Below are 115343 nucleotides of genomic sequence, written 5' to 3' on the forward strand. Positions count from 1 at the left end.
CGCACTTCGTCGTGAGTGGCGGCAACAGCCGGCACTTGCGGACGGGTCACCGGTACGTCGTACAGGGCGCCGACGTCGCGCGCCAGGCCGGCCAGCGACAGGCAGTCGCCACGGTTCGGGGTCAGGCCGATCTCGATGCTGGCGTCGTCCAGGTCCAGGTACACGCGAATGTCGGTGCCAACCGGGGCGTCAGCCGCCAGTTCCAGCAGGCCGTCGTTTTCTTCGCTGATCTGCAGCTCGGCCGCCGAGCAGAGCATGCCGTTGGATTCAACGCCACGCAGCTTGGCTTTCTTGATTTTGAAGTCGCCCGGCAGTTCGGCGCCGATCATCGCGAACGGGATCTTCAGGCCAGGGCGAACGTTGGGCGCGCCGCACACTACCTGGAAGGTCTCGCTGCCATTGCTGACCTGGCACACGCGCAGCTTGTCGGCATCGGGGTGCTGTTCGGTGCTCAGCACCTCACCGACGATGATACCGCTGAACTGGCCGGCGGCCGGGGTGACGCTGTCGACCTCAAGGCCGGCCATCGACAGACGGGCGACCAGATCGTCACGGGATACCTGCGGGTTGACCCAACCGCGCAGCCACTTTTCACTGAATTTCATCCTGCTCTCCTGAAAGATTCGTTACGGGTGCGCGACCTAGCGAAATTGCGCAAGGAACCGCAAATCGTTGTCGAAGAACAGGCGCAAATCGTTGACGCCGTAACGCAGCATGGCCAGGCGCTCGGCGCCCATGCCGAAGGCAAAGCCCTGGAACTCTTCCGGGTCGATGCCGGACATGCGCAGCACGTTCGGGTGAACCATGCCGCAGCCCATGACTTCCAGCCAGCCGGTCTGCTTGCACACCCGGCAACCTTTGCCGCTGCAGATCACGCACTGGATGTCGACTTCAGCCGAAGGCTCGGTGAAGGGGAAGAACGACGGACGGAAACGTACCGCCAGCTCTTTTTCGAAGAACACCCGCAGGAATTCTTCGATGGTGCCTTTGAGGTCGGCGAAATTGATGTCGCGATCGATCAACAGGCCTTCGACCTGGTGGAACATCGGCGAGTGGGTCAGGTCCGAGTCGCAGCGGTAAACGCGGCCCGGGCAGACAATGCGGATGGGCGGCTGAGTGGACTCCATGGTCCGCACCTGCACCGGCGAGGTGTGGGTACGCAGCAGCATGTTGGCATTGAAATAGAAGGTGTCGTGCATTGCCCGGGCCGGGTGGTGGCCGGGAATGTTGAGCGCTTCGAAGTTGTGGTAGTCGTCTTCGACCTCAGGGCCTTCGGCGATGCCGTAGCCAATGTGGGTGAAGAACTGCTCGATGCGTTCCAGGGTACGGGTGATCGGATGCAGACCACCGGAGGTCTGGCCACGGCCCGGCAAGGTTACATCGATGCACTCGGCGGCCAGTCGGGCGCTGAGCTCGGCCTCTTCAAACGCCGCTTTGCGCGCGTTGAGGACCTCGGTGACGCGTTCCTTGGCGTCGTTGATCAGCGCACCGACTTTCGGCCGCTCTTCGGCTGGCAGGTTGCCCAGGGTCTTCATCACCTGGGTCAGTTCGCCTTTCTTGCCAAGGAATTGCACCCGGATCTGTTCCAGGGCATTGATGTCTTCAGCGCGTTCCACGGCCTCCAGGGCTTGGGAGACCAGCGCGTCCAGGTTTTCCATGTACAGACTCCAGATACGAAATAGGGGAAGAGCGCAGGCTCTTCCCCTATTAAGACGTTTAACACCAGGCGCCGGAAATGACACCTGGTGATTGTCGGGGGTACTTAAGCCAGCGAGGCTTTAGCTTTCTCGACAATCGCAGCAAACGCCGCTTTTTCGTTCACTGCCAGATCGGCCAGAACCTTGCGGTCGATTTCGATCGACGCTTTTTTCAGGCCAGCGATCAGGCGGCTGTAGGACAGACCGTTGATACGCGCACCAGCGTTGATACGAGCGATCCACAGAGCGCGGAACTGACGTTTTTTCTGACGACGGTCGCGGTAGGCGTATTGGCCTGCCTTGATGACCGCTTGCTTGGCAACACGGAATACGCGCGAGCGAGCGCCGTAGTAGCCTTTAGCCAGTTTCAGAATTTTCTTGTGACGCTTACGAGCGATGACGCCACGCTTTACACGAGCCATGAGTAACTTCCTCTATCTAGAACCAAAAATTAACGAAGGCGCAGCATGCGCTCGACTTTTGCCACGTCCGACGGGTTCAGCAAGCTGCTACCACGAAGTTGACGCTTACGCTTGGTCGACATTTTGGTCAGGATGTGGCTCTTGAAAGCGTGTTTGTGCTTGATGCCGTTAGCCGTTTTCAAGAAACGCTTGGCCGCACCGCTTTTGGTTTTCATTTTTGGCATGTTCGGATACTCCGCATTCAGTTGATAAACATAACCGCAAGGCCTGCCGTGCCCTGGTGGTTATTTCTTTTTCTTGGGTGCGATGACCATGATCAGCTGGCGTCCTTCCATCTTAGGATGCTGTTCGACGGAACCGTATTCCAAAAGGTCAGTTTCGACCCGCTTCAACAGTTCCATACCCAGCTCCTGGTGGGCCATCTCACGACCGCGAAATCTCAAGGAAATCTTGGCCCTGTCCCCATCACTCAGGAAACGTACCAGGTTGCGTAGTTTTACCTGGTAATCCCCCTCCTCCGTCCCTGGACGAAACTTGATTTCTTTAATCTGGACCTGCTTCTGATTCTTCTTGGCCTCGTTAGCTTGCTTCTTCTTTTCGAAGAGGTGCTTGCCGTAGTCCATGACCTTGCAGACAGGCGGTACTGCGTCGGCAGAAATCTCTACCAGGTCCAGCTTCGCTTCTTCAGCGATACGAAGCGCTTCATCAATCGAGACGATGCCAATCTGCTCGCCGTCAGCGCCAATTAACCGAACCTCGCGTGCCGAGATATTCTCGTTGATCGGGGCCTTCGGTGCAGCTCGTTTATCGTTTCTCATTTCACGCTTAATAGTAATTACTCCGATTCTTGGCGACCACGCCGGGAAACCGCTTGAGCGAGGAATTCAGCGAATTGAGCGACGGGCATCGAGCCCAGGTCAGCGCCTTCACGAGTACGCACAGCGACGGTTTGCGTTTCGACTTCGCGATCCCCTATAACCAAAAGGTAAGGGACCTTGAGCAAAGTATGCTCGCGGATTTTAAAGCCGATTTTCTCATTTCTCAAGTCGGACTTGGCACGGAACCCGCTTTCATTGAGAGTTTTTTCAACATTCTGGGCGAATTCGGCCTGCTTGTCGGTGATATTCATGATCACCGCCTGGGTTGGCGCCAGCCAGGCCGGGAATGCACCTTCGTAATGCTCGATGAGAATTCCGACGAAACGCTCGAACGAACCGAGGATTGCACGGTGCAGCATCACCGGATGCTTGCGGCCGTTGTCTTCGGAGACGAATTCTGCGCCCAGACGGATCGGCAGGTTGAAGTCGAGCTGCAGGGTACCACACTGCCAGACGCGGCCAAGGCAATCCTTCAGCGAGAACTCGATCTTCGGCCCGTAGAAGGCCCCTTCGCCCGGCTGCAGGTCGTACGGCAGGCCGGCGCTGTCGAGGGCGGCGGCCAGTGCGGCTTCGGCGCGATCCCACAGCTCATCGGAGCCAACACGCTTTTCAGGGCGGGTCGAGAGCTTCATTTCGATGTCTTTGAAGCCGAAATCGGCGTAGACATCCATGGTCAGCTTGATGAACGCGGCGGATTCGGACTGCATCTGCTCTTCGGTGCAGAAGATGTGCGCGTCGTCCTGGGTAAAGCCACGCACGCGCATGATGCCGTGCAGCGCGCCCGACGGCTCGTTACGGTGGCAGGCACCGAACTCGGCCAGACGCAGCGGCAGCTCGCGGTAGCTCTTCAGGCCCTGGTTGAACACCTGCACGTGGCATGGGCAGTTCATCGGCTTGATGGCGTAGTCGCGGTTTTCCGACTGGGTGGTGAACATGTTGTCGGCGTAGTTGGCCCAGTGGCCAGACTTTTCCCACAGCGAACGGTCAACAACCTGCGGAGTCTTGATTTCCAGGTAGCCGTTGTCGCGCTGAACCTTGCGCATGTACTGCTCGAGTACCTGGTACAGGGTCCAGCCGTTCGGGTGCCAGAACACCATGCCCGGCGCTTCTTCCTGGAGGTGGAACAGGCCCAGGCGCTTGCCGATTTTACGGTGGTCGCGTTTTTCTGCTTCTTCGATGCGCTGAATATAAGCAGCCAGCTGCTTCTTGTCGGCCCAGGCGGTGCCGTAGACGCGCTGCAGCTGCTCGTTTTTAGCGTCGCCGCGCCAGTAGGCGCCGGACAGCTTGGTCAGCTTGAAGGATTTCAGGAAACGGGTGTTCGGCACGTGCGGGCCGCGGCACATGTCGACGTATTCTTCGTGGTAGTACAGGCCCATGGCCTGTTCATCCGGCATGTCCTCGACCAGGCGCAGCTTGTAGTCTTCGCCGCGGGCCTTGAACACTTCGATCACTTCGGCGCGCGGAGTGACTTTTTTGATGACGTCGTATTCGGTGTCGATCAGCTGCTGCATGCGCTGTTCGATCGCCGCCATGTCTTCGGGCGTGAAAGGACGCTCGTAGGCGATGTCGTAATAGAAGCCTTCATCGATGACCGGACCGATGACCATGCGCGCAGTCGGGTACAGCTGCTTGACCGCGTGGCCGACCAGGTGGGCGCACGAGTGACGGATGATCTCCAGCCCCTCTTCGTCCTTGGGCGTGATGATTTGCAGGCTGGCATCGTTCTCGATCAGGTCGCAGGCGTCGACCAGCTTGCCGTCGACCTTGCCGGCGACGGTGGCTTTGGCGAGGCCCGCACCAATGGATGCGGCGACTTCGGCAACCGAAACTGCCTTGTCGAATGAACGTTGACTGCCATCGGGAAGAGTAATAATGGGCATGGCGCCTCCTCTCCTAGTGGTGACCCCTACCAAAGGTCACGTGGGTTGGGATGAGCCAGTACGCGATCCGCCCCTGTCTTTGCACAAGCAAAGCCTGCCTCACAGTGGCAGAAGCCCGAAGGCCTGCCAGGGAACGAACCAGAGTGACTGGAATAGTAAAAAAACAGTTGGGAGCTGCAAGCTGCAAGCTGCAAGAAACAGCCGGCGGCGAGCTCAAGGCCAGCATGCTAGCACAAAGCTTTCGGGCGATTGCGGGCAGATTGACCGGCTGGGCAGAAATATTCGCAAATTGAGCTTTGGCGGTGAACTTGCGCGGATTTTTTCCGCTCAGAGTTTGTGAAGCGTCCTACTCTTGTGAGACTCGACCCCAAGGAGTGTTTGGTTATGCGACTTCAGTCTCTTCTGGCCCTGGCGGCTGCCTCTGCCCTGCTGCTGCCGTTGGGAGCCCATGCCGGCAAACTGCCCAGCAACTACCAGTCGACCTGCGTAGCGCAGGCGCAGAAGCAAGGCCTGGCAAAGGATAAAGCCGAACAGCACTGCAAATGTGCCGGAGACGTGCTCCAGAAAAATCTCAGCGACAAAGAGATGAAAGACCTGGATACCCTGGAGGATGGCGTTGATGCAGCGGTAATGGAGCGCGCGCAAAAAAATATTGCAGCGGTCTGCGGCCCGAAAAACCCGAAATAATAGGGCTTTTGGCCAGTTATCCATCGCTAATTTGCTCCAGATCAGCAATCTGCGAAGGTAAAAGGGGCTACAAGCCCATAATTAGACTATGATGGTCGGCGTGCACCCTGTTGGCCTCGGCAACACCGCACTACTGAAAATCATGTTTCCTGGAGATACACCCATGTCTAATCGCCAAACCGGCACCGTAAAATGGTTCAACGATGAGAAAGGCTTCGGCTTCATCACTCCACAAGGTGGCGGCGACGACCTGTTCGTTCACTTCAAGGCTATCGAAACCGACGGTTTCAAAAGCCTGAAGGAAGGCCAGACTGTCTCCTTCGTTGCCGAAAAAGGCCAGAAGGGCATGCAGGCTGCACAAGTTCGTCCAGAGTAAGATCTGACCGAATAAAAAAACCCGTCCTTGTGGCGGGTTTTTTTGTGCCTGGGATTTGGGAGCGGGCTTGCTCCGCGATAGAACCAGTAATGGCCCTATCGCGGGTCAAGCCCGCTCCCACAGAGACCGTTTTAGCCGCAGTTTACGCGGGTGATCACGCCTTGTTCGTCGGCGTTGAGGTTCAGGCGCTCGGAGCGGTATTCCAGGGTCATGACGTCGTGAGGCTTGAGCACACGGGCCAGTTGCGAGCCGCTGGCTTTACGCGCCTGCTCGAGCAACTCGGGGGTGGCCGGCTTGCCGATGGCGAACTCGGCGCCGCTGGCCTGGCAACGGCCATCGGTGTTGGCAGCAGCCTGCGGGGCCTTCGACGAAGAGCCGCCAGTGCTGCTGCAACCTGCCAATACGGCGACAGCCAACAGGCTTACCAATGATGCACGCGTGCGGAACATGAATCCTCCTTAAATACTTGAATGCTGCCTATGTGACAGCACTCCTGGTTTTTCGTTGCAAAACCGGACCATTGTGCCCGAGCCAGAGCGCTCTAGGCCAAGGCTAATCGTGACCGGATTTTGCGCAAGCTCAATACAGGTCGATGTAGTCGCTGGCAGGTTTCGGCCAGTTATTTTTCAGGGCGTTGTACACCTGGCGTATCCAGCGCTCGTCATCGGCCACCTGCGGGCCGACACAACCGGAGCCCGCCGCCCAGGTTTCCAGACGAAAGGACAGGCCCTGCAGTTCGCGGCCACCAGTGACTTGGGACAACCAGGCGATGCCCTTGTGATTGACCCGCAGCTGGTTGTGAACCGCACCATTGCCGGCCACCAGCAGGGCCCGGACGTTGTCGAGGGTAAAGTCGTTGGGGTTGTTGAGGTCGATCTGCACTGCGCTGTCCCGGCAAGCTAAAACACCGATAGTTTGCCACGCCCCCTGCGCTTATGCCTAAGTCGCAGTGCGATGCAGGCGGCGGCCATGATTTACTGCAGCTATCGGCGGAGCGCAGGCCAGCCTCCCCTTCAAACGCCAGGGCCCGGCATTTGAACCGACAGCGCGCGCAGGTTTCACTCGAGAATGTTCATGACAAGCCACATCATCGATGCCGACATCAAGGTCAAATGGCCCGAGGGCCAGAGCGCCTACAGCCCGGCCAGCGCCGAAGAACTGCTGCTGATCGCCCTCGACTTGCTGGTCAAGGACCTAGGCCCGGACGACGCACGCAGCTACGTCGACCAGGTCTTTGAGCGTTACAGCCAGCCGGTTATGGCAGACGCGCCAGACGGGCACTGAGAAGATCAAAAAAGCCCTGGGCATCCCCCTCGGTAATCCAGGTGACGTTGCCCGGTTCTTTCAGGGTGCCGTACCAGTCGGTAATGGTCTGGCCGAAGGTCGGGCCGTCGCGGCTGTCGACCTGCATGAACACCTGGCGGCCGTGGAACAGTTCAGGCTTGAGCAGGTAGGCAATCACCGTGGTGTCATGTACCGGGCCGCCAGGCATGCCGTAGTGCTTCATGTCCTGCTTGACGTAGGCGTTGAGGATATCCACCACGCGCTTGCTCGCCCCATTGTTGAGGTCGGCAATCTGTTTGAGCCGCGCCTCGCTGGTCAGCACCTTGTGGGTGACGTCCAGCGGCAGGTAGGTGAGCTTGACCCCGCTAGCGAGTACTACTTCGGCAGCGTGAGGGTCGGCGAACAGGTTGAACTCGGCCACCGGGGTGATATTGCCGCCATTGAAGTGGGCACCGCCCATGACGATCACTTCCTTGATGCCATTGACGATCTGCGGCGCTTCAATCAGCGCCAAAGCCAGGTTGGTCTGCGGGCCGAGCATGGCGATAGTGATGCTGTGCGGCTTGGCGCTGCTCAAGGTGTCGATCAGGTAACGCACCGCACTGCCGTTGGCCAGCCCCTTCTGCGGCTCGCTGACCGTTACCCCGGGCAAGCCTTCTTCGCCATGGATATCGGCGGCGTAGATCGGCGTGCGCACCAGCGGTTTCGGCGCCCCGGCGTATACCGGAATGTCTTCGCGCCCGGCCCATTCGCGAGCCAGGCGGGCATTGCGCGAGGTCTTCTCGAGTCGCACGTTGCCGGCCACGGTGGTGATGGCGCGAATCTTCAGTTCATCTGGCGAAGCCATGGCCAGGAACAGCGCCACCACGTCGTCGGCGCCGGGGTCGGTATCGATAATCAGGTCAATGGGCGCCGCCTGGGCACCCGCCGAAAGCACGGACATCAGCAACACTCCTTGGAGCAAACGTTTGGCACAGCTCAACATAAGACACGTCCTTATGATCAGATGGAACAGCTAGAAGGTCACCCCGGCAACCAAGGCAATGTTGCTGTAGGGCTGGCACTCGCCGGTGCGCACGATGGCGCGGGCGCTGCGGCTCAACTGCTTGAACGCTTCGTGACTGAGCAAGCGTCGGGCGCCCAGTTCGCCCTGGGCGGTCAACTGCTCGACGGCGGTCAGGCCCGGCGGCTGATGCTGAAGGATTTCCTCCGCCAGCACGTGGCTTTCGACCTGCATTTCCGTCAGCACAATGCGCAGGGTGCTGGCGAAATCCGGAATACCCGGGGTCAGCGCCAGGTCGATCAGTTCCACCCCCGCCGGCACCGGCAAACCGGCATCGCCAATCAGCAGGATGTCGCCATGGCCGAGGGAGGCGATCAGGCGCGACAGGGCAATGTTCAGCAAGGGCGTCTTCTTCATGGCTGCAGCTCGCTCAAGTGCGGGATTGAAGGCTGCGCACCGGCGCGGGTAACCGACAGGGCCGCTGCACGCTGGCCGAAGGCAATCGCCGCGCCCTGCGCTTCGCCACGCGCCAGGGCCGCGGCGAAACCGCCGACAAAGGTGTCGCCGGCCGCTGTGGTGTCCACAGGCTGCACCACTGGCGCCGGGAAATGCCTGAACCCCTGGCCATCGGCAAACAGCGCGCCCTGGGCACCGAGGGTGACGATGACCTTGCCAACGCCCATGGCCAACAAATGCGTGGCGGCCGCCTTGGCGCTGTCCAGGTCGTTGACCGGCAGCCCGCTCAGGGCCTCGGCTTCGCTTTCGTTGGGGATCAGGTAGTCGATATGGGCAAACCATTCGGCCGGCAGCGGGCCGCTGGCCGGTGCCGGGTTGAGGATCACCGTCTTGCCCAGCGCCCTGCCCCGCTCAAGGGTGTAGGCGACGGTGGCCATCGGCACTTCCAGCTGGCAGATGATCACCTCGGCGTTTTGCAACAAGGCGTCGAAGCGCTGTACTGATTCGGGCAGCAACTGGCCATTGCCACCAGCAACAATGACGATGGCGTTCTGGCTGGCGGCATCAACCACGATCAGCGCCACGCCACTGGACACCCCGGCAGCGATGCTCACTGCCTGGCAGTCGATCTGTTCATCAGCCAGGGCCTGGCGCAGTTGCTGGCCGTAAGCATCATCACCGACGCAGCCGACCATCGCCACCTGCGCGCCCAGGCGCGCCGCCGCTACCGCCTGGTTGGCGCCCTTGCCGCCCGGCACGGTGACGAAGCTTTCGCCCACCAGGGTTTCGCCGCCGCGCGGCAGGCGCTGGGCACGCGTCACCAGGTCCATGTTCAGGCTACCTACCACTACTACATTGGCTTGCATGTGCGGGCTCGTTCTCAGCGGTAATCATTGAAAAGGTCAGGGCGCGGCGCGGTGGATTCGCGCAGGACGATGCTCGGCGCGACGATGCGCTGCTCTGGCGCGCCACGCAGCGGCTCGGCGATGCGCCGCAGCAGCAGTTCGGCGGCGCTCTCGCCCAGCTCGCGGATCGACTGGCCAACGGTGGTCAGCGCCGGGAATACGTACTGGCTGATCTGGATATCGTCGAAGCCGATTACCGACAGCTCGCTGGGCACGCAGATGTTGCGTTCGGCGGCAGCGCGCAATACGCCGATGCCGATCATGTCGTTGCCGGCAAAAATCGCCGTCGGCCGCTCGCCTTCGAGCAGCGCCGCTGCCGCGCTATAGCCACCGATACTGGTAAATTCGCTATTCAGCAGCCACTCCTGGCGCGCGCTGACCCCGGCTTCGGCCAGCGCCCGATGGAAACCGGCCAGGCGCAACTGGGCGACGCTGGTGGTCGCCGGGCCGCCGATGCAGGCGATGTCGCGATGTCCGAGCTCGAGCAGATGGCGGGTCGCCAGATAAGCACCCTGCTCGTGATCGATGCGTACCAGGTCGGCGGCCACGCCTTCCAGGGCGCGGTCGACGATGACCATCGGCGTGCGCACGCTGGCCAGGCTGTCGAGCAGGTCGTTGTCTTCACCGACCGAGGCGACGATCAGGCCGTCGATGCGTTTTTCCAGCAGCACGCGCAGGTAGCTGCGCTGCTTTTGCGGGTTGTCGTCGGAGTTGCAGAGGATCACGCAGTAGCCGTTGCGCTCGCAGCCGTCCTCGATGCCGCGGGCCAGCTCGGCGAAATACGGGTTGACGCTGTTGGGCACCAGCAGGCCGATGGTCGCGGTGCTGCGCGCCTTGAGCGAGCGCGCTACGGCGCTGGGCACGTAGTCGAGCTCAGCGATCGCCGCTTCGACCTTGAGGCGCACCGGCTCGCTGACCGGGCGGGTCTTGTTCAGTACATGCGACACGGTGGTGTAGGAAATCCCCGCCAGTGCCGCGACATCTTTGATGGTTGCCATTGTTTCAGTTCCGCCTGCGCGCGCGCCGGCTGCGGTAGGTGTCGAGGACCACGGCGATGACGATCACCGCCCCGGTGATAATGCGTTTGGTTGGCTCCGAAGCGCCGATCTGCGCCAGGCCTGCGGCCAGCACCGAGATGATCAGCACGCCAAAGAAGGTGCTGATCACCGAGCCGCGCCCGCCCATCAGGCTGGTGCCACCGATGACCACGGCGGCGATCACCTGCAGTTCAAGGCCGGAGCCGGCGTTGGGGTCGGCGGCTTCCAGGCGGGAAATCTGGAACAGCGCAGCCAGCCCTGCGAGCAGGCCCATCAGCGAGAACACCAGGATCTTGTACGGGCGCGGGTCGATGCCGGCCAGGCGCACCGCCTCTTCGTTGGTGCCAATGCCGATCAGGTAGCGGCCGAACACCGTGCGCGTCAGCACCAGCTGGGCGAGGATGATCACCAGCAAGGCGATCAGGAACGACGGCGAGATGCCAAAAGCCAGCGGGTTGGACAGCCATGCAAAGGCATCGCCGATGTAAGCGGTGCGCGAATCGGTCAGCTGGTAGGCCATGCCCCGGGCCATTTCCAGCACGCCGAGCGAGACGATAAACGACGGAATGCGCCAGGCCACGGTGATCGAGCCGGTGATGCTGCCGGCCAGCGCCGCCACAGCCATGCCGAGCAAGGCGGCTGGCATCACGCTCCAGCCCCAGCCGAGCATCGCCACACTGACCGCGGAACCGGCCAGGGCCAGCACCGAACCCACCGACAGGTCGATGCCGCCGATGATCAGCACGAAGGTCATGCCCACCGCCAGCACCATCAGGTCGGGGATCTGGTTGGCCAGGGTGCTGAAGGTGGCGTAAGACCAAAAGTGGCTGCTCAACAACGAGAACAGCACGATCATCGCCAGCAAGGCGCCGGCCAGGCCCAGGTAGGTGCCGAGGCCGTAGTAGCTGCCGCTGCGCTTGGCGCTGGGGGCAGCGGTGTCCAGTTGGGTGGTTTTCATGGGGTCGTCCTGGGCGCCGCTTCGTGCAGCAACGCATCACGTTTCTGATAGCCGGCAAAGGCTGCGGCCAATAGTTGGTCCTGGGTCCAGCTGTCGCGCTCGAAGGTGTCGATCAGGCGCCCGGCACTGAGCACGCCAATGCGGTCGCAAATCAGCATCAGCTCGCGCAAATCACTGGACACCACCACCAGCGCCTTGCCCTGGCGCGCAAGCTCGGCCAGCAGGCCATAAATGTCGAACTTGGCGCCGACGTCGATACCGCGGGTCGGCTCATCGAACAGCAGCACCGAACAGTCGCGCTCCAGCCAGCGGCCGATCACCACCTTTTGCTGGTTGCCGCCCGACAACTCGCCGACCACCTGCTCGGGGCTGGAACTGCGGATGCGCATGGCGGCGATCTGCCGTTCGGCCAGTTCGCGCTCGGCGCCGCTGTTAACGATGCCGGCGCGGGAAATCGCCGGCAGGTTGCCCAGGGCGATATTGGCGCTGATCGACTGGCTCAGCAGCAGCCCTTCGCCCTTGCGGTCTTCAGTGATCAGGGCAATGCCCTGACGCACCGCCGCCACCGGCGAATCGACGCGCACTTCACGCAAGGGATTGCCCAGCTCGATAGTGCCGCTGTCGGCGCGGTCGGCGCCGAAAATCAGCCGCAGCAGCTCGGTGCGCCCGGCGCCGATCAGGCCGGAGATGCCGAAGATCTCGCCGCTGCGCACCTCGAACGAGACGTCCTTGACCTTGTCGCTACGGCCGAGGCCGTTGACCTTGAGGATCGGCGCGCCGATGTTGCGCACGCCCAAATCGATATGCTCGCCCAGCTCGCGGCCGACCATCAGGTTGACCAGTTGCTCGCTGTTGTAGCGCTGCATCGGCTCGACGCACACCAGCTTGCCATCGCGCAGCACGGCAATGCGCTGGGCGATGCGCTTGAGTTCTTCGAGGCGATGGGAGATGTAGACGATGGCCACGCCGCGCTGCTGCAGGCGCTCGATCTGGGTAAACAGCAGCTCCACCTCGCGGGCGGTGAGCATCGCCGTCGGCTCATCGAAAATCAGCACATGGCAGTCGCCAATCAGGTTGCGGGCAATCTCGACCATCTGCTGATGGCCGATGCCCAGCTCGCCCACCGGGGTGTCCGGGTCGATGGCGTCCAGGCCGACCTGGGCCATGGCCGCCACCGCCAGTTGGCGCAGGCGTTTGCGGTTGATCCAGCCGGCGCGCCCGGGCAAGTTGTCGAGAAACAGGTTCTCGGCCACGGTCAGGGTCGGCAGCAGGTTGAGCTCCTGCATGACCATGCGCACGCCCAAGCGCTCGGCCGCCGCGCGGCTACCGGGCTGGTACGGCTGGCCCTGGTAAAGCATATGGCCGGTGGTGGGCCGTTCGAGGCCGCCGATGATCTTCGACAGGGTGCTCTTGCCCGCGCCGTTTTCACCGGTCAGGGCCAGCACTTCGCCCCGCCGCAGGCTCAGCTCGATATCACCGAGCACCGGCTGCGCGTAGGTCTTGCCGATGGCGCTGACTGAAAGTACGACATCCGCAGTCGCTGACATTGCCTGTTCTCCTGGCGCCCACCCCGTGGCAGGCGCGCACGCTGCGACTAGGGTTGGGTAACCAGCTCGACCGGGGTCTGGATGACGTTGTCGGCGTCGACATCGGTTTTCTCACCCTTGAGCATCTTCAGCGCCGCCTCGATGCCGAACACCGCTTGTTTGGCGGCGTACTGGTCGGCGGTGGCAAGCACGCGACCGTCCTTGAGCATCGGCTTGATGGCGTTGATGTTGTCGTAGCCGACCACCTGCACCTGGCCGGCCTTGCCTGCGGCGCGCACCGCCGATACAGCACCCAGGGCCATGCTGTCGTTGCCGGCCAGCAGAGCCTTGAGGTCGGGGTTGGCGTTGAGCAGGGAGGCGGCGACGGCATTGCCCTTGGCAATTTCCCAGTCGCCCGATTGCACCGAGACCACCTTGATCTGCGCCGCTTCCATTGCATCCTTGAAGCCGGCGGTGCGCTGCTGGGCGTTGGTGGTGGTCGAGACGCCTTCGATAATGGCCACCTGATCGCCGGCCTTGAGCTTCTGCTTGGCCAGGTATTCACCGACCAGACGCGCGCCCTTGCGGTTGTCGGGGCCTACGAACGGCACGCTGAGGTGTTTGCTCTTGAGCACCTCGGGGTCGAGGCGGTTGTCGATGTTGATCACGGTGATGCCGGCATCCATGGCCTTTTTCACCACCGGCACCAGGGCCTTGGAATCGGCCGGAGCGATGACCAGGGCGTTGACCCCGGAGACGATCATCTGCTCGACGATACGGATCTGGTTACTGGAGTCGGTCTCGTCCTTGATGCCGTTGGACACCAGGTCGAACTCATTGGCATGGTCTTTCTGGTAGGCCTTGGCGCCGTCTTCCATGGTCAGGAAGAACTCGTTGGCCAGCGATTTCATCACCAGCGCGACTTTCGGCTTGGCGTCGTCGGCCAGGGCGTGGGAAACGGGTGTGGCGAGGGACAGTGAGGAAAGTACGGCGAGCGCCAGCAGGCGTCCAGCAAAGGGCAGCTTCATGGGTTTACTCCGGATCTTATGATTTTTATCGGGCCGCAAACGTTTGCGTTAACTCACTATGAAAACGTAACCAAATTTTGTCAAATCCGCTGCCGCAGGCCATTTGGAAAGTGAATGTAGGAATTATCCTCAAAACAACCGGAAAACCGAACACCTCTTGCACACAATATTCGGAATTCCGAATAAATAAAACGCTTCGACCATCTTTCGCAAACCGCTCTAACCCAAGGAAAATCAATAGATTGAAGATGAAAACCGACGAACGGCTGTTCTGGTACGGAATCTGCCTCTGTTAGCGCGTTACACAGCGAACTCCAGACACAAGAGAGATCAACGATGAAAGCTGCGCTTAATTCCTTCGTTCCGGGCGCTTTGGCCCTGCTGCTGTTACTGCCCGCAGGCGTCAACGCCAAGGAAGTCGAAAACCAACAGAAACTGGCCAACGTGGTGATCCTCGCCACCGGTGGCACCATCGCCGGCGCCGGTGCCAGCACCGCCAACAGCGCCACCTACCAGGCCGCCAAGGTCGGTGTCGACAAGCTGATCGCCGGCGTTCCGGAACTGGCCACCCTGGCCAATGTGCGCGGCGAACAAGTGCTGCAGATCGCTTCCGAAAGCATCAGCAACGAAAACCTGCTGCAACTGGGCAAGCGCGTTGCCGAGCTTGCCGACAGCAAGGATGTCGACGGCATCGTCATCACCCACGGTACCGACACCCTGGAAGAGACCGCCTACTTCCTCAACCTGGTAGAGAAAACCGACAAGCCAATCGTCGTGGTCGGTTCCATGCGCCCGGGCACCGCCATGTCGGCTGACGGCATGCTCAACCTGTACAACGCCGTGGCTGTTGCCAGCAACAAGGATTCGCGCGGCAAGGGCGTGCTGGTCACCATGAACGACGAGATCCAGTCGGGTCGCGACGTCAGCAAATCGGTGAACATCAAGACCGAAGCCTTCAAGAGCCAATGGGGCCCGCTGGGCATGGTCGTCGAAGGCAAGTCCTACTGGTTCCGCCTGCCGGCCAAGCGTCACACCGTAGACTCGGAATTCGATATCAAGAAAATCAGCAGCCTGCCTGCGGTCGACATCGCCTACGGTTACGGCAACGTCACCGACACCGCCTACAAGGCCCTGGCACAAAATGGCGCCAAGGCGATCATCCACGCCGGTACCGGCAATGGCTCGGTGTCTTCTAAAGTAGCCCCGACCCTGATCGACCTGCGCAAGCAAGGCGTGCAGATCATTCGCTCCTCCCACGTCAATGCCGGCGGCTTCGTGCTGCGCAACGCCGAGCAGCCTGACGACAAGAACGACTTCGTCGTCGCCCACGACCTGAACCCGCAAAAAGCCCGGATCCTGGCCATGGTTGCAATGACCAAGACCCAGGACAGCAAAGAGCTGCAGCGGATCTTCTGGGAATACTGATCAAGTAGCCCCCAAGCGCTTGCCCGCCCTGTAGGACGGGCAAGCCTGCCTCCCAAACCCTGGCAAAAAATACTTTAAACAGACCGCAGCAAACGGCGCGGTTTGCGGTCACATGCGCTCTTTCACCGACGAGCTGTTGCGAAATTGCTTACAGTAAAATACTGTATGCGCATACAGCTAAAAAAGGAACGCTTTGTGGCCACCACTTCCGCCCCTGCCAGCAGCTACGAGCAACTGGGCACCCGCATCCAGAAAATCATCAATTCCCCCACTGCACAAAAAGCCCGGGCTGCGCTGATCTTCCGCCTGGAGCACGAAACGCCTGAAGACTGGGCCACCCTGCTCGACGAAATCGCCGAGAACGACAACGTCACTCTCGCCTACCGCGATGACGGTGGCGTGCAGATTTTCTGGGTTGTGCCGAAGGAAGATTGAAAGCGCATGAGATTTCCGGTTTTTGCAGTAGCTTGTTTGTTGTTCAGTGTCACCACCGCCCACGCCGATGCACCGCGCACCTTCAGCGAAGCCAAGAAGGTCGCCTGGCGTTTGTATGCGCCGCAGTCCACCGAGTTTTATTGCGGCTGCAAATACAATGGCAACAAGGTCGATTTGCAGGCCTGCGGGTATGTGCCGCGCAAGAATGCCAACCGCGCCTCGCGCATCGAGTGGGAGCATATCGTCCCGGCCTGGCAGATCGGCCACCAGCGCCAGTGCTGGCAAAGCGGCGGGCGCAAAAATTGTTCGCGCAATGACAAGGTCTACCAGCGCGCCGAGGCCGACCTGCACAACCTGGTGCCGAGCATTGGCGAGGTCAATGGCGATCGCAGCAACTTCAGTTTTGGCTGGCTGCCCGAGCAGCGTGGGCAATACGGCTCGTGCCTGACCCAGGTGGACTTTAAAGCCAAGAAGGTCATGCCGCGGCCGTCCATTCGCGGCATGATTGCGCGCACCTACTTTTATATGAGCAAGCAGTACAGCCTCAAGCTGTCCAAGCAGGACCGCCAGCTGTACGAAGCCTGGAACAAGACCTACCCGCCGCAGCCCTGGGAGCGCCAGCGCAACCAGCGGGTGGCTTGCGTGATGGGCCATGGCAACGAGTTCGTCGGCCCGGTCAACCTCAGCGCCTGCGGTTGAGGCTCAGGCCAGCGCCTGCAGGTAGGCGCTGGCCTGCTGGTAACGGGCCAGGCGGGCAATGTCATCGGGGCCGGGCATGGGGATGCGCGACAGGTCGCTGTTGTCGGCCAGATCAGCCAGCTTGACCACCCGCGCCAGCGGATCATCGCCGACCCGCACCACGAAGGCTTCGTAGCTTTCGTCATCGCGCCGGCTCAGCGCCTGCACGGCGGCCAGGATCTTCAGGGCGAAGCCTTCGCGGGCAAGGTCAGAGAGGGTCATCGGTGAATCCTCGAGCACGTCGTGGAGCACCGCGACAATGCGCTGCTCGGCCGTCGACACCCTCAGCATCACCCGCAACGGATGGAGGATATAGGCCGTTCCGCCTTTATCGCACTGCCCTTCATGTGCCCTCGCCGCAACCGCAATGGCCCGCTCCAGCGTAGACATATGGCCCTCCTGCTCAGCGCGGCTGGCGTCGTAGACGCGCCATGCTGTAGACATCGATCAACTCACCGTCACGCATAGCATAGTCAATCAGTTGACCTTCAACCGCAAAGCCGAAGCGTTTGTACAAGGCCAGCGCCGGATGATTGTCGGTGTACACGGTCAGCTCGACGCGCTGCAGGCCCATCCAGTTGTCGGCCACCTCCAGTACCGCCTCGAGCAGGCGACTGCCGACACCTTTGCCTTGCCAGGCTGGCGCCACGCCCATGCCGATACCGCCACAGTGGGCACGGCGGATACGCGCGTATTGCTCCAGCGAGCAACTGCCGATCACTTCACCCTTATGCAGCGCCACCAGAAACAGCATCCGCTCGTTGTCCAGGCTCAGGCGCTTGCGCCATATCTCGGGCGACTGATAAGGCATCTGCAGCACCTGGCGCGCTACCTGCGGGTCGTTATACAGCGCAGTCAGGCCTTCGACATGCTGCTCGGTACAACGCTGCAGGGTAATGGCGGCGGATGAATCACTCATGACGGCTCTCCTTGCGTATGAGCCGTGAGTGTACGGGGCGCGCGAAGCCGCTGGCTAGCGCGGGGCGTCGTGCTGGATGACGATCGAGTCGGTGCCCAGGCGCGCCATGACATCGGCTTGCTGCGCCTCGGCTTGCGCCTTGTCGGGATAAGGGCCGAGCAGCACCACCGGCTTGCCGTTGCGGTAGACCACCGAGGACGGAATCTGCTTTTCGATCAGGCGTGCGGTCATGTCGCTGAGGGCGCCCATGTTCGCACCCTGGACGATCTCGACATCCCAGCCTTGGGGCGCAGGTTTGTCTGCCGCAGCGTCGGCGGCGCGCTGCAGGTCGGCGCCACCGCATTTTTCGCGAATGGCCAGGTTGCTGCCCTGGTCGGCAATAATGAGCTGATAGTCGCCCGCGGCCTGCTTGATCGCCACGTAGCTGCGATACGGCACGAACACGCCGGCGTCGTCCTTGCCGCGCACCTGGCCGCAAATAATGCCTTGCTGGTCGAATCGCACGTTGGCGAACTTGGCTGTCTTGGGGTTCTGCAGGTGTTCGGCCACCTGCTTGTGCACGCCTTCGACTTCGTTTTCGCAACCGGCCAGAGCCAGCACCGCCATTACCACCGCCACTTTGCGCACGCGTCTATCTCCTGAATGCAAGCGGCGGATTTTAGCATTCTTGGCTGGCCTTTAGGGCCCTATCGCGGGGCAAGCCCGCTCCTACAGCTGAAATGCAAAAAGGGCGACCCTTGCGGATCGCCCTTTTTGTTACCACACAGCAGTGTGGATTTGTTTGGTAGGCACAATTGGATTCGAACCAACGACCCCCACCATGTCAAGGTGGTGCTCTAACCAACTGAGCTATGTGCCTGCTGTGGGGCGCATAATACGCAGGTCTTTAACCTTCGTAAAGCGAAATTTCATAAAAAAATCAGCAGCTTTGCTTTGCCGGCAAAAAATGCCCGCAAACAAAAAAGGCGACCCTCGCGGATCACCTTTTTGTGTACCGCCAGCAGGGGCGGATTTGATTTGGTAGGCACAATTGGATTCGAACCAACGACCCCCACCATGTCAAGGTGGTGCTCTAACCAACTGAGCTATGTGCCTGCTGTGGGGCGCATTCTACCCAATCGCCGAAAGGTGTCAACTCTTTTTTTAACGCTAAGCCACTGAATATCAAAAGTATTTGCCAAAAGCCGGGGTAAAGGATTTTCAACACACGACTAGCGGGTGTTTATTATTATTGATAGCATCGGTACAGTCGTAAAAAATATAAAACAGAGGTTTCGCAGCATGGCCAATACCCCCTACCCTCAGTCCTACTACGCCGCATCGGCCAATCCGGTTCCGCCGCGCCCGGCGCTGCAGGAAGAGGTACAGACCGATGTCTGCGTGATCGGCGCCGGCTATACCGGCCTGTCCAGCGCCCTGTTCCTGCTGGAGAGCGGCTTCAAGGTCACCGTGCTGGAAGCTGCCAAGGTCGGCTTTGGCGCCTCGGGCCGCAATGGCGGCCAGATCGTCAACAGCTATAGCCGCGACATCGACGTCATTGAACGCACCGTCGGCCCCAAGCAGGCACAACTGCTGGGCCACATGGCCTTTGAAGGCGGGCGCATCATCCGTGAGCGCGTGGCCAAATACAACATCCAGTGCGACCTTAAAGACGGTGGCGTGTTCGCCGCCCTGACGCCCAAGCAGATGGGCCACCTGGAATCGCAAAAGCGCCTGTGGGAACGCTTCGGCCACACTCAGCTGGAGCTGATGGACCAGAAGCGCATCCGTGAAGTGGTCGATTGCGACCAGTACATCGGCGGCATGCTCGACATGAGCGGCGGCCACATCCACCCGCTGAACCTGGCCCTGGGAGAAGCTGCCGCGGTCGAGTCGCTGGGCGGCAAGATCTACGAGCAATCGCCGGCCATCCGCATCGAGCGCGGTGCCAACCCGGTGGTGCACACCCCACAAGGTAAAGTACGCGCCAAGTTCATCATCGTTGCCGGTAACGCCTACCTCGGCGGCCTGGTGCCGGAACTTGCCGCCAAGTCGATGCCGTGCGGCACCCAGGTGATCACCACCGAGCCGCTGGGCGAAGAGCTTGCGCGCAGCCTGCTGCCGCAAGACTACTGCGTCGAAGACTGCAACTACCTGCTCGATTACTACCGCCTGACCGGCGACAAGCGCCTGATTTTCGGCGGTGGCGTGGTGTACGGTGCGCGCGACCCGGCCAATATCGAAGCGATCATTCGCCCGAAAATGCTCAAGGCCTTCCCGCAGCTCAAGGACGTGAAGATCGACTACGCCTGGACCGGCAACTTCCTGCTGACCCTGTCGCGCCTGCCGCAAGTGGGCCGCCTGGGCGACAACATCTATTACTCCCAGGGTTGCAGTGGCCACGGCGTCACCTACACCCACCTGGCGGGCAAGGTGCTGGCCGAGGCTCTGCGTGGCCAAGCCGAGCGTTTCGATGCCTTCGCCGAGCTGCCGCACTACCCGTTCCCGGGTGGCCAACTGCTGCGTGTACCGTTCAGCGCCCTGGGCGCCTGGTACTACAGCCTGCGCGATCGTCTGGGCTTCTAAGCCCCCTGCCCGGCTCGCGCCGTCACTGCCCCAGGGCGCTGACGGCCTGCCGGGCCGCTTGTTCCTGGCCCGCCTGGGCCAGGTCATTGGCCGCTTTCAGCCAGCGCTGACGGTCAACCTGGGCCGGCAACTGGCCCGGCTGCTGCACCAGCACCGCCCAACTCCCCTGCTTTTGCCAGGCTGATTCGAAGTCATCGAACTCCATCAGCAGGCGCCGGTTCATCCCTGCCCGCAACAATACCCGCTGCTTGTAACGGTCATAGCCGACCAGCAAGGCATAGCGTGGCTCGCTCCAGAACGCTGAACCTTGCTGAAAACGCAGCAACACCGGGTTGCCCGCCGCTACCTGCGCCAGCAAGGCGTCCAGGCGTGGTTCGAGCGGATACACGACCATGCCGTACTCGCGGCCCACCCGCGGGATCGCCTGCTCAAGCTGGTCGATGTGCTGCGGCAGGCCCAGCGATTTGTCGAGCAGCCCCGGAGTGATGCGCACCCCCTGTTGCGAGAGCAAGGCCGCCAGGGCCATCGAGGCGCTCTGGTTGGCTTCGCCACGGTAGAAAGGCACCGAGCCGATCTCGACCCGTTGCGGCAGGTTTTTCAGCTGGGATGGCGGCTGGCTGGCACAGCCGGCCAGGGCCAGGCCGAGCGCACAGGCCAGCAGCAGGCGGCGCGGGGTGAAGGCGGTTAGGGAAGTCGGTGCAGGCATGAACACTCGCTCGATGACGGCCGGCAGCCACTGCCCGGCCCTGAGCGCTGATCATAGGCTGGTGCGCGCCGTGGGTATAGCCCGTTGCAGGCTTAGAACAAAGCGGCCCAAGCCTCTAGACCATCGGTCAATAGCCTGCAACCTGCAACGGGCTAGACTGAAGACGTGTCCGCGTGGCGAGCCTCGTTGCCTTGGCGCGGATTTGAGGAGGCACACATGAGCCTGACAATGGCAATTTTGCTGCTGCTCGGCGCCTGGTTGAGCGTCGCTGCTGCCATGCTCTGGGGGGTGCTGCGCATCGCCCGGCGTCATCACCCGCACCATCGCATCCAGCCTGAAGGCAAAGACGCGCTACCGGTACGGCGCAGTCGCCGGCATGCCGGGGCGCATTAGAAATCTTTGAAAAGCATCGCGGGGCAAGCCCGCTCCCACAGTGACTGCAGGAGCAGGCTTGCCCCGCGATGGCTTTATCAGCCCTCAACCGCCTCGCGCTTCAAGCGTGCCCGACGCGACATGATGTTGAGGATCTCGATCGCCGTCGAGAAGGCCATCGCCGCATACACATAACCCTTGGGTACATGAGCACCGAAACCTTCGGCGATCAGGGTCATGCCGATCATGATCAAGAAGCCCAGGGCCAGCATCACCACGGTCGGGTTGTCGTTGATGAAGCGGGCCAGCGGGTCGGCGGCCACCAGCATCACGATCACGGCACTGATCACGGCAATGATCATGATCGGCAGGTGCTCGGTCATGCCCACGGCGGTGATGATGCTGTCGATCGAGAAGACGATGTCGAGCACCAGGATCTGACCAATCGCCGCAGCAAAGCCCAGGGTGATGGTCGAGGACGCCTTGGCTTCAGCCTGGGCGCGCGGGTCGACACTCTCGTGGATTTCCTTGGTCGCTTTCCACAGCAGGAACAGGCCACCGGCGATGAGGATCATGTCCTTCCAGGAGAAGGTATGACCGAATACATCGACCACCGGCTCGGTCAGCTGGACGATCCAGGCCACGGTGCTGAGCAAGCCCAGGCGCATGATCAGGGCCATGCTGATACCAATGCGCCGCGCCTTGGAGCGGTACTCTTCAGGCAACTTGTTGGTCAGGATCGAGATGAAGATCAGGTTGTCGATACCGAGGACGATCTCCATGGCCACCAGGGTGGCCAGGGCGACCCAGGCGGTCGGGCTTGCAGCGAGTTCCAACAAGTATTCCATGAATCAAATCCTGCATCGGGGTAAGGGGTGGGTCAGATGTCCTGGGCGCTGGCGTCGCGCTCGGGTTTGCCTGCCTTGTCGCTGCCTTCGGAGCCGGTGGCTTCGCTCAGGGCTTGCTGGGCGGCTTCGTTGGTTTTGTCGATGGCCTCCTTGGCCGACTCCGCCGCCTGGTTGAGCATTTGCTGGGCGGACTTTTCCGCCTGCTCGCAACCGCTCATGGCCAGCAGGGCCAACAGCAACACCAGGGGTGTACCGATGGATTTGAAGTGAAGCATCTGTGGGTCTCCATGCAATTAAATCGGTGCGCATTCAGGGGCACCGTGATGGCAAGGGATTCTAAAGAGCCAGATACATCAGGAAAATTCGTATTTTCAGCGGTTATACTTCGGTTTTTACGAATCGGGAAATCGCCATGCTCAATTACCGCCAGTTGCATTACTTCTGGGTAGTGGCCAAGACCGGCAGCATCGTGCGTGCCTGCGAGCAACTGAACCTGACCCCGCAGACCATCAGCGGGCAGATCACCCTGCTTGAGCAAACCTACGGCATCGAGCTGTTTCGCCGGGTCGGGCGCCAGCTGGAGCTGACCGAGAGCGGCCGGCAGACCCTGACCTACGCCGAGCAGATGTTCCAGATTGGCGGCGAGCTCGAGGCGATGCTGCGGGCCCGGCCGGATGAACAGCAGATACTGTTCCGGGTCGGGGTGGCCGATGTGGTGCCCAAGTCCATCGTCTACCGCCTGCTGGCGCCGACCATGGACATGGAAGACGCCCTGCGCCTGAGCTGCCGCGAAGACAAGCTCGAACGGCTGCTGGCAGACCTGGCGATCCAGCGCCTGGACCTGGTGATTTCCGACAGCCCCATGCCCAGCCACCTGGACATCAAGGGCTACAGCCAGAAGCTGGGTGAATGCGGCATCAGCTTTTTTGCCACACAGGCGTTGGCTGAACAGTACGGGCGCAACTTCCCGGCCTGCCTGCAACACGCGCCGCTGTTGATTCCCGGCCAGGAAACCGTGGTGCGCAGCCGCCTGCTGCGCTGGTTCGCCGAACAGCAATTGCAGCCGCGGATCGTCGGTGAGTTCGACGACAGCGCCTTGATGCAGGCCTTCGGCCAATCGGGCAGCGGCATTTTCATTGCCCCCAGCGTGATTGCCGACGAGGTCTGCAAGCAGTACGGCGTCGAGCTGATCGGCCAGACCGACGCGGTCAACGAGTCGTTCTATGCCATTTCAGTGGAGCGCAAGGTCAAGCACCCGGGTATCGTCGCCATTACCGAAGGCGCCCGCCGCGAGCTGTTCAACTGGTAGCCGGCGTGGGTTCATCGCCGTTTGCAAAGGACGCACAGACTACACTTGCGTCCTACCGTCTGACGCAGCGCAAATACCAAATGTGCCCTGCTGTGCTAAAGTCGCGCCCTTTTTCTCGGCCCTGCCCCGCCAGGTGCCCCATGCTCCAGCGCCGTGGTTCGCCCACCGCGCCCTGAACAAGACAGAGAAACACCTGCCATGACCCCTGTTCTAAACCTGTTGAACCGCACCAGCCTGGTGGTCCAGATCATGATCGGCCTCGCTGCCGGCATTGCCCTGGCCGTGTTCGCCCCCACGACCGCCGCAAGCCTCGGCTTCGTCGGCAAGGTCTTCGTCTCCGCGCTCAAGGCGGTGGCGCCGATCCTGGTGTTCATCCTGGTCATGGCTTCGATCGCCAACCACCGTCACGGCACCGAAACCCATATCCGCCCGATCCTGGTGCTGTACCTGTTCGGCACCTTCGCCGCCGCCGTGGTCGCAGTGATTGCCAGCATGGCCTTCCCCTCGAACCTGGCGCTGAGCACCTCTGACGTTGCCTTGAGTGCTCCCGGTGGCATCACTGAAGTGCTGCAAAGCCTGCTGCTGAGCGTGGTCGACAACCCGGTGAGCGCGCTGATGAACGCCAACTTCATCGGCATCCTGGCCTGGGCCATTGGCTTGGGTGTGGCCATTCGTCACGCCGGGGAGACCACGCGCACGGTGGTTGCCGACCTGTCCAACGGCGTGACTTTGATCGTACGCGTGGTGATTCGCTTCGCGCCGCTGGGGATTTTCGGCCTGGTCGCCTCGACCCTGGCGCAGTCCGGCCTGGACGCCCTGCTCGGTTACCTGCACCTGCTGGCCGTGCTGATCGGCTGCATGCTGTTCGTGGCGCTGGTGGTCAACCCGATCATCGTGTTCTGGAAGATTCGCCGCAACCCTTTCCCGCTGGTGCTGCTGTGCCTGCGTGAAAGTGGCATCACCGCCTTCTTCACCCGCAGCTCGGCGGCCAACATCCCGGTCAACATGGCCTTGAGCGAGAAACTCGGCCTGCATGAAGACACCTACTCGGTGTCGATCCCGCTGGGCGCGACCATCAACATGGCCGGCGCGGCAATCACCATCACCGTCCTGACCCTGGCCGCCGTGCACACCCTGGGCATCGCCGTCGACATCCCGACCGCGATCCTGCTCAGCGTTGTCGCCGCTGTCTGCGCCTGCGGCGCCTCGGGCGTGGCCGGCGGCTCGCTGCTGCTGATCCCGCTGGCGTGCAGCCTGTTCGGCATCCCCAGCGAAATCGCCATGCAGGTGGTGGCCGTCGGTTTCATCATCGGTGTGCTGCAGGACTCGGCGGAAACCGCGCTGAACTCCTCCACCGACGTACTGTTCACCGCTGCGGCCTGCCTGGCCAAAGAGCGCCAGGCCGCCTGAGCTTGACCTGCAGCCGGTGCGTCCTGCACCGGCTGCTTGTGTTTTACCCTGTTGCGCACCTAGGCTAGAGGCCTTTCTTCGCATAGAGACAGGGCCATGTCCGCCGAACACGAAACCGCTTCCGACGCCCGCTTCACCAGCACCGAGATCCGCGTGCTCGGCTCGCTGATCGAAAAACAGGCCACCAGCCCGGAAACCTACCCGCTGACCCTCAACGCCCTGGTGCTGGCCTGCAACCAGAAGACCAGCCGGGAACCGGTCACCAACCTCAGCCAGGGCCAGGTTGGCCAGGCCCTGCGCGCGCTCGAAGGCCAGGGCCTGACCCGCCTGCAGATGGGCAGCCGCGCCGACCGCTGGGAGCAGCGCGTGGACAAGGCCCTGGAGCTGGTGCCGGCGCAGGTAACGCTGCTGGGGCTGATGTTCCTGCGCGGTCCGCAAACGGTTAACGAACTGCTGACCCGCAGCAGCCGCATGCATGAGTTCGAAGATGCTGAACAGGTCGTGCACCAGCTTGAGCGCCTGATCGCCCGCGGCTTTGCCCTGCACCTGCCGCGCCAGGCCGGGCAGCGTGAAGATCGCTACACCCATGCGCTGGGCGATCCGGCCGAGATCGAGGCGATTCTGGCGGCGCGCCAGCAAGGGCCGGAGCGTTCGGCCGGTGGCGCGGTGTCGCTGGAGCGGATCGAAGCGCTGGAAGCACGGATTGCGGCGCTGGAAGAGCGCCTGGCGCAGTTCGAGTAAACCCGGGGCTGCTTTGCAGCCCATCGCTGGCAAGCCAGCTCCCACAATAGATCTGCATGCACAGGACCTGTGGGAGCGGGCTTGCCCCGCGATAGGTTTTACCCTTCACCCGCGGGCAAACGCCACTGCCCGCGCCACCTGCTCCGCCGTTGGCCGTACCCCGGTGTACAGCACGAACTGCTCCAGCGCCTGCAAGGCAATCACCTCCAGCCCGGTAATCACCGGTATGCCCAGACGCTGGGCTTCGACGATCAACGGCGTCAGCGCCGGCATCGCCACCACATCGAATACCCGCTGCGCCGCCGCTATCGCCTCGGGGGCGAAGGCCAACTGTTCGGCTTCAACCCCACCGGCCATGCCGATCGGCGTGACATTGACCAGCATCGGCGGGCACAGGTCGCCCAGCTCTGCCTGCCAGCGATAGCCGCAACTGTCGGCCAGCTGCCGCCCGGCTTGTTCATTGCGGGCGACGATGATGCCCTGGCTAAAGCCGGCATCGCGCAGGGCACTGGCCACCGCCTTGGCCATACCGCCGCTGCCGCGCAGGGCAAACGCCGTCGACGGGTCCACCTGGTGACGCAGGAGCAAATGGCGCACGGCCAGGTAGTCAGTGTTATAGCCTTCCAGGTGGCCATTGGTATTGACGATGGTGTTGATCGACTCGATGACCGCCGCCGACGGGTCAACGCCGTCGACCAGGGCCAGACAGGCTTCCTTGTAAGGCATCGACACGCCACAGCCGCGGATGCCCAGGGCACGAATACCGGCAACGGCTGCCGGCAGGTCGTCGGTAGTCATGGCCTTGTAGTAGAAATCCAGATCCAGCTGCTGATACAGATGGTTGTGAAAGCGCACGCCAAAGGTGCCCGGCCGTCCCGCCAACGAGATGCACAGCTGGGTGTCTTTGCCTGGAAATGTTGCCATTGAAATCTCCTCAGGAAACGGGCTGGCACTGCGCCCTCGCCCGCCGCAGACCGCTGATCGGCCCTTACATAACCTTTACTCTGAACCTGTGTGATTTTTTCGGTTCCCGCAGTCTAGTAAATATCCCCGACGTCGGCGTTGTGCTGTTAGGAGTGGCTATCAACCGGCGCGGCTGATGATCACTATCAAGCGCGTTGATTTCAACCACCCGGCACTCGACGCTAAGGTAGGCCCATGACTCACGGGAGGAACCCCAATGGCCCCTATCAACATCATGTCCGTCATCGGCAGCGCCGTCCCCACCTCGCTCAGGGAGTTGGGCTTGCTGGCCTGCTGGTACCTGGTACGCAATGGCGAAGCGATCTCCGGGCCATTGACCTCCCTGCCGGCCGCCCAGGCCCTCGCCGAGCGTCTCGAGGGCCCCGGCCTGCAAGCCTGAGGCCTGCCCACCGTTTTTTCGTGCGTTGCTCCGCACAGCCCCTTGCCCCGCCCTTTGGCGGGGCTTTTTATGGGCCGCTGAAAGGCACTTGGATTAAGTTTTTTTCATCTGCACGATAGCGCTGTCCGGGCAATCGACAGCAACTAGGCCATACTCCTAAAATGCAGCGGTTTTTGGGGGAAAACCCTTGCACAGCCAACGACATAACAACTTCTAGTGAGCCTCAACGTGAAAACTTCCCTTTCGATTCTAAGCCTGCTGCTGTTGCTCACAGGTACTGCGACTGTCACGTCGACCGCTGCTGCTCAACCCCCGGCCCAGCAACAACGCGATCCAGCGAAATTGCACCTGGCCTCCGGCAGCGCCCTGCTGATCGATCTGCAAACCAACAAGGTGCTCTACGCCAACAACCCTGACCGGGTGGTGCCGATCGCTTCGGTGACCAAGCTGATGACCGGCATGGTGGTGCTCGACGCCAAGCAGAACATGGACGAGATGCTCACGGTCACCATCGCCCAGAACAAGGAAATGAAAGGGGTGTATTCGCGGGTCAAGCTGGGCAGCCAGCTCAACCGCAAGGACATGCTGCTGATCACCCTGATGTCGTCGGAAAACCGCGCGGCCTCAACCCTGGCGCACAACTACCCGGGCGGTTACAACGCCTTCATCAAGGCGATGAACGCCAAGGCCCGTGCATTAGGCATGAGCCACACCCGTTATGTTGAGCCGACGGGGCTTTCGACCAGCAACGTGTCCACTGCCCGCGACCTCAGCAAGCTGCTGATGGCGGCGCGCAACTACCCGCTGCTGAGCAGCTTGAGCACCACCCGCGAGCAGACCGTGGCGTTCAAAAAACCCAACTACACCCTGGGCTTTCGCAACACCGACCACCTGGTCAACAAGAGCAACTGGGACATCAAGCTGACCAAGACCGGCTTCACCAACGATGCCGGCCACTGCCTGGTGTTGTTGACCAAGATGGACAACCGCCCGGTGGCCATGGTGATCCTCGATGCCTTTGGCAAGTACACCCACTTTGCCGACGCCAGCCGCATGCGCCAGTGGCTTGAGACCGGCAGCACCAAGCCGGCCCCGGCAGTAGCCATGCGCTACAAGTCAGAGCGCACGCAGAACCGTCAACTGGCTGACTGAAAACAAAAGGGCCTGTGCATGCACAGGCCCTTTTTCGTTTCAGGCGTTGGTGCTGACCAACGAGCCCGAGCTGCTGCCACCGGCTTCGGTCAGCGCCTTGAGCAGCGTTGCCGTGGCGCTGGCGATCGACGCCGTGGTCGCGCCCACCGCCGATTGCGCGGCAGCAACAGCGGAAGCCTTGAGGATCGGCTCCATGTCGCTGGCCAGGACTTCCTGCAAGCGTTTCTGCTGCTCGGCCAATTGCTTTTGCATTTTCTTGATCATCTCGCGCAATTGCTTGATGTGCGCCGGTTCTTCGCCGGCACTGGCCTCTTCCTTTTCCTTGGCCTCTTCGGCCTTGCCGCTATCACGCACCTTGGACAGGTCGACGCTGACCGCGCCCGCCGCTTCCATCCCGGCCTGCCTTTCCTGGCCGGTGACGGTGATGCCGGTGTTGATGCCGCTGTTCAATGGGGTCCCGTTGATTGATACGGCGCTAAAACCTGCCATGTTTCTATCGTCCTGATGGTATTGGGGTTAACCCGGCTATCGGCCGCAGACGCTGAAACTTGAACCCGGCGCTCGCCCGGATAAATTTGCCCGCACGCCACTCGTCCCTCCTGATACCCAAGCTTTGCCCACGGCACGCCTGTGCACCGGGCAAACCGCTCCGATCAGCCTAACGTCGAGATGGCAATGACCACATCCCGTTCCCGCAAAGCCCTCTACATCGGCCTGCCCCTGGCCCTGGCAGTGGCCGCTGCCAGCGCCGGCTACCTGTACTTCAAATCCCAGCACGGCTACCCGCGCCCGATCGTCGAACAGGCCAATGCCCTGCACGAGCACATGCTGTCGTTCGACAGCCATGTCACTGTGCCGCTGAACTTCGGTAGCGCCGGCAACGAGATCGACAAGGACGGCCACGGCCAGTTCGATCTGGTCAAGGCCGGGCAAGGGCGTTTGTCGGGTGCGGCGTTGACCATTTTCGGCTGGCCGGAGCTGTGGAACGGCGCCAATGCCCCGCACCGCCCGACCCCGGGCTTTGTCGACGAAGCCCGGCACCAGCAGGAGGTGCGCTACAAGATCATCAGCAACATGGTCCGCGACTTCCCCAACCAGGTCGGCATTGCCTATACCCCGGATGATTTCCGGCGCCTCAATGGCGAAGGCAAGTTCGCCGTGTTCATCAGCATGCTCAACGCCTACCCGCTGGGCCACGACCTGTCACAGCTGGACCTGTGGGCCAAGCGCGGCATGCGTATGTTCGGCTTCAGCTACACCGGCAACAACGATTGGGCCGACTCCTCGCGCCCGCTGCCGTTCTTCAACGACACCGCCGACGCCCTCGGCGGCCTGTCGCCACTGGGCGAGCAGGCGGTCAAGCGCCTCAACGCGCTGGGGGTGATCATCGATGTGTCGCAGATGTCGACCCTGGCCCTGGAGGACGTCGCACGCCTGAGCCAGGCGCCGTTCGTGGCCTCGCATTCGGCGCCGCGGGCGCTGGTGGATATCCCGCGCAACCTCAGCGACAAGGAAATGCAGCTGATCAAGGACAGCGGCGGCGTCATCCAGGTGGTCGGCTTCGGCCAGTACCTCAAACCGCTGAGCAAGCCGACCCTGGACAAGCTCGAAGCCCTGCGCGTGCGCTTCGACCTGCAACCGCTGCAAGGCCTGGCCAACGCCCTGATGCCCGGCGACGCGGTAATCGCCATCTGGCCCGAGGCACGCTTTGGCGAGTACGCCAGCAGCCTCTACGGCATCCTCGATCAAGAACCCAAAGCCACCCTCAAGGACTTTGTCGATGCCATCGACTACACGGTGAAGAAGGTCGGCATCGACCACGTTGGCATCAGCTCCGACTTCAACGACGGCGGCGGCCTGGAGGGTTTCAAGGATGTCAGCGAGATCCGCAACGTCACCGCCGAACTGCTCACCCGTGGTTACTCCGAGGCCGACATCGGCAAGCTGTGGGCCGGCAACTTCCTGCGGGTGTGGGCGCAGGTGCAAAAAACCGCCCAGCCCGTTGCCGCCACCGCCACCCCTTGAGCCGGAAACCGCCCGCCATGACAGATCGCCGTACCTTCCTCAAGCAGGCCGGCTTGCTCGCCGCCAGCCTGCCGTTGCTACCCGAGGCGCTGGCCGCCCCGGCCGCGCCGCTGAGCGGCAGCGACAAATGGCGCAACCTGCGCCAGCTGTTCCCCCTGGATCCGGACTACGCCCACTTTGCCAATTTCCTGGTCACTGCCCACCCGCGCCCGGTGCAGGAAGCCATCGATTACTACCGCGCTGAAGTCGACCGCAACCCGGCCAGCCGCATGGACTGGGAGAGCCAGTACGAATGGCAGCGTGAAGGCGAGGTCCGCCAGTGGGCGGCGCGCTACCTGCAAGTCAGGCCCCGGCAGATCGCCCTGACCGGCAGCACCACCGAGGGCCTGGGGATGATCTACGGGCGCTTGCAAGTCAGCCCGCAGCAGGAAATCCTCACCACCGAACACGAGCACTATTCCACAAACCGCACCCTGGCCTTCCGTCAGCGCCACGAAGGCACCCAGGTGCGCAAGCTGCGCCTGTTCAGCCAGCCCTGGGAAATTTCCACCGACCAGGTGCTGAGCACGATCGACCAGGCCATCACCCCCAACACCCGGGTGCTGGGCATGACCTGGGTGCACTCGGGCAGCGGCGTAAAGCTGCCGGTCGGGCAGATCGGCGAACTGGTGCGCCGGCACAACCGTGACCGCGATGAAAACCAGCGGATCATTTACGTGGTCGACGGCGTGCATGGCTTCGGTGTCGAGAACAGCACCTTCGCCGACTTCAACTGCGACTACTTCATCGCCGGCACCCATAAATGGATGTTCGGCCCGCGTGGTACCGGGATCATCTGCGCCGCCTCGGAGAAGATGCAGCACCTGACCCCGACCTTCGCCACCTTCTCCGAGGACGAAGATTTCGCCACCATCATGACCCCCGGCGGCTACCACGCCTTCGAGCACCGCTGGGCACTGGGCAAGGCCTTCGAGCTGCACCTGCAACTGGGCAAGGCCGATGTCCAGGCGCGCATCCACCAGCTCAACGACCTGCTCAAGCAGCGGCTCAAAGAGCACAAGGCCATCGAACTGGTCACCCCGCTCAGCAGCGAACACTCGGCGGGCTTCACCTTCTTCAGGGTCAAGGAACGCAACGCCGATGCCATCGCCGCTTACCTGGTCGACAACCGGGTAATGGTCGACGCCGTGTCGCGCGACGTCGGCCCGGTGATTCGCTTCGCTCCGGGCCTGCTCAACAACGAGCAGGAAATCGATCGGGCCATGGCCCTGCTGATCAAAAAACTCTGAAAAGGCCTTCGCATGTCTTCACCACTGCTCTACCCGCTATCCGTACTCGCGCTGCTGACCAGCATCGCCAGCGCCCAGGCCGCCGACGCGGTACAACCGGGCAAGGTCTTTCGCGACTGTAAAAGCAGCTGCCCGGAAATGGTCATGCTGCCGGCCGGCCGTTACACCATGGGCACCCCGGACGACGAAGTCGGCCGCCAGCCCGACGAAGGCCCGCAACACACCGTGACCTTCGCCAAGCCGTTCGCGGTCAGCCGCTACCAGGTCACTGCCGGTGAATGGGACGCCTACCTGCGCGAGTCCGGGGCCAAGATTGCCGACGGCGACACCCGCCCGGGCCGCGAGTGCAAGGCCAGCAAGCCGCGCTACCAGCAAGGCCCGCGACAACCGGCGGTGTGCATGAGCTATCACGATGCCCAGGCCTATGCCGACTGGCTGACGAAAAAGACCGGCAAGCGCTACCAGTTGATCAGCGAAGCACAGCGCGAATACGCCGCCCGCGCCGGCAGCAACGGGCCGTTCCCGTTCGACATGGACCCGGACGGCGACTACCAGATCAGCCGCAACGCCAACGTCTACGGGCCTAGGGACGGCTTCAGTTTCAGCTCGCCGGTGGGCAGCTACCCGGCCAACGCCTTTGGTGTGTACGACATGCACGGCAACGTCTACGAATGGGTCGCCGACTGTTATCACGACAGCTACGAAGGCGCCCCGAACGACGGCAGTGCCTGGCAGCAGGCCGACTGCAAGGTGGTGGTGATTCGTGGCAACGACTGGGGCGAGGCGCCGATTTTCTCGCGCTCCGGCAACCGCAACGCCAACCTGCCAGGCAACCGCGGAGACTGGATTGGCGTACGCCTGGTCCGCGAACCGTGACGGGCCAACGGCGCTAAATTGTCCCGCAAGCCACTCGTCCTATCGTTGTAATCCCCAAGCCCCGGGGGCCGCCTTCGAGGCTATCGGCCCCGACACTGAAGGAACCGATAGCATGAGCCAGATCCATTTCCCCCAGAAGGTCCACGACCTGGTCGGCGTGGGCTTCGGCCCTTCCAATCTGGCCCTGGCCATTGCCCTGGAAGAGCTCGCGCAAACCAATGGTCACGCGCTGGATGCGCTGTTCATCGACAAGCAGCTGGACTACCGCTGGCACGGCAACACCCTGGCGACCCAGAGCGAACTGCAAATCTCCTTTCTCAAGGACCTGGTGTCGCTGCGCAACCCCACCAGCCCCTACAGCTTCGTCAATTACCTGCACCAGAAGCAGCGCCTGGTCGACTTCATCAACCTCGGCACCTTCTATCCCTGCCGCCTGGAGTACAACGACTACCTGCGCTGGGCCGCCGAGCACTTCGCCACGCAGGCCAGCTACGGCGAAGAAGTACTGCGCATTGAGCCGGTGCTCGACAGCGGCCGGATCCGCCACCTGAAGGTCATTTCGCGTGACGCACAGGGCCAGGAACATGGCCGCCTGACCCGCTCGGTGGTCGTCGGCAGTGGCGGCACACCGAAAGTCCCCGGCATCTTTGCGGCCTTCAAGGACGACCCGCGAGTCTTCCACCATTCTCGCTACCTCAGCAGCCTGGCCGGCTTGCCCTGCACCGAAGGCAAACCCATGCGCATTGCGATCATCGGCTCGGGGCAAAGCGCCGCGGAAGCCTTCATCGATCTCAACGACAGCTTTGCGTCGGTCAAGGTCGACATGATCGTGCGCGCCTCGGCGCTCAAGCCGGCCGACGATAGCCCCTTCGTCAACGAAGTCTTCGCCCCTGTGCACACCGACCTGGTGTTCAACCAGAGCAGCCCGGAGCGCAAGAAGCTGATTGACGAATATCACAACACCAACTACTCGGTCGTTGATATCGACCTGCTTGAGCGCATCTACGGCATCCTCTATCGCCAGAAGGTCGCCCATCAGTTCCGTCACGCCGTGCTCTGCCGCCGCCAGGTGCAGGCGGCCACCGCCACCGCCGATGGCATCGAGCTGACCCTGGAAGACCTCTCGACCGGGCAACAGCAGACCCATCGTTACGATGCCGTGATCCTCGCCACTGGCTACGAGCGACGCTCGCACCGGGAACTGCTGGCACCGCTACAAGACTACCTGGAGGACTACAGCGTCGGCCGCGACTACCGCGCCCTGGCCAGTAGCGACCTGCAGGCCGCGGTGTACTTGCAGGGTTTCTGTGAAGCCACCCATGGCCTGAGCGACACCTTGCTCTCGGTGCTGCCGATTCGCGCGGCCGAAATTGGCCAGTCGCTGTACGACACCCTGGGCAAGCAGGCAGTACCTGCTTTTGCCACTTCCCATGCGCCGACTGCGCTGACCAGCGCCTGAGCCAGGAACCCTTCATGAGCAAGCAATACCGTGGCGCAATGCGCGAGCTGTTGGCGCTGTTGCGCCCTTTCTGGCCGCAGGTGGTCGTGTCGATTGTCCTGGGCATGATCGGTGGCTTGAGTGTCACCGCCTTGCTGGCGACCATCAACGATGGCCTGCACAGCCCGCAAGGCCTTGGCCCGTCGCTGATTGCCAGTTTCGCCGGGCTGTGTGTGGTGGCGTTACTGAGCTCGATTCTGTCCGATATCGGCAGCAACCGCATCGGTCAGAAGATCATCGCCAACCTGCGCAAGGAGCTGGGGGAAAAGGTCCTCAGCGCCCCGATCGGGCAGATCGAACGCTACCGCAGCCATCGCTTGATTCCGGTGCTGACCCACGACATCGATACCATCAGCTCGTTCGCCTTCGCCTTTGCGCCCCTGGCCATTTCCCTGACCGTGACCCTGGGCTGCCTGGGTTACCTGGCAATGCTGTCCTGGCCAATGTTTGTCATGATGCTGCTGGCAATCGGCATCGGCACGGTGATCCAGTACGTGGCCAGGGCTCGTGGCATCAAGGGCTTCATGGCCGCTCGCGAAGCCGAGGATGAACTGCAGAAACACTACAGTGCGATCGCCGAGGGCGCCAAGGAGCTGCGCATCCACCGCCCCCGACGCCAGCGCATGTTCGTCGCCGGGATACAAAAGGTTGCCGAGCATATCTGCAATACCCAGATTCGCTCGATCAATACTTTCGTGATTGCCAAAAGCCTCGGCTCAATGCTGTTCTTCGTGGTCATCGGCCTGGCCCTGGCCCTGCAGTCGTTCTGGCCGAGCGCCGACAAAGCGGTAATGAGTGGCTTCGTGCTGGTGTTGCTGTACATGAAGGGGCCGCTGGAGCATCTGGTCAGCACCCTGCCCATAGTCAGCCGGGCGCAGATCGCCTTTCGCCGGATCGCCGAGTTGTCCGAGCAGTTTTCATCGCCCGAGCCGCACCTGCTGCTCAGCGACCAGGGCACGCCGACAGTGAGCGTCGAGCGCCTGCAACTGCTTGATGTCTGTCACAGCTACCCGACCCGGGACGGCTGCGCGCCCTTTCACCTGGGGCCGGTCAACCTGGATATCCGCCAGGGCGACATTGTCTTCATCGTCGGCGAAAACGGCTGCGGCAAGACCACGCTGATCAAGCTGTTACTGGGGCTCTACCCGCCACAGCAAGGCCAGATCCGCCTCAACGGCGAGGTCATCGACGATCGCGCCCGCGATGACTACCGGCAGCTCTTCACCACCATTTTTGCTGACTATTACCTGTTCGACGACCTGGTCAATGACGGCCTGCAGGTACCTGCCCAGGCCTCGCAATACCTGGAACGCCTGGAGATCGCTCACAAAGTCAGTATCCGTGACGGCGCCTTCAGCACCACCGACCTGTCGACCGGGCAACGCAAGCGCCTGGCACTGGTCAATGCCTGGATCGAAGAGCGCCCGGTGCTGGTGTTCGATGAATGGGCCGCCGACCAGGACCCGACGTTCCGGCGCATTTTCTACACCGAACTGTTGCCCGACCTCAAGCGCCTGGGCAAGACCATCATCGTCATTTCCCACGACGACCGTTACTTCGATATCGCCGATCAACTGATCCGGATGAAGAACGGACAAGTCGTGGCCGAACGTGCCATGGCTTGAAAAAGAAAAAAGTTTTCCGGATTTGGCCTGCTAGAGCGTCTTACAAAAAATACTAATCATTCTCACTTGTTTGCCTTCGCGCTGGAGCCTCCGTTGACCACTGCATACCGCTTGCCACCCTTCACCAGGGCTTTGCTGATTCGTCGGACTTTAACCAGGCCACTGGCACTGAGCAGCCTGGTCGGCCTCAGCGCCCTGGCTGTCACTGCCCAGGCCCATGCGCAGATGGTCGCGTTTGCAATTCCAGCGCAATCGCTGGCCAGCGCCCTGCAGGCGTTCGGCACCCAGGCCAACATCCAGATTCTCTACAGCCCCGACGACGTCGCCGGGCTTAGAAGCCGCGCACTGAACGGCACCAAGGAGCCTGCCCAGGCGATTGCCGAACTGCTCGGCGGGACCAGCGTGCGCTACAACCTGCAAGGCGATGTGCTGACCATCCATGGCAACAAGGGCGGCGCCGACCTGACCCTGGATGCCACCACAGTCAACAGCTCATCCCTGGGCCTTACCACTGAGGGCACCGGGTCCTACACCACCGGTGAAACCAGTACGGCGACCAAGATGAACCTGTCGCTGCGCAAGACCCCGCAGTCTGTCAGCGTAATCACCCGTCAGCAGATCGAAGACCAAGGGCTGTTGAGCATCGCCGATGTGCTCAACCAGACGCCCGGGGTGACGGTCAGCCAGGACAATACCGAGGTCAATACCTTTTATTCCCGCGGCTTTGAGATTTCCAACTTTCAGTTCGACGGCCTGCCCAGCCTCAGCACCAATGCCCCGTTGCGCGACAACTACGGTTTGATCGGCACCGCCATTTACGACCGTATCGAGATCCTGCGCGGCTCGGCCGGCTTGCTCAATGGCACCGGCTACCCGTCGGGCGTGGTCAACTTCGTGCGCAAAAAACCGACCGCGCAGTTCCAGGGGCATGTGACCGCCGGCGCGGGCAGCTGGGACCAGTACCGCACCGAAGTCGACCTGTCCGGCCCGTTGACCGACAGCAAGCATATTCGTGGCCGGATGGTGGCTGCCACTCAGGATGAAAAAAGCTACATCGACTACCTGCGTCGTGAAGACCACGTGTTCTACGGCATCATCGAGGCCGACCTGTCCGACAGCACCACCTTCGCTTTCGGCATGGACTATCAGAAAGGCAATGCCGACGGCTCGACCAACTCCAACCTGCCGGCGTTCTACACCAACGGCGCGACGGTCAAGCCGTCGCGTTCGACCAACTCCGGGGCAAAATGGTCGTACAGCAACACCGAAACCCAACGCTACTTCGCCAACATCGAACACCATTTTGAAAATGACTGGCTGCTCAAGGTCGAGACCAATTTCCGCCGCTATGACGTCGACAACCTCACCGCCACCGCCAACGGCCAGATCGACGCGGTCACCCACTCGGCCAACGCCTTTACCAGCAAGTACTACTCGACCTCCAAGGAGGTCGACGTAGCGGCTTACGCCACCGGCCCTTTCCAGCTGTTCGGGCGCACCCATGAGATGGTCATGGGCCTGAACTGGGCACGCAACGAAAACGAATCCGGCACCCATTCGTTCGGCAGTTACAAGATCGATGACTTTTTCAACTGGGACAACAATCCGGTCAAGCCCAGCAAACTGCTGTTCACCGTGCCTTACGACACCGTTGCCCGTGAGCGTGCCGGGTACTTTGCGACCATCCTCAAACCGACGGACCGGCTGAACGTGATTCTCGGTTCACGGGTGACCGACCACTACTGGAACCAGGATGGTTTCAACCCGTTGCTGCCCAACCCCAACACCCATTACAACTCCCGCGAAAGTGGCGTGGTCACCCCCTACGCGGGCATCACCTATGACCTGGACGACTACCACACCGTTTACGCAAGCTACGCCGATATCTTCAAACCGCAACCGTTCAACCCCGATCGCAACGGCACGCCGCTGGAGCCACTGACCGGTGAAAGCTACGAAGTGGGGATCAAGGGCGAATACTACGAGGGCCGCCTGAACGCCAGCCTCGCGCTGTTCACCTCCAAGCAGGACAACGTCGCCGAAGCCGACGGCCTGCGTGTGGACATTCCCAACGCCACGGCTTACAAGGCGGTGTCAGGCGCCACCACCAAAGGCTTTGAAATCGAAGTCTCGGGTGAACTGCTTCCCGACTGGAATGTTCATGGCGGCTACACCTACCGCACCTCCGAAGACAAGGACGGCAACAAGGTCAGCACCACCCAGCCTGAACAGATTGCCCGGTTCGCAACCACCTATCGCCTGCCCGGCCTGCTCAACCGCATGACAGTGGGCGGCAACGTCTCGTGGCAGAGCAATATCTACTACGACACCACCCTGGGCTTTGGCCCCGGCGCAATCCCCGCCCGTTTCGACCAGAAGGGCTACACCCTGGTCGGCCTGCTGGCCGGTTACGATTTCAGTGACAACCTGCGCGGCAACATCAACCTGAACAACCTGACCGACCGCAAGTACTTCAGCGGCATGGGCTCCTACGGTTCGACCTTCTACGGCGAGCCGCGCAATGTGATGGCCAGCCTCAAGTATTCGTTCTGATCCAGGGCACAGGAAAAAGGGGCACTGAACGTCGGTTCAGTGCCCCTTTTTCATGGCCAGGGTGAAACCTTTGCCTCAACGCTCGAACGCCTGGCGCAGGTCTGCGCATAACTGCGTGTAGATGTCCGTGACCTGGCCAACCACCGAGCCCAGGCGCAAAAAGTCGTGGGTCAGGCCGGGGTATTCCCTGAGCGTTACAGGTACGCCCTGCTCCTGCAGCCGGTGTGCATAGGCCCGGCCCTCATCAAGCAGCGGATCAAGCCCGGCCAGGGCAATGCAGGCGGGGGCAACGTTGCTCAGCTTATCTGTCAGCAACGGCGAAAAGCGCCAGTCACAGCGGTCTTGCGCAGCACTCTGGTAGTGCTGGTAGAACCACTCCAGCGTCTGGCTCTCGAGCAAGTAGCCTTCGGCGAACAGCTCCATGGAGGCGCTGCGCCGGGAGGCATCCGTCACCGGATAGCACAGGAGTTGCAAGCGCGGCTGCAGCGCCGCGTCCGGCCCTGCCTGGGCAGCCTGGGAGGCCAACACGGTGGCAATGGTCGCGCCGACACTGTCGCCGGCAAACGCGACCCGGGCAAGGTCCAGCTGCAGGGCCCGGGCCTGGCCGGGCAACCAGGCCAGGACATCCTCGCCATCGAGCAGCGGCTGCGGAAAACGGTGTTCGGGCGCCAACCGGTAACCCACCGACAGCACCGCACATTGGCCGCCTGCGGCAAACTCGCGACAAACGCCATCGTGCGAATCCAGGCTGCCCACCACGTAGCCACCGCCGTGGAAGTACACCAGCAATGGCAAGGCCCCCTCGCATTGCCGGGCACGATACAGGCGCACCGGCACCGCGCCGCCATCGCGGCTGGTGACCGTCAGTTCCTGACAGTCGAGCCGCTGCTCGACGGGCCAGCGCAGTTGCTGGGTAGTCTGCTCGAACGCGGCCCGGGCCTGCTCCGGGGTTTGTTGATGAAAAGGCAGATCGAGCGGGCCGCGGCTTTCCTCGGCCAGGTCGAGGAAATCAGCAAGATCAGGGTGCAAAGACATTTGAGCTTCCTAAACGGTGTATCGAATCGTGCCGGCAAAGGTTTGCCGGCACACAGGTTGACGGCTCAGGCGGCCTGGGCCAGGCAATGGCTGATGATCGCCTGCAGCTCGCGCTGATAGTCGTCCATCAACTGGCGAATGGTTTCACGACGATAGCGCCGGGTACTGAACACACAACGCAAGGCCAGGCGGCCGTCGAACACCTGGCCGACAATCTCCAGCCAGTTGCCCAGCGGCGCTTGCAGGCTATAGCACGCCCCCACGCTTTGCTCGGCCGGCACCAACAAGGCGCGCTCGTCAAAGCTCTGGTCGAACTGGCCCAGGTAGTTGAAGGTCACCCTGGCCTGGGCCAGCCCGGCAAACTGCTGCCTGAGGCTGTTGCCCGCCAGGTAGCGCAACACGCCGTAACCCAGCCCCTTGTCGGGGACTGCCGCCAACTGGCGCTGAACCCCGAGCAGGCTGGCGCGGATGTCATCCTCGGCACCGGGCACCAGGCGTACCGGGTACATGCTGGTGAACCAGCCCAGGCTACGGCTCAAATCCAGCTCGTCGAACAGGTCTTCACGACCGTGACCTTCAAGCTGGATCAACGCCGCATCCTGCCCGGTCCAGCGGCACAGCACGCGACTCAAGGCGCCCAGCAACAGGTCATTGATCTGCGTCTGATAGACCGCCGGCACCTGGGTCAACAGTTCACTGGTGCGCTGGGCGTCGAGCTCCATGCGCTCTACCGCATGGAAGCCGACCAGGTTCTTGCCGCGGGGGTTATCGCAAGGGAAAGGCTGACCCGAGTCTTGCAGTTGTTCGAGCCAGTACCCCAGCTCGCGCTCCACCAGCAGCGGCGCTTGTTGTTCAAGACGGGTCGCCCAGGCCTGGTAGCTGCTGGTGCGAATCGGCAACGCTGGGCTGTTGCCCTGGCTGCAAGCCTCGTAGGCCTGTTGCAAATCCTGCAGCAAGATGCGCCAGGACACCGTATCAATCGCCAGGTGGTGAATGACCAGCAGCAAGCGCTGCTCGCCGGCAAAGGTGATATGCAGGGCGCGCATCAATGGCCCTTGCTGCAGGTCCAGGCTACGTTGCACCCGGGCGGTCAAGTCTTCCAGCGCCGCCTCATCGGCCACGCTCACCTGCTCCAGCAGCGGCTTGTCGGCCTGGGCCTGCTGTGGCCGATACGCCTGATACCAACGTTCGCCCTCCTTGGCAAAGCACAAGCGCAAGCCATCATGCTGCTGCACCACAGCCTGCAAAGCCTGCTCCAGCGCCTGCGGCTCGAGTGCCTGGCGCGAGCGCAGCATCAATGCCTGGTTGAAGTGGTGCGCCTCTGGCATGTTCTGGGCGAAGAACCATTCCTGGATCGGCAACAGGCTGAACCGGCCATCGCTAACCAGATGGCTCAGGTCCTCCTGCTGCGCAGCACCGGCAAAGACCTGCTGATCGAACAGGCCGGCGATGGTCTGGTAGCGCATCAGGTCGCGCAGCTTGAGGTTGATGTCCAGCTGCGGGTGATTACGCACGCGGGAAATGACCTGCAAGCTGAGAATCGAGTCGCCGCCCAGCTCGAAGAAGTTGTCACTGATACCAACCCTGTCGACTTGCAGCACCTCGGCCCAGACCTGGGCCAGCAGGTGCTCCTGCTCGCTGCGCGGGGCAAGGTAGCTATCGGCGCTGAAATCCGGCTCTGGCAAGGCCTTGCGGTCGAGTTTGCCGTTGAGCGAGATCGGCAGTGCCACGAGGCAGATAACCTGTGCCGGGACCATGTAGTCGGGCAGCACCGCGCGCAGACCGCTGAGCAGCGCCGGCCCCTGATCGATGCCGTGCGGGGTGACCGCGTAGGCAATCAAGCGCTTGCCGGCGGCAAAGTCACGGGCAATGACCAGCGCATCGCTGACCCCGGGTTGCTGGCGCAGGCAGGCCTCGACTTCGCCCAGCTCGATGCGAAAGCCGCGAATCTTTACCTGGTGATCGATACGACCGACGTAGTCGATGATGCCGTCCTCACGCAGGCGCACCAGGTCACCACTGCGGTAGGCCCGGGTTCCTGGCTGGCCGAAAGGGTCCGGTACGAAGCGCTCGGCGGTCAGGCCCGGGCGACGATGGTAGCCTCGGGCGACCCCCTCGCCACCAATGTACAGCTCGCCGGCGAAGCCTGCAGGCAATGGGTTGAGGTCATCGTCCAGGACCTGCAAGGCGCGCAAGCCGACGGCGCGGCCGATCGGTGCATACGCAGCTTCACAGGTCGAATCGGCCGGCACTTTCCATAGCAGCGGGGTGACCACGGTCTCAGTCGGTCCGTAGCCATTGGTGAAGTACTGCGGGCGCAATGCTGCCTTGACCAGCTCGAAGGTCTGTTCGGGTACGGCGTCGCCGCCAAAGCAGTAGATGTTCACCGCAGGCGCAGGCTCGCCACACTGGCGGGCATACTCGGCAACCTGCTTGAGGTAGGCCGGCGGGAAGCAGGCGATGGTGATTGCCTGCTGCCCAAGGGCCTTGAACGTCTGCTCCGGTGTCCACAGTTCGGCGTCGCGAATGACCAGCGCCCCGCCGCTGCCGAGGACGCTCAACCAACGCTCATGGGCACCGTCGAAGGCAAACGACATAAAGTGCAGTTCGCGGGTGCTGGCGTTCATTTCGTAGCGTTCGATAATTGCCTGGCAGTGCATGCTCAAGGGCCCGCGGGTAACCGCCACGCCCTTGGGCTGACCGGTGGAACCGGAGGTGTAGATCAGGTACGCCAGGTTGCGATCATCGCCGCGGGCAAGCGCTGGCCCGACGCGCTGTTCATCAAGCGGCAGTCGATCCATCTCTACCCGTGGCAACAGCGCCGGCAGCGGCAGGCGCCCGAGCAGATCGCTGTGGGTAATGACCAGGGCCATGCCCGAGTCCTCGATCATGTAGGCCAGGCGCTCGCTCGGGTAATCGATGTCCAGCGGCACATACGCCGCGCCGCACTTGAGCACGGCCAGCAGTGCCACGATCATCTGCGGCGAACGCTCCAGGGCCACCCCGAGCAGAACTTCAGGGCCCGCGCCCTGCGCCATCAAGGTCGCGGCCAGAGCATTGCTCTGGCGCTGCAGGGCGGCATAGTCCAGGCGCTGCCCCGCGCACTCCACAGCAATCGCCCCGGGCTGGCGCCGGGCCTGTTCGTCAATCAGCTCGACCACCGACAGCGGACGGTACTGCCGCGCCGGCTGTGCCCCCCAGGCCTGCAGTTGCTGCCACTGCGCGGTATCCAGGCGTTGCAGGTTACCCACCCGCTGCAGCGGTGTCTCGAGCATGGCCGTCAGTAGCCCCTCCATGGCGTGACGGATGCCCTCGACGGCCTGCTCACTGAAGGCACTGCGCAAATGCAGGTATTCGATCGACAGGCTGTCGTTGAGGTGGACGGCCAGGTCCATCGGGAAGTTGGTGACATCGTGATTGCGTGACTCGCCAAAGTGCAGGCCGCTGTCCCGGGCCTCGCCAAGCCGCTCATCGATCGGGTAGTTCTCGAACACGATGATGCTGTCGAACAACGCCTGTCCGCCCATGCCTGCCCAACGCTGGATATCCGCCAGCGGCACATGGGAATGATCGCGCACGTCCAGGTTGTAGGCTTGCAGGTCGCGCAACCAGGCATCCAGCGCTTGTTCCGGCCTGATGCGGTGAATGACTGGCAAGGTATTGATAAACAGGCCCAGCAGGGTGTCGGCATTGGCCAGGCCCTCTGGTCGCCCGGCAACCGTGGCGCCGAACACCACGGTGTCCTGGCGCGTGTAGCGTTGCAACAAGAGCAGCCAGGCGCCCTGAATCAGGGTGTTGGGGGTGATACGCAAGTCACGGCACACCTGCTGCAAGCGTGCAGTGCGCGCTGCATCCCAGCGGGTGTACAGCGCCCGGTGACCGGGCTCGCTGCTGCTGTGCCGCGGATGCACCGCCTGGCTCAGCGAAGTCGGCTCGACCAAGGCCTGCAGGCGCTGCTTCCAGAACTGTTCGAGGCCCTTGGCGTCCTGCCCCTGCAGCCAGCCGATGAAGTCGCGAAAGCGCCCGCCTGGCGCCGCAACCTGCGCGCCACAGTAGTGCTGCAGCACTTCTGCGAGCAGACGTGAATTGCTCCAGCCATCCATCAGGATGTGGTGGCTGGTCCAGATCATCCGGTATTGCCCAGGGCCGGTACCAATCAGCAACAGGCGCAGCAACGGCGCGGCGCCGATATCAAAGCCGCGGGCCCGTTCGGCGCTGGCACATTGCGCGACGCGCTGTTCATCCCAGGGTTGATCCTGCCAGTCGAGGATCTGTACGTGCAGCTTGACCCGGCGCTGCACGACTTGCAGCGCCGGCGTCTGCCGATCGGGCCAATGAAAGCTGGTACGCAGGGCCTCGTGGCGGTCGACTGCCGCCTGCCAGGCCTGGCAGAATCGCTCGACATCCAGGCCCTGCACCGGCAACTGCACCTGGTTGATGTAAAGCGCCGACTCGTTGTCTTCCAGGGTGTGCAGGAGCATGCCCTGCTGCATCGGCGAGAGCGGGTAGATGTCTTCGATTTCGCCGGCGGCAATCGGCAGTTGGTCAAGCCAGGCCTGCGAAACCTGCGCCAGCGGGAAGTCCGAGGGGGTCACCGCGCCAACGCCCTGATCGCAGCAATGCTCGATCAGACGCTCGAGCTCCTCGCTGTACTGCGCGGCCAGGTGCGCGATCGTCGCCTCATCGAACATGCTGCGGCTGAAGGTCCAGCCTATGCTCAAGGCCGAGTCGTACACCTGGCCATTGAGGCTCAACCAGTTGCCCAGCGGCGCGTCCAGGCTGCGCTCAAGCCCTCGGTTTTCAGCGGCGGGAACGAACAGTGCCTGATCGCTGCTGAAACTGGCGTCGAACTGCCCAAGGTAGTTGAAGGTCACCCGCGGCACCGGCAATTGCGCCAGGCTTTCACGCGCCTGCTGATCACCCAGGTAACGCAGCACCCCGTAGCCGATGCCTTTGTCCGGCACCGCCCGCAGTTGCTCCTTGATCCCCTTGAGGGTGTCGCTCCACTGCTCGAAGGCCTGCAACTTGAGCGCAAACATGCTGGTGAACCAACCCAGGGTGCGGGTCAGGTCGACCTCATCGAACAGCTCTTCACGGCCATGGCCTTCAAGCTGGATCAGGCAATGGTCGGCGCCGGTCCAGCGCTGCAACACCCTGGCCAGGGCTGCCAGCAGCAGGTCGTTGATCTGCGTGCGGTAAGCCGCGGGAGCCTGCTGCAACAGCTTGCGCGTCAGCTGCGGGCTCAACTGGCTGTACAGCGTCAGCGCATCGCGACTGCGCAGCGTACCGTCGGCGTGATCCTGGGGCAGCTCGGCGCATGCGCCCTGCAACTGCTGCTGCCAGTAGCCAAGCTGCGCCGGCAGGTTGTCGCCCCGCGCATAGGTTTGCAGACGTTCGGCCCAGGCTTTGACCGAAGTGGTCTTGGCCGGCAAGGCCACAGGCTGGCCTGCCGCCAACTGTGTGTAGGCCTGTTGCAGGTCTTCGAACAGGATGCGCCAGGACACACCATCCACGGCCAGATGGTGGACCACCAGCAACAGCCGTTGCTGACCGTCGGCCAGGGTCGCCAACAGCGCCCGCAGCAACTGCCCTTGTGCCGGCTGCAGGCTGCGCTGGGCCTCGTCGCAGTCGACTGAAAGCGCGGCCAGGTCGACTGGCGCGGTTTGCCACAGCAGCGGGGCCTGCGCCCAGTGCGCAAGCAGGCGCTCGGGCTGCAGATAGCACACCTGTTCGGCGCTGAAGCACGAACGCAAGACATCGTGGTGCATCACCAACGCTTGCAGCGCACGCTCCAGCAGGTCGGCCTGCAGCGGCTGCGATGGCTTGAGCAGCACCGACTGGTTCCACTGGTGACGCTGGGGGATGTCACTGGCAAAAAACGCCTGGTGGATCGGCAGCAGCAACGCCGCGCCACTGACCAGGCCCTGGTCCACTGCATCGCCTTCGCCGACCTCGCGAGACCGGGCGACCGCCGCCAGGCTCTGCACCGTCTGGTGCTGGAACAGCTCTTTGGGGGTGAACACGATGCCCTGGCGCCGCGCGCGGCTGACCAGTTGAATGGACACGATGGAGTCGCCGCCGAGTTCGAAAAAGTTGTCGTTCAGACCCACCCGTTCAACCTTGAGCACCTCTTGCCAAAGCGCCGCCAGCGCCACTTCCACGGCACTGCCCGGGGCCACATAGGCCTGCTGCATCTGCTCTGCATCAGGCACCGGCAGCGCCCGGCGTTCCAGCTTGCCGTTGGGGCTCAACGGCAGGCTGTCGAGGAACATCAGTTGGCTGGGCACCATGTAGTCGGGCAAGGCCGCCAGCAAGCGCGACCGCAGCAGCTCGCGCGCCTGCGCCTGGCGCTGGCGGTCGTCGCCAGGCCAGTCGCGCCGGGCCGGCACCAGATACGCCACCAGTTGCTGGCCATTGCCAGTGGCAACGGCCAGAACAACCGCCTCGTGGATTTCATCCTGTTCCAGCAAGCGTGCCTCGATCTCGCCCAGCTCAATGCGCAGCCCACGGATTTTTACCTGATGGTCGATCCGCCCGCGGTACTCGATCACCCCGTCACTGCGCTGACGCGCCAGGTCGCCGGTGCGGTACATACGCTCGCCGCTGGCGAACGGGCTGACGACAAACCGTTCGGCGCTCAGGCCCGGACGGCGATGATAGCCGCGCGCAAGCCCGATACCGGCCAGGTACAGCTCGCCCGTTACCCCCACGGGCACCGGCGTCAGCTCGTCGTCCAGCACATAGGTGCCAAGGTTGGCAATCGGCTGGCCAATCGGCACGCTGTCGCGGCCTTCGTCGCGACAGGTCCAGTGGGTAACATCGATTGCCGCTTCGGTCGGTCCATACAGGTTGTACAAGGCGGCTTGCGGCAAGCGGCTCAGAACCTGTTGCTGGGCATCTGCCGGCAACGCCTCGCCACTGCAAATCACTCGGCTCAGCGAGGTGCACAGACCCGCCTGGTCATCGAGCATAAACACCTGCAGCATCGAGGGCACAAAGTGCAACGTGGTTATCTGTTCACGGCGGATGACCTCGATCAGCCGCGCAGGATCCTTGTGATCACCCGGCGCCGCCAGCACCAGGCGTGCCCCCGTCATCAGCGGCCAGAAAAACTCCCACACCGAAACGTCGAAGCTGAACGGCGTCTTCTGCAAGACCCGGTCCTGTTCGCCGAGGCCATAGGCCTGTTGCATCCAGCACAGCCGGTTGGTCAGGGCCAGGTGGCGGTTGGCCGCGCCTTTTGGCTTGCCCGTGGAGCCGGAGGTGTAGATGACATAGGCCAGGTTCTGCGGGTGCGGGTAGCACGCCGGGTTGCTGACAGGCCAGCCATCCTGAGGTTGATCGAGCAGCAGGCATTCGACATCGGCCGGCACCGGCAAGCGCTCACGTACCGATTGTTGGCTCAGCAGCAGGCGCATGCCGCTGTCCTGCATCATGTAGGCCAGGCGCTCCGCGGGATAATCCGGGTCCAGCGGTACATAAGCGCCGCCAGCCTTGAGCACCGCCAGCAGGCCGATAACCATTTCCAGGCTGCGTTCGGCGGCAATACCCACCAGCACATCGGGCCCGACACCTGCGCCCAGCAAGCGGTGTGCCCACTGGTTGGCGACTTCATTGAGCTGGCGGTAACTGAGCTGCGCAGCGCCCAGGACCAGGGCTACCCGGTCGGGTGTGGCGTGCGCCTGTTGTTCGATCAACTGATGCACGCAGCACGCCAAGGGGTAGTCCATCGCCGTGTCGTTCCAGCGCACGACCTGTTGCTGCCACTGATCGCTGTCGAGCAGGGGCATGGCCGCGACGCGCTGATCGGGCTGTTGCACGATCGCCTGCAACAGGCCCAGCCAGTGCGCAGCCATGCGCTCGACGGTCGCGCGTTCAAACAGGTCGCTGGCGTAGGTCAGGCCGGCGGCAAGCCCGCTCGGGCTGTCATGGGTATCGAGCATCAGGTCGAACTGAGCGGTGTGCTTTTCCCACGCCAGCGCCTCGATCATCAGGGGCCCGCCCTGCCCCGCCAGCTGGTGACGCGTGCGCGCGTCGCTCTGGTGGTTGTACATGACCTGGAACAGCGGGCTGTGGCTGAGGCTGCGCTCCGGGCGCAACGCCTCGACCAGTTGTTCGAACGGCAAATCCTGATGAGTCTGGGCATCGAGCACTGTCTGGTGCACGGCCTGCAGCAACTGGCGGAAGGTCAGCTGATCGTCAAAGCAGGCCTTGATCACCTGGGTGTTGACGAAAAAACCGATCAGCCCCTCGGTCTCTACCCGGTTGCGGTTGGCCGAGGGTACCCCGACACGAATCTCGGCCTGGCCACTGTAGCGGTGCAACAACAGCTCGAAGCTGCTCAGCAGCAGGGTGAACAGGGTGACATTCTCCTGCCCGGCGAAACGCTTGAGCGCATCGGCCAGGCCATCGGGCAGGCTCAGCGCCAGCCGCGCACCGCGATAACTCTGCTCAGCCGGACGCGGTCGGTCAGTGGGCAGTTCAAGCAAGGGATGCTCGCTACCCAGCTGCGCAGTCCAGTAGGCCAGTTGCCGTTCACGTTCACCTGCCTCCATCCACTGGCGCTGCCAGAGGGCGTAGTCGGCGTACTGGATCGGCAGCGGCGCAAGGTCCGGGGCCCGGCCCTGGGTGAACGCGCTGTAGTACTCGATGATCTCGCGCAGCAGGATCTCCATGGACCAACCGTCAGAGACAATATGGTGCTGGATGAGCAGCAGTACGTGTTCATTGGCTTCAAGGCGCAACAGGCAGACGCGCAACAGCGGCCCCTGGCGTAAATCGAACAGCTGGCCGACCTGCTCCTCGACGAAGGCCTTCAGCCGCGCCTCAGAACGCGCCGACGCTGGCTCGTTCGACCAGTCCAGGCAGGTGAAGTCCGCTGTCATGGACGGGTGGACGACCTGCAGGGCCTGCAGGTCGTCGTCGACAAAGGTGGTGCGCAACGCTTCATGGCGCAGATGCAACGCCTCGACACTGCGCCGCAAGGCGCCAAGGTCGAGCTCGCCGCGCAGGCGCAGCGCGAGTGGAATATGGTAGTTGGCGCTGTCTGGCTCCATCTGCCAAAGAAACCACTGGCGCTCCTGCGCATAGGACAACAACAAGGGCTCGTCGGCTTTGCGCTTGAAAATCGGCGCGACATTGAAGAGGTTGATCCCTTTTTGCTTCAGCAGTATCGCCAAGGCTTTGCGTTCCTTCGACGAAAGCGCTCCAACTGCCCCGATCAGCTCTTGCACACCCAGACCCTCATTAGGAAATTAGCTTTTCAAGTTCATCTCCAGTTAAACGTTTGAGGGCCTGCAGAGATTTAGCCAATTCGTCTTCCAGCGGCGAGCTCTGCGCCTGAAGCGTTGCCACCAGCGCACAGAAAGCCTTGAAGTCGCGGGCCTGAAACAATTCACGCAACGGCACTTCGAGGTTCACCTGCTCACGGATGCGGACAATCACCTGGGTGGCCAGCAGCGAGTGCCCGCCAAGGCTGAAGAAGTCATCGTCGAGGCCAACCTGGGGCACCTGCAGTACCTCTTGCCAGACCGCTGCCAGTTGCAACTCGAGCGCGCTCTGCGGGGCGCGATAGCGGCGTGATCCCTGCAATTGGCCCGGCGTCGGCAGGGCCTTGCGATCAAGCTTGCCGTTGGCGGTCAACGGCCACGCCGCGAGGAAGACCATGTGGGTCGGCACCATGTACTCGGGCAGCGCCTGCAACAACAAGCCGCGCAAACGCTCCACGGCCTGAGCTTGATCCTCGGCGCTGGCCAGGGCGATGTCCGCGCGCGAAGCGATCAGGTAGGCCACCAGTTGTTGCCCGGCCACGCCCTGGTGCGCCAGCACCAGGGCCTGGTCGACCTCTGCCAGGGCTTGCAAACGCTCCTGGACCTCGCCCAGCTCAATGCGAAAACCTCGGATCTTCACCTGGTGGTCGGCACGCCCGGCATACTCGACCGTGCCGCTGGCGGTGAAGCGCGCCAGGTCTCCAGTGCGATAGAGACGCCCGCCGGGGTTGCCGAACGGATCGGGAACAAAGCGGCTGGCACTCAAACCACCGCGATTCAAATAGCCACGGGCCAGCCCCGCGCGCCCGACATACAACTCACCCACACAGCCGTGAGGTACCGGGTTGAGGTCGCCATCGAGCACGTACCAGGACAAGTCGCCAATCGGTTCGCCAATGGGGCTGCCCTGGGCACTGCCCAGATCAGCCCTGGACAACGGTCGATAGGTCACGTGCACCGTGGTCTCGGTGATGCCATACATGTTGATCAGGCGCGGTGCCTCGTCACCAAAGCGCTCGAACCACGGCGCCAGGCTGCTGACCTCGAGGTTTTCGCCGCCAAACACCACATAGCGCAAGGCCAGGTCCAGCGTCCCGGCGGGCGCGGCGCAGGCAACCTGGGCCAGCACCTTGAACGCCGAGGGGGTCTGGTTGAGCACCGTGACCCGCTCGCGCTGCAGCAGCGCCAGGAACGCCTCGGGCGAGCGGGCAGTGTCCTGGTCGACCATGACCAGCCGGCCGCCGTGCAGCAAGGCACCAAAGATTTCCCACACCGAGAAATCGAAGGCGAATGAGTGAAACAGGCTCCACACATCGGCACTGTTGAAGGCGAACCACTGCTCGGTGGCCGCGAACAGACGCACGACGTTGGCATGCGCCAGCAAGGTGCCCTTGGGTAGCCCGGTCGAGCCCGAGGTGTAGATCACATAGGCCAGGTTGTCCGGGTCGAGCTTGAGCTGCGGGTTGCTGCAATCACCGTCATCCGCCACGTCCAGCAGCAGGGTTGGTACGCCTTCCGGCACCGGCAGCTGCGCCAGCAATTGCTCCTGCGCCAGCAACATCGACATGCCGCTGTCCTGCATCATGTAGGCCAGGCGGTCCTGCGGGTAGTTGGGGTCGAGCGGAACGTAGGCGCCACCGGCCTTGAGGATGGCCAGCAGGCCGACGATCATCGGCAGGTCGCGGGTCGCCGCCAGGCCCACCCGGACATCGGCCCCCACCCCTATGGCAATCAGCCGATGGGCCAGCTGGTTGGCGCGGTTGTTGAGCTGGCCGTAGGTCAAGCGCTGCTCACCGCACGACACCGCCAGCGCATCCGGGTTGCGTTCGACCTGGGCTTCGAACAGTTCATGGATGCAGTGGCGCACAGGGAACTGTTGCGGCGCCGGGTTCCAGCAGCGCAGCGTTGACTGCTGTTGCGCCGGGTCGAGCAACGCCAGCTGGCCCAGACGTGCCTGCGGGTCAGCGGCCACCGCCCGCAGCAGCGCTTGCCAATGCCCGAGCATCCGCTCGATGGTGGCCGCGTCGAACAGGTCCGTAGCGTAGTTGAGGCTGGCGCCAATGCCTTGCGCGGATTCATGGGTGGTCAGGGTGAGGTCGAACTGTGCATCCTGGCTGTCCTGGCCAACCGCCTCGACCTGCAGGGCCAGCGCGGCCTGAGGCGCCGCGCCCGGGGTATCGCTGCGGTGATTGAACATCACCTGGAACAACGGGCTATGGCTCAGGCTGCGCTCCGGGTGCAGGGCTTCGACCAGTTGTTCGAAGGGCAGGTCCTGGTGCGCCTGGGCGCCCAGCGCCCGCTCGCGAACCTGGGCCAGCAGCTCACTGAAACGCAGGTGCCCGTCAACCTCGGCACGCAGTACCTGGGTATTGACGAAAAAGCCGATCAAGCGCTCGGTTTCCGGGCGGTTGCGGTTGGCCACCGGTACTCCGACGCGAATATCCCGCTCGCCGCTATAGCGCGCCAGCAGCGCCTGGAACGATGCCAGTAGCAGCATGAACAGCGTTGCACCCTGTTGCCGCGCCAGCCCTTGCAATGCCTGGCTCAGGTCGCTGTCCAGCTGTATCTCCACACGTGCACCGCGAAAGCTCCTGCTGGCCGGGCGCGGCCGGTCGGTGGGCAGCGCCAGCACCGGCTGCTGATCGCCCAGTTGCTCAAGCCAGTAGGCCAATTGGCGTTCGCGCTCACCCGCTTGCATCCAGTGGCGCTGCCAGATCGCATAGTCACTGTACTGCAGCGCCACTGCCGGCAGGCTGCAAGGCTGTCCTTGCAAGCGGGCGCTGTACAGGGCCACCAGCTCCTCGACCATGACCTGCATGGAGCGCGCATCCGAGACGATGTGATGCTGGGTCAGCACCAGCACGTGATCGTCGTTGCCCAGGGTCAGCAGCTTGATCCGCAACAAGGGCCCCTGGCGCAAGTCAAACAGCTGCGCGGTTTCGGCGCTGATGAACTGCCTGAGCGCCTGCTCGGCCGACCGCCCCGGCGGCACACTCAACGGCTGCACCGCAATGCGCAAATTGGCCTGGGCATCAATGACCTGGCAAGTGCCCCCTTGGGCGTTCTGGACAAACCGCGTGCGCAATGTGGCATGCCGCGCGCCCAGCAGGTCGAAGGCCTGCTGCAGGCTGGCGATGTCCAGCGGGCCACGTAGACGCAGCGCGGTGGGGATGTGGTAGGCGGCGCTGTCAGGGTCCAGTTGCCAGAGAAACCACTGGCGCTCCTGGGCAAAAGACAGTGGCAGCTGTTCGAACTCATCGCTCACCCGCGGTATCGGCAGGTTGGCGGGCGAGATGCCCTCTGCCTGCATTTTTTCCAGGTACAGCCGGCGTTTTTCCAGCGGCAGAAGAATGAAACGCTGAGCAATCTTCAAGGCGACCTGCTGATCCATCAGATGGCCTCCATTTCGTCGAGCAACGCATCGAGCCTGCTGAGTTTGTCACTGTTCAGCGAAGACCCGCTCTGTTCCAGCTCGGCGACCAAGGCGCCGAGGACCGGGAATTGAAAAACCGTTTGCGCTGTCAGTTTCATACCAAGCTCAAGTTGAATTCGCGACACGACGCTCACCACCAGCAAGGAGTGACCGCCCATCTCGAAGAAGTTATCGTTCATGCCAATCCGCTCGACCTGCAGCACCTGCTGCCAGATCTGCGCCACCTGGCAGGCCAGCTCAGTGCTTGGCGCAATGAATTCGCTGCTGCCAACCTGGCTGTCGACTGCCGGCAGCGCCTTGCGGTCAAGTTTGCCGTTGGGGGTCAGCGGCAACTGTTCAAGGAACAGCACGTGGGCTGGAATCATGTAGTCGGGCAGGTCGGCTCGCAGCGCGTGCCTGATGGCTTCGCCGGCCTGGGCGTAGGCGCTTGGCGCGAGGTCGCCATCCACCACCAGGTAGGCCACCAGGTGCGCGCCCCGCGCCCCCTGCAGCGCCAGCACCGCAGCCTCGCGCACCTGGGCCAGGGCCTGCAGGCGTGCTTCGACTTCGCCCAGCTCGATGCGGAACCCGCGGATCTTGACCTGATGATCCAGGCGGCCGATGTACTCAAGCTCGCCGTCGTCGCGGTAGCGCACCAGGTCACCGCTGCGGTACAGGCGGGCGCCGGGCACGCCGAAGGGATCCGGCACGAATTTCTCGGCGGTAAGACCCGGGCGCAGCAGGTAGCCACGGGTAACCCCGTCGCCGGCCAGCAGCAACTCACCGGCCACCCCAAGGGCGGTCGGCTGCAAGCGGCCATCGACGACGTAGGCGCGGGTGTTGGCCAACGGCCGGCCGATACTCGGTGTGCCGCCAGGGTGACGGCGCGTCCAGGTCGAGTAGGTGGTGTCTTCCGACGGTCCGTACAGGTCGTAGACGTGCTCGATGGTGCCGCTGGCATACAGCTGCTCCACCAGCGCCTGCCTGAGCGGCTCGCCGGCCAGGTTGACGATGCGCACGCCCGGCGGAATCTGCCCGGCACGCTGCAGGGCCGCGACTGCCGAGGGCACACTGTTGAGCAAACGTACCCGCTCGCGGGCCGCCAGCGTCGGTAGCTCCAGGGCATTGCGCGCCATGATCACCTGACCGCCATTGGCCAGGGTGACGAACAGCTCCCACACCGACAGGTCGAAGCAGATCGACGTCGACGCCAGCACACCCTGGATATCTTCCTGGCTGTAAACCTGCTGCGACCACTGAATCAGTGCGCCGACGTTGCGATGGGTAATCGCCACGCCCTTGGGTTTGCCGGTGGAGCCGGAGGTATAGATGACATACGCCAGGTTCTGCGCCGAGACCGCTGTCTGCGGGTTGCCAGGCGTGGTCGCCGCCTGCTCGCCATAGCCACGCTCCACCGGCACGACCTGAACGCTGGCGGGCACGCTGAGGTGCTCCAGCACCTGCTGCTGGCTCAGCAGGACGCGGGCGCGACTGTCTTCAAGCATGTAGGCCACACGCTCGGCCGGGTAGTCGGGGTCCAGCGGCACATACGCACCACCTGCCTTGAGCACCGCCAGCAAGGCCACCAGCATTTCACTCGAGCGCGGCATCGCCACGCCGACCCGCACCTCGGGGCCCACGCCAAGCTCGATCAAGGCACAGGCCAGAAGATTGGCCCGCTGGTTCAACTGGGCATAACTGATGTGCGCCTGACCGTCGATCAATGCCGTTGCGTCAGCCCTGCGCGCGGCCTGCGCTTCGATATGCTGATGGATACAGCGCTGGTGAGCAAAGGCCAGGGTATTGCTGTTGCAGGTTTCGAGCAGCAGCCCGCGCTCGTTGCCGGTTAGCATGTCCAACTCGCCGAGGACCCGTTGCGGCGCCTGGCAGAGTTGCTCGAGCAGGTTGTCCAGGTGGCTGGCGAGACGCTCGATCTGGGCATCGCTGAACAACGCGCAGGCATAGTTGAACTGCAGCACCAGTTCCTCGCCCGTCGAAACCAGCAAGGTCAGCGGGTAGTGCGTTTGCTCGTGGCTGTTGAGCCGGCCGAAACGCAAGTCCTGGGTTGCGCCCTGCTCCAGGGCCTGCGACACCGGGTAGTTCTCGAACACCAGAATGTTGTCGAACAGCGATTCAGCGCTGTGTCCGGCCCAGCGTTGAATGTCGAACAGCGGGGTATGTTCATGCTCGCGCAGGCTCAGGTTTTTCGCCTGTAGCGCCTGCAGGAAGCTGCCGACGCTTTGCTCCGGGCGCGGCGTGGTGGCAACCGGCAGGGTATTGATGAACAACCCCATCTGCCGTTCGGCATCAGGCAGTTCGACCGGACGCCCGGCTACCGTGGCACCGAACACGACCGTTTGCTGGCCGCTATAACTCTGCAGCAAGAGTGCCCAGGCGGCCTGAACCAGGGTGTTGAAGGTCACCTTCTGCTCGCGGGCAAACCCATGCAAGCGTTGGCTGCGCGAGCCTTCCAGCACGTGCCGGTACTCGCGCTGGTGGCGGTTGCCAGCGTCATGTGCCGTGCTTGCGGCCAGCCGGGTTGGGCCGACCAGGTCCTGCAGTTGCGCTTTCCAGAACGCTTCACTGGCCTGCTCGTCCTGAGCCTGCAGCCACTGGATATAGTCACGGTAACGGCCGTGCAGCGCAGCCGGTTGCTCGCCACGATAGCGTTGCAGCACCTCCCCCATCAGTTGTGAATTGCTCCAACCGTCCATAAGGATATGGTGGCTGGTGTAGATCAGCTGGTAGCGTTGCCCGTCGCAGTGCACCACATGCAGGCGCAGCAGCGGCGCGCAGCCCAGGTCGAAACCGCGCTTGCGCTCACTGGCCGCCAGCGCGCCCAGCGCCTCGTCCAGGTCGGCACGCTGACGCCAGTCAAGAACGGTAAAGGGCACCTCCACCGATGCTTGCACTGCCTGCAAGGGACGTGCGCCAACGCCCTGCCAGATGAAACGGGTTCGCAGGATGTCGTGGGCCTGCACAGTGGCCTGCCAGGCGGCGGCAAAAGCCTCTACATCGAGGCCGAAAACCTCGACGCTCATCTGGTTGACGTAACTGCCCTGCTCGCGACCATCGAGGGCATGGAACAACATACCTTGCTGCATCGGTGACAGCGGATAGAGGTCTTCGACTGCGCTCAGGTCCAACTGATCGAGCTGTGCCTGAGTCAGTTGCGCCAGGGCAAAGTCCGATGGCGTGGCGCCCTGGCTGCGTGGGTCACAGCAATGGGCGACCAGCGCTGCCAGTTCCTGCTCATAGTCATCGGCCAGGCGCTGCACCGTCGAGGCAGCGAACATTTGCGTGCTGAACGTCCAGCCGATACTCAGCTCGCCATCAAACACCCGGCCATTGAGCATCAACCAGTTGGCCAGTGGAACATCAGCGCCCTGCTCGGCCCCCCGCGCCTCGCCAGTCGGGGTGAACAGTGCCGCGTCGTCGGTGAAACTGCTGTCGAACTGGCCCAGGTAGTTGAACGTGATGCGCGGCACCGCCAGCCCTGTGAGCCGGGCGCGATCGCCTGGTTCAGCAAAATGGCCGAGCACGCCATAGCCCAGCCCTTTGTCGGGGATCGCGCGCAACTGCTCCTTGACGGTTTTCAGGGTCGTACCCAGGTCATCACGGGCACTCAGGCGCACCGGGAACAGGCTGGTGAACCAGCCAACCGACCGGGTCAGGTCAATGTCATCGAAGAGATCTTCGCGGCCATGCCCTTCCAGCTGGATCAGCGTATCGGCCTGCCCGCTCCAGCGCGCAATGACCCGCGCCAGCGCCGCCAGGAGCACATCGTTGACCTGCGTCCGGTAAGCATTCGGCGCCACTTGCAGCAATTGCCGGGTGAGCCCGGCATCCAGGCGAGTGACCACGCTGTGGGCGTAACGGCTATGCAGGCTGGCGTCCGGATCGTCGCAGGGTAGCGCACTGCCCGCCACCGACAATTGCGCCTGCCAGTAGTCGACCTGCCCGCGCACGGCCTCGCTTTGGGCATAACGCTGCAAGCGTGCCGCCCAGGCCTGGACCGAACTGGTCTTGGCCGGCAGGTTGCCGGGCGTGCCCGCCAGGGCACTGGCGTAGGCTGCCTGCAGGTCCTCAAAGAGGATGCGCCAGGAAACCCCGTCCACCACCAGGTGGTGGATGACCAGCAGCAAGCGTTGCTGCTGGTCAGGCAGGTCGAGCAGCAACGCTCTGAGCAGCGGCCCCTGTGCAAGGTCGAGGCTGCACTGGGCCCGTTCACAGGCTGCGGCCAGTTCGCTTTGGTCGTGCACGCTTGCCTGCCACAGCAGCCCTTCGCGCCGCCAGTGCTGCGCCTGTTGTTGCAGGCTGCGGTAATCGGCCCGCCATTGCCCGTCTGCCGCGCTGAAGTTCAGGCGCAACGCGTCATGATGCTGCACCAGCGCTTGCAGGGCCTGCTCCAGTGCTGGCGCCTGCAGGCGTTCGGCGGGCTTGAGCAGCACCGACTGGTTCCAGTGCTGGCGTGTCTGCATGTCTTGTTCGAAGAACTGCGCCTGGATCGGCAGCAACTGCACCCGCCCGCTGGCTGGCCCCTGATCGATCTCAAGGGCCGCGGCGCCGGTTGCCGCAACCGCCGCCAGGCTTTGCACGGTCTGATGCTGGAACAGCTGTTTGGGAGTGAAATGGATACCCGCCTGACGCGCGCGGCTGACCACCTGGATAGAAATGATCGAGTCACCGCCCAATTCGAAAAAGTTGTCGGTCAAACCGACGCGCTCGCACTTGAGCACGCTTTGCCAGATCTGGGCAATCTGCCGCTCCAGCTCCGCCACTGGTGCCACGTACTGCTGGCTCGGTTCCAGGTCAGGTGCAGGCAGGGCCTTGCGCTCCAGTTTGCCGTTGGGGCTGAGTGGCATCCGCTCGATCAACTGGATGCGAGCGGGCACCATGTAGTCGGGCAGGTTTGCCTTCAAGTGCTGGTCCAGCGCCTGGCGCCAGGCGCCTTGCTCGGCCTGGGCGCTGGCAAAGTCCGCGCTCGGTACTACATAGGCCACCAGGCGTTGGGCGGCGTTGTCGCCCACCGCCAGCACCGCGGCCTCGCGAACCGACGCGTGTTCGACCAGGCGTGCCTCGATTTCGCCCAGCTCGATACGCAGCCCGCGAATTTTTACCTGGTGGTCGATGCGACCGGCATATTCGATCACCCCATCGGCACGGTAGCGCGCCAGGTCACCGGTGCGGTACAGGCGCTGAGCAGCGTCGAACGGGCTGGCGACGAAACGCTCGGCGGTCAGTCCTGGACGCAGATGATATCCCCTGGCCAGGCCTTCGCCGCCAAGGTACAGCTCGCCTATCACCCCCGCCGGCAGCAATTGCAGGCTCGCATCGAGAATCCAGGTTTGCAGGTTGGCGATCGGCTCACCGATCGGCACGCTGTCCCCCGGCTCTTCCCGGCAGGTCCAGTGGGTGACGTCGATGGCCGCTTCAGTCGGCCCATACAGGTTGTAAAGCGCCGCACCGGGCAACTGGGCAAAAACTTGCGCCTGGGCATCCACCGGCAGTGCTTCGCCACTGCAGACTATCCGCTTGAGCGAGGTACAACAGGCCACCGCCTCGTCCTGCATGAACGCCTGCAACATGGACGGCACAAAATGCAGGGTGCTGACGCCCTGGTTGCGGATCAAAGCAACCAGCCTTGCAGGATCCCGATGATCGCCGGGCTCGGCAATGACCAGGCGGGCACCGAACATCAGCGGCCAGAAGAACTCCCAGACCGAGACGTCGAAACTGAACGGGGTCTTCTGCAGCACAACATCGTCAGGTGTCAGGCCGTAAGCCTGTTGCATCCAGTTAAGGCGGTTGCTCAGGGCCACATGGCGGTTACCGGCGCCCTTGGGCTTGCCGGTCGAGCCTGAGGTATAGATCACGTAGGCCAGGTTCTGCGCATCAGGCGTGCACGGCACTGGCGCCATGCCCTGGGCGGGTGTCAGTGCCTCGGGCTGGTCCAGCAGCAAGGTCTGCAGACTGCCCGGCAGACTCAAGCGCTCGAGCAGTGCCGACTGGGTCAGCAACAGCCCGATACCGCTGTCCTCGATCATGTAGCTCAGGCGTTCGGCGGGGTAATCGGGGTCCAGCGGCACATAAGCGCCGCCGGCCTTGAGCACCGCCAGCAAGCCGACGACCATTTCCAGGCTGCGTTCGGCAGCGATGCCGACCAGCACCTCCGGGCCCACGCCTGCGCCAACCAGGCGCTGGGCCCATTGGTTGGCCTGCAGCTCCAGCGCCGCGTAGGACATGGCCTGACCGGCGAAGACCAGGGCAGTGGCCGCGGGCGTGCGCTGGGCCTGGTCGGCAATCACCTGGTGCACGCAGCGCGAGTCGGCATAGTGCTGCGCGGTATGGTTCCAGCCGTCGATAACCTGGCGTTGCGCGCATTCACCCAGCATCGGCAACTGGCCAAGCGGCTGATCGACCTGCTCGACAAAGCCTTGCAGCAGTTGGGTCAGATGGCCGCACAGGTTCGTCACCGCAGTGTCATCGCACAGCGCCCGGTCGTAGCTGAACTGCAAGGTCAGCACCTCGCCGAGCCCCACCGCAAGGGTCAGCGCAAAGTGCGTCTGCTCCTGCATCTGCACCTCGCCGAACTGCAGCCCTTCAGGCGCACCTTGTTGCAGCGCATCGGCAATAGGATAGTTCTCGAACACCAGGATGCTGTCGAACAGCGGCTCGCCCGCCCGTCCAGCCCACCGCTGAATATCGGCCAGCGGCACCTGCTCATGTTCACGCAGCGCCACGTTCTGCGCCTGGACCTGTTGCAGCCAGTGCCCGACGCTGAGCTCTGCAGCCGGGCTGGCAATGACCGGCAGGGTGTTGATGAACAGGCCAACCTGCTGTTCGATGCCGGCAAGCTCCGCCGGCCGCCCCGCCACCGTGGCACCCAATGCCACGGAAGGCTGGCCGGTATAGCGCTGCAGCAATACCAGCCAGGCTGCCTGTACCAGGGTATTGAGGGTGACTTTCTGTTGCCGGGCAAACTCGCTCAAGCGAGCGCTTTGCGCCGGCGTCAGGCTCGCCTGGTACTGGCCCTGACCGCTAGCGGCCTGCCCGTGCGCGCCAGCCAGGGCTGGTGCCAGCAGGGTCGGCGCGGCGAGGTCAGACAACTGCGCCTCCCAGAACACGCGGCTGCGCGCATCATCCTGCGCCTGCAACCAGCCGATGTAATCGGCATAACGCCCAGGCCGCGCTGGCACGGCGTGCCCTTGGTAACGCTGGAGCACTTCGCCCATCAGCAACGAGCTGCTCCAGCCGTCCATCAGGATGTGATGACTGGTGTGGATCAGGTGATAGTCATGCTCGCCGCTACGCACCAGCAGCAAACGCAGCAATGGCGCGCAGCTCAACTCGAAACCCCGTGCCCGCTCAGTGTCCGCCAGTTCCTGCAGGTCCTGGGCACTGCCCGGCCGCCCGCGCCAGTCAAGGACCTCAAACGGCAGCTCGACCTGTTTGAGCACCACTTGCACAGGTTTGTCGGCATCGTCAGGCCAGATAAAACCACTGCGCAGCACTTCATGGGCCTGCAGGCACGCCTGCCAGGCATCGCGGAAGCGCTGCAGATCCAGCCCGCGGATATCCACGCGCAACTGATTGATATAGTCACCCGACCCCTGCTCATAGAGGGAGTGGAAAAACATGCCCTGCTGCATCGGCGACAGTGGATAGAGGTCCTCGATATCCGCGCCATTGCACGCCAGCCGGTCCAGTTGCGCCTGGCTCAAGCGCGCCAGCGCGAAGTCGGACGGGGTAACCCCACGGTGGCGTGGATCACAGCAATGGCTGATCAGGCTGCGCAGCTCGTCGGCATACTCATCGGCCAGCGCCTGCATCTGCGCGCGCTCGAACATCTGCTCGCTGAAAGTCCATTCCAGGCTGAGCTCGCCCGCGTAGACCTGGCCGTTCAAGGTCAGCCAGTTGCTCAACAGTGCCTGCGGGCTGCGCTCCTCGCCCTTGTCCTCGGTACTGGGGACAAACAGGCCTTGCCCATCGGCAAAACTGGCATCGAACTGCCCCAGGTAGTTGAAGGTGATCCGCGGTTGCGCCAGGCCACGCAACTGCAGGCGCGTCGGCTCATCGGCCAGATAGCGCAGAAGACCGTAGCCGATGCCCTTGTCAGGCACCTGGCGCAGTTGCTCCTTGATCTGCTTGATCGATTGCCCAAGGTCGTCGCAAGCCGTCAGACGCAGCGCAAACACGCTGGTAAACCAGCCCAGGGTCCGGCTCAGATCGATATCGTCAAACAGCGCTTCACGGCCGTGGCCTTCCAGGCGGATCAAGGTATGCCGGTCGCCGGTCCAACGGCTGATGACACGGGCCAGGGCCGTCAGCAGCAAGTCGTTGATCTGCGTACGGTAGGCAGCAGGCGCCTGTTGCAGCAACTGGCGCGTCACGGTGCTGTCGAGCCGGGTCTGGACGCTGCGGGCGTGACTGGCCAACAGGCTCGCCTGCGGGTCACGGCATGGCAAGTCGTTGGCGCAGCTCAACTGCTCACGCCAGTAAGCCAGCTCGGTGTCCATGCGCCGCTCGCGGGCTCGCACCTGCAAACGCTCGCTCCAGGCCTTGAGCGAACTGGTCTTGTCCTGCAAGCGCAGCGCTTGGCCAGCCATCAGCTGCTGGTATGCCTGCTGGATATCCTCGAGCAACAGCCGCCACGACACACCATCGACCGCCAGGTGGTGAACCACCAGCAGCAGCCGCTGCGAGCCATCGGCCAAGGTTGCCAGCAACCCGCGCAGCAGCGGCCCGTGCTGCAAGTCCAGACTGCGCTGAACCTCGTTGCAGCGCGCGGTCAGGGCCTGCTCATCCGCCACGTCAGCCTGCCACAGCAATGCCGCTGGCAGGCGCGTCAACGCACCGTAGGTGGCCTGCCAGCTACCGTCGGCCTGGCGCTGGAAGTTCAAGCGCAGCGCATCGTGATGCACCACCAGCGCTTGCAGCACCTGCTCCAGCAGCTCGGCTTGCAAGGGCGCTCGCGGTTGCAGCAGGACCGATTGGTTCCAGTGCCCAGGGGCCTGCAGTGACTGCTCGAAAAACGCCTGGGCAATCGGCAGCAATGGCACCTCACCGACCACCGGCGCTTGCTCGAAGCGCTGCACGCCACCCAGCCGGGCGACACTGGCCAGGCCCTGGACAGTCTGCTGCTGGAACAGATCGCGCGGGGTGAAATGAATGCCGGCCTGGCGTGCGCGGCTCACCACCTGAATGGAGATGATCGAGTCGCCACCGAGCTCGAAGAAGTTGTCCTGACGACCAATGGCCTGGCGCTTGAGCACCGCCTCCCAGATCGTTGCAATGCGCTGCTCCAGCTCATTGGCCGGTGCCTGATAATCTTCCTGCGCGCGCTCCAGGCCGGGCTGCGGCAAGGCCATGCGGTCGAGCTTGCCATTGGCCGTCACGGGCAGTTGGTCAAGCAGCACCACGTGCGCGGGCACCATGTAGTCCGGCAGCACTGCCTGCAATTGCTCGCGCAGCTGGCTTGGCGGGGTGCCAGCGTCGGCGACCACGTAGGCAACCAGCTGTTTGCCAAGGCTGCCGTCTACGGCCAGCACCACCGCTTCGCGCACCGGTACCAGGGCCAGCAACTGCGACTCGATTTCCCCCAGTTCGACACGCATGCCGCGGATCTTCACCTGGTGATCGATACGGGTAACAAACTGCAATTCGCCGTCAGCCCCCCGCCGCACCAGGTCACCGCTGCGGTACAGGCGTGCGCCCGGGCTGCGGCCGAACGGATCGGGGACAAAGCGCTCGGCCGTCAGCCCAGGGCGGCGGTGATAACCACGCGCCAGCGCCGCGCCGCCGATGTACAGCTCACCGATGGCCGCCGGGGCCAGCACCTCAAGACCGCCACCGAGCACATACAAGGCGGTATCAACCAGCGGCCGGCCAATGCCTACCCGTGTATCGCCGGCGGTTGCGCGTTGGCTGTGGCTGGCATTGATGGTCGCCTCCACGGGCCCGTAACGGTTGTACAAGGCTACGTGGGGCAGGCGTTGCAGCACCTTGTGCTGCAGCTCGCGGGACAACGCCTCGCCCCCACTGAACAGATTGCGCAACGACGTACAGCCTTCAAGCCCAGGGGTTTCAATGAACGCCTGGAGCATCGAGGGAACAAAGTGCAAGGTACTGACCTGATGAGCCTGGATCAGCGCCAGCAAACGCTCCGGGTCTCGCTGATCGCCCGGTTGCGCCAGCACCACCGGCGCACCACAGGTCAACGGCAGCAACAGCTCCCAGACCGAGACATCAAAACTGCTTGAGGTTTTCTGCAGCACCGCGTCTGCGGGGCTCATGGCATAGGTATCGCGCATCCATTGCAAGCGCCCGCTCAAGGCCCCATAGCGATTACCCGCCGCTTTCGGCCGGCCGGTGGAACCGGAGGTATAGATCAGGTAGGCGAGGTTCTCGGCCTGCTGCACAATCGGCAAAGGCTGGTCGCTGCACTGCGCCAGAGACGGATCGTCAAGCAACTGCACAGGCAACGGCAGGTCGGCGGGCAGGCGCGAGAGCACCGGCGCCTGGCTCAGCAGCAGGGCAATACCGCTGTCCTCGATCATGTAGGCCAGGCGCTCGCGCGGATACTCAGGGTCCAGCGGTACATAGGCGCCACCGGCCTTGAGCACGGCAAGCACGGCCACGACCAACGCCATCGAACGCTCGACGGCGATGCCCACCAGAACGTCCGGCCCAACCCCCGACGCCCGCAGGCGCTGGGCCAGCCGGTTGGCCTGGGCGTCGAGCTGCGCATAACTCAAGGTCGCCTCGGCAAACACCAGCGCGGTTGCCTGGGGCCGGGTTGCGACCTGCTCGGCGATCAGGCTCAGCAGGCAAGCCGGGACGCTGGCTTGCGGGTCATTGCAGGCGTCGAGCAACTGACGAGTCTGGGTATCGTCGAACAGCGACTGTTCCGCCAGGCGCTGGTGCGGCTCGGCAAGGCAGCGCTCAAGCAGGTAACGCCAGTGCTCGCCGAGCCGCTCGATGGTGGCTGGCTCGAACAGGTCACAGGCATAGGCCAGCGACGCCTTGAGCACCCCGCCCTGGTCCTCGGTGTTGAGGGTCAGATCGAAACGCACCGTGTCGCTGCCTCGATCGAGCGCCTCGACGGTCAATCCCGGCAGGCGCCACTGGTCAACCGCCGGTTGCGCCACCTGGTGGTTGAACATCACCTGGAACAGCGGGCTCTGGTTCAGGCTGCGCTGCGGCTGCAAGGCATCGACCAGGTGCTCGAACGGCAGGTCCTGATGGGCCTGGGCCTCGAGCACGCGCTGCTTGGCCTGCTGCACCAGCTCGACGAACGACATCTGCCCATCGACCTGTGCCCGCAGTACCTGGGTATTGACGAAGAAACCGATCAGCGGCTCGACCTCGGCCCGTGTCCTATTGGCGATCGGCGTGCCAATGCGGATATCCGATGCGCCGCTGTAGCGATGCAGCACCGCCTGAAACGATGCCAGCAGCACCATGAACGGCGTCGCGCCCATGCTCGCGGCGAATGCGCGCACCGCTTGCGAAACGCTCTCGGACAAGGCAATCGGCACCCGTGCGCCACGTGCACTGCGCGACGCCGGGCGTGGGTAATCGAGGGGCAGCTCGAGGTTGACCGCCTCCTCTCCAAGGTTGGCTTTCCAGTACGCCAGCTGCCGTTGCGCTTCACCGGCGTCCAGCCACAGGCGCTGCCAACGTGCATGGTCGGCATACTGCACGGCCAACGGCGCGGGTACGGCCTGCTCGGCGTCCGCGACCAGGCGCGCATAGCCGTGGGTCACTTCTTCGACCAGAATCGGCAGGGACCAGGCATCACAAACGATGTGATGGGTGCAGAACAACAGCACATGTTGCTCGGCATCCAGCCTGAGCAGCGTGGCCCGCAGCAACGGCCCCTGCTCCAGGTCGAAGGCTTGCCGGGCCTGGCGTTCAATCTCCTGATCCGCCAGTGCCTGGCCGTTCTCGCCGCTAAAGTCGAGCAGTTGCAGTTCAAAGCGCGCAACGGCCTCGACCTGCTGCAACACCTGGCCGTCCTGCAGCACAAAACGGGTGCGCAGGACTTCATGGCGGGTCACCAGCGCCTCGAAGCTTTGCCGCAGGCTTTCGACATTCAACTGTCCGCGCAAGCGCAGCACGGCCAGTTGGTTATAGGCCGTGGAGTCCGGCTCCAGTTGCCAGAGAAACCACATCCGTTGCTGGGCATGCGAGGCGGGCGTCGCCTCGCTGGGGTCTTCGCGCCGGGGAATCGGCAGGCTTTCCAGCGACAGGCCTTGCTCAAGCATGCGCGCCTGCAAGGCGCGCCGTTCAGCAGCGGAAAAACGGGTGAAGCGCTCAGCCAGCGCCAGCATTCGTTGCTCAAGCATGCTCATTGCTCCTGAGCCTCGGCAAACAGCGCTTCGAGCGCCTGGACCTTGTCTTCGCTGACCGCCTCGTCACGGTGCATCTCGATCTGCCGGGCCAGCAGCTCCACGGTTTCGCCCTCGAAGAACACCTTGAGCGGCAAGGTGACATTGAGCCGCGCCTGAACCTGAGAACGAATCCGCGTGGCCAGCAACGAATGCCCGCCCAGGGCAAAGAAGTTGTCGTTGATACCCACCCGCTCCAGTTGCAAAGCCTCCTGCCAGACCTCGGCCAACAATTGCTCGAGCTCATTGCCCGGCGCGACGTAGGCAACACCGTCCAATGCCCGCGCAGCCAGGGCGGTCCGGTCAAGCTTGCCATTGGGGGTACGGGGCAGGCTTTGCACCGCCTGCAACGTCGAGGGCACCATGTAGTCAGGCAACTGCTCTCGCAACAGTCCCAGCAATTGCACGGTCCGCGGCTGCGCATCGGCCATGGCGGCCAACACCACATAAGCCACCAGTTGCTTGCCGGCGGCGGTGTCGCGGGCGATGGCCACGGCCTCGCGCACGCCCTCCTGCGAACCCAGCAGAGCTTCGATCTCACCCAGCTCGATGCGGTGGCCACGAATTTTCAATTGATGATCCAGCCGACCGAGGTAATCGACCAGGCCGTCGGCGCGCACACAGGCAAGGTCGCCGGTGCGATAACAGCGCTGGCCCGGCTCGCTGGCGAACGGATCCGGAACGAAGCGGCTGGCCGTCAGCCCGGGCCTGTTGAGATATCCCCGGCTAAGCCCGGCACCGGCAACGTACAACTCACCCTCCTGGGCAACCCCCGCCCAGCGCTGTTGATCATCAAGAACATACAGGCGAGTGCCGGCAATGGGCTCACCGATGGCGACGCGCAGTTCGTGATCAACGCGATCCTCTGGCGCCACCTGGTAGGCGCAGCACCAGACAGTGCTCTCCGAGGGCCCGTATTCGTTGACCAGCGTTACCCCCGGCAGTGCCTGGCGGTGGCGGCGCAGCAGCTCGGGAGGACAGACCTCGCCGGCAACAATGGCGCAACGCAACGCGGGCGCCGCCTGCAGATGCTCAAGCACCTGGGCGTGCAGCGACGGCAGGGCGAGAAAGTGCGAGATGGCCTGGCGCTCTATCAGTTGGGCAATGGCTTGAGGGTCCTTGTGCGCCTGCTCAAGCGGCAGGCACAGGCTGCCGCCCTGCCCCAGGGACCAGAAAATCCCCGCCACGGAGCTGTCGAACGAGAACGACGAGAGCATCAGGAAGCGTTGCACCGGCTGCTGATAGAACTGCACCCGCGCCTGGGTCGAGGCCAGCGCATTGGCGTGGCTGACCATCACCCCCTTGGGTGTGCCGGTGGAGCCTGAGGTGTAGATCACGTACGCCAGGTCATCCGCCTCGCCGCAACTGGCCAGCGGGCTGTCATCGACCTGAGCGAGCGCCTCGTCATCCAGGCTGAGCAGGGTTGTCGTCGCCGGCATGGCGATAGCCGGATCAAGCGCCTGCAAGGCAATCAGGCACTCTACCCCAGCGTCCTCGAGCATGAAGGCCAGGCGCTGCGCCGGATACTGCGGGTCCAGCGGCAGGTACGCCGCTCCCGCCTTGAGGATAGCCAGCAACGCCACGACGATTTCCACCGAACGTGCGCCGTAGACGCCAACAATCGCCTCACGGCCGATTCCGCGCTGGTTCAGGACGCGGGCCAGCTGGTTGGCACGGCGCTCAAGCTGGGCATAACTGACCTGCTGCTCGCCGATCTGGATCGCTGTCCGTTCGGGATGCTGCTGCGCGTGGCGCTCGAACAACTGGTGCAACTGGCGGCTGGCGCTCTCGCCCAGCGACAGACTGCGATCCAGTGCCTGCTGCAACGGTCGGGCCTGGGCGGCATCCACCAGGGCAACCTTTTGTGCTGCTTGCCGGGGGTCAGCCACGGCTTGAGTGACGAACTCAGCAAACTGAGCCAGCCAGGCGCGGCCCAGTTCGGCGCTGAACGAGCCGGCCGGCGACAGCAGGCGCAACAGCAGATCATCACCGCTGGGAGCTACCTGCAGGTGGAGTTTTTCCAGGCTGGGGCGATCCAGCCGGGCCCCCTCAAGCGGCTGATCAGCCCAGGAAAAACCGAAGTCCAGCCCCGCGCCCTGGCCACCGAGCATGTCCAGTTCGTTGAAGCAGTCCTGCCAGGACTGGCTCAACTGCAGCTGCGCGGCAAAGTGCTCGGCGTAGCCGTCCACGGACAGATCAGCCTGGCGACTGAAGGCAACCGGCAAACGCCAGGCCAGGTGCCCCAGGGTAGAGTGTAACTGCTCGTTGCGCCCGCTCATTGCGCAGGCCACCAGCCAATGCTCGCGGCCACTCAGGCGACCGACGAATAGCCCCCAGAGCAACAGCAGTGATGCTGCGTCCGAGTCCAGTCGCCATTGCTGGCGCAGGGTGCGCAGCGCCGGCACTACCGCTGGCAAATGCTGCTCGTGTTGCTGCAATGCCCCCATGAACGGGGTGAGCCGTTCATAAGGCAGACGCGAGTCGACCTGCATGTCGCGGTACAGATTGCGCCAGAACTCGCCCCCCTTGCGGCCGATGTCCTCCTGCGCAAGACCGGTCTGCCAATCGGCGTAGTCGGCGTATTGCAACCCGTCGAAGGGGGCCAGCGACTGCCCCTGGTAGAGCGCGCGCAATTGCTCCTCCAGCAAACCCAGGGCAACCTCATCCAGGCTCGCCAGGGGCGCAGCGACTCGTAAGCGGTGTGCATCCTCGCCACTGCCCAGGCCCAGCACCAGGCTGTGGCTTGCCAACTGCGCCAGGCACGCTGGACCCGCCTGTTCGAAGGTGCCCGGCGCCACCGACAGCAGGCACAGGCGCGGCTGGGCATGAATCACCTGAACCGGACGTTTCATCCCCGGCATGTTTCGGTACTCGGTGCGCAGGATCTCGTGCCGTTCACTCAGGTCAATCGCCGCCTGCTCGAGCCGCTGGCGATCGATGGGGGCATCGAACGTCATGATCAGCTGGGCGCCGAGGATCGTGCCGCGGGCTTGCTGGGCATCGAGAATGGACGCTTGCTGGGCGGAAACCTGGAAAACTTCGGAAGGGTCGACTGGAGCGTTCATGGGGAATCCTTAACCAATTGCCACATCGACGCTGTTCAGCGCGATAGCCATTGCAGTGAGTATTTTTCGCGGCCCGGTGTATTCGTTGCGCGCGTGAACCGTAAGAATGTTGTCGAGAATCACCACGTCGCCCTGCTGCCAGGGGAACTCGACCATGACCTCTCGATAGATTTGTTGCAGGTGGGTGATGTAGTGCTCGGGGATTGCCGAGCCGTCACCGAAGAAGGTGTTCTGCGGCAGGTCCATCGGCGCGAACTCGGCCAGCAGGCTGGTGCGGATACTGTCTGGCAGCGTCAGCGCATTGAAAAAGGTCGCGTGATTGAACCAGACCGTCTCGCCCGTACGCGGATGACGGACCATGGCCGGACCGCGCTGGCGCGTGCGCAGCCGGTTACCGGGCTTCCACTGCGGCTCGACGCCGATCTTGCGGCAGTAGGCTTCAACCGCCTCGCGGTCTTCGGTCTGGAACACGGTCTGCCACGGCAAGCCCATGCCATCCCCATAGTTGCGCACATACAGCACGCCTTTGCGGGCAAACGCTTCACGCACCTGAGGATCGATCCGATCGAGAATCAGCCGTGTATCACCCAAGGGCGTCTCGCCCCCGGTCTGTGACGCCAGGTCACAGTAGAAATACAGGTGCAAGGGAAAGACTGGCGAATAGGAGTGCTCGTTGTGCGGGAAGATCTTCTCCACCGCCGGGTAGTCTGTGGAGCTGTAGACATTCAACTTGCGGGTAATCTGGGTACGTGGCGAAGCCCGGAACAAATATTCGAGCGCGCCGCCGGAGATCACATCGACACAGCGGTTGAAGGTTTCAATGTCCTGTACATCGAAACCACGAAAAAGAATCGCCGCGTGCTTGTCCAGCTGTTGCTCGATCAGTTCGCGGTTTTCGCTGGCCCATTGCACCAGGCCCACGCCGGGTACGGTCGGGCGACACAGCAAGGGCATAGAGCCGCCTTCCAGCAGCGGCGAAAACGCCACCAACTGCTGGGCGCTGGCACCAAGGCTCTTTCTTCTGCCTTTGGCCAGTGCCGGTATGACGTGAGACTGGAAATCCGACATTTAACACCTTCCATTCGCTGATTCGACATTGGCGGCAAAGCCAACCGATAGATCCGTCCGGGCGCTGCTTCAATTCACCTGGTTGCTGCCTGCGCTCTGAGGCGAGCGCCGGCGAATCGGGTGCTGCTGCAGCAATTGCGTTCTGCGCGCTAGCGCCTGATCCTTGCCGGCCTGCTCCTGCACGGCCCGCGAGGCGTCGAGCAGAGCCTGGAGCGGTTGCTCTGGCGCCTGAATCATCTGTTCGAGTACCAAGGCCGTCTGCGCAAACAGACAGGCCATGTCATTGCCTTCGTACAGCCCGGTAATGCATTTGAAGCCAACCCCGATGGTCGTCGACGAGTTGACGAACTCGGCGATCAGGTCCAGCTCCGCTGCCGCCTGTCCCGCGGCCCAGGGCCTGATCTGCAGCCCATCGATAGCCACCGGCTGCGCCCCTTGTTCCTGGTAGATGAATTTGATCGCGAACAACGGCGACTTGCCTGAACGACGCGGCAACCGCAGCGCCTCCACCAGGCGATCGAACGGCAGGTCCTGATGGTCCGAAGCACCGATGACCGTGGTGCGGCAGGACGCCAGGAAACTGCCGATCGTCTGTTGTTGATCCACCGAGAGTTGCAGTACCAATTGATTGACGAAGAAGCCGACCATTTCTTCAACGCCGGCGTGATTTCGGTTGGCGACATCCGTCCCCAGGCGGACCCGGGCAGCGCCACAGCGCTGGCTGACGACCAGGGCAAAGCCGGCCAGCAGGAGCATGTACAGGGTCAGGCCCTGTGCCTTGGCAAACTGACGCAAGCGCTCGCTCAAGCCCTGCTCAAGGGCAAACTCGTACACCTCGCAGTCTTGCTGCTGATCGGCGGATGCGCCGCTGCCACTGGCCGGCAAGGTGGTGAAGAAATGCTCGCTGCCCAGTTGCTGCTGCCAGTACTGCAACTGCCGGTCATGCTCCCCAGCTGCCAGCCATTGACGCTGCCACACCGCAAAATCGAGGTACTGCAGGCCTGGCGCGCTCAAGCCAGGCGCCACACCGGTGGCAAATGCCTGGTAGAGCGCGCTGAACTCGCGGATCAAAATGGCAAACGACCAGTGGTCGGCGACGATGTGATGCAGCGTCACCAGCAGCACGTGGCGCTCTGGCTCGGTGCACAGCAACTGCACCCGCAGCAGCGGCCCACGCTGCAGGTCGAAGGGGCGCAGGGCCTCTTGCTGCACCTGTTGCGCCAGCACCACCTGCCGGTTGGCGCTGTCCAGCGCCTGCAAGTCGACACTCTCGAACGGCACGGGCAAGTGCGCCTGGACCCGCTGCCAGCTTTCGCCCTGATCCTCGTAGAACGTCGTGCGCAGCACCGCGTGGCGCGCAACCAGGGCTTCGAAGGCCAGGCGCACGGCCTCGACCTGCAATGGCCCGAGCAACTCCAGCGCGCGCGGAATGTTGTACATCGAACTTTGCGGTTCAAGTTGCCAGAGGAACCACAAGCGCTGCTGAGCATAAGACAGCGGCTGCGGCTGCGAAGCATCGACCCCATGCAAGTCCGGCAGCACGCGTCGACTTCCGCTTGCCGGTAACTGCTCGACGAATGCCTGTAGCGACGGGCTGTCAAACAGCGCGCGCAAAGGCAGGTCCAGCTGCAGTTCATGGCGCAGTCGACTGATCACCTGGGTCGCCAGCAATGAATGGCCGCCCAGCTCGAAGAACTGGTCGTCGAGCCCGACCCGCTCAAGCTTGAGGACCTCCTGCCAGACCTGGGCGACCTGCTGCTGCAGCGCGGTGCTGGCGGGCCGATAAGGCTTGCTGGCGACGCTGCTGTCGGCTAGCGCCAGCAAGGCCTTGCGGTCGAGCTTGCCGTTCGGGGTCAAGGGCAGATGTGCAACGACGCTCAGGCGTGTCGGCAGCATGTGCGCCGGCAGGTTCAAAGCCAGGGACTGGCGCAACTCGCTGCACAGTTGCTGGCCCTGCGCCGCGTCCTCGAACAGCTGCCGGTCGGCCCCCACCAGGTAGCCCACCAACTGCTGTACACCTTGCTCTTGCTGGGCCACAACCACCGCATCACGGACCCGCGCATCGGCCAGCAAATGACGCTCGATCTCACCGGTTTCGATACGAAAGCCACGGACCTTGACTTGATGATCGGCGCGCCCGGCATACTCGATCTGCCCATCTGCCGCGTAGCAGCCCAGATCGCCAGTGCGGTACAGGCGCCCGCCAGGTTGCGCGGCGAACGGGTCCGGCACAAAGCGTTCGGCCGTCAACCCGGGCCGCGCATGGTAACCCCGCGCCAGTGCGTCGCCGGCAATGCACAACTCGCCAACCACGCCCGCAGGCACTGGCTGCAGGGCCGGCCCCAAAACCAGCAGCCGGACGTTATCGAGCGGCCGCCCGATCGGCACCATGACCCGTTCCAGCGCCCCGGTGAGCATGGCGAAGGTGACCTCGATGGTGGCTTCGGTGGGCCCGTAGAGGTTGACCAGCGTACCCGGCCAGCGCTGCAACAGCTGGTTGGCCAGGGTTGCACTCAAGGCCTCGCCCCCCGCCATCAGATAGCGCAAGCTGGCCATGTTCTGCGCCGTCGCCGCCGGCAGCACCGCCTGCAGCAACGAGGGCGCCGCCTGGACAATGGTGATGCCCAGTGCTTCGACCCGGGCCCAGAGCCTGGACATATCGGCTGACAAGCCCGGCTCGGCAATGACCAGTTGCGCCCCGCAGATCAATGGCAGCCAGCACTCCCAGACCGAAGCGTCGAAGCTCAGGGCGGTCTTTTGTAGAACCCGGTCGGCAGGCTCCAGTTGCAGGGTGCGCTGCATCCAGTGCATGTGATTGGCCAGCGCCCCGTGCCGCACCTGCACGCCTTTCGGGGTGCCGGTGGAGCCTGAGGTGTAGATCATGTAGGCCAGGTTGTCCGGGTGCAGGCAGGTGCTGACCTCGGCGATTGGCGGCCCGGCGTACGCTGCGCTGTCGAGCACCAGGCGGGTAACGCCCGCCGGCACGTCCAGCGCAAGGCCCGGCTGAACGAGCAACAAGCGCGCGGCGCTGTCGTCGAGCATGAAGCGGATGCGCGCCTGCGGATAACCGGGGTCCAGTGGCAGATAGGCGCCACCGGCCTTGAGGATCGCCAGCAAGCCAATGATCATCTCCAGGCTTCGCTCGACAGCAATGGCGACGACCACCTCGGCCCCTACCCCAGCCTCACGCAAACGGACTGCCAACTGGTTGGCTGCGCTGTTCAATTGCTCGTAGCTCAGGCGCTGGCCGGCATACTCGACGGCACAGGCCTGCGGCGTGCGCGCCGCCTGCTGCCGCACCCAGTCATGGATAGCCAACGGCGGCACGTCCACCGGCGGCTCAGGTTGAGCCCGCTGCAACACCGCCTCGCGTTCGGCCTGCGCCAACATCTGCAGTTCGCCCAGCGGCGTCGACAACGCGTGCGGCAATTGCTCGAGCACAGTGCGCAAATGCTCGGCCAGGCCCTGCAGCGCCTGCTCGCCGATGGCGTCGCAGGCATAGTCGTAATCGAGCTGCAGCTCATCGCCCACGGTCACCGCCACCGACAACGCGTAGTGGGTCTGCTCCTGGTTCGCCACCGCACCAAACCGAGGGCCCTGCTGTTGTTGCAACGCCTCGGCCAGCGGGTAGTTCTCGAACACCAGAATATGGTCGAACAACGCATGGGCCTGATGCCCCGCCCAGCGCTGGATTTCGAACAGCGGGGTTTGCTCGTGCTCGCGCACCGCAAGGTTGAGCGCCTGCACCTGCTCCAGCCACTGCGCCAGGGTCTGCTCGGGCCGCGGGCTGGCAATGATCGGCAGGGTGTTGATGAACAGGCCAATCTGCTGCTCGATCCCCGGCAGCGGCAGGCTGCGCCCGGCCACCGTGGTGCCCACCACCACGCTGCGGCGCCCGCTATAGTGCTGCAGCAACAGCAACCAGGCCGCCTGCACCAGGGTATTGAGGGTGATCTTCTGCTGGCGGGCGAAAGCACTTAGCTGCGCGGTGTGCTGTGCGTCGAAGCGCTGGACCAGGCTTGCACGCAGGCCCTTAGCTTGCGCCCGGCCCGCTTCGGGCAGGTAGCGCGCCAGGTGCAGCGGCTCGTCCAGCGCCTGCAGCTGCGCAGTCCAGAACTGCTGGGCTGCCCGTCCATCAAGACCCTGCAAATGCTCGATGTAGTCGCGGTAGCGGCTTGCCGGCAAGGCGCCAGGCTGGTCGTTGTAACGCGCCAGCACTTCGCCGAGCAGCCTGGCATTGCTCCAGCCATCCATCAGGATATGGTGGTGGGTGTAGATCAAGTGATGCCGCTGCTCACCGGTGCGCACCAGATCGAAGTTCAACAAGCCCGCGACCTGCAAGTCGAAGCCGTGTTGACGCCGGCTCAGGGCCAGAGCCTGGAGCCTGGACGCCAGCCCGGCATCGCCGCGCCAATCATGCTCGCGCAGATCAAGCCGGACCTGCTTGCAGACAAACTGCAGCGGCTGTGCCAGGCCGCCGTCCCAGATAAAACCACTGCGCAGAATATCGTGGGCCTGCACCGTCGCCTCCCACGCCTGGCGAAAGCGTTCCGGCTCCAGGCCGTCGACGTCAACCCGTAACTGGTTGACGTACTCGGCGCCGTTGTTGCTGTACAGGGCATGAAACAGCATGCCCTGCTGCATGGGCGACAGCGGGTAAAGCTCATCGACCTGGTCGAGCAGCGGCGCAAGCTGATCGAGTTGCGCCTGCCCAAGCCTGGCCAGGGGGAAATCCGATGGTGTCGCCTGCGCGCCTGGCAGCTGGCAGCAATGCCCGATCAAGCCTTGCAGCTCATCGAGGTAGGCATCGGCCAAGGCCTGGACGGTACTTGCCTGGAACATGGCTTGACTGAACGTCAGGCGCAGGCCCAGTTGCCCTGCATAGACTTGCCCCTCGATACTCAGCCAGTTGGCCAATGGCGCATCGCTGGCCTGCCCGGCGCCACCCGGCTCACTGGCCGGATACAGCAAGGCGCGCTCGTCGAACTGACTGTCAAAACGCCCCAGGTAGTTGAAGGTGATCCGCGGTGCAAGCGCATCACCGCCCAGGCTTGCGCGCTGCTGCGCGCTCCCCAGGTAACGCAGCACGCCAAAGCCCAGGCCTCGATCAGGCACCGCCCGCAACTGCTCCTTGATCGATTTGATCGAAGCCCCAAGATCATCCTCGGGTACCAGCCGAAGCGGGAAAATACTGGTGAACCAACCCACGGTACGGGTCAGGTCCAGGTGTTCGAACAGATCTTCGCGGCCATGGCCCTCCAACTGCAGCAACGCACTGTCATGCCCCGTCCAGCGACACACCGCCCGCGCCAGGGCGGTCAGCAGCAGATCATTGACCTGGGTGCGGTAAGCGCCCACGGCGTCCTGCAACAATTGCCGGGTGTGCTGCGCATCGAGGCGGATTTCAATGCTTGCCGCGTCGCGGTTGTACAGCGTGCCCTGGCGGTTGTCACAGGGCAGGTCCACAGAGTGCTCAAGCTGCGCTTGCCAATATGGCAGTTGCTCGCCGGCACGCTCGAGGTAATCCTGCAGCTGCACAGACCAGGCCTGATAGGCACTGGTCTTGGCGGGCAGTTGCACAGCTTGCCCGGCCTGCAACCGGGTATAGGCCGACTGCAGGTCTTCGAGCAGGATCCGCCAGGAAACCCCGTCGACCAGCAAGTGATGAACCACCAGCAACAGGCGTTGACTGCCATCGCCCATGTGCACCAACAGGGCCCGCAGCAACGGCCCCTGCTGCAGATCGAGGCTGCGCTGGGCGGCTTCGCACAGCTCAAGTAGCTGGGTCGGCGTATCGGCCTGACGCTGCCACAGCTCAAGGGCCGCTGGCGGGGCCTGGTGAAACTGGCGCCAGCTCGCGCCCAGCGGCTCAAAGCGCAAGCGCAGGGCATCATGGTGATCGACCAGCGCCTTGAGCGCCGCTTCCAGCAACGCAGGCTCCAGCGTTTGCCGCGCATTGAGCAGCAATGACTGGTTCCAGTGCGCCGGTTGCGTCAGTGACAGCTCAAAAAAGCCCTGTTGCACCGGGGTCAAGGCTACATCGCCATGCACCGGCCCCTGCTCGATTTCGCGTACCGTACCGGCTTGCGCCGCCTGCGCCAGGCTGCGCAACGTCTGGTACTGGAACAGATCGCGCGGCGCCAGCAGCAGGCCGGCCTGGCGCGCGCGGCTGACCACCTGGATGGCAATGATCGAGTCACCGCCCAGCTCAAAAAAGTTGTCATCCAGACCAATGCGCTCATGCCCCAGCAGGGTCTGCCAGATCTGCGCCAGGGCGCGCTCACGTTCACTGCCCGGGGCCTGGTAGGCGCCTTTGGGGGCAGCCTGGGGCGCAGGCAACGCCTTGCGGTCGAGCTTGCCGTTGGGTGTCAGCGGCAACGCCGGCAAGACCATCAGGTGATTGGGCAGCATGAATTCGGGCAGGCTCTGCAGCAGCCAGGCCTTGAGCCGGGCTTGCCAGTCATCCGGTGCCTCACCTTCAAACACCAGGTACGCCACCAGTTGCTTGCCCTCCGGGGCCAGCACCACGGCCTCGCGCACCAGAGCATGCTGAACCAGGCGCGCCTCGATTTCGCCCAGTTCAATGCGCAGGCCGCGGATCTTGACCTGATGATCAAAGCGCCCCAGGTACTCGATAACCCCGTCGACCCGCTGTCGCACACGGTCGCCAGTGCGGTACAAGCGCTCGCCACTGCCAAACGGGTCAACCACAAAACGCTCGGCGGTCAACCCCGGGCGGCGGTGATAGCCGCGGGCCAGGCCTTGCCCCCCGAGGTACAGCTCACCCGCAACCCCGGGCGGTACGGGCGCGAGGCTAGCATCCAGCACCAAGGTACGCAGGTTGGCGATCGGCACCCCGATCGGCACGCTGTCGCGGCCCTCGTCCACGCAGCTCCAGTGGGTAACATCGATGGCCGCTTCGGTCGGGCCGTAGAGGTTGTAAAGCCCGGCCTGCGGCAACCTGGCAAACACCTGTTGCTGGGCATCCACCGGCAGCGCCTCGCCACTGCAGACGATACGCTTGAGGCTGCGACAACCCTCGACACCCGGCTCATGAATAAATGCCTGGAGCATCGACGGAACAAAATGCAGGGTAGTGACCTGATAACGCTCGATCGTGGCAATCAGCCGCGCAGGCTCGCGGTGTTCGCCCGGCGCGGCCACCGCCAGGCGGGCACCGCTGAGCAGCGGCCAGAAGAACTCCCAGACCGACACGTCAAAGCTGAACGGGGTTTTTTGCAGTACCGTGTCGCCGGCCTCCAGGCCATAAGCCTGTTGCATCCAGCACAGCCGGTTGACCAGCGCCGCGTGGCTGTTGCCGGCGCCTTTGGGGCGGCCGGTGGAGCCCGAGGTGTAAATCACATAGGCCAACTGCAGCGGGTCGACGACGATGTTCGGGTTGCTCGTGGCATAGCCACCCAGCCAGGCACCGGCCTGGTCCAGCACCATCACCTGCACCGCCTGCAACGGCAAGCGCTCGGTCAGCGCCGCCTGGGTCAGTACCAGGCGCACGCCGCTGTCCTCGATCATGTAGGCCAGCCGCTCGGCCGGGTAGTCGGGGTCGAACGGCACGTAGGCGGCGCCGGCCTTGAGGATCGCCAGCAGGCCGACAACCATCTGCAGCGAACGCTCGACAGCAATGCCGACCAGGCTGTCGGCACCGATGCCGGCTTCGATCAGGCAATGGGCAAGCTGGTTGGCGCGGGCGTTGAGCTCGGCATAGCTGAGCGTTTGATCGGCAAACAGCACCGCCGTGGCATGGGGGCTGCGCTCGACCTGGGCTTCGATCAGCCGGTGCAGCGGTTGCTGCAGTGGATAATCAATGGATGTCGCGTTCCAGTCGACGACGATACGCTGCAACTCTTGAACATCAAGCATGCGCAACTGCTCGACAGGCGCGTGCGGTGCGGCCAGCATCGAACCCAGCAGGTTCTGCCAATGCCGGCCCATACGCTCGATGGTTGGCGCCTCGAACAGGTCGCTGGCGTAGGTGATTACAGCCTGCAGACGCCCGCCCTGCTCAAAGGTATCCAGGCTCAGGTCAAACTGGGTGGTGCGGCTTTGCCAGTCGACCTGGCTCATCTGCAGCCCGCCCGCCAGGTGCAGCGTGGTGACGTCGGCGACCTGCGGCTGATGGTTGTACATCACCTGGAACAACGGCGTGTGGCTGAGGCTGCGCTCAAGGGCAAAGGCCTCCAGCAGTTGCTCGAACGGCAGGTCCTGGTGCGACTGGGCCCCCAACACCGTGTCCTTGACCGCCGCCAGCAGTTGGCTGACGGTCGTCTGCCCGTCGAGCCGGGTACGCAGTACCTGGGTGTTGACGAAGCAGCCGATCAGGCCTTCGATCTCACTGCGGTTGCGGTTGGCAATCGGCACGCCAACGCGCAGGTCACCCTGACCTGTGTAGCGGTACAGGAGAATGTTGAACGCCCCGAGCAGCAGCATGAACAGGGTCACGCCCTGGCTGCGGGCAAACGCGCCCAGGGCCTCGGCCAGTTGCGGGTCCAGGCTCAAGCGCTGGCGTGCACCGCGATAGCTGGGCAACGCCGGGCGCGAATGATCCAGCGCCAGTTCCAGCGGCGGGTGCTCCTCGCCCAACTGCGCGCGCCAGTAGTCGAGCTGACGCTGCTTCTCGCCCGCTTCCAGCCAGCAGCGCTGCCACAGGGCGTAATCGCTGTACTGGATGGGTAGCGCGGCCAGGGCCGGCACCTGCTTGCCCAGGTGCGCGGCGTACAACTGGCTGAACTCTTCAATCAGGACGTTCATCGACCAACCGTCGGAAACGATATGGTGCAAAGTCATCAACAGCACGTGCTCATCGGCCTTGAGCTTGAGCAGCAGCACCCGCAGCAACGGCCCCCGGGCCAGGTCGAAGGGCTGCAGCGACTGTTGCTCGGCCAGGGCCCGCACGCGCTGTTCACGTTCGGCGGCATCCAGCACACCGAGGTCCAGGTGCTCGACCTGCGGCCATTGCGCAGCCGGCATCAGCGCCAGGCGCTCATCGGCTTGCTGAACAAACACACTGCGCAGGGTTTCGTGGCGCTGTACCAGGCTGGCAAACGCCTGTTCCAGCGCCTCGACATCCAGGTTGCCCTGCAGGCGCACGGCGCTGGGCAGGTTGTAGGCCGCGCTGCCAGGCTCCAGTTGCCACAACAGCCACATGCGCTGCTGGGCATAGGACAAGCCGCCCTGCCCGGCCACCGGCACCTGGGCCGGGATCGGGAACTGGGCAAAGTCGACCCCTTCGCGGGCCAGCCCCTGAAGAAAGATGCGGCGCTTTTCCAACGGCAACTCTATGAATCGGCGGGCAAGCTTGCGGGCATCTTCGGCATTCATCGACTTTCATCCATCCAGGGGAACAACGAGCCTGCAGGCCCGGTAATTCAAGAAAAACGGATGACCGCGAATGAAAATTAAGCGCATCGGGCTGATGACCCAGCAGCTTTGAAACATTTGCTTTCAACTAACCCTGCGGGTTTTACGATTCTCGTTCGTCTTATCTATTGCAGTCCCAAGGCTGAGCATTGGCTCGACCTCAATTTCTCTGAAAAGACACCTGCAATGTCCCAGAAAGCGAAAAAGTCCAAATCCAGGCTGTGGTTCCTGGTCCATAGCTGGCTCGCCCTGCCGATCTGGTTTTTCGTCCTGATCGTCTGCGTCACCGGCACCCTGGCGGTGGTCAGCCAGGAGATCGTCTGGCTGGCCAACCCTGATGTGCGCGCCAGCAAGCCCGACGGCGACGCCGAGCGGCTGAGCTTCCAGCAGGTGCTCGATGCCCTGCACAAGGCCGAGCCGGACATGGCCGTGCGCTTTATCAGCCAGCCGGACGGTTCGCACTTTGCCCTGACCGCGGCGGTCACCTTCCCCGACGGCAGCGCCCCGACCCTGTACGTCAACCCCTATACCGGGGCGATCCAGGGCAAGAGCCCGGCGTTCAACTTCGAGGGTTTCACCCGTGCCCTGCACGGCTGGTGGCTGGTGCCGTTCACCAATGGCTACAGCTGGGGCTGGTATTTGGTGTCGCTGCTCGGCCTGCCGATGCTGGCCTCGCTGGTTACCGGGCTGGTGGTCTATAAACGCTTCTGGAAGGGATTCTTTAAGCCGACGTTGCGTTTTAACCATGGCGCGCGGATCTTCTGGGGCGACTTCCACCGCCTCAGCGGCATTTGGTCGATCTGGTTCATTGCGGTGATTTCCATCACCGGCACCTGGTTCCTGATCCAGGCGATCCTCGGTGACAACCACATCACCATTTCCACCGAACCGGTGGTGCCGGTGATTGCCCGCGAAGACGTGCCGCGCACCGAATCCGGCGCACCGGCACCGCGCATCAGCCTGGATGACGCCACGCGCATCGCCAAAGAGCAGATCCCCGGCCTTGATGTGAGCTTCGTGTCGCTGCCCGGCAACGCCTACGCCCACGTCTACCTGGGCGGGCGCGGCTGGTACCCGCTGATGTTCCAGACCGTCAACGTCAATCCGTACAACAGCAAGATCGAGGCGCAGTTCCTGATCAACGACCGCTCGACCCTGGAGTTCGTCACCGAATCCATGCGCCCGCTGCACACCGGTGACTTCGGCGGCCTGGCGATCAAGCTGATCTGGGCATTCTTCGGCCTGGTGCTGTCGATGATGGTCTTGAGCGGCCTGCTGATCTGGACCAAGCGCACCGCCCAGGCCACCGCTGCCGCCCTCAAGCGCGAGCAAAGGCCGCGTAAGCAAACCGCCAGCGCTACCGACACCGCCACGGAGGCCAGCCTATGAGCAAGGCAGCAGTTGCGCCGCAAAGCCCGTTGAGCCGCTTCTGGCACAAGTGGCGCTTTCACCTGAACATCCTGCTGTTGCTGATCCCGCTCGGCTTCATGCCCAAGTACTTTGCCGATGCCGCGCTGTTTCGCGGTGACAGCGGTCTGGGCGAGCGCGAGCTGGGCGAGATCAAGGTCGGGCCGTGGAGCGTGCAGCTGGCCGAGTTGCGCGATGAAGCACCGCGCGCCGATGGCCCTGCCGGTTACTTCAAGGCCTTCAACATTGCTCTGTGCCAGGCCTGCATTCCCGAGGTCAAGGCGGCTTACCTGCGCATCGGCAAGCCGCGCAGCCTGCGCGCCGCCGGGACGATTTTCTTCGGCACCCCGTACCGCATGAGCACCAACCTGCCAGTGCCGGCCAAGACCCGCGCCGATGCCGAAATCTGGATCACCCTCGAAGGCTGGGACGGCAGCATGCACCAGGCTGCCGTGCCGCTGAGCAAGGCCTCGCCGGCCACCGTCGCCTGGCTGAACAAACAAGGAGGCAAATGATGACGTTGCGCAAACTGCTGCTGCCGTTGCTGCTGCTTGGCGCAAGCGGCCAGGCCATGGCCCACAACCCGATGTGCGAATGCAAGCCGATCGATGGCGGGCAAATCGAATGCACCGGCGGCTTTTCCGACGGTAGCGGCGCACCCGGGGTAACCCTCGACGTGATCGGCTACAACGAAGAGATCCTGGTGCCGGGCAAGCTGGGGGAAAACTCCAAGCTGACCTTCAAGCGCCCTGAAGGCGAGTTCTATGTGCTGTTCGACGCAGGCCCCGGCCACGTGGTGGAAATCGACTACGCAGATATCGAGCAATGAGCCGCGTGCAGGTGGTGCGCCCGGCCGGTGCCGGGCATGAAACCCTGTACGTGCTGCTGGTCAGTTTGTTGATCCTGGCGGTGGCCGCCGGCATCGTCGCCCTGCGCGGCGAACGCCATGACGAGGTCAGCATCGAGGCCCACCAACTGGATGCCCGCCGCGACCTGACGGCCGCCGAGCAAGGCGTGTATGCCGACCTGCGGGTGGCCTTCGACGAGATCCAGGCACGCCGCGAAGAAGCCCCACAGTTGCTGGCCGTCGAAGACCTGGCCGAAGAAGGCTTCCCGCCCTTCGTCGCCGATGCCAGCGCCGCCAGCCGCGGCCAGCACCACTGGCAACTGATGCAGGAACGCGCCTACCTGGGCCTGAGCCAGGCCAGCACGGTGGCCGGCAGCTTCCTCTTGCTGGTGCCCGAGGCCCACGATGGTGTCGCTGATGTCTGGCTGCAGCGCAGTCCTTCCGCCAGCGCCCCTGCCGACTTCAGCCAGGCCGCGCTGATCGCCGCCGGCTGGCAACAGATCGCCGCCCACTACGACGCCGGCGTCACCCGCCAGCATCGTCACTGACACAAGGACGCCCCATGTTTCGCGCCACCCTCGCCCGTCGCCTTCTAAGTGTGTTCCTCGCCTGCGCCCTGCCCGCCCTGGCCGTGGCCGATAACGGCAAGCCGCTGCGTATCGGCATCACCCTGCACCCGTACTACAGCTACGTGAGCAATATCGTCGGTGACAAGGCCGAGGTGGTGCCGCTGATTCCGGCCGGCTTCAACCCCCATGCCTACGAGCCACGGGCCGAGGACATCAAGCGCATCGGTACCCTGGACGTGATCGTGCTCAACGGCGTCGGCCATGACGACTTTGCCGACCGGATGATCGCCGCCAGCGAAAAACCCGCCATCGCCACCATCGAATCGAACAGCAACGTACCGCTGCTGGCCGCCACCGGCGTGGCCGCGCGCGGCGCCGGCAAGGTGGTCAACCCGCATACCTTCCTGTCGATCAGCGCCAGCATCGCCCAGGTCAACAACATCGCCCGCGAACTGGGCAAGCTCGACCCGGACAACGCCAAGTACTACAGCCAGAACGCCCGCGCCTACGCCAAGCGCCTGCGCAAACTGCGCGCCGAAGCCCTGGCCCAGGTCACCGAAGCGCCGGGCGCCGAATTTCGCGTGGCGACCATCCACGCCGCCTACGATTACCTGGTGCGCGAGTTCGGCCTGGAGGTCACCGCCGTGGTGGAACCGGCCCATGGCATCGAACCCAGCCCGAGCCAGCTGAAAAAGACCATCGACCAGCTCAAGGCCCTGGATGTGAAGGTGATCTTCTCGGAGATGGACTTCCCTTCGGCCTATGTCGAAACCATCCAGCGTGAGTCAGGGGTGAAGATCTACCCGCTGACGCACATCTCCTACGGCGAATACAGCAAGGAGAAGTACGAAGTCGAGATGAAGCGCAACCTCGACACCGTGGTGCGGGCGATCAAGGAGTCCCAGGCATGACCGTGGCCCAGCCGCTGCTCAACCGCGCCTGCGGGCCGGACATTGCCTTCGCCGAGGTCGACCTGACCCTGGGCCGCACGCGCATCCTCGACAAGGTCAGCTTCAACGTTGCCGCCGGCAGCGTGCATGCGCTGGTCGGGCCCAATGGCGGCGGCAAGAGCTCGCTGATCAAGACCCTGCTCGGGCAGATGCCGCACCAGGGCCAGTTGACCCTGACCTGGCCGGGCGACCAGCAGATCATCGGCTACGTACCCCAGGCCCTGGAATTCGACCGTGGCCTGCCAATGACCGTGGACGACTTCATGGCCGCCATGTGCCAGCGCCGCCCGGCCTTTCTCGGCCTGTCAGCCAAGGTGGCGCCGGCCATCGACGCGGCGCTGCAGCGGGTGGGCATGCTCGACAAGCGCAAGCGGCGCATGGGCGCCCTCTCCGGGGGCGAGCGCCAGCGCGTGCTGCTGGCCCAGGGGCTGATCCCGGCGCCGCAATTGCTGGTGCTCGATGAGCCGATGTCGGCGCTGGACGAGGCCGGCATCCAGGTGTTCGAGCGCCTGCTGCACGAGTGGCGCGCTGCCGGCACCACGGTGCTGTGGATCGAACACGACCTGGAAGCCGTGGCACGCCTGGCCGACCGCGTTACCGGCCTGAGTCGCCGGGTGCTGTTCGATGCGCCGCCGAAACAGGCACTGACCCCGGACCGCCTGCTCAGCCTGTTCTCCATCCACCCGCGCAGCGAGAGCACCGCCTGATGAACTACGAAGAATTTCGCCTGCTGATCCAGGGCTGGGCCACTGCCGGTTACCTGCCCGAGGCCCTGGCCTACGGCTTTGTGGTCAATGCCCTGCTCGCCGGCCTGATGATCGGCCCGGTGCTCGGCGGCCTTGGCACCCTGGTGGTGGTCAAGCGCTTTGCCTTCTTCTCCGAAGCGGTCGGCCACGCGGCACTGACCGGCGTTGCCATCGGCATCCTGCTTGGCGAACCCTACACCGGTCCCTATGGCAGCCTGTTCGGCTACTGCCTGCTGTTCGGCATCCTGCTGAACTTTCTGCGCAACCGCACCGGGCTGTCGCCCGACACCCTGATCGGCGTGTTCCTCTCGGTATCCTTGGCCCTGGGCGCCAGCCTGCTGCTGATGCTGGCCGGCAAGATCAACGTGCACATCCTCGAGAACGTGCTGTTCGGCTCGGTGCTGACCGTCAGCGGCCAGGACCTGCTGGTGCTCGGCATCGTCGGCAGCCTGGTGCTGGCCCTGGCCTTGCCGCTGTACAACCGCATCATGCTGGCCAGCTTCAACCCGCAACTGGCGGCGGTGCGCGGCGTTGCGGTGAAGAGCCTGGACTACCTGTTCGTGGTGCTGGTGACCCTGGTCACGGTGGCGGCGGTGAAAGTCATCGGTGCAATTCTGGTCGGCGCCTTGCTGGTGATTCCGGCAGCGGCGGCGCGCTTGATCAGCCAGTCGCTCAAGGGCTTTTTCTGGGCTTCGGTGCTGATCGCCACCCTGAGCACTTTGGTAGGCATCCTGCTGCCGATCGTCTTCGACCTGCCGGTGCCTTCGGGTGCGGCGATCATCCTCGTCGCCGGCTGCTGCTTCGCCCTCGCCGCCCTCGCCCGCGGCCTTGTTCCACGCCTGCAAGGAAACCCGGCATGACCTTCAAACTCCAGCACCTGTGCCTGGCCCTGGCCCTGGCCGGCCTGCCGACCCTGAGCCTGGCCCAGAGCGCCCCGGCAGCGGCCAAACAACAAGCGGCCGGGGTGACCGTCCTGGCCTCACTGCCGGTGACCAACACGCTGGCCAGCGCCCTGCTCGACGGCACCTCGGTAAAACTGCAACGGGCAGCGCCGGCGAATATTCCGGCCTCGCGCCAGCCCTCGTACTTCAGCGGCCGCGGTGGTGCCAGCCTGCAAAAGGCTGCTGGCGGCGCCGATGCGGTGATCGGCCTGCGCTCGATCTGGAGCGACGACCCGTTGTACCCGGTGGCGCGGCGCAGCAATATCCGCATCGTCGAGATCGACGCCGCGCGCCCGGTCGATGGCGCCCTGCCGGGCATCGCCGTGCAGGGCAACAATGCCTTTGCCGGCTACCCGTGGCTGAACCCGAGCAACCTCGGGCGCATGGCCGATGTGCTGGCCAACGACCTGGGGCGCTTGAGCCCGGCCGACCAACCGAAAATCCAGAGCAACCTGGCGGCGCTCAAACGCCAGTTGCTCGAGCTCAGTGCCGGCAGCGAAGCGCGCCTGGCCGAAGCGGACAACCTCAGCGTGGTGAACCTGTCGGATCGCCTGGATTACCTGGTCAGCGGATTGAACCTGGACCTGATCGACCACCCGCAGGTGGCCGATGACCAGTGGGATGCGGCGGCGCTCAAGCGCCTGGGCGATGAGCTCAAGAACCAGGAGGTGGCGCTGGTGCTGCATCACAAGCAGCCGAGCAAGGAAGTCGCCGAGGTGATAGCAGCCTCCGGGGCCAAGTTGCTGGTGGTGGAGACCGATGCCCAGGATGCCCTGGCGGGGTTGAAGGCCAGTGTCGAGCAAGTGGTGGGGGCTTTGGTCGCAGGCAATGGCTGAGGGCCTCATCGCGGGTCAAGCCCGCTCCCACAGGTCCGGTGTACGCAGATCTACTGTAGGAGCGGGCTTGACCCGCGATGCTCAACGTTTCATACAGCGCTGATAACGCTCATCAACGCGCTTGGCAAACCACGCCGTGGTCAGTTTGCGGGTGATCTTCGGGCTTTTCAGTTCGATCCCCGGTAGCTGCGCCCGCGCCACCGCCTTGCCCGCCGCACCGTCGGCCAGGGCATACACGCCCTTGTACAGGCGGGTGTCTTCGAATTCCAGGCTATCGCCCTTCTCCAGCTGGTTGCGGATGCTGACATTGCGCAAGTCCAGCTTCTGCCCCAGGCGCCTGGCCGCCTGCTCGGTGCTGCCGGGCATGATTGCCCCCGGCGCGATCAGGTCGCCGTCGAGCGCCAGCTTCACCCCGGTAGCGCGGCTCAGGGCGCTCTGGAACGCCGCATTGCGGCTGGCGTACCAACCGGCATTGAAGTCGCCGAAGCGGTACAGCTGACGGTCATAGTGGGTGGGGTAACCGAGCAGGTGGGCGATGCCGAAATACATGCCGCCACGGCGGCTGAAGACCTCCTGGCGAATGCTGCCGGCATAGGTGTAGGGATAACCCTTGGCATGCTGCTCGGCAAAGTCGATGCTGACCTGCATCGGCCCGCCGGTACGCACCGGGTTCAAACCACCGAGCAGGGTCTTGCCCATGGGCAAGGCGCCGATCAGTTCGTCAAACAGGTCACTGAGCTGTTTTTCGCTGCGCACTGCATCAAGGCGCTGGCCGTAGGTTTTGCCACTTGCCGAGCGGGTCTGCAGGGTGGCGTCGATCAGCAGTTTGGGAATGTGCAGGCTGGCGGCGCGGCGGTCGATCTCTTGCCGGGCGATGCGACCCAGGCCCGGTACTTTCGGGTCGGCCTGGAAGGTTGATTCCTGCTCGGTGACCGCCAGTACCGCGCACAGGTTGCTCTTGCTGGCGCTGAGCTGCTGCGCGGCGAAGGCGCCCTGGATATCCCGCGCCCAACCTTCACGGTCGTTGGCGCTGGCCGGCAGCAGGCGCACGATCTGCGCGCGCACCTTGGCCGGGTCCTGCTCAGGGGCTTCACCCTGGGTGACGCAACCCTGAAGCGCCAGCAGCGCGCTGATCACAACCAGCCAACCGGTTACCTGCATAAGCCCTCCCGCCGCATCGGGCAATAGCTGCACAGTAGCGGCGCGCGGACACGACTGCAATCAGCAGCCTGGTTTGCTCAGTTGCGTGCCGATGGTCACCGCCGTGATCGCCACCGGCTTGAAGCTCTGCAGGGCAGCCGGATCGAAGCTGCGCTCGCAGTTGTATTGGTTTTCCATGACGAAGTCTTCGCCCTTGTGCTTCTTCATCTCGTCTGCCCATTTGCTCGAGGCGGCGATGGCTGCGTCGTCGGTGAGCATGACCTCGGCCAGGACCTGGGTGAAGCCCACCGCATGCGGCCCTTCCCACAAGGCATACACCGACGGGTCGGCGGCGTTGCCACACATCTCCAGGCAGTCGGCGTAGAACTCCAGCGGGCCACCGGTGGATTCATGCAGGGCGGCGATGGTCAGCGGCTGGTTGGCCGCTGGCGCGAAGGTGCCGATGAACGAGCTGAGGTCGGCCTTGCAGGTCGGCGACAGCTCCAGGCGCAGGTCGTTGATGCTGCCGCCGGCGGCGTCGGCAGTAATTTCGCAGCCCTGTACCTTATAGGTGTGCTTGTCACCGAAGCTGGTGCGGGCAATGCCTGCGACCGACTCGAAGTACTTGAGGTTGGTGCCGAGCATTTCACCATTGAAGACCTGGGCAACGCTGGCCTGGGCCTGGGCAAACAACGGCAGGCAGGCCAGGGCCAGGGTCGAACCTATAGTCAGCAATGCACGCGGTTTCATCTGAACATCCTGTAAGTAATGAAGTGGCGCGCACTGTAATGCACAGCAGCGCGCAACACCACCACCTGCGGCTCAGGACAGGATGATGTAGTCGCTGTACTGGGCCAAGGCTGCGTGCGGCCCCGGCTGGAGCGTCACATAGCGCCCGCCGACCTGGTCGACCGCCACGCAGTCGTCGACATCCAGCAGCGCGTCGGTGTGCGGTTTGCTCCAGTGCCGGGCCATCTGCTGCTTGCCCTTGGCCTTGGCTTGCTCTTTGTTGCTGGCGACCACCAGCAGGTAGTGATGCGCCTCGCCAAAGCAGCCCGGCTCGTAACCGCCAAGGTTGATGAAGTACAGGCGCGGCTCGCCCGGCGCCGGTTGCAGGTCCGACCAGCCCAGCTTGAAGCCCTCTACCCCGTCGACCTCAAGCCAGGAGTCGATATGCAGGCCCTTGGCGCTGCCGAACCACTGCTCGCGCAACTGCGGGTAACAGGCCGCCAGCGACGGCCCGACGACAAAGGCCACATCGTGCACCTCGATCCTGGCCCGCGGGTGCTTGCCGCCGAGCATCACCACATACAGCATCGAAGGTGTAGCGCTCACGGCTGTTCGCCCACCATGTAGGTCTTGCTGATGTGGCGAAACTGTTCATGGGCCGAACTGCCCATCAATTCGAACACCACCATCTCGCGGGTGACGATCTGCGCCCCGGCGGCGCGCATGCGGGCAATGCCGGCGTCACGGTTGTGGGCGCCGCGACAGTCGCAGGCATCCTCGACCACGAACACCTGCTTACCCAGCTCAAGCAGGCCGAGCACGCTTTGCAAGACGCAGATATGGGTTTCCATGCCGCAGACGATCACCTGCTCGCGGGCCAGCAGCGCTGCCGGCAGGCACTCGGCAGCCACGCAGGAAAAGTGCAGTTTCTCGACCACCGCAGCGCCGGGCGAAGCCTCCTTGAGCTGCGCCACGGTCGGCCCCAGGCCCTTGGGATACTGTTCGGAAAACACCGTCGGCAGGCACAGGGTAGCGGTCGCCGCCAACAGCCAGCGGGTGCGTGCGAGGGTGCCGGACGGGTCGCTGACCGCGCCAATGAGTTTTTCCTGAGCATCGATGACCAGCAAGCTGGCCTGGTTCGGCTTGATCAACATCCTCTGCCCCTGGGTTGCGGGTAAAGCCCAAGGCTCGCCCATCAGACCGCGCTGCGTCAATGCTCAAGCCGACAGCAGATGGGGCTCCAGGGCAGCGCTGAGCACGCCGAGCACGCGCGCTTCATGCTCGTGAATGAAGAAGTGGCCACCGGGGAAGATCTCCAGCGAGAAGTCGCCGACACTCTCCTGGCGCCAGGCCAGCAGTTGCTCTTCGCTGGCCTTGTCGTCTTCCCCGCCGAGCACATGCACGGGGCAACGCAGCGGCGGGCGCTGGCGATATACGTAGCGCCCGCACAAGAGGAAATCGGCGCGCAGCACCGGCAGGGTCAGGCTCATCAGCTCCTGATTGGCCAGCACCTCTTCCGGCGTGCCTTGCAAGGTGCGCAACTCGTCGATCAATACTTCATCGCTCTTGGGCTCGCGCCACTTGCCGCCGTCGTAGTCTTCACGCCGGGTGGGCGCAGCCGTGCCGCAGGCGAACAGCGCCACCGGCGGCGGACAGCCCAGCGCCTGCAGCTCGTGGGCCAGCTCGAAGGCCAGCAAGGCGCCCAGGCTGTGGCCGAGCAAGGCATACGGCTGGCTGGCCGCCAGCCGTTGCTCGCTGGCCAACTGGCGGGCCAGCACCTGCATGTCGGTCAACAGCGGCTCGCCCAGGCGCGCGCCGCGCCCGGGCAGTTCCACCGGTCGCACCTGCAACCAGGCCGGCAGCTTGCGCCGCCAGCGGCTGTAGACCATGGCACTGGCGCCGGAATACGGCAGGCACAGCAGGGTCAATGCAGACACGGCCGCCCCTTACTGCGCCGCAGCGGTTTCGGCCATCTTCTGGCGCAGGCTCAAAGGGCGCATATCGGTCCAGACTTCGTCGATGTAGGCCAGGCATTCTTTTTTCAGGCCGCTTTTGCCCACGGTCCGCCAGCCCGCCGGGATCGCCTTGTAGTCGGGCCAGATCGAATACTGCTCTTCGTGGTTGACCACCACCTGGAACACGATGTCTTCGCGGTCGAATACCGATGTCATTGCCTGTCTCCTCGATTGATTGGGCCCGTCACGCCAATGGCGTACGGTGGCTTTCAAGAGAACGAACGACAGGTGCAATAAATTAAGTGGAGTAAACATCTCTGGATGAGATGATGGCCTTTTAGTAGCATTTATGCCTTTCATCCCCCATGGAGCGGGTTGCATGCAACAGATCGAACAAGACTTCATGACTCTGTTCAATTGCCACTGGTACAAGGACTTCCCCGTCGTCACAGGCCAGTACACCAACCCGGCAAACTGGACAGCCCATGTGGGCTTCGTGGTGCGCGAATGTGGCAGTCTGCTGGGAGCGCGCACGTTGTACGAAAAAAACGGTCGCCTCGATGCAGTAATGTCCTATCCCAATGGTCAGGTCGTCTCGAACATTGAATGGGAATGGATCGAAGCGCAGAAGGATACCGTCAACGAAATCCGCAAACTGCATGCTCGAAAAGACCAGCCGCTGTTTTCGACCTTTATCTCCTATTGCAATGCTGCGGCGCTTGAATCTGTGCTCGAAAAGGCTCAGAGCGAATGGCAAAAGGCCGACGAATCACTGTTGGTGTTCATCGTTACCTTCGAGAAGGACGGCGGCGACCGCTGGTTCAAACATCTGAACAGCTATCGTCTCAGCGGGACCCGACTCGATCTGGTACGCACCCAGCCAGCGCTATCCTGGGAGCGCCCGGGAGCAGTCGAAGCCCGCCCCGAATCAATCCATCTGTAGCTACACGCCTCAACTGCGGAGTTTCAATGCCCCCTCCACTCTCGGCACCAAGTTTGCCTGCAGGCAGTTTTGTTACGCACAACGCAGGTATTTGGTCACCCAGTCCGGTGTTGGTAGACCTGCTGCTTACAGCACGCCACGGCTACGCCTGGCCGCTACACGACAGTAATGCCTGCAGCCAGCAACGCATCATCAACCTGGAGTCCCAGGTCGCCGCTTGGCTAAATCCGCTTACCCCAACAACAGCATATTTGATTGTCCTGAATGTCTCGGCCTGGGCAGGGAACCAGGCCAACATTCACCAGTTGATCGCTCAAGCTACAGCTCATGAGCGACTGCTGATGCAAAATGCCTTGCAGCTTTGCTCGTCACCAAACTCTCTAACCGCTGGCTTGCACGCGCTTTGCCAACTGCCGGGAGTAAGCCTGGTGATTGCGTCGAAAATCTACCGGTTCTGCCAGCCAGTGAAAGGTGCCGCTGTCGACCGCCATGCCTCCTACTTCACCAACTCCTTGTCCCCCCCAGGTGTGCAAACCGAATTTCTACGCAGATGGAGCACCGCAAATCATGATCGTTCCCGCCTGGAAACATTCAACGCGCCAGACCTCAACCACAATCTGAACCACTACATCGACGCTTATCTTCCGCTGCTCGACGGTATTGCCGCTGCCATGAACGCCACCGGCCATTACTTCCAGTGCGCCGCTAGCGGGCACTATCAGCAATGGACGCCTGCTGACGTAGAGATGGCCGCCTTCTACTGGTGGGCCTGCAACGGCGCTCAGTGATCGCTACTTAAGTCACCAGCACACTGACCAGCTCACAACGCTGGAACGGTCCTGAAGCCTGGCTTTCACCGCTGACCACTACCTGCACGCTGTAGGAGCCTGGCACCGGGGTGTCGAGCCAGGTACCGAGTTGACCGGCGCCGCTGCCCAGATGCACCACCCGCTCCTGATGGGCGAGGATGTCCAGTTCCGGCAGCAAGGTATGACGCAGCGCCGCCAGGCGCGCCAGGGGTTCGGCGATGCCCTGGGCGCGGTCGAACGGCAGCGCCTGCACGGTGTAGAGCTGGTCGTCGTATTTGACCAGGGCGTCGGCCAGGCTGATGGTCGGCCCCTGCACGATGGCATGGGCGCGGACATTGCTGAGCACTTCGCCACCGGCCTCCAGGTGCACCGTCAGCGGCAGCGGCTGGCCGGCCGTGTGCCGCGCGGCCATCTCCACGCTCAGACGGATGTCGGCCAGGCCGCTGCGCACCGTTGCCCCGTGCTGCAACGCCCCGGCGGTGCAACTGATCGATTGCCCGCTGCCGGCGAACTCGACCTGCAGGTACCATTGCCCCGGTGCCGGCTGGGGAATATTGAAGATGACAAAACCGGCACCGATGATGCTCGGCGCCCGCAGGCTGACGGCGCCGCTGGGGTCGACCAGGCTTACTGAGAGCTGATTGCCGCGCGGGCTGGCGCTGGTGTAGCTGACTTCGCGGCGCGACCACACCAGCGACAACTGCGCAGCACCCGGGCGCTGGCCGATCACCACCGGAATCAACTGGTAGCCATGCTGGGCGATATCGCACAACTGGTTGTTCAGCAACGCCGCCCTGGCACTGGAGGCGCGGATCTGGTTGTAGACCTTCATCAAGTCCACCGCCCGCGGCGCATAGAAGTAGCGACCACCGGTGCGCTGAGCAATCTGCTGCAACAGGTGCTGGTCTGCCTGCGGGCCGAGGGCGCAGGCCATCACCGGATAGATCGGCAGCACCTCCAGCGGTGACGGCCCGTCGTTGTGCTGGCCGTCGCTGAGCAGCACGCAGGCGCGGGACAGCCGCGAGGCGTCGAGAAAACTGCGACTGTGCTGCAAGCCCAGGCCGATGGCGCTGGACAGCCCGTCAAAGGCCAGCCCGGCGACCGCAGTGGCGGCGCTGGCGGTGATGTTGAGCAGCGGGTCGACCGTGGCCAGGCCGCCGTTGCCGGTGAACACTGTGCGCGCCTTGTGGTCACAGGCGACCACCGCGAGCTTGTCGCCGGCCTTGTGCAAGCGCAGGAACGCCTGGGTGTCGATCAGCGCCTGCTCGACGTGCCCATATTGGCTCATGCTTTCCGATATATCGATGATCGGCACAACTGAAACGGTGCTCATGCCCTGTGCTCCCTGCTCATGGGCTGTTTCTGGATCATAGCCACGGTGAATACCCTGTCAAACCGCTTAACTGACATAACGCCACCATTGGTCGCCTGAGGCTACGGCCGGCAAAAGTCGCCCGGGTAGCTATATTGAAGCGCTGAGCTTGCCCTCCGTCCGCAACCTTCAGAGGTGCCTATGTACACCATCGGATATGCAGCGCAACGGCCCGACGCGCCCCTCGCCCCCTTCCCGTTCGAACGCCGCGAGCTGCGCGCCAACGACGTGGCCATGGAGATCCTCTACTGCGGGGTGTGCCACTCCGACCTGCACCAGGCCCGCGACGACTGGGGCATCAGCCGCTACCCGATCGTGCCCGGGCACGAGATCGTCGGCCGGGTCACGGCAATCGGCAGCGAGGTGAAACGCTACAAGGTCGGCGACGCCGTGGCGGTGGGGTGCATGGTCGACTCCTGCCAGCAGTGCGACCAGTGCCGCAAGGGCGAAGAACAACTGTGCCGCGAGACCAACACCCAGACCTACAATGGCCTGGACCGCATCACCAGGGCGCCGACCTACGGCGGTTACTCCAAGCACCTTGTGGTGCGCGAGGAATTCGTCCTGCGCGTGCCCGAAGGCCTGGACCTGGCCAAGGCGGCGCCGCTGCTGTGCGCCGGGATCACCACCTACTCGCCGCTGCGCACCTGGAATGTCGGCCCCGGCAGCCGGGTGGCGGTGCTGGGCCTGGGCGGCCTGGGCCATATGGCGGTGAAACTGGCTGCTGGCTTGGGCGCCGATGTCACCGTGGTCAGCCGCAGCGCCGACAAGCTCGCTGACGCCCTGGCCCTGGGTGCCGACCAGCTGCTGGTGTCCTCCGACGCCAAGGCCATGGCCAGCGCCCGTTCAAGCTTCGACCTGATCATCGACACCATCCCGGTGCGCCACGATGTGTCGCCCTACATGGCCTTGCTCGACATCGACGCCACCCTGGTGATCGTCGGCCAGGTCGGGCCGATCGATGAGCAACAGACCGTACCCTTGATCCTCGGCCGCCGGCGCCTGGCCGGCTCGCCGATTGGCGGGATTGCCCAGACCCAGGAGATGCTCGACTTCTGCGCCAAGAAGAACATCCTGCCCGACTGCGAAATGATCCGCATGGAACAGATCAACGAGGCCTTCGAGCGCATGGAGCGCTCCGATGTGCGCTACCGCTTTGTCATCGACATGGCCTCGCTGCAGGCGCCTGCCAAGGTTTGATGGCGCCTTGAGGACTCAGGTGTTGGACTTGAGCCTGGTCCACAGCCGCGTGCTCAGACGGGCGATGGCCGGCGGCAGGTCTTCGACGGTGAAGAGTTTTTCCATCACGCGCTTGGGTGGGTAGATCGCCGCATCGTTCTTTACCGCCGGCGCCAGGAACGCGTCCGCCGCGCTGTTGGGGTTGGCGTAGTGGATGCTGTTGCTGACGTTGGCGATCACCTGCGGGTCGAGCAGGTAGTTGAGGTAGGCGTAGGCGTTTTTCTCATGGGGCGCGCTCTTGGGGATGACCAGCATGTCCATCCACAGGGTCGAGCCCTCCTCCGGGATCGAATAGGCGATCTCGATGCCGTTGTTGGCTTCCCTGGCGCTGGCGGCGGCCTGGACTACGTCACCGTTAAAGCCGATCACCGCGCAGATATTGCCGTTGGCCAGGTCACTGATGTACTTGGAGGCATGAAAGTACTGCACATAAGGGCGGATCTTCAGCAGCGCCTGTTCGGCCTGTTTGTAGTGCGCAGGCGTGTGGCTGTGGTGTGGCAGGCCCAGGTAGTTGAGGGTGATCGGCAGGATCTGCGTCGGGTTGTCGATGATCGCCACGCCGCACTGGCTGAGCTTCTTAATGTTCTCAACGTCAAACAACAGCTTCCACGAGCGGGTGACGTCGGTGCTGCCGAAGATCGCCTTGATCTTCTCGACGTTGTAGCCGATACCGGCGGTGCCCCACATGTAGGGAAAACCGTACTGGTTGCCCGGGTCGTTGACCTCGAGCTTTTTCATCAGCAGCGGGTCGAGGTTCTTCCAGTTGGGCAACTGGCTGCGGTCCAGGGGCTGGATCGCCCCGGCCTTAATCAGCCGCGACATGAAGTGGTTGGAGGGGCTGACCACGTCATAGCCGGTGTTGCCGGTCATCAGCTTGGATTCGAGCACCTCGTTGCTGTCGTGGATGTCGTAGGTGGCCTTGATACCGGTCGCCTTGGTGAAGCTGGGCAAGGTGTCGTCGGCGATGTAGCCGTTCCAGTTGGAGATGTTCACTTCTTCTACCGCCTGGGCGGCAGTGGCACAGGTGGCGAGCAAGGCAACCAGGGGCAGGGCTTTGAATGGCATGATCAATCACCTTTTGGCGAGCTTTGTTTTTGTTGGGCTAGGTGGGTCAGATTTCGGTCCTGGCTCGCAGCGCTTCCACGCGCATACGCAGCATGGCACCGATGTCGAGCAGCGGCTTGGGCGGCAGCCAGCCGGGTTGTGCGCGGGCCATGACCGAGGTCAGCAGCGGTGAGCTTTGGCCGCTGGCAAGCTCTGCCAGCAAGCGCCCCCACAGGGTGCCGCGGGCGACACCCGAACCATTGCAGCCGGCCACGGCAAACACGCCCTCCTCGACCCGGGCGAAATACGGCTGGCCGGAGCGCGAGGCGCTGAGGTGGCCGCTCCAGGTGAACTGGATGTCTTCGGCGCCAAACCACGGAAAGCGCCGCTGCAGGCCGCGCAGGTGGTGCCGCTGACGCTGGGCCAGTTCACTCGGGTTGAGGTCGCGGGCACGGTATTCGGCAGTGTTGCGGATCATCACCCGGCGGTCCGGAGTCAGGCGTACTGTGGCGCCCAGCGGCCGGGTCGAGAGCACGCCCCAGGGCTCGACGTTGCCGATGGCGCGGAACTCGGCGTCGGTCATCGGCCGGGTGAGGCTGGCGCTGAGCTCCATGGCAAAGGTGGCGCTGTGGTCGATGCCGGCACGCGGGATAAAAGCGTTCAGGCACACCAGCACCTGCCTGGCTTCGATACTGCCATCGACGGTATTGGCGCGAATCCGGCCCTGGCCGAGGCGCTCAAGGCCGCTGATATCGGTGTCTTCGTACAGCGTGACGCTGGCTGGCAACGCATCGAGCAAACCTTTCACGTATTTGGCCGGTTGCAGCAAGGCATTGCCGTTGCCACACCAGATCGCCGCCTGGTAATGACTGCTGCCAAGCCTGTGCTTGAGCGCCGCGCCTTGCAGGAACTGCGCCTCGGCACCCACGGCACGCAGGGTTGCCAGCTTGGCTTCGACCTGGCTGAGTTTGTCCGGGTCGTTGACCGCAAAAAAGTAGCCGTCGTCACGAAACTCGCAGTCGATGTTGTGGCGCGCAATGCGCTGGCGCACTTCGTTGCTGGCGGCCTGGCCGATCGTGGTGTCGATTTCGTAGTCGGCAAAGCCCGGGCGCCCCAGCAGCTCGCTGTCTGCCGGGTGCTCATGGGCGACGACAAAACCGGAATTGCGCGCCGACGCGCCTTGCGCAGCGCTCTGGCGATCGACCACGACAATCCGCGCCTGCGGGTGCATCTCGGCCAGGGCATGGGCGGCGCTGAGCCCGGTGATGCCGGCGCCGATCACCAGCCAGTCGGCTTTTTGCGCGCCGCTCAGGCGAGCGCGTGCCGGTGAACTGCCCGCCAGGGCAATCCAGCCACATTGGTTTTTCATGCATCACCTCTCGACCTGTATGCACACAGCGCATGGACGTTTTATGCTGGTGGCGGTTGCCATGGCCAGAATCTAAAAGGTCTTTGCCGATTCAACCAACGTTATAAATTCATCGGGGCATTCGAAAAGCGCATGGATAAAGTTCGCCACCTGCCTTCACTGCAAGCCCTGCAGGCGCTGGTCGAAGTCGCCGACGCCGGCAGCTTCACCCAGGCCGCGCACCGCCTGTGCCTGACCCAGAGCGCGGTGAGCCGCAAGATCCAGTTGCTGGAGAGCCACTTTGGCGTGGCCATGTTCGTGCGCAGCAGCCGCAGCCTGCAGCTGACCGCCGAGGGCGAGCAGGTACTGGCCAGCGCGCGGAGCATTCTTGAGCAACTGCAAAGCCTTGAACAACGCCTGTCGCCGCAACAGCGCCCGTTCCGCATCCGCATGCATGTGTCGCTGGCGGTGCGCTGGTTGCTCCCGCGGCTCAACGAGTTCTACCGCCTGCACCCGGACATCTCGCTGTCGATCGAGACCGTGGCCACAGAGCTTGTCGAGCCGGGCAGTGACAGCGATGCCTACATCGTTTACCTGCCGGCGCCGTCCAGCGATCCGGCCTGCTCGACGCTGTTCGAGGAAACCCTGGTGCCGGTGTGCAAACCCGGCCTGGGGCTGGGCTCAGAGGCCGGCCTGAAGCGCTTCGCCTTGCTCCATGGCTCCACCGACCAGCAGACCTGGAGCCAATGGCTGGCGGCGCGGGGTAACAAGGCGCTGGCGGATTACCGGCACCTGCCCTTCAACCTCGACGAACTGGCCCTGGATGCGGCAGCGCGTGGCCTGGGGGTGGCGATGACCGACCTGACCCTGGCGCAGGAGTCGATCGATCGTGGCGTGCTGGTCGTGCCGTTCGGCCAGCCGCTGAAAACCGGCGGGGTCTATTCGTTGTGCCTGCAGGCGGCAGGGGCCGGGCATCCGGCGTGTGCGCTGGTGATGCAGTGGTTTGCCGAGCAGAGCGGTGGCTGATCCTGTTACATTCTGTGCCTACTCCACCTTCTAGAGCCTGAAAATGGATCTTCACGCACTGCTTGCCTTCACCCTGGTTGCCGCGATTGCCATCGCCAGCCCTGGCCCCGCCACGCTGATGGCGATCAACAACAGCCTGGCCTATGGGCCGCGTTTCGCGGTGTGGTCTTCACTGGGCAATGCCAGCGGGCTGTTCTGCCTGTCAGCGGCGGCCATGCTCGGCCTCGGTGCCCTGCTGGCCAGCTCCGAATGGCTGTTCAACGCGGTGAAGATCCTCGGCGCCGGCTACCTGTTCTACCTCGGTGCCAAACAGCTGATGAAAAAGAGCCCGATGCTGGCGAGCGACGTTGCCGCAGGCCAGGAACAGGTCAAGCCATCGCGCTTGAAGCTGTACAAATCGGCGTTCCTCACCGCTGCCACCAACCCCAAGGCAACGATGTTCTTCACCGCGCTGTTCCCGCAGTTCATCGACCAGAGCGCCGCGCTGCTGCCGCAGTTCCTGATCCTTACGGCGATCTTCATGGCCTTGTCGCTGACCTCGCTAAGCCTGTACGCCGCCCTCGCCTCGCGGGCCAAGGGCGTCCTGACCCGGCCGGCGTTCTCACGCTGGGTCAGCCGGGTGGTGGGTTCGACGTTTATCTGCTTTGGCGCGGCGATTCTGACCATGCGCCGTCAGGGCGCTTGATCCGCAGAGCAGCGTAAACCTTGTGGGCGCTGGCCTTGCCAGCGATCGAACGCGTAGCGGTCGCAAGTCGGGCAATAATTGATGTGTTGACTGAAACGGCCGCATCGCTGGCAAGCCAGCTCCCACTGGTTCTACATCGCCGCGCCGCTTCTTGATACATGCCTGCGCTTGAATACCCAACTCAACCCCGCTACCCTCACGCAGTCGCTGCCAATTCAGCGACCGGGTGTGCAAGCCCGAACGATGTGGAGCAATCAGTACCTTGAGACTTTCCCGGCGTGCCTTTTTGGCCGTGGAATTGTTTTATGGTGGCTGTGCGTGGGAGACCTTCGGGTCTGCCGGGTTCTATATCCTCGGTCTTGCACACCTGCGCACAGCTGCCACCCATTCGTGTGCAAGCGGATGCTGGCAGTTTCCTGGCTGATATAGGAGATGCAGCATGATCAAGATCGTTCCTGATCCACCGCCGGCCGGCGCCCTTCCCCACACTGCCGCCACGCCTTTCGGCGCCTGTGCTGCAGGTCATCCTCCGTTGTTTTCTGTACGCCCCGGAATTGAGGCACATGACGCGCTGGTGCACGCGTCGATGTATTTGCGTTGCGCCCATGACACGGGCATGCAGACATGCGACAAGGTTGATGCCGACGCCCGTGGAATGATTTGGGCGACACTGCACTCGGTCGAAATGGCCAAGGGACTGGTGGATGCCTTGCTTGATGGGATCGAGGCACAAGCCTTGGAGCGCAAGGCAGCCAGGTAACAATAAAGGGCGATGCAAGCGCCTGGTTTTGGGGCCGCAGGTGCGGCCCATCGCTGGCAAGGCCAGCCCCACACAAGTTTTGCGTCCAGCCTCCAAAGACCATCAAGCCCCGACTCTCCGGGCTGGACACCAATACTGGCCACTTAGTAGCATCCAATGAACAGGTCCGCGTAACTCAATACGACTATCACCAGCCAGGGAGGCTGAATGAACACGATTGTCCATCGACCCATCCTCGCAGCTCTACGCTCCAACCTCAGCTGGTCCGATACCTGGCAGGGCCCTGATCAAGGTCTGATCCGCTGCTGGGAGGCTGGTCGTGAACGAGCCTTCAAACATCCTGACATTGCCCAGCGCTGCATCGCCGGTGAGCTCCCCGTGCTGGGCTGGAAAGGTGGTGTCGAACGCGCCTTGAAGAAGCTCGAAAAGTTCGGCTCGCTCAAGTATCTGGCTCAATGGCAAGGTTTACGTGGTGACGACCTGCATATCGATACCACAACAGAACTGACGATTATTTGCAGCCGCACAGAGATGGTCGTGACGTTCACGTCCGAGCAAAGCAAATACTTCAATTCACAGGTTGAAAGCGAAGAGTAAGGAAGCTTGCATCATGGTCGACTTGCATCAGGAATTCGAACACAGTCGTTTCTACCACCAGGCCCGTATCGACCGACGCTCGGCGGACGCCTTGCTCGGCATTGCCGCTGGGCTCACGGCAGATAACACCATCAACCAGCGAGAGGCTGAGTTCCTAAAAAACTGGATCGAGCATCATCTGGCACATCTGGATGATCCAGTGATCAACCTGCTCTACCGGCGCCTGGCCAATATGCTCAGCGATGGAATTCTGGATGCCGACGAATCGGCGGAGTTGTTGGAGATACTTCAGCAATTTACTGGCGCCCCCAGTAATAGTCCTCGCCCTTTTACTGCGCCCACCACACTCCCCCTCAATGATCCAGCACCTGCCCTCGACTGGTCAGATAGGGTCTACCTTTTTACTGGCGCCATGGCCTATGGGCCACGTAAAGAGTGTGAGGCCCTCATGCTAGAACGCGGAGCCTTGATCGGCGGATCGGTGAGCAAAAAGGTGCACTTCCTGGTGGTGGGGAGTGTCGGGAACGAGCAATGGCTGCACAGTAGTTACGGTACGAAGATCAAGAAGGCTGTGGATAAGAGAGGCTGGGGGCGGGATCGCGATTGTTAGCGAGGAACATTGGCAGAAGGCCATTTTTGAATAACAAACGACAAAGAAAATATTAGTCCTGGCCCAAGCCATGTTCTTCACACTCAATCGTTTGTCGCTGTGTAACCCATGAGCGTTTGGGTTACCGCCCTCAAATCAAACCTGGATCACTTATGGCCATACTGGACTTCAGAGAAATCGCATCCCCCAATAGAAACTTTAATTCCAAAAAAAATTCAACGATCGGCGCATCTCACTCTGTAGACGACTTTGAACTGTTCTGCCAGGAATTCTTTACCTCTGTCAAACAGATGAAAATATTCAAGAGCGTTTCCAGCGGCCCTGACCTAGGCATCGATTTAGGCGTAACCGACACAGTCGGTGACCGCTGGCTCATAAGCTGCAAACATTACGCACATTCCGACAAACCTGTTCCCGCAGTAAAAGACTCGGGCGTAATCGAACGCACCATTGACTGGGGCTGCCAAGGTTTCATTGCATTTTACACAACAGTGCCTAGTACAACACTCGACCGCCAGCTCTCCAGCGCAGACAAATTCGGAATACGTGTAGAACGATATACAAAGGACAGAATCGAGTTTGAACTCATGGCATCCGCCATGGGCACACATATCGCTGCTCGATACTTCCCTATATCAATGAAAAACCACTACAGGCACCTTGTCGGAACGCTTGACGCGTTCTCCCCAAGCGATGTTTCTATTATCGACGGAGTGGCCAAGCTAGGAGAGGCTGTCACCCCCTTAGCCAGTGAAGACCCTGTGCATATAACCAAAACCAGAGAACGGCTGGCTTACATTGCCAACATTCGTGCCACCCGCCATCAGCATAAGCCTTATTTTTCCTCAGCGGTGCAAGACGCCGTAGAACTAATCCCAAGTCACTTTATAAAAGACGATACCCTCCCCCGCCACTTTCTCGGCTTTTCACCCACATGGGATTGCCTTGAGGTGGCCAAGGAGCGAAGCTTGGAAAAGATTTACTTTATCCATGGCGCTTGGAGTTTTTGGGACTGGACAAAAGCTAACGAATGCCTAGCCCAAACACTAGCAATTCGCGAGTACATTGGAAACGAAAAGAATATCACCAGCAAGCAACTACACACTCCCGAGTCGAAGAGCCAACTTAAAGAGCGATATTTGCAACACAGAAGCAAAGGGCTTTTGAATCCAGGATGGCTTAGCCAAAAGCTACCCGAAAAAATGAGGGACATCATTGGCAGACTCTTTATATACGGCCAGTAGTATTTCCCTTCACACTCAAGTACGTTTCTATCACCTTTTGTTGCATTGCCTGAACAGACCTTATCGCTGGCAAGCCAGCTCCCACAGCCCCAGCAACATTCCCAGCCTAACGCATTACCTCTCCCTGCTATCCGCATCACACCACGCTGGCGCGCTGCAGGCTGCTGACATGCCCCACTCCGGCCGCCTGTAGGCGGCTGACCAGATCGGCACGAGCCGCGCCGCCGCCGGCGCGGATGTATTCAAGCTCCGCCGCGGTGATCAGCACCACCGGTACCAAGGTGACGGGCGATAGCGGCATGTCTTGAAGGCGGGTCGGGAAGTCTGGCGCCGGGCCGCCCAACAGTACACCGATGCTGTCGTCGTCGGTGACGAAGTGTTTGGGCACCTGACTGGCTATGTGGTGCGATTCACTGAACCCGGGCAGTTCCAGGGACAGCGCGCCGTAGCGCTCCAACTGCTGGGTGATGCCACCGGCATCGGCCACGGTCTTGGCGATGTTCTCGATCAGCTCGAAGGCCCAGCTGCCCTTGAACGGGTCGACTTCGCCCAACGGCCCACGGGCATGTTCGGGAATGTCCGGGGTTTCGACGAACAACTCCATCTCGAAACCATTGCCCTGCCCCTGGTCATCGTCGAAGGGGTCGGACAAGCCTTCGGTTGCCAGGATGATCGAGTCGCCACGGCGCACCACGCGGTAGGCCTGGCGGGTCGAGGGCCAGTGCGGGCCACCGGCAAAGCTGGGGCTGATGAGGTAGGCCAGGACATCGCGCTCCACTGTGCCGACACTGCTCCAGTGACGATCCAGGCAGGCTTCGCTGGCAAGCCTGGCGGCCTGGTTGTCGGCTTCAGCTTGCAGGATTGGCGGGGTTTCCTGGGACGCTGGCTGTTTAAATGCGTCGAGCAGTTTTTTGAAGATGTTCATCGGCGATCCTTGCGAAGTGGACAGCAATGCTAACCACTCACTAGCATCCGTACTACCCTTGGCCAACCAGCAAACCGATCTGATGCCTCCTTCGCTGAAAACCTGCTGGCCCTCAAGCTGGCGCAACGTGCCCGGCATTGACTACAGCGCACCGACCCTCGACCTGCAGGCCCTTGTGCCGAAAGCCGGCGACAAGACCTGGGCGCAGTTCGACCGGCACGATGCTGTGCAGGCTGGCGAGACCGTGCAACTGCTATGGTGCCCGCCGCTGTCCGCCGTCAATGGCTGGAGCGAGCAGCCTTCGGAAATTGCCCAGAGCTACTTGCTCAAGGCAAAGGTGCTCTGCAGCAGGGGCGACAGCCATGAACTCGACATCCTTGGTAGCGAGCAACTACTGCCCATGCTCAGGTCGCTGCCACACGAGCAGAGCGCCTGGTCGCTGGGGCAAATCGCTACTGAACAAGGGCCGATCATTGCCCTGGAGGAAGCCTGCTGGAGTGCCAGCGCGGTGGTCGGGGGGCTGATCTACCTGAGTGCCTGCACGCCGTTTGAAGCGCATATGGAACTGCTGCTCGAGGTGACAGGCGATGAGGTTTTCGGGCTGTTCTCGGCGCATGTCGACCCGGGCGGCGCTTTCTATTCGTTTGGCCGGCGCACGCTGGAAGGTCGGGAGCTCATGGCGGTTGAGCAGGCGCTGAAGGTTGCTCGGCCACTCAAAGACCTACACGACAACTACCTGCGAAGCTAAGGGCCTACTGGCCAAGCAACTCCCGCGACATCAACCACTGCGCCTTGCCCCACGCCTCGAACTGCTCGCGCACGCTCCAGCCGCGTTTGGCGTAGTACGCGCTCTGGTCATGGGTGTGCAGGTACAGGGTGGCCACGCCGCGCTCCCGGGCCTGCTGGCAGATTCCTTCAATCAGTTTTTCCGCCAGGCCTTGCCCGCGCGCTTGCGGTTCAACCAGCACACACGCAAGCCAGGGCCCAAGCTCCGGGCGCCCGGGCAAGTCGTCGCGAGCCAGCGCGGCACCGCCAAGCAAGCGGCCGTCTTGCAGCGCCACCAGGCATTGCCAGTCGCCATTGCGCTGGCCCTCGGCAAACTCGCGCTGCCATTGCTTGAGCGGGATACCGGCGTATTCGTAGCTGAATTGCCGGTACAGCCGCTCAGCGAAGGTGTCGCAGTGCTGCATGTGCTGTTCAAGCCATTCCAGGTTCGGCATGTGATGTCCTTTTTTGTATTTTGGCTCAGGCGCCAGAGCGCTCGGGCAACAGGCTACGGTCAAACACGAACGGCGTCTCGGCTTTTGGCGTGTGTTCGAACAGTTGCTGCGGCCGGCCCATTTTCGGGAAGTTCTTTTCGCCGGTGTCGCGAATCCAGCCTTCGTCCTTCATGCGCTCCAGGCGCTTGCGCAGGGAGGTGTTGTTGACCGGGTGACCCAGGCAAGCCTGCACCGCGTTCAAGGCATCGAGCACGGTGAATCGCTCCGGCGCCAGGTACAGCGGCAGGTTGGTGTACACCGCCTTGGAGGCCAGGCGCTCGCAGGCCAGTTGCACCAGCAGGTTGTGGTCGAACGGCAGTACCCGCTTGCGGCCGATGACGCTGGCGACGTCGACAAAGCACAGCTGCTCGCTGCCGGCCTCGACCTGCGGGCCCAGCAAGGCCAGGTAGTAGGTGCTCATCGACCAGCCGCGCGGGTCGCGAAAGGCATTGCCTTCGGTGCCCACCTGTTCCAGGTGACGCGGCAAAATCCGCGCTTTTTCGCTCATCGCCCGGTCAGCCGCGGCCGCCAGGGTGTTGTCCGGGGTGCGGCCGTTGACGATCACCCCCGGCAGCGCCCATTCACCTTCGTGGGGCGCGCGCTCGCGCCGGTACAGCAACACTTGCAGCTGTTTGCTTTCGGGATGCAGGCGCAACGCGACGATGTCGACGCTGGCCAGTACTTCTGCAGCACTCACTGTGGACTCCTATACACCTCAAACTCGTCAACGATGTCGGCCAGGCACCAGGCCGCCGGCAGCGCCTGGCCACTGCGCAGGCCGGCGCGGATCGCCGAGCTGTGCACGCCCAGTTGCTCCTCGGCTACCAGCAGGCCGAAGTCCGCCAGCAGTTCCTGGCCTCGGTAAAAGCCCGCGACATTGGCCTGGTTATCCTCGCCGATGACCAGGGCGATATCAGCGCGGGCAATACCGCTGCGCTCGCTCAAGGCACAGAGCAAATCATAGCTGTACACCGCCCCGCCCTCGCCGCCCAGCTCTCGCTCCACCGCCGAGCAACTGACCCGCGGGTTATCCAGGCGCGCGATCAGCCGTTGCAACCAGCGCCAGCGCAGGTCGAAGTCGACCATGCGCTTGCCATGGGCATGCCGGTAACTGGGCACCACGAGCACCTGCTCGGCCCACTGCAGCGCCCGGGTGATCACGCTCAAATGCCCGGGGTGCGGCGGGTCAAAGGCCCCACCGTAGACCGCCAGGCGAAACCGTACCGGAGCCGACTCATATATTTCACTATGCATACTATATCCACCATGATTGCTTGTGAAAAAGAAAAAGCGGTTGACATACATATTACACCTAGTGAATTATGTGTCCACACCCAGCGCAGGAGGCACCGCATGAAAATCGCCAGCTTCGATGTCGACGCCCAGAACGGCTTCACCGACAACGCCCCCAATGAGTTACCGGTACCCGGCGGCGCCGAGATCGCCCCGGCCCTCAACGCCATGGCCGAACGCGCCAGCCTGCGCATCGGCAGCAAGGATGCGCACACGCCAAAAGCCGCCTGGGTGGTCAGCAGCCACGCCGAGATGCTGCAGCCGCTGGGCATGGCCAACGCCGACCTGACCTGGGTCAGCCACTGCGTACCGGGCACGCCGGGCTTCGAGCTGCTGGCCGGCCTGCCCGCACCGATCGACTACGACTTTTTCGTGTGGAAAGGCATCGAGCCCGACCTGCACCCTTACGGCGCCTGCTACCACGACCTGGCCAACCGCCGCTCCACCGGAGTCATCGAGTACCTCAAGGTGCACGGCGTGCAGGCGGTGATCGTCGGCGGCCTGGCCCTGGATTTCTGCGTCAAGAACACCGCCCTGCAATTGCAGGCTGCAGGCTTGCAGGTGTTCCTCTATCAACCGGCGTGCCGGGCGATTTGTGCCCAGGGCGGCGCCGAGGCCCTGGCCGAGATGACCGGGCACGGCGTGATCGCCTGCGCCGACCTCGCCAGCCTCGACCAGCAACTGAACGCATTCAAGGGAGCATGAACATGAGCGAGAGCGTCTTCGGCCCAAGCATCATCCAGAACCTGCTGGACACCGACTTCTACAAAATCACCATGATGCAGGCGGTACTGCACAACTACCCCAACGCCGAGGTGGAATGGGAGTTCCGCTGCCGCAACAGCGAAGACCTGACCCCGTACCTGGCCGAGATCCGCTACCAGATCGAGCAACTGGCCGAGGTCTCGATCACTCAGGATCAACTGGCGTACCTGGGGCGCATCCCCTTCATCAAGCCGGACTTCATCCGCTTTCTCAGCCTGTTCCGCTTCAACCTGCGCTACGTGCACGTTGGCATCGATGACGCCGGACAACTGGCAATCCGCCTGCGCGGACCCTGGCTGCACGTGATCCTCTACGAGATCCCGTTGCTGGCAATCGTCTCGGAGGTGCGCAACCGCTACCGCTACCGCGAAGTGGTGATGGAGCAGGTCGGCGAGCGCCTGTACCAGAAACTCGACTGGCTCAAGGCCGAAGCGTCGCCAGCGGAACTGGCCGGCCTGCAACTGGCTGATTTCGGCACCCGCCGGCGCTTTTCCTACCGGGTCCAGGAGCACGTGGTACACACCCTCAAGCAGGATTTCCCGGGGCGTTTTGTCGGCACCAGCAACGTGCACCTGGCCCGCGAGCTGGACATCAAGCCGATCGGCACCATGGCCCACGAATGGTTCATGGCCCACCAGCAACTGGGCCCGCGGCTGATCGACAGCCAGGTCGCCGCGCTGGAATGCTGGGTCAAGGAATACCGCGGGTTGCTGGGCATCGCCCTGACCGATTGCATCGGCATGGACGCCTTCCTCAAGGACTGCGACCTGTACTTTGCCAAGCTGTTCGACGGCCTGCGCCACGACTCCGGCGACCCGTTGCTCTGGGCCAACAAGGCCATCGCCCACTACGAAAAACTCGGTATCGACCCCAAGAGCAAGACCCTGGTGTTTTCCGATGGCCTGAACTTCGCCAAGACCCTGCACCTGTACCGCGAGCTCAGCCCGCGGATCAACGTCAGCTTCGGCATCGGCACCAACCTGACCTGCGACATTCCAGGTGTTGAGCCGATGAACATCGTGATCAAGATGACCGCCTGCAACGGCGCGCCGGTGGCGAAGATCTCCGACAGCCCGGGCAAGACCCAATGCCGCGACGAGAACTTCGTCAGCTACCTCAAGCACGTGTTCAAGGTCGAAGGCCAGTGAAGGAGCAGCACATGAACAGTCGTCAGATCGAGATTGCCCAGGCCCTGGGCGTGGTGGCGCCCTTCGCAGACGGTGCGGCAGTGGCGAGTGAGATCCGCCAGCGCATTGACTTCATCAAACAGACCCTGCTCGAAGCGCGCCTGAAAGTGCTGGTGCTGGGCATCAGTGGCGGCGTCGACTCGTCCACCGCCGGGCGCCTGGCGCAGTTGGCGGTCGAGCAATTGCGCAGCGAACAGGCCGACAACGGCTACCGCTTCATCGCCATGCGCCTGCCGCACAACACCCAGCATGACGAGCTCGATGCCCAGGCGGCCCTGGCCTTTGTCGGCGCCGATGAGTGCGTGACGGTGAACATTGCCGATGGCGTTCAGGGCCTGGCCGGGCAACTGCCGCAACTGGCCACACTGGCTGACAGCCAGCGGGATTTTGTCCTCGGCAACGTCAAGGCACGCCTGCGCATGCTCGCTCAGTACACCCTGGCCAATGCCCGCCATGGCCTGGTGATCGGCACCGACCATGGCGCCGAAGCGGTGATGGGGTTTTTCACCAAGTTCGGTGACGGCGCCTGCGACCTGGCGCCGCTGAGCGGGCTGGGCAAAGGCCAGGTGCGGGCCATCGCCGCCGCCCTCGGTGCGCCTGAACACCTGGTACACAAGGTGCCGACCGCCGACCTTGAAGAGCTACGCCCGGGCCTGGCCGACGAGCAGGTCTACGGCGTCAGCTACGCGCAGATCGATGCCTTTTTGCACGGCGAAGAGGTCGATGACGCCGTGGCCACAACCATCATCAGTGCCTACGACAAGACCCGGCACAAGCGCGAATTGCCCAAGGCACCCAAGACAAGTTTCGCTACAATGCCGCCACCTTGAATGGACTCACCGGAGCTTGTTGTGCAACGTCTGATCATCATCACACTGGCAGCCGCGACCCTCACGGGCTGCGCGACGCCTTCCAAGGACAGCCTCGACCAGTACATCGGCAACATGCTCGCCCAGCCGCTGTCGGCCAACAGTTTGTATCGCGAAGGCGATGTGCTGAGTTTCCAGATCAAGGTACCGGCCAACAACGGCCTGAGTGATCGCAGTTTCCAGCTCGAAGCCTCGTGCATCGAGCCGAACGTGGCGATCATGTACCTGGACGCCGACCAGCGTGCCTACTTCAAAAGCACCAGCGGCTATGCCCCACCGCAGCCGATGCCGGCTCGCTACCATGCCACCCTGCTGAATAACCCCAGCTTCGCCCAGGCCTGCAAGGCTCAAGCAAAGCCCGACTGGCGCAAGCTTAACGGTGAAGAGGGCGAGCCATGGGTGCTGGTCGACCGCAACAGCATCGCCAAAATCGGCGACGAGGTCAGCCTGTGGGCCGCCTTCGACCAGCCGAGCATCCTCCTCGACCTGCCGTACAACGCCCCCTACGCGCAAAAGCGTGAGCATCACCGCTTCAACTGCAGCACCGGCACCTACACCCTGCTGGCCGGCTACGATGTCGATGCCGACAACCGGGTCACCGACGGCATGGTCCCGTCACTGCCCAAGCCCGCGCCTGTGGCCGGCAGCAACGCCGATTACCAGGCGCTGTACGATCTGGCCTGCGCAACGCCGGACAAACTCGCGCAACTGGCGCCGTTCAGCCCGCGCTTCAAGGCACCGATCGTCACCGGGGTGATGCCGCCGGTCAGCCCGTCGGTGATGGTCGCCCTCGAGCGCCTGCAACTGCCCACGCCGGTGCAGCCGCTAACCTACCTGGAAACCGTCGGCACCTCGACCATGAAAGGCAAGACGTCGCCCATGCGCGAAGAGCACTTTCTCTCCGTCGATGCCAACAGCCGCCAGCAAGTGCTGATCCTGCGTGGCAAAGGCTATGAGGCGCAAAAGGTCACCTGGCGCGGATTGATCCCGCTGGTAAGCAAAAGCGACTTTACCGGCATGAGTGAAAGCAGCGCGCTAACCAGCCTGAGCTTCAAGGGTGACTGGAAGACCATGGCGGTGGGCAGCAAACTCAGCTATTCACAGCAAGGTGTGACCAACAACAGCGTGATTGGCCAGTACGACAAGGATCTGAAGATCACCGAGTGCACCGTGCAACAGCAACTGCCGGCCAACACCCTCAACGCCAGCTTGAGTGGCAATGCCAAGGCACTCGACTGCAGCGTAAAGGGTGACGAGTACAAACGCGTGAATCACCTGTTCTACCTGGAAGACTACGGCTACTTCTTCAATGCCAGCACCGACAAGAACGCCTTTTACTACAGCGATCTGCGCCTGCAGACGGTGAAGTAAACCCCGGGGCCGCTAGCGCGCCCCATCGCCGGCAAGTCCGGCTCCCACATTGGATCGGCATGCACCCTTCCCTGTGGGAGCTGGCTTGCCAGCGATCGACCGCGAAGCGGTCACAAACCAGGCGACTCAGTCAGGCAGGCTACCCCCGATTTGCAGCCCCCACGCTTTGGCTGGCAAACTTCGCCCATGCACGATACCCCGCTACAACCCGCTCAGCTCGGCGTCGCCCTGCATCGCTCGCGTCTGCTGCACCGCATCAAGCAAGCGCATGCCGCGCACTGATCGACGCAGCCCCCGTCGCCTGGCTGCCAATACTCACCCACACCCCCGAGAACGCCATGATCCTGCGCCCCGAAACCCCGGCCGACGCCCTGGCCATCGAACAACTGACCGCTGCAGCCTTCGAGCAGGTACCCCACTCAAGCCACACCGAACATTTCATCGTCAACGCCCTGCGCCGCGTCGGGCAATTGTCGGTGTCGCTGGTGGCCGAAGAGGCGGGGCACATCATCGGCCATGTGGCCTTGTCACCGGTCAGCCTGTCTGACGCCAGCACCGGCTGGTATGGCCTGGGCCCGATTTCGGTGGCGCCCGAGCGCCACGGCCAGGGTATCGGCAGCCAGTTGATGCACGCGGCGCTGCAGGCCCTGCAAGCGTTGGGCGCTGCCGGCTGCGTGGTGCTGGGCGATCCTGGCTACTACGGGCGCTTCGGCTTTGTTGTGCGCCCGGAGCTGGTATTGCCCGGAGTACCGCCCGAGTATTTCCAGGCCCGGAGCTACACCAGCCGGTGGCCACAGGCCCAGGTCAGCTATCACTCGGCATTCGAAGCCACGAGTTGATCACAAGCCTGATGGAATGATTTGCACCGAGGGCGGTCCTTGTACAAAATCGCCGCCTTTGCCTCGAAAGGATGCGTGCAATGAAGTTCGAAGGGACTTTCCAATACATGGGCCAACACGGGATCGTCTTCAACGTCTCGCAGATCACCCTCACCGACAGCGAACGCGGGCGCCTGCGTGAGCTGCATTTTGGCGAAGCGAAAAGCGCTCACTATGAAGTGAACAGCAAGGTGGTCGAGGTCTACGACAAGATGCTCGCCAAAAACCTGCCGTGCACCATGATGATCGGCATCTCCAAGCCGTTGACCCGCCAGCAGGGCGACGTGCTCAATGCCCAGCGCACCAAGGTCGCCAACCTCGCCGCCTCGGCCTTCGCCGGCGCCGCCAGCTCCGTCGCCTCGCCCTATGTCGGCGTCCCGGTGGGTGCCGGTGTGCGCATGTACGCCAACGAAATCCTGCCCACCTACCATGCCGGCGACGTGCTGGTCAGCATTGAAGCGCGGGTCAACGGCGGCATCGGCCCGCAAAGCACCATTTCGACCCTGATCATCAAGACCTGAGTGGAGCCGCACATGTCCGAGATTACCCAGCTGGTTCTGGCCCTGGTGCTGTTCTTTTTGCTCGATCGCTTTCTCAAGCCCTACCCGCTGCGCAAGTGGCTGGGCCTGGCGCTGGTGGCCGCTGGCGCGGTCGGCTGCGTAGCGGCAAGCCAGGCCCGCCTGCTGGGGGCCGACCTGGGGCTGCTGTCGATCTTCGCCGTCGCCCTGGGTGTAGGGCTGTTCCTCAAACGTCGTCGGTTTGAGCAGGTTGGCTGAGATTTTGTAAGGACTGATCGCTAATTTGGGATCGGTCCTACCTTCATGCCGGAGCAATACGACATACGCCCGAAGTTGATTTGGGCATCTTTCCCTGCACGTCGATGAGGTGCGCCTGGCGCGTCTGTATTACACAGGGAAGGTTGTTGTGCAGATCGAAAAAACCTATGAGTACGCCGGCAACTTCGGCATTGTTTTCCACGTCTCGCAAATTGTGGTCCTGCCGGAAGATCGCGCGAGGCTGCGCGAGTTGCATATCAGCGAGGCGAAGGGGGCGCACTATCAGGTCAACAAAATGCTCGTCGCGCTCTACGACAGAATGCAGGCCGGTAACCGTGTTTGTGAGATGAGAGTCGCTGTTTCTCGAGCGTTGAGCCGTCAGCAGGCGGATAGATTGAACAGTCAGCGCTTTGACGTAATCGCTGTCATCGGAGGTTACTTCGGGGGCGCCGCCACTCTGCTCCTAACGCCAGTTTTCGGATCCCTCGTTGGATCCGCCGCTGCCTCCCTCACCGAACCACACCTACCGATTTATCATTCCGGCGACATAATTGTCAGCATCCAGGCATCTGTCAGTGGGGGTATCGGCCCCCAACGATCAGCGTCCTCAATGATCATCAAGAATCAAGGTTGAAGACGCCATGGCAGAATTCAGCCAGCTATTCATCGCCTTCTTCATCTTTGTTGTGGTCGAGCGCCGGCTCAAACCCAGCACACTCCGAAAATGGTTAAGCCTGACGTTATTGCTCGGCGGCCTTATCGGTAGATTCACGTTGGAAGGCAGCTACTGGCTCGGCGTCGACCTGCACCTTATTGCACTTTTTGCGATTCTCGGTGGCGTGGAGTTGTTCTTCAGACGTAATCGATTCGATGAGGACGCTTGAGTGCCACTCGTGTCTGACGTTACCCAACTGTGCTACGCACTGATCCTGATTTCATTTATGGATCATTGCCTGAAACCCTATTTACTCCGCAAATGGCTGGGCCTGGCGTTGATGATAGCCGCCGTTACATTGCAGTTTGTGCCGGGCAGCCTCTATTGGCATGAGTTGAATCTGAAACTGTTCCCTTTGTTCGTACTATTCGCGGGCATGACTCTGGTCAAGGGACGTCGAAAGTTTCAACGGGGCGAATGAGCGAGCCTCTTCGACAGACCGTCATCCGCTAATTTGGGATCGGTCCTACCTTCATGCCGGAGCAATACGGCAAACGCCCGAAATTGATATGGGCATCTATCCCTGCACGTCAATGATGAGGTGCGCCTGGCACGTCTGTATTACACAGGGAGGGTTGTTGTGCAGATAGAAAAAACCTATGAGTACGCCGGTCCTCACGGAATAGTTTTCTATGTTTCCAAGTTCGTTGTTACGGAGAGTGATCGCGCCACAATTTTCAGCTGATTCGATAATCATACCGACCGCAGGTCTGGCCCCATGAATGAGTATCTTCAGTACACAATCCTCTTGATTCTATTTTACCTGCTGTACTTCTTAGTCAAACCTTATCGCCTACGAAAGCGCTGTGGCATCGTACTGTTTTTCGGCGGCACGATTGCCAGCTACCTGCTCCCTACCCGGGCAGGTTCATTGGACATCGAATTCATCGCCATCAGCATATCTGGAGCCGGCGGTGCGCTTTTCATGACACGACGCAAGTACCTAGAGCATGGCTGAGCAGAACACACATCATGTCTGAAGTTACCCAGCTATGTTACGCGTTGATCATCATCGCCTTTCTGGATCACTGCCTGAAGCCCTACCTGATTCGTAAATGGCTAGGGTTGTTCCTATGGGCCGCCGGTATTACTTTACTGTTCAAACCGGGTGGAAGCTATTGGGAGGCAATGGATCTGTTCCTAGTGCCTGTGCTCATATTCTGCGCAGGTACGACGCTGATCATCGGACGCCGCAAGTTTCAACCTGACGAATGAGTGAGTATCTTCAATACACCGACTGAATAGCTCTTTACCCGCACCGCTCTGCGCCCTAAGCTGTCCCCTCCCACATCTCCCCGAGGTATTCGTCCAATGCGCCATTAATGCCGCCGTCTTTGCGACGGCCAGTCTTCAGCCCCTTTGCGGGGGACGTCGCGGGCATTTCTTGGAGTTTTGCATGACGAATACGTCGATCCTGACGCTGGACAGCGTCACCCTGGCCTTGCCGGATGGCCGGCTTTTGTTTTCCGATCTTGTCGAGACCTTCGACCAGCGCCGCACCGGCCTGGTCGGTCGCAATGGCGTGGGCAAGTCGTTGCTGGCGCAGGTTTTGGCCGGGCGCTTGCCGCCCAGCGAAGGCCGCTGTTTGCGTCGTGGCCGGGTGCACTATGTGGGTCAGCATCTGGCCGATGCCGATGCCACGGTGGCGGACCTGGCTCAGGTACGCGAGGTGATCGATGCCTTGCTGCGCATCGAGGCCGGCAGCACCCAAGACGCGGACTTCGATTGCGTCGGCGAGCGCTGGGACATTCGCGAACGCCTGCAGGCGCAGCTTGATCTGCATGGCCTGGGGCAACTGAACTGGGCGCACTGTGCAGCGGCGCTGAGCGGCGGCCAGGCGATGCGCGTGGCGCTGCTCGGGGCCTTTGTCAGTGATGCCGATTACCTGATTCTCGACGAACCCAGCAACCATCTGGACGCCACCAGCCGGGAGGCGCTGATGACCCTGCTCGAGGGCTGGAACAAGGGCCTGCTGGTGATCAGTCATGACCGCGCGCTGCTTGAGCGCATGGAGCGCATCGTCGAACTCTCGCCCCTGGGCCTGAGCAGCTACGGCGGTAATTACAGCGTCTACGCCCAGTGCAAAAGCGCGCAGACCGAGCAGGCCGAACGCACCCTGGAACGCCTCAAGCTCGAACGCCAGCGCCAGGCCCGCGAGCTGCAGCAACAGCGCGAGCGCCTGCAGCGCCAGCAGTCGCGCGCCAGCAAGGCTGCGCGTTCGGCCAATCAGGCGAAGATCCTTCTCGACCGCCAGCAGCAACGCAGTGAAACCACTGCCGGCAAGCAGCAGCGTGATCATCAGGCGGCGCGTCAGGCGCTTAACGCACAGGTGCGCGATGCGGCGCAGCAGGTTGAATCTGCCAGCCCGATCGTGATCCATGCGCCCGCGCCGCTACAACCGAGCGGCAGTCAGGTAGTCGTACTTCAAGACCTGCAATTGCCCTTCGCCCACCAAGGCCTGGTCGATCTCAACCTGTATAGCGGCGAACGCCTGGGCCTGGTCGGCGCCAATGGCAGCGGTAAATCCACCTTGCTCAAGGTACTGGCCGGGCAATTGGCGCCGGTCGCCGGGACGTGTGAAGTACGCAGCGAAGTCGCCTTGCTCGACCAGCACTGCAGCCTGCTGCCCGCCGGGCAATCGGTGCTCGACTACCTGCGCAGCGCCAGCGCCAACCCGGACGAGAGCCTGCTGCGTACGCGCCTGGCGCAACTGGGCCTGGGCGCCGAGCGCATCAGTTTGCCCAGCGGCGTGCTCAGCGGCGGCGAACGGCTCAAGGCAACCCTGGCCGGGGTGCTGTACCGCGACACCCCGGTGGGCCTGCTGTTGCTTGACGAGCCGAGCAACCACCTCGACCTGCCCTCCCTCGCCGCCCTTGAAGCCATGCTGCGCCAGTATCGCGGGACCTTGCTGGTTGCGTCCCACGACCGGGTGTTCATGCAGCAACTAGAGCTGGACGGCTACCTGCAACTGGGCGAGGGCTCAGAACTGCACATCCGCGCTTGATTGCAGGCGGGCAAAGGCGCCGCCCAGGGTCAGGTTGTGGTGGGCGATGATCGCCTCGGCGGGCAAGCCTGGGGTGTCCATGCAGGTGTGGGCATCACTGACCAGTACGACGTTGAAGCCAAGCTCGCGGGCAACCCGGCAGTTGGTGTCGACGCAGTACTGGGTCTTGAGGCCGACGATGACCAGTTCATCGATAGCGGCTTCGCGCAACTGATCGGCCAGCGAGGTGGCAAAGAAGGCGCTGGGGCGGGTTTTATCGAAGACCGTGTCGCGTGCGGGATCGATCGCCAGGGCCGGCAACAACTGCCACGCGGGGCTGCCTGCGGCAATCGGCGAACCTTCGGGCCCGGTGTGGCGAACCGCAAAAACCGGGGCCTGGGCGTTATGCGCAGCGCCAATCAGGCTGTTGATCCGGTTGAGCACCTGCTCACCCTGCCAGGGTTGTTCGGGGCCGTGGAACAAAGCCACTTGCATATCCAGGACCAGCAGTGCGCGTTTTGCTTGCATCTTCATCTCCGTGTGATTGGCCAGCCGGACGGAGAAAAGACAAGGCCCCGTCCATTGCTGGCGGGGCCTTGGATTACCTGCTGCCTAAGGTCAAGCAGCCGTACCCGCCCCGCGTATGGCGGTGGTAGTGGTACGCGACGAGGTCAGCAGGCAAATCTTCATAGTTCGATAATGCGCCCGGGCCAGGCAGCGGTCAACGCTTGTTTTCCTCGGCCAGGCCCAGGTGATCCAGCGGCAACGGGCCGTGCGCCTTGACGGTCTGGATGGCGAAGTTGCTGCGGATATCGCTGACGCCGGGCAATTTGAGCAAGGTGTCGATGAGAAAGCGCTCGTAGCTGCGCAGGTCCGGCACCACCACTTGCAAAAGGAAGTCCGACTCGCCAGACACCAGGTGCGCGGCAATTACCTGGGGCAGCGCCAGCACCGCCTGCTGAAAGGCCTGGGCGGCTGGCTCGTGGTGGCGCTCGACCTTGACCCCGACGAACACGGTCAGGCCCAGGCCGACTTCATCGCGGTCCAGTTGCGCGGCGTAGCCCTTGATCAGCCCCGCCTCTTCCAGCAGACGCACCCGGCGCAGGCACGGCGACGGCGACAGGCCAATGGCTTCAGCCAGCTCGACATTGCTCAGGCGGGCATTGCGCTGCAAAGCTTCGAGAATCTTGCGATCAAAAGCGTCGAGGGTGAGTTTTGGCATGATCTTAATTCTGAACGGTAGATCGTGGCAGTTTATAGCAATACACCCGGGCAAACACGCAACAATCGCAAGCACCTGCCAGGCCTTTCGCGCTTAGAATTTTCTCGTCCCGTTATTTGCGCAGGAGCCCGTCATGTCTCAATACAGCCTGTTTTGCGCCGCCTTGCTGGTGGTCTACCTGGTGCCCGGCCCGGACATGTTCCTGCTGCTTAATACCGGCGCCAGCCAGGGCAAGCGCCAGGCCCTGGTGACCGCCTTGGGCCTGGCCCTGGCCCGCGCGGCGCACGTAAGCCTCGCGGCATTGGGCCTGGCCGCCCTGCTACGCAGCCACCCCTGGGCGTTTGACCTGCTGAGCATTGCCGGCGGTATTTACCTGGCCTGGCTCGGCTGGCAATTGCTCTGCGCCCCGGTTGCGCCGCTGCCGCCGCGTCACAGCGGGGTGCAGCAGCGCGGGCACTGGCAGGCGGCATTGCGCCAGGGCCTGTTGACCAACCTGCTCAACCTCAAGGCGCTGCTGTTCTGCTCGGTGCTGTTGCCGCAGTTCATCGACCCGCACGGCGCTGCGGTCGGCCAGCAGTTTGCCGTGCTCGGCACGGTGCTGGTGGTGGTCGGCCTGGGTTTTGACGGGCTCTATGCCCTGAGTGGCGATCGCCTGGGGCGCTGGCTGGCCGCCAGCCCCTGGAAGCAGAAACTGCAGAACCGCGTGTTCGGCACCCTGCTGATCGGCTTCGGCATGCGTCTGGCACTGCTGCGCCAGCTCGGTGGCTGAAGATTTTCACTGCGACCAAGGTCCAATCTATGACTGGGCGTTCCCGATCTGCACGGGATGTATTATCGTGGCCGAGTGCGCAATAAGAACCGCCTGCCTGAGCAGGCATCTGCAACCGAATCGAGGGTGCCATGAGTAACGAAAGCATTAACTGGGACAAGCTGGGCTTCGACTACATCAAGACCGACAAGCGCTACCTGTCCTATTTCCGTAACGGCGAGTGGGACAAGGGCACCCTGACCGAAGACAACCAGCTGCACATCAGCGAAGGCTCGACCGCGCTGCATTATGGCCAGCAATGCTTCGAGGGGATGAAGGCCTACCGCTGCAAGGACGGCTCGATCAACCTGTTCCGCCCGGACCAGAACGCCCTGCGCATGCAGCGCAGCTGCGACCGCCTGCTGATGCCGCAGGTGCCGACCGAACAGTTCATCGACGCCTGCAAGCAAGTGGTCAAGGCCAACGAGCGTTTCATTCCGCCGTATGGCAAAGGTGCGCTGTACCTGCGTCCGTTCGTCATCGGCGTGGGCGACAACATCGGCGTGCGGACCGCGCCGGAGTTCATCTTCTCGATCTTCGCCATCCCGGTCGGCTCGTACTTCAAGGGCGGCATGACCCCGCACAAGTTCCTGATTTCCGACTACGACCGCGCCGCGCCACAAGGCACCGGCGCTGCCAAGGTCGGCGGCAACTACGCGGCCAGCCTGCAACCGGGCTACAAGGCCAAGCAAGCCGGCTTTGCCGACTGCATCTACCTTGACCCGCTGACCCACACCAAGATCGAGGAAGTCGGCTCGGCCAACTTCTTCGGCATCACCGCCAACAACGAGTTCATCACACCGAAGTCGGCCTCCGTGCTGCCGGGCATTACCCGCCTGTCGCTGATGGAACTGGCGCAATCGCGCCTGGGCCTGAAGGTCATCGAAGGCGAC

Annotated in this window: 95 protein-coding genes, 2 tRNA genes and 2 pseudogenes (2 of these 99 running past the window's edge); 52 read left to right on the top strand and 47 right to left on the bottom strand. The window is 63.0% G+C overall.

From position 1 onward, the window contains the following. The 6 genes from pheT to thrS all read right to left on the bottom strand — a co-directional run. A protein-coding gene (pheT, locus tag ACIOVF_RS02890; RefSeq protein WP_123565570.1) for a phenylalanine--tRNA ligase subunit beta crosses the window boundary here: on the bottom strand, nucleotides 1–605 show its 5' end (the start). Its footprint begins 1771 nt before the window's first position; 605 of the gene's 2376 nt are visible here — the first part of the coding sequence; the start codon lies at nucleotides 603–605; its stop codon lies beyond the left edge, outside the window. A gap of 36 nt (nucleotides 606–641) precedes the next feature. Then, entirely contained in the window at nucleotides 642–1658 is a 1017-nt protein-coding gene (gene pheS / locus ACIOVF_RS02895; RefSeq protein WP_038994580.1) for a phenylalanine--tRNA ligase subunit alpha, read from the bottom strand. Nucleotides 1659–1762: 104 nt separating this feature from the next. Then, complete coding sequence (gene rplT / locus ACIOVF_RS02900) at nucleotides 1763–2119, bottom strand: 50S ribosomal protein L20 (RefSeq protein ID WP_010222414.1); 357 nt, start codon at nucleotides 2117–2119, stop codon at nucleotides 1763–1765. 29 nt (nucleotides 2120–2148) lie between these two features. Continuing rightward, nucleotides 2149–2343, bottom strand: a complete 195-nt coding sequence (gene rpmI, locus ACIOVF_RS02905) for a 50S ribosomal protein L35 (protein ID WP_045194535.1) — start codon at nucleotides 2341–2343, stop codon at nucleotides 2149–2151. A gap of 60 nt (nucleotides 2344–2403) precedes the next feature. Further along, entirely contained in the window at nucleotides 2404–2955 is a 552-nt protein-coding gene (gene infC, locus ACIOVF_RS02910; protein WP_174242331.1) for a translation initiation factor IF-3, read from the bottom strand. After that, nucleotides 2955–4877, bottom strand: coding sequence for a threonine--tRNA ligase (thrS, locus tag ACIOVF_RS02915; RefSeq protein WP_045194537.1), 1923 nt, complete (start codon nucleotides 4875–4877; stop codon nucleotides 2955–2957). Before thrS ends, infC begins: the two co-directional genes overlap by 1 nt. A 354-nt stretch (nucleotides 4878–5231) precedes the next feature. On the opposite strand from thrS, the gene ACIOVF_RS02920 reads away from it, so the two are divergent. Together ACIOVF_RS02920 and ACIOVF_RS02925 are read left to right on the top strand one after the other, a co-directional pair. Further along, a complete protein-coding gene (locus ACIOVF_RS02920) occupies nucleotides 5232–5564 on the top strand; it encodes a hypothetical protein (RefSeq protein ID WP_401287356.1) in 333 nt (110 codons plus the stop codon). Nucleotides 5565–5727: 163 nt separating this feature from the next. Further along, the gene (locus ACIOVF_RS02925; protein WP_007956027.1) at nucleotides 5728–5940 is read left to right on the top strand and encodes a cold-shock protein; all 213 of its coding nucleotides are present in this window, start codon (nucleotides 5728–5730) and stop codon (nucleotides 5938–5940) included. 131 nt (nucleotides 5941–6071) lie between these two features. Here ACIOVF_RS02925 and ACIOVF_RS02930 read toward each other — a convergent pair whose 3' ends face one another. Both ACIOVF_RS02930 and ACIOVF_RS02935 read right to left on the bottom strand, forming a co-directional pair. Next, nucleotides 6072–6389 (bottom strand): I78 family peptidase inhibitor, encoded by a 318-nt coding sequence (locus tag ACIOVF_RS02930; RefSeq protein ID WP_093381150.1) that lies wholly within the window; start codon nucleotides 6387–6389, stop codon nucleotides 6072–6074. 130 nt (nucleotides 6390–6519) lie between these two features. Continuing rightward, complete coding sequence (locus ACIOVF_RS02935) at nucleotides 6520–6822, bottom strand: hypothetical protein (RefSeq protein ID WP_258715371.1); 303 nt, start codon at nucleotides 6820–6822, stop codon at nucleotides 6520–6522. A 192-nt stretch (nucleotides 6823–7014) separates the two neighbouring features. On the opposite strand from ACIOVF_RS02935, the gene ACIOVF_RS02940 reads away from it, so the two are divergent. Continuing rightward, nucleotides 7015–7224, top strand: coding sequence for a hypothetical protein (locus ACIOVF_RS02940; RefSeq protein ID WP_045195702.1), 210 nt, complete (start codon nucleotides 7015–7017; stop codon nucleotides 7222–7224). Here the strand turns inward: ACIOVF_RS02940 and ACIOVF_RS02945 are convergent. The 7 genes from ACIOVF_RS02945 to ACIOVF_RS02975 all read right to left on the bottom strand — a co-directional run bounded on the left by ACIOVF_RS02945 (nucleotide 7196) and on the right by ACIOVF_RS02975 (nucleotide 14137). Continuing rightward, on the bottom strand, nucleotides 7196–8167 hold the full coding sequence (locus ACIOVF_RS02945; protein WP_401287361.1) for a nucleoside hydrolase: 972 nt from the start codon (nucleotides 8165–8167) through the stop codon (nucleotides 7196–7198). The two genes, ACIOVF_RS02940 and ACIOVF_RS02945, sit on opposite strands and share 29 nt — an antisense overlap. 72 nt (nucleotides 8168–8239) lie before the next feature. After that, nucleotides 8240–8644: a D-ribose pyranase gene (gene rbsD / locus ACIOVF_RS02950; protein WP_401287364.1), complete on the bottom strand. Its 405-nt coding sequence runs from the start codon at nucleotides 8642–8644 to the stop codon at nucleotides 8240–8242. Next, complete coding sequence (rbsK, locus tag ACIOVF_RS02955) at nucleotides 8641–9549, bottom strand: ribokinase (protein WP_401287367.1); 909 nt, start codon at nucleotides 9547–9549, stop codon at nucleotides 8641–8643. Before rbsK ends, rbsD begins: the two co-directional genes overlap by 4 nt. Nucleotides 9550–9563: 14 nt before the next feature. Beyond that, on the bottom strand, nucleotides 9564–10586 hold the full coding sequence (locus tag ACIOVF_RS02960) for a LacI family DNA-binding transcriptional regulator (protein ID WP_401287370.1): 1023 nt from the start codon (nucleotides 10584–10586) through the stop codon (nucleotides 9564–9566). Between the two features lie 4 nt (nucleotides 10587–10590). Then, entirely contained in the window at nucleotides 10591–11583 is a 993-nt protein-coding gene (locus ACIOVF_RS02965; RefSeq protein ID WP_045194554.1) for an ABC transporter permease, read from the bottom strand. After that, nucleotides 11580–13130 (bottom strand): sugar ABC transporter ATP-binding protein, encoded by a 1551-nt coding sequence (locus tag ACIOVF_RS02970; RefSeq protein WP_401287373.1) that lies wholly within the window; start codon nucleotides 13128–13130, stop codon nucleotides 11580–11582. Before ACIOVF_RS02970 ends, ACIOVF_RS02965 begins: the two co-directional genes overlap by 4 nt. Nucleotides 13131–13177: 47 nt before the next feature. After that, complete coding sequence (locus tag ACIOVF_RS02975) at nucleotides 13178–14137, bottom strand: sugar ABC transporter substrate-binding protein (RefSeq protein WP_258594130.1); 960 nt, start codon at nucleotides 14135–14137, stop codon at nucleotides 13178–13180. Between the two features lie 336 nt (nucleotides 14138–14473). Between ACIOVF_RS02975 and ACIOVF_RS02980 the strand changes: the two genes are divergently transcribed. The 3 genes from ACIOVF_RS02980 to ACIOVF_RS02990 all read left to right on the top strand — a co-directional run bounded on the left by ACIOVF_RS02980 (nucleotide 14474) and on the right by ACIOVF_RS02990 (nucleotide 16696). Then, complete coding sequence (locus tag ACIOVF_RS02980; protein WP_045194561.1) at nucleotides 14474–15562, top strand: asparaginase; 1089 nt, start codon at nucleotides 14474–14476, stop codon at nucleotides 15560–15562. Nucleotides 15563–15727: 165 nt separating this feature from the next. Continuing rightward, a complete protein-coding gene (locus ACIOVF_RS02985; protein WP_045194563.1) occupies nucleotides 15728–15997 on the top strand; it encodes a DUF1654 domain-containing protein in 270 nt (89 codons plus the stop codon). A gap of 6 nt (nucleotides 15998–16003) precedes the next feature. Then, entirely contained in the window at nucleotides 16004–16696 is a 693-nt protein-coding gene (locus ACIOVF_RS02990; protein WP_045194565.1) for an endonuclease, read from the top strand. Nucleotides 16697–16699: 3 nt separating this feature from the next. Here ACIOVF_RS02990 and ACIOVF_RS02995 read toward each other — a convergent pair whose 3' ends face one another. The 5 genes from ACIOVF_RS02995 to ACIOVF_RS03015 all read right to left on the bottom strand — a co-directional run bounded on the left by ACIOVF_RS02995 (nucleotide 16700) and on the right by ACIOVF_RS03015 (nucleotide 18749). Next, entirely contained in the window at nucleotides 16700–17125 is a 426-nt protein-coding gene (locus tag ACIOVF_RS02995) for a bifunctional (p)ppGpp synthetase/guanosine-3',5'-bis(diphosphate) 3'-pyrophosphohydrolase (RefSeq protein ID WP_045194567.1), read from the bottom strand. Between the two features lie 13 nt (nucleotides 17126–17138). Next, nucleotides 17139–17654, bottom strand: a complete 516-nt coding sequence (locus ACIOVF_RS03000; protein WP_401287380.1) for a GNAT family N-acetyltransferase — start codon at nucleotides 17652–17654, stop codon at nucleotides 17139–17141. 54 nt (nucleotides 17655–17708) lie between these two features. Further along, the gene (locus ACIOVF_RS03005) at nucleotides 17709–18281 is read right to left on the bottom strand and encodes an SPOR domain-containing protein (RefSeq protein ID WP_093381124.1); all 573 of its coding nucleotides are present in this window, start codon (nucleotides 18279–18281) and stop codon (nucleotides 17709–17711) included. 155 nt (nucleotides 18282–18436) lie between these two features. Next, nucleotides 18437–18513, bottom strand: a tRNA-Val gene (locus ACIOVF_RS03010). 159 nt (nucleotides 18514–18672) lie between these two features. After that, a tRNA-Val gene (locus ACIOVF_RS03015) sits at nucleotides 18673–18749 on the bottom strand. Between the two features lie 186 nt (nucleotides 18750–18935). Between ACIOVF_RS03015 and ACIOVF_RS03020 the strand changes: the two genes are divergently transcribed. Then, a complete protein-coding gene (locus ACIOVF_RS03020; protein ID WP_045194571.1) occupies nucleotides 18936–20219 on the top strand; it encodes an FAD-binding oxidoreductase in 1284 nt (427 codons plus the stop codon). 22 nt (nucleotides 20220–20241) lie between these two features. Here the strand turns inward: ACIOVF_RS03020 and ACIOVF_RS03025 are convergent. After that, nucleotides 20242–20980, bottom strand: a pseudogene (locus ACIOVF_RS03025) (peptidase C39 family protein). Between the two features lie 161 nt (nucleotides 20981–21141). On the opposite strand from ACIOVF_RS03025, the gene ACIOVF_RS03030 reads away from it, so the two are divergent. Next, nucleotides 21142–21318: a hypothetical protein gene (locus ACIOVF_RS03030; protein ID WP_401287384.1), complete on the top strand. Its 177-nt coding sequence runs from the start codon at nucleotides 21142–21144 to the stop codon at nucleotides 21316–21318. A 77-nt stretch (nucleotides 21319–21395) separates the two neighbouring features. Here ACIOVF_RS03030 and ACIOVF_RS03035 read toward each other — a convergent pair whose 3' ends face one another. Together ACIOVF_RS03035 and ACIOVF_RS03040 are read right to left on the bottom strand one after the other, a co-directional pair. Then, nucleotides 21396–22145: a TerC family protein gene (locus ACIOVF_RS03035; RefSeq protein WP_045194575.1), complete on the bottom strand. Its 750-nt coding sequence runs from the start codon at nucleotides 22143–22145 to the stop codon at nucleotides 21396–21398. 32 nt (nucleotides 22146–22177) lie between these two features. Then, entirely contained in the window at nucleotides 22178–22420 is a 243-nt protein-coding gene (locus ACIOVF_RS03040; protein WP_045194576.1) for a hypothetical protein, read from the bottom strand. 137 nt (nucleotides 22421–22557) lie between these two features. On the opposite strand from ACIOVF_RS03040, the gene nhaR reads away from it, so the two are divergent. The 3 genes from nhaR to ACIOVF_RS03055 all read left to right on the top strand — a co-directional run bounded on the left by nhaR (nucleotide 22558) and on the right by ACIOVF_RS03055 (nucleotide 25605). Then, nucleotides 22558–23454, top strand: a complete 897-nt coding sequence (gene nhaR, locus ACIOVF_RS03045; protein ID WP_045194578.1) for a transcriptional activator NhaR — start codon at nucleotides 22558–22560, stop codon at nucleotides 23452–23454. 198 nt (nucleotides 23455–23652) lie between these two features. Next, nucleotides 23653–24864 (top strand): serine/threonine transporter SstT, encoded by a 1212-nt coding sequence (sstT, locus tag ACIOVF_RS03050; RefSeq protein ID WP_258607444.1) that lies wholly within the window; start codon nucleotides 23653–23655, stop codon nucleotides 24862–24864. A gap of 96 nt (nucleotides 24865–24960) precedes the next feature. Continuing rightward, nucleotides 24961–25605 carry a YceH family protein gene (locus ACIOVF_RS03055; protein ID WP_045194583.1) on the top strand — a complete coding sequence of 215 codons (645 nt, stop codon included), beginning with the start codon at nucleotides 24961–24963 and terminating at the stop codon, nucleotides 25603–25605. A 105-nt stretch (nucleotides 25606–25710) separates the two neighbouring features. Here the strand turns inward: ACIOVF_RS03055 and ACIOVF_RS03060 are convergent, their stop codons facing one another. Beyond that, a complete protein-coding gene (locus ACIOVF_RS03060; protein ID WP_401287390.1) occupies nucleotides 25711–26529 on the bottom strand; it encodes a shikimate 5-dehydrogenase in 819 nt (272 codons plus the stop codon). A gap of 256 nt (nucleotides 26530–26785) precedes the next feature. Here ACIOVF_RS03060 and ACIOVF_RS03065 point away from each other — a divergent pair, with 256 nt between their 5' ends. Beyond that, a complete protein-coding gene (locus ACIOVF_RS03065; protein WP_093381111.1) occupies nucleotides 26786–26968 on the top strand; it encodes a hypothetical protein in 183 nt (60 codons plus the stop codon). 228 nt (nucleotides 26969–27196) lie between these two features. Then, entirely contained in the window at nucleotides 27197–28120 is a 924-nt protein-coding gene (pbpG, locus tag ACIOVF_RS03070) for a D-alanyl-D-alanine endopeptidase (RefSeq protein WP_082075415.1), read from the top strand. Between the two features lie 39 nt (nucleotides 28121–28159). Here the strand turns inward: pbpG and ACIOVF_RS03075 are convergent, their stop codons facing one another. Then, nucleotides 28160–28609 carry a hypothetical protein gene (locus ACIOVF_RS03075; RefSeq protein ID WP_256326715.1) on the bottom strand — a complete coding sequence of 150 codons (450 nt, stop codon included), beginning with the start codon at nucleotides 28607–28609 and terminating at the stop codon, nucleotides 28160–28162. A gap of 186 nt (nucleotides 28610–28795) precedes the next feature. Here ACIOVF_RS03075 and pvdM point away from each other — a divergent pair, with 186 nt between their 5' ends. From pvdM to ACIOVF_RS03105, 6 genes are all read left to right on the top strand, one after another. Then, nucleotides 28796–30145: a pyoverdine-tailoring dipeptidase-like protein PvdM gene (gene pvdM / locus ACIOVF_RS03080; RefSeq protein ID WP_401287395.1), complete on the top strand. Its 1350-nt coding sequence runs from the start codon at nucleotides 28796–28798 to the stop codon at nucleotides 30143–30145. A 17-nt stretch (nucleotides 30146–30162) separates the two neighbouring features. Then, nucleotides 30163–31434 (top strand): aminotransferase class V-fold PLP-dependent enzyme, encoded by a 1272-nt coding sequence (locus ACIOVF_RS03085; protein ID WP_401287398.1) that lies wholly within the window; start codon nucleotides 30163–30165, stop codon nucleotides 31432–31434. A 12-nt stretch (nucleotides 31435–31446) separates the two neighbouring features. Further along, nucleotides 31447–32310 carry a formylglycine-generating enzyme family protein gene (locus tag ACIOVF_RS03090; RefSeq protein ID WP_045194593.1) on the top strand — a complete coding sequence of 288 codons (864 nt, stop codon included), beginning with the start codon at nucleotides 31447–31449 and terminating at the stop codon, nucleotides 32308–32310. Between the two features lie 112 nt (nucleotides 32311–32422). Then, nucleotides 32423–33769 carry a lysine N(6)-hydroxylase/L-ornithine N(5)-oxygenase family protein gene (locus ACIOVF_RS03095; RefSeq protein WP_401287401.1) on the top strand — a complete coding sequence of 449 codons (1347 nt, stop codon included), beginning with the start codon at nucleotides 32423–32425 and terminating at the stop codon, nucleotides 33767–33769. Nucleotides 33770–33783: 14 nt separating this feature from the next. After that, nucleotides 33784–35433, top strand: a complete 1650-nt coding sequence (locus tag ACIOVF_RS03100; RefSeq protein ID WP_401287404.1) for a cyclic peptide export ABC transporter — start codon at nucleotides 33784–33786, stop codon at nucleotides 35431–35433. A gap of 93 nt (nucleotides 35434–35526) precedes the next feature. Then, nucleotides 35527–37986, top strand: coding sequence for a TonB-dependent siderophore receptor (locus ACIOVF_RS03105; RefSeq protein WP_052676483.1), 2460 nt, complete (start codon nucleotides 35527–35529; stop codon nucleotides 37984–37986). 75 nt (nucleotides 37987–38061) lie between these two features. Here ACIOVF_RS03105 and ACIOVF_RS03110 read toward each other — a convergent pair whose 3' ends face one another. From ACIOVF_RS03110 to ACIOVF_RS03140, 7 genes are all read right to left on the bottom strand, one after another. Further along, nucleotides 38062–39021 (bottom strand): alpha/beta hydrolase, encoded by a 960-nt coding sequence (locus ACIOVF_RS03110; RefSeq protein WP_401287407.1) that lies wholly within the window; start codon nucleotides 39019–39021, stop codon nucleotides 38062–38064. Between the two features lie 65 nt (nucleotides 39022–39086). Then, nucleotides 39087–48254 carry an amino acid adenylation domain-containing protein gene (locus ACIOVF_RS03115; protein ID WP_401287410.1) on the bottom strand — a complete coding sequence of 3056 codons (9168 nt, stop codon included), beginning with the start codon at nucleotides 48252–48254 and terminating at the stop codon, nucleotides 39087–39089. 13 nt (nucleotides 48255–48267) lie between these two features. Beyond that, nucleotides 48268–51681, bottom strand: coding sequence for an amino acid adenylation domain-containing protein (locus tag ACIOVF_RS03120; protein ID WP_401287413.1), 3414 nt, complete (start codon nucleotides 51679–51681; stop codon nucleotides 48268–48270). After that, complete coding sequence (locus ACIOVF_RS03125) at nucleotides 51681–64052, bottom strand: non-ribosomal peptide synthase/polyketide synthase (protein WP_401287416.1); 12372 nt, start codon at nucleotides 64050–64052, stop codon at nucleotides 51681–51683. The genes ACIOVF_RS03120 and ACIOVF_RS03125 overlap by 1 nt, the downstream gene beginning before the upstream one ends. A gap of 2 nt (nucleotides 64053–64054) precedes the next feature. Then, nucleotides 64055–67159: an amino acid adenylation domain-containing protein gene (locus ACIOVF_RS03130; RefSeq protein ID WP_401287419.1), complete on the bottom strand. Its 3105-nt coding sequence runs from the start codon at nucleotides 67157–67159 to the stop codon at nucleotides 64055–64057. Nucleotides 67160–67168: 9 nt separating this feature from the next. Continuing rightward, a complete protein-coding gene (locus ACIOVF_RS03135; RefSeq protein WP_045194609.1) occupies nucleotides 67169–68227 on the bottom strand; it encodes a TauD/TfdA family dioxygenase in 1059 nt (352 codons plus the stop codon). A gap of 69 nt (nucleotides 68228–68296) precedes the next feature. Beyond that, a complete protein-coding gene (locus ACIOVF_RS03140) occupies nucleotides 68297–77563 on the bottom strand; it encodes an amino acid adenylation domain-containing protein (protein ID WP_401287423.1) in 9267 nt (3088 codons plus the stop codon). Between the two features lie 225 nt (nucleotides 77564–77788). Here ACIOVF_RS03140 and ACIOVF_RS03145 point away from each other — a divergent pair, with 225 nt between their 5' ends. Genes ACIOVF_RS03145 through ACIOVF_RS03180 form a run of 8 tightly spaced genes read left to right on the top strand, consistent with a single transcriptional unit; the run spans nucleotide 77789 to nucleotide 83898 of the window. Next, nucleotides 77789–78991 carry a PepSY domain-containing protein gene (locus ACIOVF_RS03145; RefSeq protein WP_045194614.1) on the top strand — a complete coding sequence of 401 codons (1203 nt, stop codon included), beginning with the start codon at nucleotides 77789–77791 and terminating at the stop codon, nucleotides 78989–78991. Then, a complete protein-coding gene (locus ACIOVF_RS03150) occupies nucleotides 78988–79524 on the top strand; it encodes a thiamine pyrophosphate-binding protein (RefSeq protein ID WP_401287426.1) in 537 nt (178 codons plus the stop codon). The genes ACIOVF_RS03145 and ACIOVF_RS03150 overlap by 4 nt, the downstream gene beginning before the upstream one ends. Continuing rightward, nucleotides 79521–79838 (top strand): hypothetical protein, encoded by a 318-nt coding sequence (locus ACIOVF_RS03155; protein ID WP_184959411.1) that lies wholly within the window; start codon nucleotides 79521–79523, stop codon nucleotides 79836–79838. Before ACIOVF_RS03150 ends, ACIOVF_RS03155 begins: the two co-directional genes overlap by 4 nt. Beyond that, nucleotides 79835–80404: a DUF6162 family protein gene (locus tag ACIOVF_RS03160; RefSeq protein WP_401287429.1), complete on the top strand. Its 570-nt coding sequence runs from the start codon at nucleotides 79835–79837 to the stop codon at nucleotides 80402–80404. The genes ACIOVF_RS03155 and ACIOVF_RS03160 overlap by 4 nt, the downstream gene beginning before the upstream one ends. 14 nt (nucleotides 80405–80418) lie before the next feature. Further along, nucleotides 80419–81336 (top strand): metal ABC transporter substrate-binding protein, encoded by a 918-nt coding sequence (locus tag ACIOVF_RS03165; protein WP_045194619.1) that lies wholly within the window; start codon nucleotides 80419–80421, stop codon nucleotides 81334–81336. Next, the gene (locus tag ACIOVF_RS03170; protein ID WP_045194621.1) at nucleotides 81333–82082 is read left to right on the top strand and encodes a metal ABC transporter ATP-binding protein; all 750 of its coding nucleotides are present in this window, start codon (nucleotides 81333–81335) and stop codon (nucleotides 82080–82082) included. Before ACIOVF_RS03165 ends, ACIOVF_RS03170 begins: the two co-directional genes overlap by 4 nt. After that, nucleotides 82082–82981: a metal ABC transporter permease gene (locus ACIOVF_RS03175; protein WP_045194622.1), complete on the top strand. Its 900-nt coding sequence runs from the start codon at nucleotides 82082–82084 to the stop codon at nucleotides 82979–82981. The genes ACIOVF_RS03170 and ACIOVF_RS03175 overlap by 1 nt, the downstream gene beginning before the upstream one ends. Beyond that, on the top strand, nucleotides 82978–83898 hold the full coding sequence (locus ACIOVF_RS03180; protein WP_401287434.1) for a metal ABC transporter solute-binding protein, Zn/Mn family: 921 nt from the start codon (nucleotides 82978–82980) through the stop codon (nucleotides 83896–83898). The genes ACIOVF_RS03175 and ACIOVF_RS03180 overlap by 4 nt, the downstream gene beginning before the upstream one ends. A gap of 81 nt (nucleotides 83899–83979) precedes the next feature. Here ACIOVF_RS03180 and ACIOVF_RS03185 read toward each other — a convergent pair whose 3' ends face one another. The 6 genes from ACIOVF_RS03185 to ACIOVF_RS03210 all read right to left on the bottom strand — a co-directional run bounded on the left by ACIOVF_RS03185 (nucleotide 83980) and on the right by ACIOVF_RS03210 (nucleotide 87938). Then, nucleotides 83980–85059: a DUF1615 domain-containing protein gene (locus ACIOVF_RS03185; RefSeq protein ID WP_401287437.1), complete on the bottom strand. Its 1080-nt coding sequence runs from the start codon at nucleotides 85057–85059 to the stop codon at nucleotides 83980–83982. A 60-nt stretch (nucleotides 85060–85119) separates the two neighbouring features. Further along, nucleotides 85120–85788, bottom strand: coding sequence for a hypothetical protein (locus ACIOVF_RS03190; protein WP_401287440.1), 669 nt, complete (start codon nucleotides 85786–85788; stop codon nucleotides 85120–85122). A gap of 72 nt (nucleotides 85789–85860) precedes the next feature. Then, the gene (locus ACIOVF_RS03195) at nucleotides 85861–86355 is read right to left on the bottom strand and encodes a DUF1543 domain-containing protein (protein ID WP_045194631.1); all 495 of its coding nucleotides are present in this window, start codon (nucleotides 86353–86355) and stop codon (nucleotides 85861–85863) included. A 14-nt stretch (nucleotides 86356–86369) separates the two neighbouring features. Then, on the bottom strand, nucleotides 86370–86921 hold the full coding sequence (locus ACIOVF_RS03200) for a hydrolase (RefSeq protein WP_401287443.1): 552 nt from the start codon (nucleotides 86919–86921) through the stop codon (nucleotides 86370–86372). Between the two features lie 63 nt (nucleotides 86922–86984). Next, a complete protein-coding gene (locus ACIOVF_RS03205; protein WP_401287446.1) occupies nucleotides 86985–87704 on the bottom strand; it encodes a thioesterase II family protein in 720 nt (239 codons plus the stop codon). A 9-nt stretch (nucleotides 87705–87713) separates the two neighbouring features. Further along, on the bottom strand, nucleotides 87714–87938 hold the full coding sequence (locus ACIOVF_RS03210) for an MbtH family protein (protein WP_038994517.1): 225 nt from the start codon (nucleotides 87936–87938) through the stop codon (nucleotides 87714–87716). A gap of 163 nt (nucleotides 87939–88101) precedes the next feature. On the opposite strand from ACIOVF_RS03210, the gene ACIOVF_RS03215 reads away from it, so the two are divergent. Continuing rightward, nucleotides 88102–88665, top strand: coding sequence for a hypothetical protein (locus ACIOVF_RS03215; RefSeq protein ID WP_401287450.1), 564 nt, complete (start codon nucleotides 88102–88104; stop codon nucleotides 88663–88665). A gap of 26 nt (nucleotides 88666–88691) precedes the next feature. Next, entirely contained in the window at nucleotides 88692–89453 is a 762-nt protein-coding gene (locus ACIOVF_RS03220) for a hypothetical protein (protein WP_401287453.1), read from the top strand. 7 nt (nucleotides 89454–89460) lie between these two features. Here ACIOVF_RS03220 and ACIOVF_RS03225 read toward each other — a convergent pair whose 3' ends face one another. After that, on the bottom strand, nucleotides 89461–90807 hold the full coding sequence (locus tag ACIOVF_RS03225; protein ID WP_401287456.1) for a VWA domain-containing protein: 1347 nt from the start codon (nucleotides 90805–90807) through the stop codon (nucleotides 89461–89463). A 180-nt stretch (nucleotides 90808–90987) separates the two neighbouring features. Between ACIOVF_RS03225 and ACIOVF_RS03230 the strand changes: the two genes are divergently transcribed. Then, the gene (locus ACIOVF_RS03230) at nucleotides 90988–92046 is read left to right on the top strand and encodes an NAD(P)-dependent alcohol dehydrogenase (protein ID WP_401287459.1); all 1059 of its coding nucleotides are present in this window, start codon (nucleotides 90988–90990) and stop codon (nucleotides 92044–92046) included. A gap of 15 nt (nucleotides 92047–92061) precedes the next feature. On the opposite strand, the gene ACIOVF_RS03235 is transcribed toward ACIOVF_RS03230, so the two are convergent. After that, nucleotides 92062–93150 (bottom strand): polyamine ABC transporter substrate-binding protein, encoded by a 1089-nt coding sequence (locus ACIOVF_RS03235; RefSeq protein WP_401287462.1) that lies wholly within the window; start codon nucleotides 93148–93150, stop codon nucleotides 92062–92064. A 46-nt stretch (nucleotides 93151–93196) separates the two neighbouring features. After that, on the bottom strand, nucleotides 93197–94498 hold the full coding sequence (locus tag ACIOVF_RS03240; RefSeq protein ID WP_401287465.1) for an NAD(P)/FAD-dependent oxidoreductase: 1302 nt from the start codon (nucleotides 94496–94498) through the stop codon (nucleotides 93197–93199). 132 nt (nucleotides 94499–94630) lie between these two features. Here ACIOVF_RS03240 and ACIOVF_RS03245 point away from each other — a divergent pair, with 132 nt between their 5' ends. The 6 genes and pseudogenes from ACIOVF_RS03245 to ACIOVF_RS03270 all read left to right on the top strand — a co-directional run bounded on the left by ACIOVF_RS03245 (nucleotide 94631) and on the right by ACIOVF_RS03270 (nucleotide 99399). Continuing rightward, complete coding sequence (locus ACIOVF_RS03245) at nucleotides 94631–95503, top strand: LysR substrate-binding domain-containing protein (protein WP_401287468.1); 873 nt, start codon at nucleotides 94631–94633, stop codon at nucleotides 95501–95503. 43 nt (nucleotides 95504–95546) lie between these two features. Continuing rightward, entirely contained in the window at nucleotides 95547–96188 is a 642-nt protein-coding gene (locus ACIOVF_RS03250; RefSeq protein ID WP_045194649.1) for a LysE family translocator, read from the top strand. A gap of 439 nt (nucleotides 96189–96627) precedes the next feature. Next, complete coding sequence (locus ACIOVF_RS03255; protein WP_195884621.1) at nucleotides 96628–96948, top strand: DUF6124 family protein; 321 nt, start codon at nucleotides 96628–96630, stop codon at nucleotides 96946–96948. Nucleotides 96949–97155: 207 nt separating this feature from the next. Continuing rightward, the gene (locus ACIOVF_RS03260) at nucleotides 97156–97545 is read left to right on the top strand and encodes a hypothetical protein (protein ID WP_195884622.1); all 390 of its coding nucleotides are present in this window, start codon (nucleotides 97156–97158) and stop codon (nucleotides 97543–97545) included. Between the two features lie 13 nt (nucleotides 97546–97558). After that, nucleotides 97559–98189 (top strand): annotated as a pseudogene (locus tag ACIOVF_RS03265) (BRCT domain-containing protein). A 118-nt stretch (nucleotides 98190–98307) separates the two neighbouring features. Beyond that, nucleotides 98308–99399, top strand: coding sequence for a hypothetical protein (locus ACIOVF_RS03270; protein ID WP_401287473.1), 1092 nt, complete (start codon nucleotides 98308–98310; stop codon nucleotides 99397–99399). A 136-nt stretch (nucleotides 99400–99535) separates the two neighbouring features. Here the strand turns inward: ACIOVF_RS03270 and ACIOVF_RS03275 are convergent, their stop codons facing one another. Beyond that, nucleotides 99536–100324, bottom strand: a complete 789-nt coding sequence (locus tag ACIOVF_RS03275) for a suppressor of fused domain protein (protein WP_093381047.1) — start codon at nucleotides 100322–100324, stop codon at nucleotides 99536–99538. 82 nt (nucleotides 100325–100406) lie between these two features. Here ACIOVF_RS03275 and ACIOVF_RS03280 point away from each other — a divergent pair, with 82 nt between their 5' ends. Continuing rightward, a complete protein-coding gene (locus ACIOVF_RS03280) occupies nucleotides 100407–101072 on the top strand; it encodes a hypothetical protein (protein WP_401287477.1) in 666 nt (221 codons plus the stop codon). A gap of 4 nt (nucleotides 101073–101076) precedes the next feature. On the opposite strand, the gene ACIOVF_RS03285 is transcribed toward ACIOVF_RS03280, so the two are convergent. From ACIOVF_RS03285 to ACIOVF_RS03295, 3 genes are read right to left on the bottom strand one after another with little or no spacing between them, the layout of a single operon-like run. Beyond that, the gene (locus ACIOVF_RS03285; protein WP_093381044.1) at nucleotides 101077–101544 is read right to left on the bottom strand and encodes a GNAT family N-acetyltransferase; all 468 of its coding nucleotides are present in this window, start codon (nucleotides 101542–101544) and stop codon (nucleotides 101077–101079) included. A 25-nt stretch (nucleotides 101545–101569) separates the two neighbouring features. After that, the gene (locus ACIOVF_RS03290; protein WP_093381042.1) at nucleotides 101570–102280 is read right to left on the bottom strand and encodes an NrtR DNA-binding winged helix domain-containing protein; all 711 of its coding nucleotides are present in this window, start codon (nucleotides 102278–102280) and stop codon (nucleotides 101570–101572) included. Then, complete coding sequence (locus ACIOVF_RS03295) at nucleotides 102277–102837, bottom strand: adenylyltransferase/cytidyltransferase family protein (RefSeq protein WP_093381040.1); 561 nt, start codon at nucleotides 102835–102837, stop codon at nucleotides 102277–102279. The genes ACIOVF_RS03290 and ACIOVF_RS03295 overlap by 4 nt, the downstream gene beginning before the upstream one ends. A 99-nt stretch (nucleotides 102838–102936) precedes the next feature. Here ACIOVF_RS03295 and ACIOVF_RS03300 point away from each other — a divergent pair, with 99 nt between their 5' ends. The 13 genes from ACIOVF_RS03300 to ACIOVF_RS03360 all read left to right on the top strand — a co-directional run bounded on the left by ACIOVF_RS03300 (nucleotide 102937) and on the right by ACIOVF_RS03360 (nucleotide 112441). Next, nucleotides 102937–103581 carry a nicotinamidase gene (locus ACIOVF_RS03300; RefSeq protein WP_213603799.1) on the top strand — a complete coding sequence of 215 codons (645 nt, stop codon included), beginning with the start codon at nucleotides 102937–102939 and terminating at the stop codon, nucleotides 103579–103581. Between the two features lie 2 nt (nucleotides 103582–103583). Beyond that, complete coding sequence (gene pncB / locus ACIOVF_RS03305; RefSeq protein WP_045194661.1) at nucleotides 103584–104789, top strand: nicotinate phosphoribosyltransferase; 1206 nt, start codon at nucleotides 103584–103586, stop codon at nucleotides 104787–104789. Between the two features lie 11 nt (nucleotides 104790–104800). After that, nucleotides 104801–105658, top strand: coding sequence for an ammonia-dependent NAD(+) synthetase (gene nadE, locus ACIOVF_RS03310; protein WP_401287483.1), 858 nt, complete (start codon nucleotides 104801–104803; stop codon nucleotides 105656–105658). Nucleotides 105659–105679: 21 nt separating this feature from the next. Next, on the top strand, nucleotides 105680–107068 hold the full coding sequence (locus tag ACIOVF_RS03315) for a hypothetical protein (RefSeq protein ID WP_401287486.1): 1389 nt from the start codon (nucleotides 105680–105682) through the stop codon (nucleotides 107066–107068). Between the two features lie 338 nt (nucleotides 107069–107406). Continuing rightward, a complete protein-coding gene (locus ACIOVF_RS03320) occupies nucleotides 107407–107907 on the top strand; it encodes a GNAT family N-acetyltransferase (RefSeq protein WP_045194666.1) in 501 nt (166 codons plus the stop codon). 80 nt (nucleotides 107908–107987) lie between these two features. Continuing rightward, nucleotides 107988–108467 (top strand): hypothetical protein, encoded by a 480-nt coding sequence (locus tag ACIOVF_RS03325; protein WP_045194668.1) that lies wholly within the window; start codon nucleotides 107988–107990, stop codon nucleotides 108465–108467. Nucleotides 108468–108479: 12 nt separating this feature from the next. Then, a complete protein-coding gene (locus ACIOVF_RS03330) occupies nucleotides 108480–108722 on the top strand; it encodes a hypothetical protein (RefSeq protein WP_045194670.1) in 243 nt (80 codons plus the stop codon). A 148-nt stretch (nucleotides 108723–108870) separates the two neighbouring features. Beyond that, the gene (locus ACIOVF_RS03335) at nucleotides 108871–109356 is read left to right on the top strand and encodes a hypothetical protein (protein WP_401287490.1); all 486 of its coding nucleotides are present in this window, start codon (nucleotides 108871–108873) and stop codon (nucleotides 109354–109356) included. A 7-nt stretch (nucleotides 109357–109363) separates the two neighbouring features. Then, nucleotides 109364–109606 (top strand): hypothetical protein, encoded by a 243-nt coding sequence (locus ACIOVF_RS03340; RefSeq protein WP_045194674.1) that lies wholly within the window; start codon nucleotides 109364–109366, stop codon nucleotides 109604–109606. Nucleotides 109607–109615: 9 nt separating this feature from the next. Continuing rightward, complete coding sequence (locus ACIOVF_RS03345) at nucleotides 109616–109858, top strand: hypothetical protein (RefSeq protein WP_045195710.1); 243 nt, start codon at nucleotides 109616–109618, stop codon at nucleotides 109856–109858. 297 nt (nucleotides 109859–110155) lie between these two features. Beyond that, complete coding sequence (locus ACIOVF_RS03350) at nucleotides 110156–110395, top strand: hypothetical protein (protein WP_401287494.1); 240 nt, start codon at nucleotides 110156–110158, stop codon at nucleotides 110393–110395. A gap of 14 nt (nucleotides 110396–110409) precedes the next feature. Then, a complete protein-coding gene (locus tag ACIOVF_RS03355) occupies nucleotides 110410–110652 on the top strand; it encodes a hypothetical protein (protein ID WP_401287497.1) in 243 nt (80 codons plus the stop codon). Nucleotides 110653–110833: 181 nt separating this feature from the next. Next, complete coding sequence (locus ACIOVF_RS03360; RefSeq protein WP_401287500.1) at nucleotides 110834–112441, top strand: ABC-F family ATP-binding cassette domain-containing protein; 1608 nt, start codon at nucleotides 110834–110836, stop codon at nucleotides 112439–112441. Here ACIOVF_RS03360 and ACIOVF_RS03365 read toward each other — a convergent pair. After that, complete coding sequence (locus tag ACIOVF_RS03365; protein ID WP_401287503.1) at nucleotides 112418–112948, bottom strand: cysteine hydrolase family protein; 531 nt, start codon at nucleotides 112946–112948, stop codon at nucleotides 112418–112420. The two genes, ACIOVF_RS03360 and ACIOVF_RS03365, sit on opposite strands and share 24 nt — an antisense overlap. 193 nt (nucleotides 112949–113141) lie before the next feature. Continuing rightward, a complete protein-coding gene (locus ACIOVF_RS03370; protein ID WP_045194685.1) occupies nucleotides 113142–113642 on the bottom strand; it encodes an Lrp/AsnC family transcriptional regulator in 501 nt (166 codons plus the stop codon). A gap of 133 nt (nucleotides 113643–113775) precedes the next feature. Here ACIOVF_RS03370 and ACIOVF_RS03375 point away from each other — a divergent pair, with 133 nt between their 5' ends. Further along, nucleotides 113776–114411, top strand: a complete 636-nt coding sequence (locus tag ACIOVF_RS03375) for a LysE family translocator (protein WP_401287507.1) — start codon at nucleotides 113776–113778, stop codon at nucleotides 114409–114411. Nucleotides 114412–114542: 131 nt separating this feature from the next. Next, nucleotides 114543–115343: the 5' portion of a branched-chain amino acid aminotransferase gene (locus ACIOVF_RS03380; RefSeq protein ID WP_093381010.1), read on the top strand. Its footprint extends 219 nt past the window's final position; only the first 801 of its 1020 coding nucleotides appear in the window; it begins with the start codon at nucleotides 114543–114545; the stop codon falls past the right edge of the window.

It is taken from the genome of Pseudomonas sp. NPDC087612 (genome assembly GCF_044743505.1).
GTDB lineage: Bacteria > Pseudomonadota > Gammaproteobacteria > Pseudomonadales > Pseudomonadaceae > Aquipseudomonas.

Bases quoted from the DNA above. Each gene is read 5' to 3' on its own strand.
- ACIOVF_RS03200 (WP_401287443.1), bottom strand. From the start codon at position 86,921: ATGTTGATCAAGCCGAACCAGGCCAGCTTGCTGGTCATCGATGCTCAG.
- ACIOVF_RS03155 (WP_184959411.1), top strand. From the start codon at position 79,521: ATGATGACGTTGCGCAAACTGCTGCTGCCGTTGCTGCTGCTTGGCGCA.
- ACIOVF_RS03355 (WP_401287497.1), top strand. From the start codon at position 110,410: ATGTCTGAAGTTACCCAGCTATGTTACGCGTTGATCATCATCGCCTTT.
- ACIOVF_RS03215 (WP_401287450.1), top strand. From the start codon at position 88,102: ATGCAACAGATCGAACAAGACTTCATGACTCTGTTCAATTGCCACTGG.
- sstT (WP_258607444.1), top strand. From the start codon at position 23,653: ATGACCCCTGTTCTAAACCTGTTGAACCGCACCAGCCTGGTGGTCCAG.
- ACIOVF_RS03150 (WP_401287426.1), top strand. From the start codon at position 78,988: ATGAGCAAGGCAGCAGTTGCGCCGCAAAGCCCGTTGAGCCGCTTCTGG.
- ACIOVF_RS02960 (WP_401287370.1), bottom strand. From the start codon at position 10,586: ATGGCAACCATCAAAGATGTCGCGGCACTGGCGGGGATTTCCTACACC.
- ACIOVF_RS03055 (WP_045194583.1), top strand. From the start codon at position 24,961: ATGTCCGCCGAACACGAAACCGCTTCCGACGCCCGCTTCACCAGCACC.
- ACIOVF_RS03035 (WP_045194575.1), bottom strand. From the start codon at position 22,145: ATGGAATACTTGTTGGAACTCGCTGCAAGCCCGACCGCCTGGGTCGCC.
- nhaR (WP_045194578.1), top strand. From the start codon at position 22,558: ATGCTCAATTACCGCCAGTTGCATTACTTCTGGGTAGTGGCCAAGACC.
- ACIOVF_RS03300 (WP_213603799.1), top strand. From the start codon at position 102,937: ATGAAAATCGCCAGCTTCGATGTCGACGCCCAGAACGGCTTCACCGAC.
- rplT (WP_010222414.1), bottom strand. From the start codon at position 2,119: ATGGCTCGTGTAAAGCGTGGCGTCATCGCTCGTAAGCGTCACAAGAAA.
- ACIOVF_RS03135 (WP_045194609.1), bottom strand. From the start codon at position 68,227: ATGTCGGATTTCCAGTCTCACGTCATACCGGCACTGGCCAAAGGCAGA.
- ACIOVF_RS03225 (WP_401287456.1), bottom strand. From the start codon at position 90,807: ATGAGCACCGTTTCAGTTGTGCCGATCATCGATATATCGGAAAGCATG.
- rpmI (WP_045194535.1), bottom strand. From the start codon at position 2,343: ATGCCAAAAATGAAAACCAAAAGCGGTGCGGCCAAGCGTTTCTTGAAA.
- ACIOVF_RS03210 (WP_038994517.1), bottom strand. From the start codon at position 87,938: ATGACATCGGTATTCGACCGCGAAGACATCGTGTTCCAGGTGGTGGTC.
- ACIOVF_RS03175 (WP_045194622.1), top strand. From the start codon at position 82,082: ATGAACTACGAAGAATTTCGCCTGCTGATCCAGGGCTGGGCCACTGCC.
- ACIOVF_RS03235 (WP_401287462.1), bottom strand. From the start codon at position 93,150: ATGCCATTCAAAGCCCTGCCCCTGGTTGCCTTGCTCGCCACCTGTGCC.
- ACIOVF_RS03340 (WP_045194674.1), top strand. From the start codon at position 109,364: ATGGCAGAATTCAGCCAGCTATTCATCGCCTTCTTCATCTTTGTTGTG.
- rbsK (WP_401287367.1), bottom strand. From the start codon at position 9,549: ATGCAAGCCAATGTAGTAGTGGTAGGTAGCCTGAACATGGACCTGGTG.
- ACIOVF_RS03330 (WP_045194670.1), top strand. From the start codon at position 108,480: ATGTCCGAGATTACCCAGCTGGTTCTGGCCCTGGTGCTGTTCTTTTTG.
- ACIOVF_RS03140 (WP_401287423.1), bottom strand. From the start codon at position 77,563: ATGAATGCCGAAGATGCCCGCAAGCTTGCCCGCCGATTCATAGAGTTG.
- ACIOVF_RS03320 (WP_045194666.1), top strand. From the start codon at position 107,407: ATGATCCTGCGCCCCGAAACCCCGGCCGACGCCCTGGCCATCGAACAA.
- ACIOVF_RS02925 (WP_007956027.1), top strand. From the start codon at position 5,728: ATGTCTAATCGCCAAACCGGCACCGTAAAATGGTTCAACGATGAGAAA.
- ACIOVF_RS03170 (WP_045194621.1), top strand. From the start codon at position 81,333: ATGACCGTGGCCCAGCCGCTGCTCAACCGCGCCTGCGGGCCGGACATT.
- ACIOVF_RS02965 (WP_045194554.1), bottom strand. From the start codon at position 11,583: ATGAAAACCACCCAACTGGACACCGCTGCCCCCAGCGCCAAGCGCAGC.
- ACIOVF_RS03145 (WP_045194614.1), top strand. From the start codon at position 77,789: ATGTCCCAGAAAGCGAAAAAGTCCAAATCCAGGCTGTGGTTCCTGGTC.
- ACIOVF_RS03295 (WP_093381040.1), bottom strand. From the start codon at position 102,837: ATGCATAGTGAAATATATGAGTCGGCTCCGGTACGGTTTCGCCTGGCG.
- ACIOVF_RS03020 (WP_045194571.1), top strand. From the start codon at position 18,936: ATGGCCAATACCCCCTACCCTCAGTCCTACTACGCCGCATCGGCCAAT.
- ACIOVF_RS02940 (WP_045195702.1), top strand. From the start codon at position 7,015: ATGACAAGCCACATCATCGATGCCGACATCAAGGTCAAATGGCCCGAG.
- ACIOVF_RS03060 (WP_401287390.1), bottom strand. From the start codon at position 26,529: ATGGCAACATTTCCAGGCAAAGACACCCAGCTGTGCATCTCGTTGGCG.
- ACIOVF_RS03240 (WP_401287465.1), bottom strand. From the start codon at position 94,498: ATGAAAAACCAATGTGGCTGGATTGCCCTGGCGGGCAGTTCACCGGCA.
- ACIOVF_RS03190 (WP_401287440.1), bottom strand. From the start codon at position 85,788: ATGAAACCGCGTGCATTGCTGACTATAGGTTCGACCCTGGCCCTGGCC.
- ACIOVF_RS03325 (WP_045194668.1), top strand. From the start codon at position 107,988: ATGAAGTTCGAAGGGACTTTCCAATACATGGGCCAACACGGGATCGTC.
- ACIOVF_RS02985 (WP_045194563.1), top strand. From the start codon at position 15,728: ATGCGCATACAGCTAAAAAAGGAACGCTTTGTGGCCACCACTTCCGCC.
- ACIOVF_RS02975 (WP_258594130.1), bottom strand. From the start codon at position 14,137: ATGAAGCTGCCCTTTGCTGGACGCCTGCTGGCGCTCGCCGTACTTTCC.
- ACIOVF_RS03350 (WP_401287494.1), top strand. From the start codon at position 110,156: ATGAATGAGTATCTTCAGTACACAATCCTCTTGATTCTATTTTACCTG.
- ACIOVF_RS02990 (WP_045194565.1), top strand. From the start codon at position 16,004: ATGAGATTTCCGGTTTTTGCAGTAGCTTGTTTGTTGTTCAGTGTCACC.
- ACIOVF_RS03220 (WP_401287453.1), top strand. From the start codon at position 88,692: ATGCCCCCTCCACTCTCGGCACCAAGTTTGCCTGCAGGCAGTTTTGTT.
- ACIOVF_RS03085 (WP_401287398.1), top strand. From the start codon at position 30,163: ATGACAGATCGCCGTACCTTCCTCAAGCAGGCCGGCTTGCTCGCCGCC.
- ACIOVF_RS03185 (WP_401287437.1), bottom strand. From the start codon at position 85,059: ATGCAGGTAACCGGTTGGCTGGTTGTGATCAGCGCGCTGCTGGCGCTT.
- ACIOVF_RS03090 (WP_045194593.1), top strand. From the start codon at position 31,447: ATGTCTTCACCACTGCTCTACCCGCTATCCGTACTCGCGCTGCTGACC.
- ACIOVF_RS03255 (WP_195884621.1), top strand. From the start codon at position 96,628: ATGATCAAGATCGTTCCTGATCCACCGCCGGCCGGCGCCCTTCCCCAC.
- ACIOVF_RS03270 (WP_401287473.1), top strand. From the start codon at position 98,308: ATGGCCATACTGGACTTCAGAGAAATCGCATCCCCCAATAGAAACTTT.
- ACIOVF_RS03360 (WP_401287500.1), top strand. From the start codon at position 110,834: ATGACGAATACGTCGATCCTGACGCTGGACAGCGTCACCCTGGCCTTG.
- ACIOVF_RS03245 (WP_401287468.1), top strand. From the start codon at position 94,631: ATGGATAAAGTTCGCCACCTGCCTTCACTGCAAGCCCTGCAGGCGCTG.
- rbsD (WP_401287364.1), bottom strand. From the start codon at position 8,644: ATGAAGAAGACGCCCTTGCTGAACATTGCCCTGTCGCGCCTGATCGCC.
- ACIOVF_RS03125 (WP_401287416.1), bottom strand. From the start codon at position 64,052: ATGCTTGAGCAACGAATGCTGGCGCTGGCTGAGCGCTTCACCCGTTTT.
- ACIOVF_RS03120 (WP_401287413.1), bottom strand. From the start codon at position 51,681: ATGGATCAGCAGGTCGCCTTGAAGATTGCTCAGCGTTTCATTCTTCTG.
- ACIOVF_RS03165 (WP_045194619.1), top strand. From the start codon at position 80,419: ATGTTTCGCGCCACCCTCGCCCGTCGCCTTCTAAGTGTGTTCCTCGCC.
- ACIOVF_RS02995 (WP_045194567.1), bottom strand. From the start codon at position 17,125: ATGTCTACGCTGGAGCGGGCCATTGCGGTTGCGGCGAGGGCACATGAA.
- ACIOVF_RS03250 (WP_045194649.1), top strand. From the start codon at position 95,547: ATGGATCTTCACGCACTGCTTGCCTTCACCCTGGTTGCCGCGATTGCC.
- ACIOVF_RS03100 (WP_401287404.1), top strand. From the start codon at position 33,784: ATGAGCAAGCAATACCGTGGCGCAATGCGCGAGCTGTTGGCGCTGTTG.
- pheS (WP_038994580.1), bottom strand. From the start codon at position 1,658: ATGGAAAACCTGGACGCGCTGGTCTCCCAAGCCCTGGAGGCCGTGGAA.
- ACIOVF_RS02945 (WP_401287361.1), bottom strand. From the start codon at position 8,167: ATGTCCGTGCTTTCGGCGGGTGCCCAGGCGGCGCCCATTGACCTGATT.
- ACIOVF_RS03130 (WP_401287419.1), bottom strand. From the start codon at position 67,159: ATGAACGCTCCAGTCGACCCTTCCGAAGTTTTCCAGGTTTCCGCCCAG.
- ACIOVF_RS03075 (WP_256326715.1), bottom strand. From the start codon at position 28,609: ATGGCAGGTTTTAGCGCCGTATCAATCAACGGGACCCCATTGAACAGC.
- ACIOVF_RS03280 (WP_401287477.1), top strand. From the start codon at position 100,407: ATGCCTCCTTCGCTGAAAACCTGCTGGCCCTCAAGCTGGCGCAACGTG.
- ACIOVF_RS03160 (WP_401287429.1), top strand. From the start codon at position 79,835: ATGAGCCGCGTGCAGGTGGTGCGCCCGGCCGGTGCCGGGCATGAAACC.
- pncB (WP_045194661.1), top strand. From the start codon at position 103,584: ATGAGCGAGAGCGTCTTCGGCCCAAGCATCATCCAGAACCTGCTGGAC.
- ACIOVF_RS03195 (WP_045194631.1), bottom strand. From the start codon at position 86,355: ATGCTGTATGTGGTGATGCTCGGCGGCAAGCACCCGCGGGCCAGGATC.
- ACIOVF_RS03230 (WP_401287459.1), top strand. From the start codon at position 90,988: ATGTACACCATCGGATATGCAGCGCAACGGCCCGACGCGCCCCTCGCC.
- ACIOVF_RS02980 (WP_045194561.1), top strand. From the start codon at position 14,474: ATGAAAGCTGCGCTTAATTCCTTCGTTCCGGGCGCTTTGGCCCTGCTG.
- ACIOVF_RS03095 (WP_401287401.1), top strand. From the start codon at position 32,423: ATGAGCCAGATCCATTTCCCCCAGAAGGTCCACGACCTGGTCGGCGTG.
- thrS (WP_045194537.1), bottom strand. From the start codon at position 4,877: ATGCCCATTATTACTCTTCCCGATGGCAGTCAACGTTCATTCGACAAG.
- ACIOVF_RS03365 (WP_401287503.1), bottom strand. From the start codon at position 112,948: ATGCAAGCAAAACGCGCACTGCTGGTCCTGGATATGCAAGTGGCTTTG.
- nadE (WP_401287483.1), top strand. From the start codon at position 104,801: ATGAACAGTCGTCAGATCGAGATTGCCCAGGCCCTGGGCGTGGTGGCG.
- ACIOVF_RS03375 (WP_401287507.1), top strand. From the start codon at position 113,776: ATGTCTCAATACAGCCTGTTTTGCGCCGCCTTGCTGGTGGTCTACCTG.
- ACIOVF_RS02970 (WP_401287373.1), bottom strand. From the start codon at position 13,130: ATGTCAGCGACTGCGGATGTCGTACTTTCAGTCAGCGCCATCGGCAAG.
- ACIOVF_RS03030 (WP_401287384.1), top strand. From the start codon at position 21,142: ATGAGCCTGACAATGGCAATTTTGCTGCTGCTCGGCGCCTGGTTGAGC.
- ACIOVF_RS02930 (WP_093381150.1), bottom strand. From the start codon at position 6,389: ATGTTCCGCACGCGTGCATCATTGGTAAGCCTGTTGGCTGTCGCCGTA.
- ACIOVF_RS03040 (WP_045194576.1), bottom strand. From the start codon at position 22,420: ATGCTTCACTTCAAATCCATCGGTACACCCCTGGTGTTGCTGTTGGCC.
- ACIOVF_RS03370 (WP_045194685.1), bottom strand. From the start codon at position 113,642: ATGCCAAAACTCACCCTCGACGCTTTTGATCGCAAGATTCTCGAAGCT.
- ACIOVF_RS03180 (WP_401287434.1), top strand. From the start codon at position 82,978: ATGACCTTCAAACTCCAGCACCTGTGCCTGGCCCTGGCCCTGGCCGGC.
- ACIOVF_RS03000 (WP_401287380.1), bottom strand. From the start codon at position 17,654: ATGAGTGATTCATCCGCCGCCATTACCCTGCAGCGTTGTACCGAGCAG.
- ACIOVF_RS03275 (WP_093381047.1), bottom strand. From the start codon at position 100,324: ATGAACATCTTCAAAAAACTGCTCGACGCATTTAAACAGCCAGCGTCC.
- ACIOVF_RS03110 (WP_401287407.1), bottom strand. From the start codon at position 39,021: ATGTCTTTGCACCCTGATCTTGCTGATTTCCTCGACCTGGCCGAGGAA.
- ACIOVF_RS03260 (WP_195884622.1), top strand. From the start codon at position 97,156: ATGAACACGATTGTCCATCGACCCATCCTCGCAGCTCTACGCTCCAAC.
- ACIOVF_RS03065 (WP_093381111.1), top strand. From the start codon at position 26,786: ATGGCCCCTATCAACATCATGTCCGTCATCGGCAGCGCCGTCCCCACC.
- pvdM (WP_401287395.1), top strand. From the start codon at position 28,796: ATGACCACATCCCGTTCCCGCAAAGCCCTCTACATCGGCCTGCCCCTG.
- ACIOVF_RS03285 (WP_093381044.1), bottom strand. From the start codon at position 101,544: ATGCCGAACCTGGAATGGCTTGAACAGCACATGCAGCACTGCGACACC.